General features: G+C 45.8%; 95 protein-coding genes and 1 pseudogene (2 of these 96 cut by a window edge). 70 read left to right on the top strand and 26 right to left on the bottom strand.

Annotation, left to right across the window (positions count from 1 at the left end):
- Positions 1-17: the 5' end (the start) of a polysaccharide pyruvyl transferase family protein gene (locus NST40_RS01330; RefSeq protein ID WP_342410340.1), read on the bottom strand. The gene continues 1111 nt to the left of window position 1, outside the view; the window shows 17 of its 1128 coding nt (coding positions 1-17); the start codon lies at positions 15-17; its stop codon lies off the left edge, out of view.
- Positions 14-1072, bottom strand: coding sequence for a glycosyltransferase family A protein (locus NST40_RS01335; RefSeq protein ID WP_076220588.1), 1059 nt, complete (start codon positions 1070-1072; stop codon positions 14-16). Before NST40_RS01335 ends, NST40_RS01330 begins: the two co-directional genes overlap by 4 nt.
- 220 nt (positions 1073-1292) lie before the next feature.
- Here NST40_RS01335 and NST40_RS01340 point away from each other — a divergent pair, with 220 nt between their 5' ends.
- From NST40_RS01340 to NST40_RS01355, 4 genes are all read left to right on the top strand, one after another.
- The gene (locus NST40_RS01340; protein ID WP_076275926.1) at positions 1293-2519 is read left to right on the top strand and encodes a Zn-dependent hydrolase; all 1227 of its coding nucleotides are present in this window, start codon (positions 1293-1295) and stop codon (positions 2517-2519) included.
- A gap of 281 nt (positions 2520-2800) precedes the next feature.
- Complete coding sequence (ald, locus tag NST40_RS01345) at positions 2801-3934, top strand: alanine dehydrogenase (RefSeq protein WP_076275927.1); 1134 nt, start codon at positions 2801-2803, stop codon at positions 3932-3934.
- A 486-nt stretch (positions 3935-4420) separates the two neighbouring features.
- On the top strand, positions 4421-5683 hold the full coding sequence (locus tag NST40_RS01350; RefSeq protein ID WP_076275928.1) for a helix-turn-helix domain-containing protein: 1263 nt from the start codon (positions 4421-4423) through the stop codon (positions 5681-5683).
- A 75-nt stretch (positions 5684-5758) separates the two neighbouring features.
- The gene (locus NST40_RS01355; RefSeq protein WP_076186204.1) at positions 5759-6487 is read left to right on the top strand and encodes a protein-glutamine gamma-glutamyltransferase; all 729 of its coding nucleotides are present in this window, start codon (positions 5759-5761) and stop codon (positions 6485-6487) included.
- Between the two features lie 156 nt (positions 6488-6643).
- On the opposite strand, the gene hflX is transcribed toward NST40_RS01355, so the two are convergent.
- On the bottom strand, positions 6644-7909 hold the full coding sequence (hflX, locus tag NST40_RS01360; RefSeq protein WP_076220524.1) for a GTPase HflX: 1266 nt from the start codon (positions 7907-7909) through the stop codon (positions 6644-6646).
- A gap of 527 nt (positions 7910-8436) precedes the next feature.
- Here hflX and NST40_RS01365 point away from each other — a divergent pair.
- Positions 8437-9237, top strand: coding sequence for a hypothetical protein (locus NST40_RS01365; RefSeq protein WP_076275929.1), 801 nt, complete (start codon positions 8437-8439; stop codon positions 9235-9237).
- Positions 9238-9287: 50 nt separating this feature from the next.
- On the opposite strand, the gene NST40_RS01370 is transcribed toward NST40_RS01365, so the two are convergent.
- Positions 9288-12308, bottom strand: coding sequence for a DEAD/DEAH box helicase (locus tag NST40_RS01370; protein ID WP_342410341.1), 3021 nt, complete (start codon positions 12306-12308; stop codon positions 9288-9290).
- A complete protein-coding gene (locus tag NST40_RS01375) occupies positions 12305-13951 on the bottom strand; it encodes an SWIM zinc finger family protein (RefSeq protein ID WP_342410343.1) in 1647 nt (548 codons plus the stop codon). The genes NST40_RS01370 and NST40_RS01375 overlap by 4 nt, the downstream gene beginning before the upstream one ends.
- Positions 13952-14360: 409 nt before the next feature.
- On the opposite strand from NST40_RS01375, the gene NST40_RS01380 reads away from it, so the two are divergent.
- The 4 genes from NST40_RS01380 (at position 14361) to clpB (ending at position 19646) form a co-directional block, all read left to right on the top strand.
- Positions 14361-14834: an Hsp20/alpha crystallin family protein gene (locus NST40_RS01380; RefSeq protein WP_076186194.1), complete on the top strand. Its 474-nt coding sequence runs from the start codon at positions 14361-14363 to the stop codon at positions 14832-14834.
- A gap of 175 nt (positions 14835-15009) precedes the next feature.
- A complete protein-coding gene (locus NST40_RS01385) occupies positions 15010-16008 on the top strand; it encodes a DnaJ C-terminal domain-containing protein (RefSeq protein ID WP_342410344.1) in 999 nt (332 codons plus the stop codon).
- A 220-nt stretch (positions 16009-16228) separates the two neighbouring features.
- Positions 16229-16468: a hypothetical protein gene (locus tag NST40_RS01390; protein ID WP_342410345.1), complete on the top strand. Its 240-nt coding sequence runs from the start codon at positions 16229-16231 to the stop codon at positions 16466-16468.
- A 523-nt stretch (positions 16469-16991) separates the two neighbouring features.
- Positions 16992-19646, top strand: coding sequence for an ATP-dependent chaperone ClpB (clpB, locus tag NST40_RS01395; RefSeq protein ID WP_342410346.1), 2655 nt, complete (start codon positions 16992-16994; stop codon positions 19644-19646).
- A gap of 57 nt (positions 19647-19703) precedes the next feature.
- On the opposite strand, the gene NST40_RS01400 is transcribed toward clpB, so the two are convergent.
- The gene (locus NST40_RS01400) at positions 19704-21281 is read right to left on the bottom strand and encodes a glycosyltransferase (RefSeq protein WP_076219021.1); all 1578 of its coding nucleotides are present in this window, start codon (positions 21279-21281) and stop codon (positions 19704-19706) included.
- A 435-nt stretch (positions 21282-21716) separates the two neighbouring features.
- Between NST40_RS01400 and NST40_RS01405 the strand changes: the two are divergent.
- From NST40_RS01405 to NST40_RS01435, 7 genes and pseudogenes are all read left to right on the top strand, one after another.
- Positions 21717-21830, top strand: a pseudogene (locus tag NST40_RS01405) (peptidylprolyl isomerase); the annotation flags it as partial.
- A gap of 82 nt (positions 21831-21912) precedes the next feature.
- A complete protein-coding gene (locus NST40_RS01410) occupies positions 21913-23529 on the top strand; it encodes an ABC transporter substrate-binding protein (RefSeq protein ID WP_076275935.1) in 1617 nt (538 codons plus the stop codon).
- A 69-nt stretch (positions 23530-23598) separates the two neighbouring features.
- Positions 23599-24549 (top strand): ABC transporter permease, encoded by a 951-nt coding sequence (locus NST40_RS01415; RefSeq protein ID WP_076275936.1) that lies wholly within the window; start codon positions 23599-23601, stop codon positions 24547-24549.
- Positions 24550-24553: 4 nt separating this feature from the next.
- Positions 24554-25399 (top strand): ABC transporter permease, encoded by an 846-nt coding sequence (locus NST40_RS01420; protein WP_036687295.1) that lies wholly within the window; start codon positions 24554-24556, stop codon positions 25397-25399.
- 15 nt (positions 25400-25414) lie between these two features.
- Entirely contained in the window at positions 25415-26434 is a 1020-nt protein-coding gene (locus tag NST40_RS01425) for an ABC transporter ATP-binding protein (RefSeq protein ID WP_076127008.1), read from the top strand.
- Positions 26427-27344: an ATP-binding cassette domain-containing protein gene (locus tag NST40_RS01430; RefSeq protein ID WP_280753353.1), complete on the top strand. Its 918-nt coding sequence runs from the start codon at positions 26427-26429 to the stop codon at positions 27342-27344. Before NST40_RS01425 ends, NST40_RS01430 begins: the two co-directional genes overlap by 8 nt.
- 33 nt (positions 27345-27377) lie before the next feature.
- Positions 27378-27827, top strand: coding sequence for a hypothetical protein (locus NST40_RS01435; RefSeq protein ID WP_076192528.1), 450 nt, complete (start codon positions 27378-27380; stop codon positions 27825-27827).
- A 93-nt stretch (positions 27828-27920) separates the two neighbouring features.
- Here the strand turns inward: NST40_RS01435 and NST40_RS01440 are convergent, their stop codons facing one another.
- The 6 genes from NST40_RS01440 to NST40_RS01465 are packed head-to-tail and all read right to left on the bottom strand — an operon-like array spanning position 27921 to position 33118.
- Entirely contained in the window at positions 27921-28790 is an 870-nt protein-coding gene (locus NST40_RS01440) for a metallophosphoesterase (protein ID WP_076186180.1), read from the bottom strand.
- 51 nt (positions 28791-28841) lie between these two features.
- A complete protein-coding gene (locus tag NST40_RS01445) occupies positions 28842-29183 on the bottom strand; it encodes a multidrug efflux SMR transporter (RefSeq protein ID WP_248549163.1) in 342 nt (113 codons plus the stop codon).
- Positions 29180-29968, bottom strand: a complete 789-nt coding sequence (locus NST40_RS01450; RefSeq protein WP_076219018.1) for an HAD family hydrolase — start codon at positions 29966-29968, stop codon at positions 29180-29182. The genes NST40_RS01445 and NST40_RS01450 overlap by 4 nt, the downstream gene beginning before the upstream one ends.
- Before the next feature lie 15 nt (positions 29969-29983).
- Positions 29984-31330 carry an ABC transporter substrate-binding protein gene (locus tag NST40_RS01455; protein WP_081398219.1) on the bottom strand — a complete coding sequence of 449 codons (1347 nt, stop codon included), beginning with the start codon at positions 31328-31330 and terminating at the stop codon, positions 29984-29986.
- Between the two features lie 35 nt (positions 31331-31365).
- Positions 31366-32211: a carbohydrate ABC transporter permease gene (locus NST40_RS01460; RefSeq protein WP_076219016.1), complete on the bottom strand. Its 846-nt coding sequence runs from the start codon at positions 32209-32211 to the stop codon at positions 31366-31368.
- 25 nt (positions 32212-32236) lie between these two features.
- Positions 32237-33118, bottom strand: coding sequence for a sugar ABC transporter permease (locus tag NST40_RS01465; protein WP_076127023.1), 882 nt, complete (start codon positions 33116-33118; stop codon positions 32237-32239).
- Between the two features lie 219 nt (positions 33119-33337).
- On the opposite strand from NST40_RS01465, the gene NST40_RS01470 reads away from it, so the two are divergent.
- The 3 genes from NST40_RS01470 to NST40_RS01480 all read left to right on the top strand — a co-directional run bounded on the left by NST40_RS01470 (position 33338) and on the right by NST40_RS01480 (position 36447).
- Positions 33338-33895: a transcriptional regulator gene (locus NST40_RS01470; RefSeq protein WP_076101159.1), complete on the top strand. Its 558-nt coding sequence runs from the start codon at positions 33338-33340 to the stop codon at positions 33893-33895.
- Positions 33896-34105: 210 nt separating this feature from the next.
- Entirely contained in the window at positions 34106-35290 is a 1185-nt protein-coding gene (locus NST40_RS01475; protein ID WP_081387385.1) for a polysaccharide deacetylase family protein, read from the top strand.
- 140 nt (positions 35291-35430) lie between these two features.
- Entirely contained in the window at positions 35431-36447 is a 1017-nt protein-coding gene (locus tag NST40_RS01480; protein WP_036687315.1) for an AI-2E family transporter, read from the top strand.
- Between the two features lie 107 nt (positions 36448-36554).
- Here NST40_RS01480 and NST40_RS01485 read toward each other — a convergent pair whose 3' ends face one another.
- Positions 36555-36941: a hypothetical protein gene (locus tag NST40_RS01485; protein WP_038568262.1), complete on the bottom strand. Its 387-nt coding sequence runs from the start codon at positions 36939-36941 to the stop codon at positions 36555-36557.
- Between the two features lie 256 nt (positions 36942-37197).
- Here NST40_RS01485 and NST40_RS01490 point away from each other — a divergent pair, with 256 nt between their 5' ends.
- From NST40_RS01490 to NST40_RS01530, 9 genes are all read left to right on the top strand, one after another.
- Positions 37198-43077, top strand: coding sequence for an S-layer homology domain-containing protein (locus NST40_RS01490; RefSeq protein WP_342410347.1), 5880 nt, complete (start codon positions 37198-37200; stop codon positions 43075-43077).
- A 406-nt stretch (positions 43078-43483) separates the two neighbouring features.
- Positions 43484-45238 (top strand): adenylate/guanylate cyclase domain-containing protein, encoded by a 1755-nt coding sequence (locus NST40_RS01495; protein ID WP_256718934.1) that lies wholly within the window; start codon positions 43484-43486, stop codon positions 45236-45238.
- The gene (locus NST40_RS01500) at positions 45235-46980 is read left to right on the top strand and encodes a FecR domain-containing protein (RefSeq protein ID WP_081387387.1); all 1746 of its coding nucleotides are present in this window, start codon (positions 45235-45237) and stop codon (positions 46978-46980) included. The genes NST40_RS01495 and NST40_RS01500 overlap by 4 nt, the downstream gene beginning before the upstream one ends.
- 35 nt (positions 46981-47015) lie before the next feature.
- Positions 47016-48485 (top strand): stalk domain-containing protein, encoded by a 1470-nt coding sequence (locus NST40_RS01505; RefSeq protein WP_341000936.1) that lies wholly within the window; start codon positions 47016-47018, stop codon positions 48483-48485.
- A gap of 245 nt (positions 48486-48730) precedes the next feature.
- A complete protein-coding gene (locus NST40_RS01510; RefSeq protein ID WP_076220058.1) occupies positions 48731-49270 on the top strand; it encodes a MarR family transcriptional regulator in 540 nt (179 codons plus the stop codon).
- 27 nt (positions 49271-49297) lie between these two features.
- The gene (locus NST40_RS01515) at positions 49298-50752 is read left to right on the top strand and encodes an aryl-sulfate sulfotransferase (protein ID WP_342410348.1); all 1455 of its coding nucleotides are present in this window, start codon (positions 49298-49300) and stop codon (positions 50750-50752) included.
- 22 nt (positions 50753-50774) lie between these two features.
- On the top strand, positions 50775-51815 hold the full coding sequence (locus tag NST40_RS01520) for an ABC transporter substrate-binding protein (protein ID WP_076127032.1): 1041 nt from the start codon (positions 50775-50777) through the stop codon (positions 51813-51815).
- A gap of 11 nt (positions 51816-51826) precedes the next feature.
- Positions 51827-52603, top strand: a complete 777-nt coding sequence (locus tag NST40_RS01525; RefSeq protein ID WP_076220059.1) for an ABC transporter ATP-binding protein — start codon at positions 51827-51829, stop codon at positions 52601-52603.
- Positions 52604-52618: 15 nt separating this feature from the next.
- Positions 52619-53398, top strand: a complete 780-nt coding sequence (locus NST40_RS01530; protein WP_342410349.1) for an ABC transporter permease — start codon at positions 52619-52621, stop codon at positions 53396-53398.
- 45 nt (positions 53399-53443) lie between these two features.
- Here the strand turns inward: NST40_RS01530 and NST40_RS01535 are convergent, their stop codons facing one another.
- Positions 53444-54211, bottom strand: coding sequence for a hypothetical protein (locus NST40_RS01535; RefSeq protein WP_076304748.1), 768 nt, complete (start codon positions 54209-54211; stop codon positions 53444-53446).
- 279 nt (positions 54212-54490) lie between these two features.
- Here NST40_RS01535 and NST40_RS01540 point away from each other — a divergent pair, with 279 nt between their 5' ends.
- The 7 genes from NST40_RS01540 to NST40_RS01570 all read left to right on the top strand — a co-directional run bounded on the left by NST40_RS01540 (position 54491) and on the right by NST40_RS01570 (position 60050).
- Positions 54491-55603 (top strand): extracellular solute-binding protein, encoded by a 1113-nt coding sequence (locus NST40_RS01540; protein ID WP_342410350.1) that lies wholly within the window; start codon positions 54491-54493, stop codon positions 55601-55603.
- 84 nt (positions 55604-55687) lie between these two features.
- On the top strand, positions 55688-56608 hold the full coding sequence (locus NST40_RS01545) for an ABC transporter permease subunit (protein ID WP_342410351.1): 921 nt from the start codon (positions 55688-55690) through the stop codon (positions 56606-56608).
- Positions 56605-57408: an ABC transporter permease subunit gene (locus tag NST40_RS01550; protein WP_076186152.1), complete on the top strand. Its 804-nt coding sequence runs from the start codon at positions 56605-56607 to the stop codon at positions 57406-57408. The genes NST40_RS01545 and NST40_RS01550 overlap by 4 nt, the downstream gene beginning before the upstream one ends.
- Positions 57405-58448 carry an ABC transporter ATP-binding protein gene (locus NST40_RS01555; protein WP_076127045.1) on the top strand — a complete coding sequence of 348 codons (1044 nt, stop codon included), beginning with the start codon at positions 57405-57407 and terminating at the stop codon, positions 58446-58448. The genes NST40_RS01550 and NST40_RS01555 overlap by 4 nt, the downstream gene beginning before the upstream one ends.
- Positions 58449-58452: 4 nt before the next feature.
- On the top strand, positions 58453-59328 hold the full coding sequence (locus NST40_RS01560) for an alkaline phosphatase family protein (protein WP_342410352.1): 876 nt from the start codon (positions 58453-58455) through the stop codon (positions 59326-59328).
- Positions 59329-59385: 57 nt separating this feature from the next.
- Entirely contained in the window at positions 59386-59703 is a 318-nt protein-coding gene (locus NST40_RS01565; RefSeq protein ID WP_036687337.1) for a hypothetical protein, read from the top strand.
- Positions 59704-59813: 110 nt separating this feature from the next.
- Positions 59814-60050, top strand: a complete 237-nt coding sequence (locus tag NST40_RS01570) for a hypothetical protein (protein WP_076219710.1) — start codon at positions 59814-59816, stop codon at positions 60048-60050.
- A 104-nt stretch (positions 60051-60154) separates the two neighbouring features.
- Here the strand turns inward: NST40_RS01570 and NST40_RS01575 are convergent, their stop codons facing one another.
- The 3 genes from NST40_RS01575 to NST40_RS01585 are packed head-to-tail and all read right to left on the bottom strand — an operon-like array spanning position 60155 to position 63514.
- Positions 60155-61234: a mannose-1-phosphate guanylyltransferase gene (locus tag NST40_RS01575; RefSeq protein ID WP_076127047.1), complete on the bottom strand. Its 1080-nt coding sequence runs from the start codon at positions 61232-61234 to the stop codon at positions 60155-60157.
- Positions 61227-62333, bottom strand: coding sequence for a glycosyltransferase (locus tag NST40_RS01580; protein WP_076219709.1), 1107 nt, complete (start codon positions 62331-62333; stop codon positions 61227-61229). Before NST40_RS01580 ends, NST40_RS01575 begins: the two co-directional genes overlap by 8 nt.
- Complete coding sequence (locus NST40_RS01585) at positions 62333-63514, bottom strand: glycosyltransferase family 4 protein (RefSeq protein WP_076275948.1); 1182 nt, start codon at positions 63512-63514, stop codon at positions 62333-62335. The genes NST40_RS01580 and NST40_RS01585 overlap by 1 nt, the downstream gene beginning before the upstream one ends.
- Before the next feature lie 216 nt (positions 63515-63730).
- Between NST40_RS01585 and NST40_RS01590 the strand changes: the two genes are divergently transcribed.
- The 3 genes from NST40_RS01590 (at position 63731) to NST40_RS01600 (ending at position 65609) form a co-directional block, all read left to right on the top strand.
- The gene (locus NST40_RS01590; RefSeq protein WP_076127054.1) at positions 63731-64027 is read left to right on the top strand and encodes a helix-turn-helix transcriptional regulator; all 297 of its coding nucleotides are present in this window, start codon (positions 63731-63733) and stop codon (positions 64025-64027) included.
- Positions 63990-64937, top strand: coding sequence for a DUF1861 family protein (locus NST40_RS01595; protein WP_139330081.1), 948 nt, complete (start codon positions 63990-63992; stop codon positions 64935-64937). Before NST40_RS01590 ends, NST40_RS01595 begins: the two co-directional genes overlap by 38 nt.
- An 87-nt stretch (positions 64938-65024) precedes the next feature.
- Positions 65025-65609, top strand: a complete 585-nt coding sequence (locus NST40_RS01600; RefSeq protein WP_076101172.1) for a 50S ribosomal protein L25 — start codon at positions 65025-65027, stop codon at positions 65607-65609.
- Between the two features lie 64 nt (positions 65610-65673).
- Here the strand turns inward: NST40_RS01600 and NST40_RS01605 are convergent, their stop codons facing one another.
- Positions 65674-67971, bottom strand: a complete 2298-nt coding sequence (locus tag NST40_RS01605) for a UvrD-helicase domain-containing protein (protein ID WP_342410353.1) — start codon at positions 67969-67971, stop codon at positions 65674-65676.
- Positions 67972-68824: 853 nt separating this feature from the next.
- On the opposite strand from NST40_RS01605, the gene NST40_RS01610 reads away from it, so the two are divergent.
- The 3 genes from NST40_RS01610 to NST40_RS01620 all read left to right on the top strand — a co-directional run bounded on the left by NST40_RS01610 (position 68825) and on the right by NST40_RS01620 (position 71393).
- Positions 68825-69043, top strand: a complete 219-nt coding sequence (locus NST40_RS01610) for a hypothetical protein (RefSeq protein WP_341000953.1) — start codon at positions 68825-68827, stop codon at positions 69041-69043.
- Between the two features lie 131 nt (positions 69044-69174).
- Complete coding sequence (locus tag NST40_RS01615; RefSeq protein WP_076220739.1) at positions 69175-70011, top strand: DUF6492 family protein; 837 nt, start codon at positions 69175-69177, stop codon at positions 70009-70011.
- A gap of 2 nt (positions 70012-70013) precedes the next feature.
- Positions 70014-71393: a sugar phosphate nucleotidyltransferase gene (locus tag NST40_RS01620; RefSeq protein WP_076275952.1), complete on the top strand. Its 1380-nt coding sequence runs from the start codon at positions 70014-70016 to the stop codon at positions 71391-71393.
- Between the two features lie 492 nt (positions 71394-71885).
- Here the strand turns inward: NST40_RS01620 and NST40_RS01625 are convergent, their stop codons facing one another.
- Positions 71886-72758 carry a Cof-type HAD-IIB family hydrolase gene (locus NST40_RS01625; protein WP_341000956.1) on the bottom strand — a complete coding sequence of 291 codons (873 nt, stop codon included), beginning with the start codon at positions 72756-72758 and terminating at the stop codon, positions 71886-71888.
- A 305-nt stretch (positions 72759-73063) separates the two neighbouring features.
- Between NST40_RS01625 and NST40_RS01630 the strand changes: the two genes are divergently transcribed.
- Positions 73064-74305: a DUF445 domain-containing protein gene (locus tag NST40_RS01630; RefSeq protein WP_342410355.1), complete on the top strand. Its 1242-nt coding sequence runs from the start codon at positions 73064-73066 to the stop codon at positions 74303-74305.
- Positions 74306-74744: 439 nt separating this feature from the next.
- Here the strand turns inward: NST40_RS01630 and NST40_RS01635 are convergent, their stop codons facing one another.
- Positions 74745-75884 (bottom strand): glycosyltransferase family 4 protein, encoded by a 1140-nt coding sequence (locus tag NST40_RS01635; RefSeq protein WP_076275954.1) that lies wholly within the window; start codon positions 75882-75884, stop codon positions 74745-74747.
- 181 nt (positions 75885-76065) lie between these two features.
- Between NST40_RS01635 and NST40_RS01640 the strand changes: the two genes are divergently transcribed.
- Positions 76066-76842, top strand: a complete 777-nt coding sequence (locus NST40_RS01640; RefSeq protein ID WP_232061115.1) for a YheC/YheD family protein — start codon at positions 76066-76068, stop codon at positions 76840-76842.
- Here the strand turns inward: NST40_RS01640 and NST40_RS01645 are convergent.
- Positions 76835-77650 carry a hypothetical protein gene (locus NST40_RS01645; protein ID WP_076275955.1) on the bottom strand — a complete coding sequence of 272 codons (816 nt, stop codon included), beginning with the start codon at positions 77648-77650 and terminating at the stop codon, positions 76835-76837. The genes NST40_RS01640 and NST40_RS01645 overlap by 8 nt on opposite strands.
- Before the next feature lie 280 nt (positions 77651-77930).
- Here NST40_RS01645 and NST40_RS01650 point away from each other — a divergent pair, with 280 nt between their 5' ends.
- The 5 genes from NST40_RS01650 (at position 77931) to yfcE (ending at position 85527) form a co-directional block, all read left to right on the top strand.
- Complete coding sequence (locus tag NST40_RS01650; RefSeq protein ID WP_076275956.1) at positions 77931-80435, top strand: PAS domain-containing hybrid sensor histidine kinase/response regulator; 2505 nt, start codon at positions 77931-77933, stop codon at positions 80433-80435.
- Entirely contained in the window at positions 80432-81055 is a 624-nt protein-coding gene (locus NST40_RS01655) for a C39 family peptidase (RefSeq protein ID WP_076275957.1), read from the top strand. The genes NST40_RS01650 and NST40_RS01655 overlap by 4 nt, the downstream gene beginning before the upstream one ends.
- 107 nt (positions 81056-81162) lie before the next feature.
- A complete protein-coding gene (gene pulA, locus NST40_RS01660) occupies positions 81163-83118 on the top strand; it encodes a type I pullulanase (RefSeq protein WP_076275958.1) in 1956 nt (651 codons plus the stop codon).
- A gap of 250 nt (positions 83119-83368) precedes the next feature.
- Positions 83369-84853, top strand: a complete 1485-nt coding sequence (locus tag NST40_RS01665; protein ID WP_076275959.1) for a glutamate synthase subunit beta — start codon at positions 83369-83371, stop codon at positions 84851-84853.
- Between the two features lie 125 nt (positions 84854-84978).
- A complete protein-coding gene (gene yfcE, locus NST40_RS01670) occupies positions 84979-85527 on the top strand; it encodes a phosphodiesterase (protein ID WP_340398162.1) in 549 nt (182 codons plus the stop codon).
- A gap of 13 nt (positions 85528-85540) precedes the next feature.
- Here the strand turns inward: yfcE and NST40_RS01675 are convergent, their stop codons facing one another.
- Positions 85541-85840: a hypothetical protein gene (locus NST40_RS01675; protein WP_342410356.1), complete on the bottom strand. Its 300-nt coding sequence runs from the start codon at positions 85838-85840 to the stop codon at positions 85541-85543.
- 300 nt (positions 85841-86140) lie between these two features.
- On the opposite strand from NST40_RS01675, the gene NST40_RS01680 reads away from it, so the two are divergent.
- From NST40_RS01680 to NST40_RS01775, 20 genes are all read left to right on the top strand, one after another.
- Positions 86141-87169 (top strand): agmatine deiminase family protein, encoded by a 1029-nt coding sequence (locus NST40_RS01680; RefSeq protein ID WP_341000962.1) that lies wholly within the window; start codon positions 86141-86143, stop codon positions 87167-87169.
- Positions 87170-87224: 55 nt separating this feature from the next.
- Positions 87225-88100: an N-carbamoylputrescine amidase gene (gene aguB, locus NST40_RS01685; protein WP_076107380.1), complete on the top strand. Its 876-nt coding sequence runs from the start codon at positions 87225-87227 to the stop codon at positions 88098-88100.
- 227 nt (positions 88101-88327) lie between these two features.
- Positions 88328-89143 (top strand): transporter substrate-binding domain-containing protein, encoded by an 816-nt coding sequence (locus tag NST40_RS01690; protein ID WP_076275962.1) that lies wholly within the window; start codon positions 88328-88330, stop codon positions 89141-89143.
- A 93-nt stretch (positions 89144-89236) separates the two neighbouring features.
- On the top strand, positions 89237-89887 hold the full coding sequence (locus NST40_RS01695; RefSeq protein ID WP_076124698.1) for an amino acid ABC transporter permease: 651 nt from the start codon (positions 89237-89239) through the stop codon (positions 89885-89887).
- Positions 89888-89897: 10 nt separating this feature from the next.
- Positions 89898-90620, top strand: coding sequence for an amino acid ABC transporter ATP-binding protein (locus NST40_RS01700; protein WP_076276053.1), 723 nt, complete (start codon positions 89898-89900; stop codon positions 90618-90620).
- A 156-nt stretch (positions 90621-90776) separates the two neighbouring features.
- Positions 90777-91223 (top strand): tellurite resistance TerB family protein, encoded by a 447-nt coding sequence (locus NST40_RS01705; RefSeq protein WP_076185595.1) that lies wholly within the window; start codon positions 90777-90779, stop codon positions 91221-91223.
- 123 nt (positions 91224-91346) lie between these two features.
- Positions 91347-91943: a TerD family protein gene (locus NST40_RS01710; protein ID WP_076134802.1), complete on the top strand. Its 597-nt coding sequence runs from the start codon at positions 91347-91349 to the stop codon at positions 91941-91943.
- Positions 91944-91972: 29 nt separating this feature from the next.
- Positions 91973-92548, top strand: coding sequence for a TerD family protein (locus NST40_RS01715; RefSeq protein WP_076134803.1), 576 nt, complete (start codon positions 91973-91975; stop codon positions 92546-92548).
- A 57-nt stretch (positions 92549-92605) separates the two neighbouring features.
- Positions 92606-93187, top strand: coding sequence for a TerD family protein (locus tag NST40_RS01720; RefSeq protein WP_076275963.1), 582 nt, complete (start codon positions 92606-92608; stop codon positions 93185-93187).
- Between the two features lie 133 nt (positions 93188-93320).
- Positions 93321-94601 (top strand): TerD family protein, encoded by a 1281-nt coding sequence (locus tag NST40_RS01725; RefSeq protein ID WP_342410357.1) that lies wholly within the window; start codon positions 93321-93323, stop codon positions 94599-94601.
- 27 nt (positions 94602-94628) lie between these two features.
- Positions 94629-95369, top strand: coding sequence for a TerC family protein (locus tag NST40_RS01730; RefSeq protein ID WP_036687425.1), 741 nt, complete (start codon positions 94629-94631; stop codon positions 95367-95369).
- Positions 95370-95594: 225 nt separating this feature from the next.
- On the top strand, positions 95595-96803 hold the full coding sequence (locus NST40_RS01735; protein ID WP_232061116.1) for an HpcH/HpaI aldolase/citrate lyase family protein: 1209 nt from the start codon (positions 95595-95597) through the stop codon (positions 96801-96803).
- Between the two features lie 76 nt (positions 96804-96879).
- Positions 96880-98190, top strand: coding sequence for a phosphoribosyltransferase family protein (locus NST40_RS01740; RefSeq protein ID WP_076219211.1), 1311 nt, complete (start codon positions 96880-96882; stop codon positions 98188-98190).
- Positions 98171-99322 (top strand): cysteine protease StiP family protein, encoded by a 1152-nt coding sequence (locus NST40_RS01745; RefSeq protein WP_076302299.1) that lies wholly within the window; start codon positions 98171-98173, stop codon positions 99320-99322. The genes NST40_RS01740 and NST40_RS01745 overlap by 20 nt, the downstream gene beginning before the upstream one ends.
- Positions 99319-100152: an HAD family hydrolase gene (locus NST40_RS01750; RefSeq protein WP_036687429.1), complete on the top strand. Its 834-nt coding sequence runs from the start codon at positions 99319-99321 to the stop codon at positions 100150-100152. The genes NST40_RS01745 and NST40_RS01750 overlap by 4 nt, the downstream gene beginning before the upstream one ends.
- Complete coding sequence (locus tag NST40_RS01755) at positions 100149-101204, top strand: ATP-grasp domain-containing protein (protein WP_076185601.1); 1056 nt, start codon at positions 100149-100151, stop codon at positions 101202-101204. Before NST40_RS01750 ends, NST40_RS01755 begins: the two co-directional genes overlap by 4 nt.
- Before the next feature lie 34 nt (positions 101205-101238).
- Positions 101239-101946, top strand: a complete 708-nt coding sequence (locus NST40_RS01760; protein ID WP_076219210.1) for a hypothetical protein — start codon at positions 101239-101241, stop codon at positions 101944-101946.
- An 11-nt stretch (positions 101947-101957) separates the two neighbouring features.
- Positions 101958-103058 carry a toxic anion resistance protein gene (locus NST40_RS01765; RefSeq protein WP_036687432.1) on the top strand — a complete coding sequence of 367 codons (1101 nt, stop codon included), beginning with the start codon at positions 101958-101960 and terminating at the stop codon, positions 103056-103058.
- Positions 103059-103518: 460 nt separating this feature from the next.
- On the top strand, positions 103519-104307 hold the full coding sequence (locus NST40_RS01770; protein WP_076124688.1) for a formate/nitrite transporter family protein: 789 nt from the start codon (positions 103519-103521) through the stop codon (positions 104305-104307).
- A gap of 192 nt (positions 104308-104499) precedes the next feature.
- Positions 104500-106116, top strand: coding sequence for an ATP-binding protein (locus NST40_RS01775; protein WP_342410359.1), 1617 nt, complete (start codon positions 104500-104502; stop codon positions 106114-106116).
- 93 nt (positions 106117-106209) lie between these two features.
- On the opposite strand, the gene NST40_RS01780 is transcribed toward NST40_RS01775, so the two are convergent.
- On the bottom strand, positions 106210-108492 hold the full coding sequence (locus tag NST40_RS01780; protein ID WP_342410360.1) for a TPM domain-containing protein: 2283 nt from the start codon (positions 108490-108492) through the stop codon (positions 106210-106212).
- Between the two features lie 175 nt (positions 108493-108667).
- Positions 108668-108811: a hypothetical protein gene (locus NST40_RS01785; RefSeq protein ID WP_167348483.1), complete on the bottom strand. Its 144-nt coding sequence runs from the start codon at positions 108809-108811 to the stop codon at positions 108668-108670.
- A gap of 305 nt (positions 108812-109116) precedes the next feature.
- Here NST40_RS01785 and NST40_RS01790 point away from each other — a divergent pair, with 305 nt between their 5' ends.
- Positions 109117-112239 carry an EAL domain-containing protein gene (locus tag NST40_RS01790; RefSeq protein ID WP_342410361.1) on the top strand — a complete coding sequence of 1041 codons (3123 nt, stop codon included), beginning with the start codon at positions 109117-109119 and terminating at the stop codon, positions 112237-112239.
- A gap of 118 nt (positions 112240-112357) precedes the next feature.
- On the opposite strand, the gene NST40_RS01795 is transcribed toward NST40_RS01790, so the two are convergent.
- Entirely contained in the window at positions 112358-113452 is a 1095-nt protein-coding gene (locus tag NST40_RS01795) for a GGDEF domain-containing protein (protein ID WP_076124680.1), read from the bottom strand.
- 234 nt (positions 113453-113686) lie between these two features.
- On the opposite strand from NST40_RS01795, the gene NST40_RS01800 reads away from it, so the two are divergent.
- Positions 113687-115201, top strand: coding sequence for a methyl-accepting chemotaxis protein (locus NST40_RS01800; protein WP_342410362.1), 1515 nt, complete (start codon positions 113687-113689; stop codon positions 115199-115201).
- Between the two features lie 75 nt (positions 115202-115276).
- Here NST40_RS01800 and NST40_RS01805 read toward each other — a convergent pair whose 3' ends face one another.
- Positions 115277-115343: the 3' end of a nucleotidyltransferase family protein gene (locus NST40_RS01805; RefSeq protein ID WP_342410363.1), read on the bottom strand. 506 nt of this gene lie beyond the right edge of the window; 67 of the gene's 573 nt are visible here — the last part of the coding sequence; the start codon falls outside the window, past its right edge; it ends in the stop codon at positions 115277-115279.

Below are 115343 nucleotides of genomic sequence, written 5' to 3' on the forward strand. Positions count from 1 at the left end.
ATCAGCATCTTTTTCATATTCTAGATTCCTTTCGGGTTCCGTTCCCTTTAAGTAGGTTTCGCTTGAACCTGGATAAGCCTCTCTCCACAGAGATGAATCTGTGATATAGAAGCGGGGAGATTAAAAATGTTCTGATATAAAGGGTTAATCTGCGATTATCTCCTCTATAACGTCTTATGAGTTCATCCATTTCTTGATTGAGCTTGGGATAGGTATGGTTGATGTCACGAAGTAATTCCTGAATACTTACCCCTTCCGTACCATTTAGACAGGTTTTGAGGTTGAAAAAGTAGTTCTCGATCAGCTCCCGGTTCATTAACAAAGGTGAGATCGTATCTAGTTCAGCAAAGGGATAGGTTTTGAAATATTCATCCACCCTTTTGAAAGCATCCACTACATCGAATTTATTCACGTTATAGCTGTTGGAGATGGAGGAGTTTCTCTGTAAATAAAATGATAGTATATCCGGGATTGAGATGACTCTAGCCGCTCTGGACAAGGCTTTGTAGATGAACTCTTGATCCTCTCCATTCACACAGCGTTCTGTATAACCTAACCCGTGGAGAAGTAAGAATTCTCGCTTATAAGCGATACTCCCTGTCCATATTCGCAAGCTTTTGTTCACGAAAATCCGCGCCAGTGCTTCGCTTCCCGTCACGTCGCTGAAATCAGAGGTACAGCTTAATAGAGTTTCTCTGCCTTCTGAGACATGATTATAACCCCAGCAAATAATCTCGGGTTGTTCATCTTGAGTATAAGAATGAAGGGTTGAGACCAAGTCTGCGGAGACATAATCATCTCCATCGACAAAAAGAACATAATTACCTGTGGCTTCAGCTAATCCCCTATTTCTAGCCGCGCTTACTCCATGATTCTCCGTTCGAATGACTTTACAGAAAAGGGCGGGATTACGCGAAAGAATCTTTTCTATAACGTTGTAAGTGTTATCCGTAGAACCATCATCTACGATGATGACTTCGAAATGCGGATCGCTTTGGTCAAGCAGTGAATTAAACATAGGGGTTATATACTGCTCTATATTGTATACCGGGATCACAAGGCTTAGATTCATGGGCTCGCTCCTTTCCTGTGGAAAACTGGATGATAAGCTATCTTAAGCTTACCCCTCGTATGAAAAGATTGTATATACTACTTTAGTTTACTTATTGCTGGCTCTACTCGTTGTAGCATCATGTGAATAATAGTTATTACAATATGTAAAATGAAAATATTATGGTTTGGTTTAACATAGATAGAAAGCCAATAAAATGCTCGAAGCGGAGGGATCTGGGATGCAGCTGCAAAAAATATTCGTGAACGGTGAGAGACTGAAGAATACAATCGAGGCATTTGCCGATCATGGGCGTACAGATAAAAATGGCGTGACCCGATTATCGCTGACGGAAGAGGATCTTAAAGTTCGGGATTATTTTCGTGCCTGTTGTGAAGAGCTCGGAATGTCTGTGAAGATGGATGATATGGGGACGATGTATGCCACACTGGCAGGCGAAACTTCCGGGCCTCCGATTGTGATTGGCTCGCATATGGATACTGTGAAAAAAGGGGGCAGATTCGATGGCGTCCTAGGGGTTATCGCGGGTCTAGAGGTGGTGCGGACGCTTGTAGATTACGGGATTAAGCCGAAGTTTCCGGTGACGATTATGAATTTTACGAATGAAGAGGGGGCGCGTTTTGAGCCATCGATGATGGCCTCTGGTGTGCTGTCCGGAAAGTTTGATAAAAGTGTTATGTTGAACAAAAAAGATCCGGCAGGCATCACCTTTGGTGAAGCGCTGGAGAAGAGTGGATATAAGGGAGAAATGAGCAATCGTATCACCGAAGCCACCGCTTATTTGGAGCTTCATATCGAGCAAGGGCCTGTTCTTGAAAAAGAGGAGCTGACGATTGGGCTGGTTGACTGTGTAGTTGGTATGGCCTGTTACGAGATTGAGGTGACGGGAGAATCCGATCATGCGGGCACAACCCCTATGGCGATGCGCAAAGATGCTTTGTTTGCTGCCACAGATCTGATTATTGAGCTGCGGAGCAAGCTGGGGGCGCTCGATTCCGAGCTTGTGTATACCATGGGCAGAATGAATGTGCTTCCTAATATCCATACCGTCATTCCCAATAAAGTGATTTTCACCATTGAAGCCAGACATAAAGAGATGGAGATTGTGCGTGAAGTGGAAGCCATTATCAACGGTTTGCCAGAGCAACTGCTGGATTGTGAAGTAAGCAAGACTAAGCTTTGGGGCCGAGATACGGTGTGGTTTGATCAGAATGTGTGTGGTTTGGTGGAGCAAGCGGCTCAAACCTTGGGTTATTCCAGTCGAAAGATCGCAAGTGGTGCAGGGCATGACGCACAATTCGTAGCCAGCTTTCTGCCATCCGCAATGGTGTTCGTGCCTAGCGTGAAGGGTAAAAGCCATTGTGAAGAGGAACTAACCTCTTATGAAGACTGCGAAAAAGGGGTAAATGTAGTGTTAGAAACAGTGATGTTGTTATTATCAAGATAGGTAATGTCACTTAATGTAACATCATGCGATAAGGTAGTCGCTTTAATTTCATACAAAATCGTCAAAAAGGCACTCTATAGGGTGTCTTTTTTTATGAGATAATAAAGATGGTTGTGTTGAGTACCAAAATGGTTAAAGGTTAATGGGCAGTTAAGTCTGATCCTTTGTGTAAAAACACAATCATGGTAGATAATATTTTAATTTTTTAACAAAATGGGAATGCTAATCATATGTTATCATTCTTTACATAAGGGATCTACATTAGATGGGAGAGATGAATGATGATTATCGGAGTACCTAAAGAAATTAAAAACAATGAAAATCGTGTTGCCATAACCCCTGCGGGTGTAGTTAGTTTAATTACTGAAGGTCATCAAGTGCTCGTAGAAGCTGGAGCCGGTGTGGGCAGCGGATTTCCTAACGAAGAGTATGTCTCTGCCGGAGCACAATTGATTGAGGATGCAGCAAAGGTCTGGAGCTCTGCTGAAATGGTGATGAAGGTAAAAGAACCATTAGCAACTGAGTACCCCTATTTCCGTCCAGGCCTTATTCTATTTACGTATCTTCATCTTGCTCCAGAGCCTGCTTTGGCTGCTGCGCTAAAAGACAAAGGCGTCTTTGCGATCGGATATGAGACGGTTGTTCATGGACGCACCTTGCCGCTGTTAACACCGATGAGCGAAGTAGCTGGCCGGATGTCCGTCCAATTGGGCGCGCAGTTCCTGCAAAAGAACTACGGCGGACAAGGTATTCTTCTTTCCGGAGTTCCTGGCGTTAGCCGAGGTAAAGTGAGTATCATTGGCGGCGGTGTAGTAGGTACTAATGCAGCTAAGATGGCTATTGGTTTAGGCGCAGATGTTACGATAGTTGACCTCAGTGCGGAGAGACTACGTCAATTAGATGATATTTTTGGAGCACAGATCAATACGTTGATCTCTAACCCTTATAATATTGCCAGAGCAGTGGCTGAAGCGGATCTGCTGGTAGGTGCCGTGTTAATTCCGGGTGCTAAAGCACCGAAGCTGGTTACAGAAGAAATGGTCAAGACCATGAAGCCGGGATCAGTGATCGTTGACGTGGCCATTGACCAAGGTGGTATTGTAGAAACCATCGACAGAGTGACGACACATGATAATCCCGTGTTTGTGAAACACGGCGTGCTGCATTATTCCGTGGCTAATATGCCAGGCGCTGTTCCTAAGACCTCAACTATTGCCTTAACAAATGTTACAGTTCCATATGCCCTGCAAATTGCCAATAAAGGTGTGATCAAGGCGATTCAGGATAATGACGGCCTAAGAAGCGGCGTGAATGTAGCCAATGGCAGAATCACCTGCCAAGCTGTTGCCGAAGCGTCGGGTGAGACACCTTATACGGTTGAGCAAGCCATGGAGCAGACATTCACATTGATCTAAAATAGACACGTTCCATAATGGAATGAGCCAAACAGCAAGCTCTCTGCGGGGAGCTTGCTGTTTGGCGTTTCTTGCGGTGGAGACCGGGTGGAAGTTGGTCAGTACGGCGTTAAAGTAAATAGATTGCGTTTCAGTGTAATTAGATACAGTAGTTGTTTGCTCGTACGGTGCTATGGTGGATAGATTAAGTAGTGAAGTTGGATGGATCGGGTGAAAGCTTTGATGGAGATTTCCGGGGGTTATTCCCTAAAAACCACTTATAACATTTGGTAAACACCAACAACTATTAAACCTTCCCAAATACCCCGACAAAACTCCCCACACCCCCCACCAATCATCCCCGTCCCAAACACCTTCCTCAACAAGCCGATCTCGCCCCTCACCTACACCAGCTATTTATCTTATAGTCAGCTAGGGGGATGCATACTATAATGAAATCACTCTAGAGTACAGGATTTGGTTATTCTTCAGGTGGGAGTGAAGCTAGTGACAGATAAGGATCCATTATTTGATCGTTTCTTCGACAGTATGGAATCATTGGCGGATACGATAAGTGAATCGCTACAGTCTCAAGTTACCATCGAGGACAGCAATCATCATGTGATTGGCTACAGCTCGCATGAATTTGAGAGTGACTCCGCGCGGATTTCAACGATTATCGGGAAGCGTGTACCTAACGCTGTGATTATTGGCTTGCGCAAAAAAGGGATTATGCAGCAGCTGGAGAGCGCGGCACATCCCATTCGAATTCCTGCAGTGCTGGAGGTGGGACTTGGTCCCCGGCTGGCCATTTGTATTAAACATCAAAAGGAAATTCTCGGGTACATATGGGTAGTAGATACAGGCAACCTGGTAGAAGGGCATGCCGAAAATATCGTTGAGAAGGCGGCAGGTATCGTAGGCCGTTATTTACTTAAGCAGCGAGGCTGGAAAACGAAGCAGGACAAAACGCATGAGGACTTTTTCTGGAAGCTGATTACCTCCCACTACGACAACGAAGCAAATATTAAAAAGGATGCGGAATTTTGGTCCATTCTTTTGCCGGAAAAATATTATATTAGCGTGTTTGAAAGTGACAAGGTAATCGATGATCATTTAATACTCCGGTTTCGGCAGGTTATGGCATCTTATTCCGGTCTGCAATTACTATTTCTGACGGCTGAGCATAATCGGCTGATTATTTTGTTTTCCTTCAGCTTTGTGATCGAAGGGGCGGGTGGATTATCTTCATTCCTGCATAAAACAATGGAGGATATGTATAAGAGTGAAGGCTGCACACTGGCTGCTGGCTGTAGTCTCGATTACACTGAATATATGTCCGCGGCTATTGCCTATTGGGAAGCGGTATCCATTGTGGAGATCAAAAAGCTGCTGCCTTTTCATGGGCGGGAGCTGCTATTGTACGAGGAGATTGGATTTTGGGCTTATATACCGGCTATTATGGAGCAAAAGCGCAGTCGAATTCGTAAAAGCCCGTTGCTATATCCGCTAAAAGAACATGATCGCGAGCATAAAAGTGATTTTCTCAAAACGATCGCTGTCTATTTATCATTAAGCGGCAATTTAAAGGAATCCGCGGCTTTTTTACATATACACACTAATACATTGCTTTATAGATTAAACCGAATTGCAGAGATTACGGGCAAAAGCTTGAAGGATACGGGTTATCGCACTTCTATTTTCCTGGATATTTTGACGGAAGAGACACGGCAGCTTAACCAGTGGTTCGTGGATGCCAGGGAATCATGAGAATTAAGCACCAACCCGGTGACGAACACGTACAATAACCTATATTTAGAACCTATAACATTGGAGGGACTAAGCATGGTGAAGGAAGTTCGTTCACCCGATGCCCTTGACTTTGAGCGCAAAATGAGAGAAAGCATCGTGGAATCGGCTGAAGCTTTAAATGAAAGTGGAGTGGATTTTGCAACATTTGATGATTCCCGCTGCAATCCGCAGTTTTGGACACGTACAGAGATTGGTGGGCTTCAGCTGAACGCTGGCGTGGAACCCACAGTGGGGATTAAAGATATTTTTCGGAATGGTCATTTATATGCCTTTGAATGCGCGACAGCCATGGTCATTGTTATGTATCGGGCGACGATTGAAGCTATAGGTGAAGAAGCGTTTAATAAGTATTTCAAGGACTTGTTCTTATGGGACTGGAATTATGACGAGAATTTACGCTTAATCACGAACTACAACAAGGAACTAACGCAGCGGGGAGACGTTGTATATTTCAAGAATCCCGATCATGCTCCGAGCAAGCCAGAATGGCAGGGCGAGAATGCAATTAAACTCGAAAATGATCTGTTCTACGGCCATGGCATAGGGATTACTACTGGAGAGATTATCATAGACTCTCTGAATCAGGAAAGAGTATATGGGAGTGATATCTCGGCCTATTTAACGGATGAATCGGTGCATCCAGACTTTAATTACTTACAGCGGTTATCTGCAGGAACGGTTTTACCGGCAGCCAACAATAGAAGCTTCCGATACACTGTATGTTCAAGAATAGGGTCTAGAAACTATATTTATAAGATCTAGCGTCTGCCTATTTTATACTTACTGAGCAATGCAAAGAGAGGGCTCTTTTGTATTGTTCATTTTTTTATTCACAAAAGAAAGGGATAGAGCTTCAGATAACTCTGAAAACTCTATCCCTCTTTTTTAATTAAGGATTACCACGTCGTTCCTAATTTGTTATAGCTCAATAAAATCGTTGCGGAATTTCTCAAAATCAGATTTTCTGCATTCCAGCTCAAGGCGTGTGCCTGTTTCTTCATAGCTAGTAGATTGAACATGGGCGTGTTCATTGAAATAAGAGACTACATTACCCCGATCAAATGGAACCAGAATCTCACACTGGACATAGTCCGTAAAAACATGGCTGCGGATCAGAGCGGTAAGTTCAGCCATTCCACTATTTTGCTTGGCGGAAAGGTAGACATTGTCACCTTCAATTTGCGGGTAAGGCAAATCAGTCAGATCAGCTTTATTATAGGCATAGATCGTTGGAAGCTGGTCAGCGCCGAGTGCTTTGAGCGTCTCATCTGTAACCGCCATATGCTGTTGATGCTGCGGATCGGAAATATCGACTACATGAATCAATAAGTCCGCTTCGGTAACCTCTTCAAGAGTGGAGCGGAACGCTTTGACCAGATGATGGGGAAGCTGGCTGACGAATCCGACAGTATCTGTTAATAAAAAGGTTTTGTGATCAGGCAGCTCAATGCTGCGAACCGATGTCTCTAGTGTAGCGAACAGCATATCCTTGGCGAATACTTGTTTATGGGAACCCGGATGGTAAGTCTCTACCATGACATTCATTAAGCTGGATTTTCCGGTGTTCGTATAGCCTACCAGGCAGACGACGGGAACTTCATTTTTATGCCGTTGTTTCCGCTGGATTTGGCGTCTTGCTACTTGTTGTTGCAGTTCAACCTGTAAAGCAGTAATCCGCTCTTCAATTCTTCTGCGGTCCAGCTCTAGCTTGGTTTCACCAGCACCTCTGTTTTTAAGTCCAGCTCCGCCACCTTGTCTGCCCAGCGACTCACGAAGACCTGTGAGGCGCGGCAGCATATATTGCAGCTTGGCTACTTCAACTTGCAGCTGGGCTTCCTTGGTCTTCGCTCTTTCCGCAAAAATATTCAAGATCAGAATGGTCCGATCAATGACCTGACGATCCAGTGCGGACTCCAAATTGCGGATCTGTGAAGGTGACAGTTCGTCGTTAAAAATAACAATAGGAGCATCGTGTGCCTCTAAAAGTGCCGATAATTCCTCGATTTTACCTGTCCCGATATAATGGGAGGGGTTAATTCGACTTGCCTTTTGACTAAGCTCTCCTACGACTTCAAGGTCACAGGCAACTGCCAGATTGCTCAGCTCTTCCATCGAATAGGCAAAATTCGTTTCGTTCTGAAGCTGGACACCGACTATAATTGCTTTTTCTCGTATTTGTTCCATATATTTATTCATCCTCCAATAGTAAATAATAAACGCAAAAAAACACAGGCAATCTGCCTGTGCTTACGGTTCGTTAGAGGACGTCAGAGTTAGGGCCTTCCATAGGTAGAATGAATTAAACAACAGTCCAGTCGCAGGGAAGAGTCACTTTGATCCCTTGCGAGCAGCAGTTGGCTAATCGGCTTCTATGGATGTTCAATTCTTAAAGGAATGGAGGTGAAGAGAATCCTCCCTACACGCTGTTGTTAAATTATCGGGTTACCTTTAAAAATGGGTAGACCAATCCTGAGTCCTCTGCACATGGGCAGAGCTTTAGCGCTATTCAATTAGCCGCGCAAAGTTCTAACTCGGATAAAGTCTATCACACGTAACCCTCCGTTCATAAAAAGTTAAGTCGAGTTTACCACATTCGTTATTTAGTGGCAAATCTCTATTTATGCTCTGGAACATCTCTTGTATTTTAATTACACCCAATAATTCTAAACAATGTTTACATATCATATATGAATTGATATATAGGAGGTGTGATGACATTGCCTGTTCTGTCCACAAACACCATTATTAATTTACCAGTCGACGGTACTCGGCCAATAGATCAAGTAGTGATCAAAGTTGTCAACAATGGATCGGCTGGCGCGTTTTGTTATATTACGGGCTTATCCAATAGTGTCAGTCCCCAGGCCATTTTTGTTGAAGAGTTATTTGAGCTGCAATATCAGGAGACCTTAAGCAAGACCTATGTCATGGTAGAGGATTTATTCCAATTTAATTTTGTATATTCGCAGGAGCAGATGAAGATTCAGGTTTTCCTTGTTGATGTGGACGGTGTATGGACGGCCGTTGATCTTGAAGTGTTTCAAGTGAGCCGAATAACCTCGGAAATACGTGATAACGTGACCGTTACATCGACTGACTTCGCAGCGATCAGCTTTATGAGACGTCCTGGCTTTGCTATTCCACAAGGTCTTGCGGCTGAGATTCGACCGGCAGCTTTAGATGTTATGTCCAAAAGACCTGTGCGATATATGGTCGTTGCAGGCGGGACCCTTGATGGGGCCTTCGAGAATTATCCTACACCGACTACAAATATTCCTGTCACGGACACGGCGCTGCTAGTGAACTATACCTGCACTACGGTCACGGGTGGAAAAGTTATTATGCAAGGTACAGGATCAGGGATTTCTGGGGCGTATGCGAATCTGGCGGTCAATTTACTTAATGAGCGACTCTCATACGAGTTCCATGATGAACCTGTCACATTGGTGGTAAACTCCCTCTCGGGCGGGGACGATCTCGCAGTTACCTTTAAAATGTCCGAGCAATGGTAATTATTCTTGTGAAAAAGGAACATTCGCATTTACGCGAATGTTCCTTTTTGCTAGTCATTTAAGTCACGACGCAAGGTGAAGAGATCTTTCAGAGCCTCTGTGGACAGCTCGGTAATCCAGCCTTCCGAGCTGGAGATCACATTATCGCTGAGCTGCTGTTTGTTCTCCAGCATCTCATCAATCCGTTCTTCGAGTGTGCCCAGGGCGATGAATTTATGCACCTGCACATCACGAGTCTGGCCCATGCGGTAAGCGCGGTCAGTTGCTTGATTCTCCACCGCTGGATTCCACCAGCGGTCGAAGTGGAATACGTGATTGGCTGCAGTTAAGTTCAGGCCAACTCCCCCAGCCTTGAGTGAAAGGATGAATACATTCGGCTGATCAGACGGCGATGTGTCTGGGCGTGTAGACCCATCTTCCGCCGAAGGGGCTGGTGTCTGAAACCGCTCGATCATGCGGTCGCGCGCCTGTTTGGAGGTACTTCCGTTCAAATAAAGGACGGGTTCGCCCAGCTCCTGCTGGAGAACAGCCTGAAGCATTTTTCCCATACCCACATATTGAGTAAAAATCAGGCAGCGCTCGTCTTCCGCGCGCAGCTCCTTAACCATGTCCAGCAGTCTTTCCAGTTTGGAGGAACGGTTAATAAGAAAGCTGGTATCCAGTTTATTGTCCGTATCAAGCTCAGGGATAGCTTCTTTTGTCACAAGCATCGGGTGATCGCATAGCTGCTTAAGCCCGGTCAGAGCCCCGAGAATTGCCCCTTTGCGCTCAATGCCTTCCAGCTTCTTCATCCGTTCCAACAGTCCGTTTACGGTTTGATCGTAAAGCGCCGCTTGTTCGGCTGTCAGATGAACATAGGTTTTCATTTCATTTTTATCAGGTAGATCGAGCTGTATATTAGGGTCTTTTTTCTTGCGGCGCAGCATGAATGGTTTTACTAGATTTTGTAGGTCCGCTGTACGTTTCGCGTCGCGTTCCTTTTCAATAGCATTCGTGAATCGGTCATTAAAAGACTTGGCGCTGCCCAGATAACCTGGGGTTATAAAATCATAAATGGACCACAGCTCGGATAATCTGTTCTCTATCGGCGTCCCTGTTAAGGCGACCCGGTGTAGAGCTGGAAAACTACGTACAGCTGCGGATTGTTTGGTTTGGGCATTTTTGATATTTTGAGCTTCATCCAGGCAGATCGTCGCCCAAGTGAATTCCTTTAGCAGCTCTTGGTCAAGCGCAGCAGTCGCATAAGAGGTCAGTACCACATCGGCTTGCGAAGCTGCGCCATAGAAGAATCCTGCGTCCAGACGGCGGCTTCCGTAATGAAGCATAACATTCAACGAAGGCGCGAAGCGTTCCAGCTCTTTCTGCCAATTGCCTAACACGGAGGTCGGGCAGATGATCAATGAAGGCCAGCCTGGTGGGTCGGTCTGCCGCCGGGCTGAGCTTGCATCCGTGTTTTCTTGGATGTCTAGCAGATAGGCGATGAGCTGTACTGTTTTGCCTAGTCCCATATCATCGGCTAGACAGGCCCCCAGCCCAAAGCGGCGCAGAAAGGTCAGCCAGGCGAATCCTTCATGCTGATAGGTGCGCAGCTCCGCTTTAAGGCCTGCGGGTACGGGCGGCTTAGGCCATTCTGAGCGCTGGCCCAGCTGACCGATAAGGCTGATCAAATGCTCGTTCAGCTCTACCTCCAGACGCAGACGCGCGGCATCCTCTTGCAGCTGCTCTTCCGTAGCATCAGCGTCTGCCTCTTCACCAGCTCCTAGCAAGTGGAGCTGAAGCACGTCTTGGAAGGACAAGCCTTGCGACTTGTCCATTCCCGCCATGGCTCTTTGGATTTGCGCCAGCAGAGCCGGATCGAGTGAGACCCATTTGCCCTTGAAGCGGACGAGCCGTTCCCCTCTTGCGACCAGCTCGGCAAATTCGGCTTCAGTGAGATCCGCATCGCCGATGGAGATTCGCCAATCGAAATCGATGATCGAATCGAGACCAAACAGCGACTCGCCACCGCTGCGTTTGTCTTCGCCGGAGCTGATCTTTGCGCGCAGGCGCGGCTTTTTCCGGCTGGCGGCTTCCCACCACGCCGGCAGCAGCACTTGCCAGCCTGCTTCCAGCAGCCGCTGGCTCTCGGCCGTCAAGAACCGCCAGGCGATGGCATCGCTCAGCGGTTCGGCCAGCACATCGCCGCCCGCCGCGAAGCGCTCGGGCGGCAGACTGCCGCGGAGGCGCTCCAGCCATCCCGCGGCCCGTTCATGCACGTGAGCCGACCACGCGGTCGGCCACAAGCCGTACGGCTCGCCGTTATCGGCGAGCCTGATGGGAACAAGCGCGGATTCATCGCGCTTGTCCTGAAGGATCAGCTGCAGCCGCCAATAGGATTCATCCTCATCGGGCTCCAGCAGCTGTAGAGCGGGCCGGAAAGGCGCGGAGTCCGCCTTCCAGCCAATGGCGATAAGCCACGCGGCGGTATCCATGCCCGCTGCAAGTGCTCCGCTTCTATCGAAGAGAAGCGGGAATTCGCTGCGGAGGTCGCTGGCCTCGGCCTCCGTGCTGTAATAGCGCTGCGATACGGCGGCAGAGAACGCCGCACGTAATCCACGGCTAAATTCGCTGCCGCCATTTAGCGCCTCAAGGGCTCCCTTAGCAGTGTCACTGTCCACTGCCACCTGCGCAAGAGCCCCCTCGTCCCAAGTCCATTGCAGCCTCCCGGCGCGGTAGGCGGAGATGTCGGGAATATACTGTTTGTGCTCCAGACATATAGCCAGAAGTGGCGCCAGTTCTGTGAGGTGGGCGGCATCGCCCTCCCAGCTCCATTCGATATGCGCCAAAAGCTTCTGCTCGGCAAAGAAGGGGATGACCTGCTCAGCAGGAAGAATCACTAGCTCCACGCCTTCGCCAGCGGGCTGCACGGTTAACTCCGTACCATAAAAAGACGCCTCATGCCAGGCGAAAAGCCGCTGCTTAAGCTGCAAGCCCGGCACGAGATCTTCGCGCTCATTCATTCCAAATATTAAAGCATCGCCATACTGGCTTAATGCAAGCCGGATGGTTAGCGTGCGTAAATGCATGTTCATGGTATTAGCTTTCCTTTCCGAAGCTCCTCTTGCAGCGCACGGAGCCTGCTATGCCTAATGGCGAAGGCAGTGAGGAACTCTTCCCAGCGTTCTTCTTGTTTCAGCTTTTTATACAGCTTGGATAATCGTTTCAACAATTTCACAGCCGCTTTGTAGCTATGTCTGTTCTTATCCAGCACGAATCTTTCGGCGGCCTGATGGTAAAAGGGCAGCAGAACCTCAGGTGCATTCTTTTCCACCGGTTGGAGGTCTTTGACACGAAATTCGGAGGGCTGTTTACCGATGGACAGCTGATAATCCATCCAGGTCTGCCATTTCTCATAGGTGATTAGCTTCTCTTCATAGACTTCGCCAGAGATAGGTAACATGGTGGCTAGTGTGTCCCACATTTGCAGCTCAGCTTCAGGCAGGTGGCGAACAGCTTCTTCCCAACTGGTTGAATAGCTATTGAGATTATAGAGTCTGCTGCTCAGCAGTGGACCGATCTGAACAAGCCAACCCACCAACCGGGACCAATCCCCTGCATCCAGCAGCGGAGAGGTGAAGCTCATGAGCTCATCGGGATGGAGACCCGGGCGTTCGGCAGCCTTATTCAGTAAGTCCCAAGCTTTCTGGTCATCCATCAGATAGTAATACATGCGGCTCTGAGCTAACAGCCACGCATGTTGTGACAGGGAAGCGCCTAATTCACCTTCTGCTTGCTGCAGCTGTTCGATTTCATTCAGGTAAAGCTTAGTTCCACCTGTATTCGGATAAATCCAATTTCTCCACAGCAGATCATAGCTAAGAGAAAAAGAGGGTTGATCCCGTGAGCGATCCCGTGACTCCGTCAACATCTCGCGCCGCAGATAAGATAGAGTATCGATGACGTATGGCCATAGATCCTGCTCTTGCTCGGGGGACAGCGGAAGTGTCTTTTTTAAAAGACCTGTGATTACTTCCTGTAGCTCTGAGACTGCTACCTGTGTGTAATAACCAAGAGAAGGGGCGTAAGCGGCCTGACCGACGGATTGCGTGGAAGGCTTAGCGAGCTTTTCCAACAGATAAAGATGAGCATGCAGAGTGAACAGCTTCTCCGTTTCCGGAAGCATCTTTGGTTTGAATTTATTAATTGCAGACAAGGCCCGACTCACATATTCAGGATTTCGGGTGGTATGGGCTAGAGGGGAGACACAGAATTCAAAATACTCCCGCCACTCCGTTATTTTCCCGCTAGCGATGTGGTTAGCCATCTCTTTCATTTGCTGCTGACGAGTTGCATCGGCTCCAATAGAAGTACTTGTTGCTGTACTTGATATTTTGGGCAAAAAGGAAGCAGCTTTAGCGTTAGCCAAAACCTGTACAGATCTATTTTGTTGTTCGGCATAATTCAACAGCACGGCAGCCATATGCTTGCAATGACCTGATACTGGACAATTACAATGACAATTGGTGAAGCCGTCGAGATCAATGGTGACGCGGTAATCCTCTCTACCTTCAACTAGAGCGTTAATCTTACGAGGCTCCGTCATGGTAAACGGCTGCACTCGATTTTGTTTATAATATTGGAACCCCCGCTTGAGGGTAAGATCATCGAAATAATAGGCGACATTTTGGATGAGCTTACTCCACTGCGTATCATCCATAGGATAGGTTGGTTGCATACAATTGGTCTCCTGTAACGAAAATGGTCTTTAGTTGTCTTTCATTATATCACTTCTGCTGGCTTCATCTTTAAATCGTTAAATTTTGATAGATCGTAAGAAAACTCTGTGTAAAAGCTGGCGTGAAGATGATTAGAAGCTAATGGCTTGTATTGAACGGAAGGTCTGAACATATAATAATCGTACTGCAAGTTGGATCATGATTAAATAGGTGTCATTTACGAAAGATCAAACAAAGGTCAAAATTGGTCAAATAAATAAAAAGAACTAATTTCGTTGTGGAAAATCAGCTAATTCGCCTGAATTTGAGCGATAATCGGCTTAAATCGGTTTTGTTATTCCTCGGGTAGGGGACTATAATAAGGTCATAGGTCAAATAAAGTCAAAGTCAATGAGAGGAGAATGGATAATGTTTGATATGGTTCCTTTTGGTAAACGTAGAGATGATGCTTTTGGTGTGCTGGCTAAGTCCTTGAATGATGTTTTTAATGATGATTTTTTTGCACCGATTAAGAGCTCCACGATGTCCTTCAGAACAGATATTCGTGAGAGTGAGCAGGCTTACCTGATTGAAGCTGAACTTCCTGGTTTGAAAAAAGAAGAAATCGACATTGATTATGCCAGTCCTTATTTGACGATTAAAGCGGTACGTAAGGAAGAAAATGCCGAGGAGAACAAGGAACATCAGATTGTACGCAGAGAACGCCGATATGGTGAATATGTGCGCAGATTCTATGTTCAAGATATTGCCGAGGAAGAAATTCGCGCGTCTTTGAAAGATGGAGTGCTGAAGCTGGAAGTTCCCAAACGGCAAAAAATGCAAGGTAAACGCATCGAGATTCAAGACGGAGATTCTAATTCTACGGGTTCGCAGTCTGAATAAGCATAAATTAAGCGGAATGAACTTCCGCTCAGTCTTTTAGAGATGGCAGCGGGCTTTTAATATAGTGTTATGAATAGAAGGCGCATTGTAGTGGAGGATTCCGGCTATGGTGCGTCTTTTCTCGGAGTGCAATGGTGGTCAATATGAGAATAGGGATGGAAAGGAGGAAGCGCGAGTGGCTAGTAAAAGCTATTATGATGCTTTGGGTGTGAGCAAAAAAGCTACTAAACAGGAAATTAAAAAGGCTTATCAGAAGCTTGCCAAGAAGTGGCATCCCGATGTTAACAAAGCCCCTGAGGCAGAGGCGAAATTCAAAGAAGCAGCTGAAGCCTATGAAGTGCTTGGTAATGAGGATAAACGGAAACTCTATGATGAAGAGCTGCTTTATGGAGCTCAACGTGGCAGAGCTAGTGGAGGGGCGGCGAGTGGAGCCTCCTCTTGGGATTCAAACTTTGGTGGAAGTGGAAGCTGGAAAGGTGGAACTTATTCAACAGGAGGTTCTGGTATTTCGGAGGAAGATTTATTCGGGATGTTTTTTGGGAATCGGGGCTCGGCGGATCGGGCTGGCTTTGATTTTTTCTCGGGAAGTGGAACGGGGCGTGCGAATAGCAATCCGTGGGGAGAGGCCCGCAGTACCATGCAGGCGCAGCTGGATATTACCTTGGAGCAGGCTTATAAAGGCGCCACTGTAAGAGTACAGGTCAGTGACAAAACGGTGGATGTGAACATTCCGCCTAGATCCTATGAGGGTACAATTATTAAAATCGCGGGAAACACTCCGGGTGGCGACGTGTTGCTGGCACTTCATATTCTTCCTCATGATATTTATGAGATTCGCGATGGCGACTTATATGGCATGGTTGAAATCGCTCCTTGGCAAGCGGTATTGGGTGGAGAAGTAAAGGTTCCATTACCGGGGGGCGGCGCCGTGAAATTGAAGATTCCAGCAGGAATTCAGAGCGGCAAAACGCTACGTATCCCCGGCAAGGGCTTAAAACGTGAGAATGGTGCGAATGGCGATATTTTATTTGGAATTGAGATTGTTATCCCTGAACCTATCAGCGAAGCGGAGAAAAATCTCTACCGAAAGCTGGCAGACTCCAGCCCTTTCGAAGCCAGAGCTAAACGTCAAAGCACTGGCACCCAGCGGCAGAAGGCGAAAGTGGGTAATTAATAGATAGGTAGAAGAGGTAGAGGTGAGGTAATTACACTCGTTTGTGATCAACTCTGGTTGGTGAATAAGGTGATTTGAATGCTAATTGCAGAACAGTAACTTATTTAGCCACTAACTATAAATGAACGTTTCGCTCAAACGGTGAAAGTCGGCACTATGGTGGGAAAAAAGTGCCAAAAGTGCTTTCGAAAGTGCCTTCGAAAGTGCCAAACTGGGATCGATGGTCGAAAAGAAAGGCAAAAATGCCTTAGAAAGCGCTGAATTAAGCTCGATGGTCGAAAAGAAAGGCAAAAATGCCTTCGAAAGTGCCGAATTAGGCTCGATGTGCGAAAAAAGAAGCAAAAATGCCTTAGAAAGTACTGGCGAGGGCTCATTGGTCGAAAAGAGAGGCAAAAGTGCCTTAGAAAGTGCCGAATTGGGCTCGTTGTTCGAAAAGAACGGTAAAAATCCCGCAGAATGAGTGCAAACCAACTAGTTACTCGAAAAGAACGGGATAAATCCCGTAGAATGAGTGCAAACCAACTAGTTACTCGAAAAGAACGGTAAAAATCCCGTAGAATGAGCGCAAACCAGCCAGTTACTCGAAATAAGCGGGATAAATCCCGTAGAATGAGCGCAAACCAGCTAGTTACTCGAAAAGAGCGGCAAAAATCCCGTAGAATGAGCGCAAACCAGTTAGTTACTCGAAAAGAACGGTAAAAATCCCGTAGAATGAGTGCAAACCAACTAGTTACTCGAAAAGAACGGTAAAAATCCCGCAGAATGAGCGCAAACCAACTAGTTACTCGAAAAGAACGGTAAAAATCCCGCAGAATGAGCGCAAACCAACTAGTTACTCGAAAAGAACAGTATAAATCCCGCAGAATGAGTGCAAACCAGCCAGTTACTCGAAATAAGCGGGATAAATCCCACTAAATTAACCTATCCCCGGCCCAAAAGGCCGATTTAATATAATCACTCCTAAATAGAAAGGTGAGAGAGCTATGGATTTCAATAAATTAACTCAAAAGCTGCAGGAAGCAGTAGCTGCGGCGCAGTCGCTGGCATCAGACAGCGGTCATCAGGAGATCGATAATCTCCATCTGTTAAAAGCGTTGCTTCAGCAGCAAGAAGGATTGCTGCCAAGATTGCTGCAAAAGATGAATATCCCTGTGGCTGAGCTGATGCGCAGCACAGATGAACTACTTCAACGCAAGCCGAGCATCAGCGGGTCAGGAGCAAGCACGGTACGGCGTTACGCCTCGCAATCGCTGATTCATCTGCTGGAGCAGGCGGAGAAGGAAGCGGCGAAGATGCAGGATGAGTTTGTTTCTGTGGAGCATGCGGTGCTGGCCATGGTGTCGGATTCGAGCGGGGAGAATCGTGAGCTAAGGGATCTTTTTGTCCGCCGTGGGCTGACCCGTGAGAAGCTGATGTCGGTGCTTGCTGAGATTCGTGGACATCAGCGGGTAACCAGCCGGGAGCCAGAAGCTACTTATGAGGTGCTGGAGAAATACGGCCGTGATCTTGTAGCAGAGGTTCGCGCGGGCAAGATTGATCCAGTCATTGGTCGTGATGGCGAGATCCGCCGGGTAATCCGGATTTTGTCCCGTAAAACGAAAAATAACCCTGTGCTGATCGGTGAACCAGGTGTAGGGAAAACAGCCATTGTGGAAGGCTTAGCCCACCGGATCGTGCGCAAAGACGTACCAGAGGGGCTGAAGGATAAGACGATTTTTTCACTGGATATGAGTTCACTTGTGGCAGGCGCGAAGTTCCGTGGTGAATTCGAAGAACGCCTGCAGGCGGTATTGAGGGAGGTTCGCGAAAGTAACGGCCGCATTATTCTTTTTATTGATGAGCTGCATACGATTGTGGGAGCAGGTAAAACCGAAGGCTCGATGGATGCGGGCAATATGCTGAAGCCGATGTTGGCCCGGGGTGAGCTGCACTGTATTGGTGCCACAACGCTCGATGAATATCGCAAATATATAGAGAAGGACCCTGCGCTGGAGCGCCGTTTCCAACAGGTGCTCGTGAGCGAACCCGATGTAGAGGATACGATCTCCATTTTGCGTGGTCTGAAGGAGCGGTTTGAAGTTCACCACGGGGTCAAAATCCATGACAGCGCACTGGTAGCCGCAGGGGTATTGTCCAATCGTTATATTACGGATCGATTTTTACCGGATAAGGCGATTGACCTAGTGGACGAGGCTTGCGCCATGATCCGCACAGAGATAGACTCCATGCCGGGTGAGATGGATGAAGTGACCCGCCGCCTGATGCAGATGGAGATTGAAGAAGCAGCGCTTAAAAAAGAAACCGATGACGCCAGCAAACGCCGTCTCGAAATATTACAGCGCGAGCTCGCTGACCTGAAGGAGAAGCAGCTAGGAATGACGGCGCGCTGGGAGAAAGAGAAGTCGGCCATCCAAGGGATTCGCGACCTCAAAAAACGGCTGGAGCAAGCACGTAAGGATCTGGTTGATGCACAGGAGGAATATGATCTTAATAAGTCAGCCGAACTGAGCTACGGCATTATTCCTGATCTGGAGCGTCAGCTGAAAACAGCGGAAGAAGCGGCACAGCAGGATCAGGATACAAGATTGCTACGTGAGGCTGTTACTGAAGAGGAAATTGCAGATATTGTCTCCCGCTGGACCGGCGTTCCGGTTAGCCGACTGGTAGAAGGCGAGCGGGATAAGCTCCTGCGTCTGGAGGATACGCTGCATGAACGGGTAGTGGGTCAAGACGAAGCTGTCAGCTTGGTGGCCGATGCAGTGCTTCGGGCAAGAGCGGGAATCAAAGATCCGAATCGCCCGATTGGCTCATTCCTGTTCCTTGGCCCGACGGGTGTAGGGAAGACTGAGCTGGCTAAGTCGCTTGCGGTATCTCTTTTTGACCGCGAAGATGGCATGATCCGTATAGATATGTCGGAGTATATGGAAAAGCATAGTGTCTCCCGCCTAGTCGGTGCACCTCCAGGATATGTTGGATATGAGGAAGGCGGGCAGCTCACGGAAGCTGTGCGGCGTCAGCCTTATACTGTAGTGCTGCTCGATGAAGTGGAGAAGGCGCATCCCGATGTGTTTAACATTCTGTTGCAGCTGCTTGATGATGGACGGCTGACTGATTCACAGGGCCGAATGGTTGACTTCAAGAATACAATCATCATTATGACTTCCAATATCGGTTCACCTCATCTGATTCAAGGCACCGATGAAAAAGGTCAGCTCACGGAAGCTGCAAAGGATAGAGTGATGAAGGAACTGAGTGGTCATTTCCGTCCAGAGTTCCTGAACCGGGTGGATGACATTGTAATGTTCAAGCCGCTGACACTGGGTGAGATCGAGAAAATTGTGGACAAACTGGTGGATGGATTGCGTCTACGTCTGGCAGAACGGGAGATCGGGCTGGCATTAACTGAATCGGCGGTGCGTTTTATCGCTAAGGAAGGTTTTGATCCTGTGTATGGGGCAAGACCGTTGAAAAGATTTATCCAGCGCAGCTTGGAGACACGTGTGGCGCGTGCGATTATTGCTGGTGAAGCCGCAGAGGGATCAGTTATTCAGGTGGATGAATCCGGCAACGAGCTGACAGTAACCATTCTGAAGCCAGAAGTCGATGGACCAGAGAGTTCTGAATTGAGTTCTGAATAAAAAAAGGGCGTTCACAAAACCCTAATGGTTTTGTGAACGCCCTTTTTATTGTAAGCCTCATTCCACCCAAGGGATTAGATGAGGCTGTTCATCCAAGATGGACATGTACTGCTCTTTCCAGCCGTATTTGCCGTCGGGGTCGAGGAGCATATAACGCAGATATTTTTCCAGCCGGAACTCGGCTTTGGACCAACCGAGATGCTTGAGCCGCAGATTGCTTAGCTGATGAGACAGCTCGAAAATATTTTCCGGGAACCGCCCACAGTGCTGTGGGGATTCATTCCATACATAGTTGAAGTCTTCTTTATAGCGAAGCAAAAAAGGGCGGTAGTTCAGATGAGAGCGCCAGTAGGTATCCTCCCTGTAATGGTTCGCGTTCCATAAATCGTAAAGGCGGAAGCAGAACAGATCGACCCCATCTGCATACAGCAAGGAATCTATATTTTCTGCAAAGCTGGCTTCAAAGATCTCATCCGCGTCCAGACTCAGAATCCACTCGGGATTTGTCTTTAGGACTTCCTCCCACTGCTGTTTTCGCAGCTCAATTTCATTGCTGAACTTGGATTCGGTATTATGCACGAGACGAACGGGAATGCCTTCAAGTGCTTCCAGACAGACAGCTGCTGTATTGTCGGTGCTGCCGTCATCAATAATGACAGCCTCATCGATATATTTGCGGTGTTCCTCCAGAACCTGTCGCAGGAAGCGCCCGCTTTCATTTTTTACAACCATGGTAAGGGTTAGCTTGGGACGCTTTTTGGTTATAGGAGCAGCTGCAGCCTCATTGGAATTTTCCTCGATGGGTGTGGGTGCCGATTCAGCTTTTACCCCTGTTGTTTCTCTGATGAAATCTTCAACTTTGTTCAAATCACTATCTCTGTACAAATGAAGGGCAGGATAATGGGTGTCAACAAATAGCGGAATGCCAAGGGCCGCGGCACGAATGCAGAAATGGCGATCCTCGCCCCAGTATGATATGTTCCGGATCTGATTGTAGCTCACCCCGGCTTTTATCGCATGCTGGCTAATCAATGTACAAGCGCCGAGACCCCCCACTTCATAGATTCCAGGATTGCGGAGTTTGGTTATGAATTCATGAAATCTGCGGTTGATCTCCTCGGGTTGCAGTTTTTCGCCGGGAAGTATCTCCCACTGATTATATTCGTCATGCATCCAGACCTGCGGCTGAAACATGGTATCTGGCTGCCACTGTGTCCAAAATACCTCTGAAATAATATCTTTGTTCGTCCCTATTAGATGTCTTAGCGTATCGGGGTGGAGGATGAGGTCTGAGTCGATCAGAAACAGGTAGTCGTAGTTCAGGGTTTGCGCTCGGTTAATCATGAGGTTTTTGAAGTTGGCGACTTTCCAGACTAAATCAGAATTCCAATAGTGAGTCGTATCATTGCGAATGTACGCATCGTTAAAGCCGGAGCTTTGAATAAAAATATGCTCGCCCTTGCTTTTAAATTCCTGGAGCAGCCGGCTGGATTCCTCATCATCATTGTCATCAATCAGATGGAAATCCAGTTCGATTTGCTCGATATTCAAGCGCAGCAGGGAATTCAGAAATTCCCGTAATACATTGGGCTTTTGATGGATCGGGCTGCCGATTAATACGCGTGTCTTATTCATTGCGGCCTCCTTGGGGGACTCTCCCTTTCTTCCGAGAGGTATAGGTATGTTCTCAATATATTTACAGTGAGAGAGTAATAATCCTTATTTCGCAAAGTTCTTATAGTAAATTAGAAATGAGAGTTGGATAAATTGAACTTTTTAGATATATTAATTTTGATGAATCTGCTGTACAATTACCGGATAATTAGATAAGAATGCAGCCAGATGAGCACAGGAATGAGACTATGGATAAATCACCACTAAAAGTTCAGTAGTTAATCAATCTGTTACTGGCCATGAATCCTCGTGCGGATGTGTTCTGGGATGATGGAAAGGGTGAATACCGACCTCTGCTGAATGAGGATGCTGAGGAAATTGATTGCACCGGAAGAGACAGCGAAGACTGAAGCTCATATTGGTGGCTGAACAGAGTTTGATTATTGCGACCCTTGGCATACTGTATTCGGAAGAGTCATTTCAGGTATGGACCCTGTGGATACTTTAAGGCGTGGGGATGTCATGAAAAAGGTTGAAACTATCAGTTCCCTCAATATTACATTAATGTGAAATGCTATCCATTGTAATTCCTAGTATCCCGATATACAATATAAAAACAAACAAAGACAATATAGACACGGGGGAGAAACTTATGCGTAGAGGATTATCTGGAGTTATTACTTTGGTTTTGTTAACATTTTTGATTAGCGCGTGCTCCGGGGGAAATAACGCCGCTTCGACAAATACAAATCAGACGCCTACGGCTACTGAAGGATCGACAGCAAGCACTGAACCAAAAGATGGCGGCAACTTAATTATTGGGGTCGCTGCAGATCCTGTCATTCTAAATCCGAACTATGCAGGTGATCGTGTCAGTCTGACGATTGACCAAGCGCTCTACGCGCCATTGTTCCAAGTGAATAACGGAGAGAAGACCTTCTACTTGGCAGACAGCCTGACACTTTCCGAAGATAACCTGACTTATACATTGAAACTGAAAAGTGGACTAACTTGGCATGACGGAGAAAAGCTTACAGCTGACGATGTCGTGTTCACGATTGATAGCATCCTCGATGAGAAGCAAAACAGCATGCTGAGAGCGAACTTATTCATCGGTGATAAACCCGTTAAGGCAGTTAAGGTGGATGATCTGACTGTAGAGTTCAAGCTTCCGCAGGTCAGCCCAGCTTTTGAAGCTACACTAGTGCAAGTATTTCCGATTCCAAAGCATATTTTTGAGAATGAGACGGATCTAGAGAAAAGCACCAAGAATGCTGCTCCGGTTGGATCTGGCCCATTTAAATTTAAAGAATACAAAGCAGGCGAATATGTTACACTCGAGAGATTTGACAACTACTTTGGCGGCAAACCACATCTTGATTCTATAACGTACCGGATTGCTAAAGATACGAATGCTGCGAATCTCGCACTTCAGAATGGTGAGATCAACATTAAGTATCTAGATCCACAGGATGTTGGAACGATTGAGGCTTCGAACAATTTCGAAATCCTGCCTTATAGTGAAGGCCGATTGTCCTACCTGTTGTTCAATGCAAACAGTGATAGAGGTGCTCTTGCTAAAAAAGAAGTTCGTCAAGCCTTGTCTTTAGCCCTAAATCGTGATGAAATCATTCAGGCTGCTTATACTTCTAACGAGTATGCAGACCCGGCGAAGTCCTTTTTGACTCCGGATGCATTGTTCTATACTAATGACGTACCTTCTTTTGATAATGATGTAGAAAAAGCCAAAGAGCTTCTGCAATCGGCAGGGGCTAGCGATCTGAAATTGAGATTGATTGTATCGAGCGGTAATAAAGCTCAGGAAGCCATTTCACTATACGTGCAGCAAAAGCTAAAGGCCATTGGCGCTGAAGTTGAACTGCAAAATATGGATGCCTCGGCATATGGCCAGAAATTCAGTGATATGAATTCAACAGATTTTGAACTTGCGATTGCAGGTTATATTATGGGTTACGATCCTGATGCTTACAGAATTTTGTATACTTCTACTGCAGACTCTAACTACTCGCATTATAATAATGCTGAAGTCGATAAGTTGTTCAATGATGGTGCAGGAGAAGCAGATGTAACTAAACGTGGTGAGATCTATAAGAAGATCCAAGAGATCATTGCTGACGATGCACCGATTTATCCAATTGCTAATACTAAGACTATCGTAGCTGTCTCCAAGAACTACGGCGGTCTAGAAGAAGCAGTCTTGAAGCCTGTCGTTATTTTTGAAGATTTATCGAAAATCTACCTTAAATAAGAACGGGAAAAAATAAGCTGGTCAATCCAGCTTATTTTTTTACCGATATAGAACTGGGAGAATATACGTATGAGACAACTTATCGTCCGAAGATTACTGCAAACCCTGCCGATGCTGTTTTTTGTCTCGGTTGTGTGCTTTGCGATGATTAAGCTGGCTCCGGGGGATCCGGTACTATCCTTCGTTACGCCGAATATGCACGCGGATGATATTGAGCGCATCCGGCATAACCTTGGGCTGGATAAGCCAGCCTACATTCAATATTTTATATGGATCAAAGAAGTACTGCAGGGCAATTTCGGTTATTCCCTTGTGAATCATCAGCCTGTATTGGAGCAAATTCTAGAACGTTTACCTGCAACAGCAGGTTTGATGGGCAGTGCAATCGGCTTAGCCGTTCTGTTGGCGATCCCGATGGGTCTGCTTGCTGGAGCTAACCGGAACCGCTGGGTGGATAAACTAATTAATTTTTTATCCTATATAGGAATTTCAGTGCCTTTATTTTGGCTGGCCATCTTACTTATGTACTTATTCGCAATTAAGCTGCACCTGCTGCCTATAATGGGGATGCGAACCATTGGTGTGGAATCAGCGGTTGATGTATTGAAGCATGGTATTTTGCCTTGCACTGTATTGGCGTTTGGATTTCTGGCCGGTTACGTACGATACATCCGCTCTAGTACGATTGGACAGCTAAAAGAAGAATATGTGCAGATTCAATATGCTTTTGGATCCAGCAAGACAACGATTCTGTTCCGTCACGTGCTTAAGCATGTACTGTTGCCAGTAATTACATTGCTCGGGATGTCGATGGGTGATCTGGTGGCGGGTGCAATTGTAACGGAGACGGTATTTTCATGGCCGGGTATTGGCTCTTTAGGGATGACTGCGGTTAAAGGGATGGATTATCCCGTAATTATGGGAATAACTTTGTTCTCTTCTTTAATGCTGATCATCGGCAATCTGGTCGCGGATATTCTATATAGCTTCGTGGACCCACGAATTAAATTAACGAGGTGACCTCATGAATCGCAGTAAATGGAAAAGTGTTGGAGATGAGCTATTTACGAATAAATTGGGTGTCGCAGCCCTCATTACTTTAATCGTCTTCACACTAGGCTCTATATTTGCTTTTTTATCCGGACATGATCCGAATGCAATGGATGTTTTGGCACGTTTGAAAGCACCCGGGGCGGATCATTGGTTTGGTACGGATGATTACGGCCGGGATTATTTTGCCCGAGCTTTGTATGGTGGCCGGGTATCTTTGCTAGTTGGTTTTGCTTCAATGATCATCGCCACGGGTATAGGTGTGACGGTGGGCGTAATCAGTGGATATTTTGGCGGATGGATTGATAATCTATTGATGCGGATGCTTGATGTAGTGATGTCCATTCCATCTTTCCTTGTGCTGCTGCTGCTCAGCGTATTTCTGAAGCCGAGTGTAGGAAACATCATTTTAATTATTGCTCTATTAATGTGGATGAACATTGCCCGTGTGATTCGTGCGGAGACGATGACGATTAAAGAACGGGAATATGTACTGTATGCAAAAGCTTCCGGCCAGAGCAACTTCGGAATTATTTGGCGTCATATTCTTCCGGGGCTAGTACCTGTTGTGATTGTAGGTGCGACGAATAATATCGCTTCCGCGATTATGATGGAGTCGTCCCTAAGCTTCCTTGGGTTCGGGGTACAACCTCCGAATGCCACTTGGGGCAGTATGCTTAACAATGCGCAGGGATATATCGCTCAGGCACCTTATTTGGCATTGTTCCCGGGGTTATTGATACTATTAACGGTTCTGAGCTTTAATGTTCTGGGCGATATTTTGCGGGTTGGCTTTGAACCGAAGCTGATCCGAAGATAGGAGTGTGAAGACATCATGACGGAACGGCTATTGTCTGTTGAGAATTTGAAGGTTTCCTTCCAAACTCGGGATGGAGAGAATCAGGCAGTTCGTGGCGTTAGCTTTCATATAGATGCTGGAGAAACGGTAGGGATTGTTGGTGAATCCGGAAGCGGGAAAAGTGTAACTGCGAAGGCGATTATGTCGTTGATTACACCTCCGGGTAAAATTATCGCTGGAAATATTAATTTTCGTGGTGACAATTTATCTAACCTTTCGGAAAAAGAGTGGAGAAAACTGCGCGGTAACCGCATAGCGATGGTGTTTCAGGACCCCATGACTTCTCTTAATCCTGTGAAAAAAATCGGCCAGCAGCTTACGGAGGTCATCCGGCGGCATCGCGGCTTAAATAAGGAAGCAGCGTTTAAAGAGGCAGCAAGTATCCTGCGGCAGGTGGGCATTAATAATCCTGAGCAGCGGCTGCAGCAGTATCCGCATGAATTCAGCGGCGGGATGCGGCAGCGGGTCATGATCGCTATGGCTCTTTCCTGCCAGCCAGAGCTATTGATTGCGGATGAGCCGACAACTGCGCTTGATGTAACAATACAGGCCCAAATTCTTGATCTTTTTAAAGAGCTAAAAAATAATACCAGTACAGCTATAGCGCTGATCACCCATGATTTGGGTGTGGTGGCTCAGGTATGTACACGGGTTATCGTAATGTATGGTGGACTAGTGATGGAGGAAGGTACGGTGGAGGATATTTTTTATCGCCCACAGCATCCTTACACGAAAGGTCTGCTTCGCTCCATTCCGAAACGTGACGGCAAATCGCGTGAACGTCTAATTCCAATCGAAGGCACACCTCCGGATTTGTTGAATCCTCCTTCTGGCTGTCCCTTTATGGAACGTTGCCCTAATGCTTTTGCCCGTTGCAGCGAACGTCCTCCGGTAATCGAATTATCGCCCGGTCACCGTTCGATGTGCTGGTTAGCAGATGGCGTGCAGGAGACTCCAGCCGTAGCTGGCGTTGAAGGGAGCGGTTCGGTTGAGTGACAATAAGATTCTAGTGGACGTAAATAATCTCAAAAAACATTTCTCCAAAGGCAAGGATATGTGGGGACGCGATACATCGGTGCTTAAGGCAGTAGATGGCGTAAGCTTTCAGATTCGTCAGGGAGAGACCTTTGGGCTGGTTGGAGAGTCGGGAAGCGGCAAGTCCACGGTTGGACGCTGCTTGCTGCGCTTATATGACTACACAGACGGTGAAGTGTCTTTTGACGGGCAGCCGCTGAGCAAGCTTGGAGAGAAGCAGCTAAAACCTTTTCGCAGACGCATTCAGTCGATCTTCCAAGATCCCTATTCATCACTTAATCCAAGCTTAAGTGTGCTTGATCTGATCAGTGAGCCGATGAAAATCCACGGTATCCACGAAGGTGAAGAACGCAAAGAAGCTGTTGCGGCATTGCTGGAAAAGGTAGGTTTAAAAAGAGAACATCTCTACCGCTTCCCGCATGAATTCAGCGGTGGCCAACGCCAGCGGATTTCGATTGCCAGAGCATTGTCCGTAAGACCTGAGTTTGTCGTGTGTGATGAACCGATCTCAGCGCTGGACGTGTCTGTCCAGGCTCAGGTAGTGAACATGCTGGAGGATTTGCAGTCCGAATTCGGCTTGACCTATCTCTTTGTCGCACATGATCTGTCGATGGTACGGCATATTTCTGACCGGATCGGCGTGATGTATGGCGGTCGTCTAGTGGAGGTAGCCGAAAGTGATGAGCTGTACGAGAATCCTATTCATCCTTATACAAAGGCGCTGCTGTCTTCCATCTTGGAGACGGATCCCCGGCGGGCCAATCAGAGAATTATTTTAGACGGATATTCGCAAGAGTATGGCAGAGCTGAGACTTCCACACTACAGGAAGTAAGTCCGGGCCATTATGTTGCTTATGATTTTACGGTATGATTAGACTCTATATATAGATTGGGAGGGATCAGAATGTCAGAGAACTTAAACCGGGTAAAGTTATCCCAGTGGGATGCGTTATTGGTGGAATCACTCCGCTCCTTGGGGTGGTCTGATGAGGATATTCTTCGTAAAGTGGCAGAGGGCGATTTGCCCGTTGACAAGAGCGAATACCAATTTGATTATAAGCAGCTGACTACGTTGCAGTCAGAGCAGCCGGAGTTGTTCGGGCAAGCGGTGAAGACAGGCTATCAGATTAAATACAACACGATTCGTGGGATTCGCAGCTGGATATGGGTAGCTCTGGGCAAAGAAGCGGCTCTGGAGCTTGAGGAAGGTAAGGAAGCCGCTGAGGTGGCTTTAACCTTGGCCGAGAAGGAACGTTTGGCTTCTGTGTTATCCTTCGGTTGGCAGATCGAGAGCGATACGAAGGCAGCGGTTGGAGATACAGCTGTCTACCGGATTGCACCGATTGGACGTTAAGCTGAATAGCTACAGTAAAAAACGATTGTTGCGGGGAAGGACTCCCTGTGCACAATCGTTTTTTTGTTATATTTCTCGCTTAAATGCTTATCTTTAATATACGCTTACCGCTGGGTAAAATACCTCATAGTGTGCAGCCTCAATCCAGCTTCCTGTCTTAAAATCTCTGCCCCGGACAAGCACTTTATCGCTATACACTTCTACATAGAAGCCTTGGCTGCCCTCTTTATGTTTATCTTCATTAGTCCAAAGATAGGCGACAGAAGCAGCATTAAACATCGTTGCGATCTCTCCATCGCCAGGGAACATAGTGTTGTCTACCTCCAGCTCCCAATGGGTATGTCCAGTGAATAACAAGGTCTGAGGGTATCTCGACAGGATTTCTTTTAATTCCTTATCTTGTGTGACACCATACCAATCTTGCGATTCCAGCGATCCGGCTACGGTGTCTTTAAGCGGTTGATGCAGGAAGAGAAAGATAGGCTGATCTGGTGAAGCTTGTTCTCCAAGCTTATGCTCCAGCCAATCAAGCTGTTCAGAAGAAAGATCACAGAATTTGGGCAATCCTTGTTCTGTCCCTAGCATAATAAAATGATAGCCATTGACCCAGTGATCATGATAGGGTCCGGACATTCCGGTCTGTGACGTATACATTCCTAAACGTGATTCCCAATTTCCGAGGCCCACATCATGATTGCCTAAGGTAAAGGTAATCCCGGGCAGTTCGGTTTTGTATTGTTTGAGGATACGAAGCATTTCTTCGTATTCAGCAGGGAAGCCGTGGTCTGTGACATCACCGATATGCATAATCCCGCTGCTGCCTTCCCCATGCGCTGCTATATCACGGAGAGCCAGCTCGAAGTTAAGATTGTACTCATGATTGCGGTCAGCAGTGACATGGGTATCCGTAATGATCTGAAAGGTGATAACTGGTTTATCTTCAGGTGATGTGTTCGTACTCATGTTTGGGCATCCTCCTTCATCTATGAACCTATCCAATACTGTTGCTGTTCGCTAATGCGTCTTGCCGCTAATATTCAGTCCTATGATCCCGACAATGATGACGGCTATCCAAAGTAGTGAGGATAGGGTTAGCTTTTCTTCAAAGAACAGGGTTCCTATGAAGGAAATCAGGATGATTCCCGCTCCTGACCATATCGCATAAGCTACGCCTACCTTAATAGAGGTGAGAGCATAATTCAGGGAGGTGAAGCTGGCTCCATAGAACAGGAACATAAGCACGGAAGGCCAGAGCTGGGTGAACCCTTGAGATATTTTCATTGAGAGGGTCCCTGAGAGTTCGAACACAATAGCCAGCGCCAGAAACATCCATGCCCATATTCCTTCTATTCTCACAGGGAAGTAACCTCAATTCTGAGCTCAGCATAAGATTGTACAATGAGATCTGCATCCGGGAGAATATGTGTTGAAGCACTAGTACCGTCGCTTTCTGCTAGGCCGATAGCTACCTGTACACCCGCTGCTTTAGCCATTCGCATATCCCCGTTAGTATCGCCGATAACCGCTGTGTACGCGGGTTCCACGGCTAACCTTTTGCAGGCAAGCTGCACCATGTCGGGGAAAGGTTTACCCTGATCCACAAGATCTGTTCCAATTACCTCGGAGAAATAATGCCGTATGCCCAGCCATTGGAGATGTTTGTCTGCGGCCTCTGTTTCATCTGCGGTCACCACGGCGAGAGGAATGCCTGCACTCACACACTCATCAAGAAAACGATGAAGTCCCGGAAGGGAGTGAACGGGGCGTTTCTCTTCTAACCTAACATCCGCTTCGAGACGGCATTGATGGACAAGCTCCATGGACTCCGCCCAAGATAAACCTTGCAGATAACCCTGCCATGACAGAATGGCATAAAGATCACTCATAGTCCCCATAGCCAGCGGTCCGTTGCGATCATAATCGGTAATGCTCCCCTGGGCATTGTGTACAGTTCCCATTAATGCAGGGAGCTGCTCTCCTGCAATCTGTAGTCCTTTTTCCTTCATATACTTCGTGAATCTCTCTAAAAAACATTCGCCCCAGCTGCCCCAGAGGGATACGAACTGGAGCAGCGTACCATCCTTATCGAATAGAATAGCTGCTACAGCATATCTGCCTTGTGGAGTGATGAGCTCAGACATGAAGTCCACCGCCCTTTATTTTAATTTATCAAGCGCTGCTTGTGCCGTTTCTTGTGCTTCCTTAAGTGCTTGTGCTGCTGGGATATTCTCAATCTGCAGCTTATCTGCGGCGATTGTCAACGCATCGTTAATTTTGCCGCCAGTTGGGTCTTGGAAAGGTGCAGAACCATGAGAAGCTTGCATCAATGGAACCTTAATCTGTGGATTGCTTTCGCTGAATGACACAAACGCCGGGTCTTGCAATGCGGATTGGCGCACCGAAATATATCCCGTATTAATGGACCAGGACGCAGTATTCTCAGCATTCGTGAAGTAGGTTAGCCATTTCATAGCTGCTTCCTTTTCACTGTCGCTGGCTTTGGATAGAATGCCGGCCATAAGGGCTTGGGCTACGGGTTTGCCCTCACCGATCCCTGCCCAGCCTGGCTGCTCCATAGCCGAAACAATGCTGAAGTCCAAGTCGCCCTGATCGCCGCTGGAGCCGGTGTAGCCTGCGGCTTGACCCTTCATTACATCGTCAATCGTCTTGTACCAATACTCCCAGCCTTGACCGCCGGAATGAATCCGCATGATCTTATCCTCGTGAATCCACTTGCGGAACAAATCCCAGGTTTCAATCCACTCTTTAGAGTCAACCATAACTTGTTTTCCATCCTCACTAAGGATAGTGCCTCCTTTGCTGAGTACGGCATCAATCATGTTCCCTGAACCCCACATAGGCTCCCAACCATAAAGGGTGGTTTTACCGCCGTCCTTCACTGTCATTTTCGCAGCTGCGGCAGCCAGATCTTCCCAAGTCTTTAGTGTGCTCGCATCAATTCCATTCTTCTCAAAAACATCTTTGCGGTAGTACATGACCTGCGTTGTTCCATACATCGGCAGGAAGTATTGCTTACCATCAACCTGGCCCTGATTTAGAAAGGTTTGGACAAAATCCTCTTTATTAAAATCTGGCTGCAGTGCCATAAGCTCGTCTATCGGAGCGAAATATCCTTTACGGGCCCAATCTACATTGGAGGAGAGAGCAGCCGCAGGTACTTTTCCTGTAGCGATAGCTGCTTGCAGCTTCTGTTCGGTTTCCGTGTAGTCTGCCTGCGCGATACCTTTGACGATGACCTCTTGCTGAGAGGTATTAAATTTCTGAATCAGTGCCTCCATATTCTCACCAAGCTTGCCGCCGAGACCATACCAGAATTCAATTGTTACCGGTGCATTTTGTGTGGGCGCAGCCTCTGTGGAGGGGGAGGAAGAAGCTCCATTCGCCGCTGTAACATTGCCTGTATTCGCATTTCCTCCGCAAGCTGTTAACATTGTAAATCCGGCAACTAAAGACAGGGTGGACAGTCTCTTCAATACGTTCATCATCATTCTCCTCTTATTAAAATAGAATTGTTAGCTTATCCTTTGCTGGAACCAGCGGTCATATTGACACTTTGCATGATCGTTTTCTGAGCTAGTAGAAATACTAGCAGCAACGGGGTGATGGTGAATGCGCTAGCGGCCATGATCAGCGGCCATTTTAATCCGTAAGCACCTCCTTGAGTAAAGAAACTACGCAGACCCGCCGAGACTAGCTGTAGATTAGGATCTTTGGTGATGAGCATCGGCCAGAAATAGTTATTGTACTGATCAATGAAGGTGATCAGGGCTAGCACAGCAAAGGAAGAACGTGTAATGGGGACAAGAATGGTCCACAGAATCCGCATATGTGAGGAACCGTCCACTTCTCCAGCCTCCACCAGCTCATGGGGAACCTGAAGGAAGGCCTGGCGAATTAGAAAGATGGAGAAGACACTTACACAGTTGGATAGAATTAATCCGGCATATGAATCCAGTAGATGGAGCTGGGACAATACCAAATATCCGGGAAGATAAACTGCGGTGGCTGGAACCATATAGCCGAAAAGAATAACGCCTGAGAACAGCCCTCTGAAGCGGAATTTCATATGCGTAAGCGCATAGGCCATCATCCCGGAATTTATGACCTGCAGAATAACAATCGACACAGCGACAAATATGCTATTGCCCATATATCTGAAGAAAGGGGCTTCGTGCCAGGCGGCTGAAAAATTACTCCACAGCGCATCCTTAGGCCAGATTGTGGGCGGAGACTGCCAGATTTCATCATTGGTTTTTAAGGCGCTGGTGACCATCCAATAGAAGGGGAAGGCCATGATCAGTGCAATAGCTGTAAAAAATAGATGGCGGGTCAGCTTGCCCACGCGTACGATCGTTGCATTCATCAGTCGTTCTCCTTTACAGCAGTTGTTATTGATAATGGGTTGTCCGTTTACTAACCTCTAGCGAGACTACGGATAGCAGCATACATATAAATACCAGAACCATTGCGACACTAGAGGCTTCTCCAATCTGAAAGGCTTCAAAGGCAGACTGATAATACATGTAGAGCAAGGTACGTGTTGATCCTGAGGGTCCACCTTGTGTAAGTACGTTAATCTGGTCGTAAGCCTGTAACGCCCCGATGATCTGTACGATGAACAGAAACAGTGTCGTTGGCGAGATTAGCGGTAAAGTAATACGGCTGAATTTTTGAACAGCATTTGCTCCATCCAGTTGAGCTGCTTCCAGCAGATCCGTAGGGACATTGCGTAGTGCCACCAAGTAAAAAATCATCGCCCAGCCTACCGATTTCCATATTGTCACGAGCAGAACGCCAAGCAGCGCCCATTTAGGGTCTTGAAGCCAACCGATTTTTTCTAGACCTAAGAGGTCAAGTACAGTATTGGCAAGGCCGATTTCGGGTTCATAGATCCAGGACCAGACAATGGATACAGCCACGGTCGGCGTGACCCAAGGGGAGAACAGCAATACCTGATAGAGGGTGGACCCTTTCAGCTTCCCGTTCATCAGGAGTGCTAGTCCAAGTCCGATCAGAATAACGGGCAGCACACTTCCGGCACAGAATAACAGAGTCACTCTAAGTGCTTTATAGAAGGCAGGATTGCTGAACAGATCCAGATAGTTGGTTAGTCCGACAAAGGTTTTCTCAGGGCTCATGAAGTCCCATTCGGTAAAGCTGAGATAAAATACATAAAGTAATGGCGCTAGCCAAAATACAACGAATGGAATCATTGCCGGCAAGGTGAAGAGCACCGGTTTCAACTCCCCTATAAATCTCGAACGTTTCATTATTCTGTCGATACCCCATTCCATCTTCTGTTTTTTGCGGTATAATTCTGAGGAAAGCTCTTCCGTTCAAAAAAAATTGTACACTCATCGGGCGGCTGCGTGGTCAAGTGGACGTAAAGATCGATGCGAGATTATGTAAAAAATTAAGAGATTAGCGCAGGTAGTTGCTATTTTGTGTAAAATAGAAGGGTAGATTCTAAGTGGAATGAAGGTGCAGCTATGAAACAGGTAGCCTTTGGTGAAGAGAATAAAGACTTATCTCCACGCGAGCAGCTGCTGCGTCCGATGATCGATGCGATTGCTCAGACGATGGACCTATATGGTGCGAATTATTCATTCGGGCAGCTGTATGGAATTATGTTCTTTGAAGACCGTCCGATGACGCTTGAAGAGATGAAGAATGTGATGAATATGAGCAAGAGTAATATGAGCTATGGAGTCCGTTCTTTGATGGCCTCCAAGATGGTCACTAAGCTGGAGGAGAAGCGGGACCGAAAGGATCTGTATGCAGTGGAAACAGATTTCTTTCAGACCTTTAAGAACTTTTTTGGGATGAAGCTACAGCGGGAGATTGATGTCATGAAGCACGCTTTAGACGTTGTCATTCCTGAGCTGGAGGGATTGGTTCAAGCCGTGGATACGTCTGAGGAGGAGCGGCAATTCTGCCTGAAGGATCTGGAGAAGCTGGAGCATGCCGTTCAATATTATCATTGGCTGCAGCAGTTCGTGGACGAGCTTGGGGAAGAGAATTACTTCGCAGATAAGAGAAGGTCCTAGACCGTCTACAATCACATATAGATGTACATAATTGTATATAGATCTCCATTTTTGCGGGGTGTTCCTTAAGCCGGTTCAGGCTTGAGGTTCGCCCTCTTTTTTATGATAAAGAAACAAAAATAAGAAGAAAATGTAACCAATAGCAGGTGGAACTTCCATAAAATATATAGTTACATAGGGACAAGAAATGTTGTTAAGGAGATTCTGAGATTGAAAACAAAAAAATATATGCTGCTTGTTGTCATAGTTCTACTGCTGAGCCTTGCTGCTATTTTGAATACACAACGTGAACCTTCAACAATTATTATTAACGTAAATGGTCAAATGATAAAGACGATAGCTGCCAACCCAGCCTCGCCTGATGATCTTATGATCCCGAAGGCGGTAGCTGAACAGGCACTAAATACACAAATCGGCTGGCAGAAATCCGGACCTCTTCCAAAAGGTATTTACTACAGAGATCAGGTGGCTGTGCTGATGTATCATCATCTTTCTGAGAAGCCCATGCCACAGTTTCCTTGGGTGTTATCGGTTGATCGGTTTGATGATCAAATGAATCTGCTGAAGCAGGAAGGTTTTCATGTGATCAACATGGCGGAATACCGTGAATTTATGCTGAATAACGGCGCAGTTCCGGACAATGCAGTGCTGCTGACCTTTGATGATGGATATGAGAGTTTCTATAAATTGGCGTTCCCCGTTTTGCAAAAATACGGATATACAGCCGTTAATTTTGTTATCGTATCTACAATAGATCACCCAGATCCGAATAGCGTACCGAAGCTCACTTGGGAGCAAATGCGGGAAATGAAGCATGCTGGGATGGGATTTTATAGTCATACCTATGATTTGCACCATTATGGGGTTGTCGATGCCGAGGGCGGGCAGCGGCCAGCTGCAAGTGCCTTGTTATATGTTGATGATGAGAACAGGAATGAGATGAATGTCGAATACTACAGCAGAGTTACACGTGATCTGGCTAAGGCGGAGCAAAGGCTGAAGGAAGAATTGGGCAATACGGATTCGGCGATAGCTTTTCCTTATGGGTCCTACAATGACAGATTGCTGGCTGTTTGTGATTCGCTGGGGATTTCGCTGACCTTCAAAATTGAGGATGGGATTAACACCAGAGCGGATCGGAATGCCGCACGAATTAACGGGGGAAGTGAGACACTTACCGCTGCGTTGACGCTTGATCAGATGAAGCATATCGATTTGCCTATGGAATTGACCTTGAACAACCAAAAGGTGAATATGGTAAGGAATTCTCCTGAAATGAGGAAGGGAACCTTGATGGTTCCATTTCATCAATTATGCAAAGATCTGCATATAGATATGAAATATGATCCGAAACGCCGAATCGTTGAATTGATTCATATGGATGCAGGAGCATGAAAAGTGTCACTTTTATAGATGATGAGATTACAAAAAGTGAGTAAATTCGTCATTTTAGGCGAATCACTAGTTGCTATAAGTGAATTCCTTACTGTAGACTATAAACAGAGTACTAATTGGTAAGCGAATGGAGAGAACTGATGGAATTGTTTAAGCGTTATTACGCAAATTTAACGGTCCGGCGTTTTTTGATTTTAGGATTGGTTGCTCTACTGCTATTCAGTATTAGAGATATGCTTAATTTGGTACTGTTGACGTTTTTGATTGCGTATGTAATGAATAGCTTTCAAGTGCTGCTAACGAAGCGCATTAACAAATATGTAGCAGTTAACAGCAAAGTGATTATTGTTATTCTATACCTTGCCTTAATCGCTGTAATTGTCATAACCCTCGTTAATTATCTGCCTAAGGTTTTCATACAGATTAAACAGTTAACGAATTTTTTGACCAATTTGACCCCTGAGAACATCCCGCAGAATGATATAGTGCAGTATATATTCGCCCAGCTTAAGGATTTGAACTATCAGTCGTACATGAAAGACGGTATTGAATATGTCTTGAAAATAAGCAATTGGGGCACCAGCTTTGTTTTATCAACTATTTTGAGCTTTGTATTTATACTTGAGAAGAACAGGATCGTTAGTTTCACTTCCCGCCTTAAAGAGAGCAAAATCTCTTGGTTCTATGTAGAGCTTGAGTATTTTGGCAGAAAATTTATCTCCTCTTTCGGAAAAGTGATCGAAGCACAAATTCTGATCGCGTTGTTTAATACATGCTTTACGGTGATCGGGCTCTGGATTTTAGGTTTTCCTTACCTTTTCGCATTATCCATTATGATCTTCTTGCTTAGTTTAATTCCGGTTGTAGGTTTTGTTATCTCGCTAATCCCACTTTGTATTATTGGTTACAATATTGGTGGCCTAGTCATGACTATCTATGTACTGGCAATGATTGCCGTGCTTCATTTTGTAGAAGGCTACTTCCTAAATCCTAAACTGATGTCATCCAAAATGAATTTGCCTATGTTCTATACGTTTATCGTGTTGTTATTCTCTGAGCATTATCTCGGGGTTTGGGGTCTGATTCTGGGGATTCCGATCTTTGTATTCTTCCTTGATATTCTGGAGATTAACAGAGAGAACAAGATAGGGACTTAGGGATTCTGTTATAAAATAAGTATTAAATATACAAAACCCGGCTAAATGGAAGATCCATTTAGCCGGGTTTTTTTTGTGTATGTTACAGCGTCGCTGTATGTATTCCCTTAACCGAAGGAAGTATGGACACTATCTGAAACGATGTCCCTCAGCTCCGCTTTATATGCCGCATACTGCTCGGTTGTTATGCTTCCAGCGGCTAACCGTGAATCCAATTGATCCGTTAGCTGGGCAACCTGTAGATCGATTACAGCTTCAATATCTTGGCCTTGTTCTGATGCAATATCTTGAAGTGACTTACCGTCATATATGGCCTCGTATAGATCCTCGTCCGTTGGCTGGTTAAGTACCTCCAATAATTCGTCTTGATCCGCGACCTCTGCCGTGGACCATTTTACAGGCGAACTTGCATTAGCGGTAAGACTAGTCCAAGCATTTCCGAAAGACATCACTACAACTACCGTTCCGACTATGATCACTCTTTTTATATCCATTAGAGTCCTCTTTTCTTGTTCTGCAATAACTTATCTTGCTTAAGCATCCGTCTAAAGTATCGTTTAAAATGGGTTCTAACTAGTTATATTGTAACCCGCGAAGCTGAACTGAAGCTTAAGCAATATTAAAAATAACCTAAAGATTTAACACGGCTATGATATAGCGATAATACACCGCAGGTATACTTTCCAGATGAGATTCATTGCATATTTATGCATTGAATCACAATCAAACAAATGGGGAGTGTTCGGAGTTTTGAGAATAACAGCAAAAGCTAAACGTTTATTTTCCAGCATAATTGCCAGCAGTTTGATGTTGGGAATCATGGCTCCAGCAGGATATGCCGAAGAGCAGCAGCTGGAGACGGAGCAGACATCTTCCGAATTAGAGGCGCATTTTGATGAACAGGTTGAGCTCGACACGCTTTTAAGTCAACCGACTGTAATGGCAGAGGTGTACGCGGTACCTAATAATCCAGGAGCGCTACTGATTACAGAGGTTGTTCCGGATACTAAAAATGTAAAAGGGACAGATGGAACCTCTGTAGATGGTTACGAGTTTGTTGAGGTCTACAATAATACGGACAAGCCGGTTAATTTTAAGGATTATTATTTCTTTTATAATGACAAAGATTCATGGGCACCTAATGGTGATGCTGTAATACCGGCGCATGGAAATATTGTTTTCTGGATTATGAACGGCAATAATCTGAATGTTCCTACGGAGGATTTCATCAAAAACTTTAATCCTTCTGCAGCTTTGCAGGAAGGAGTGAATCTGTTCCGGATCAACGGTGGCGGGGGGATGGCTAACACTTCTGCGCGTAATTTACAAATTAAAAGCAAAGCAGGAGATACGCTAATTGTTTCTGCTTCCTATGGAAAAGAACAGGTGAAGGAGAATAACGGGATCTTCTATCAATACTTGCAAGCAGATAGCTCCGTTATGAACCTCATGGTGAATTCGGGAACGGTTGTGGCTACGCCTGGAACCGTAGAGGCAGAACAAGTGCCTGAGCTAGTTCCTGGGAACAAGCAGCCAGTGATTAAACATATTGCACAGAGTAGTGTCGATCCAGCCGATCTCCCTATCAGTGCGAAGATTACTAATCTGGAAAGCGGGGCAGATGGATCACTACCTGTAGTGAAGCTACAGTATGGCTCTCCTTCTCAGGCGAAAGATACGGTAATCACCATGACCTCAAAAGGTGGGGATGAATATGCGGCAATGATTCCTGCAGCTGCGCTGGAAGAGCCGGAGCTGCATTACAGCATCCGCGTTAATAATGTGACAGAGAGTTATTCTGTTCATGTGAACCTGCCGGCGTTTGATTCGAATAATGTGCCGCCGTTGTTAATCACAGAGCTGCTGCCGAATTCGACGAATGTAAAAGGAACGAGCAGCGACGCTTTTGAATTCATTGAGATCTATAACAATACTGATGCACCTGTTAATTTCAAGGACTACAAGGTCTATTATCGTTATCCTGATAAAGGTAACGCTTCCGATGTGAAGTGGCCTTCGACGCCAGAGAACTTTCTGATTCCTGCACAGCAGTCCGTGGTGTTCTGGGTTATTAATAGTGCCAATAGTACTTACACTGCTAATGATTTCAATACAGAATTCAACACAAACTTAATTGAAGGCACCAATCTCTTTTTGATCAAAAGCGATGGTATGGCGAACTCTGGCCGCCGGGCAGTCGTAATCAAAAGTAACACGGAAAAAGAAATTTCCTCCGCGTATTATGATGCTGACCTCACCTACGATGGTGGAGCTAAAGGTGATGACACCAAAGAGAATAAAGCCCTTCTATATAAGTATCCTGTGAATGGGCTGAGCAAAATGCTCAAGATCAGTACGGGGTCAGCCGTTCCGTCACCAGGCCAGACGGATGTAACACAACTTCCAAGCACACCGATCCATGTGGAGCCGGATACAGAGAAACCAACAGTAGAAGATCTGACGGGCGTAACGGAGATTGATCAGTCGCTGGGTCTCGATTTGAAGGCTTTTGCTGATGACAATAAAGCTGTTACTTCTGTGGAAGTTAGAGTGTCTTCGGACAAGCAGCCGGAGGCTGTTAGCCACAATCTATCCCAAGACTTCAACGACAGCTTGTATCACTTCAAATTGACCTCTGCGGATTTGATTGGCAGAAATGAAATCCAGTATTACTTTGTTGTTTCTGATGGAACGAATGAAACACAATCTCCAGTAATGAAAGTAAAAGTTACAGGAGGACAGGATCAATCACCCCTTCGTTTGAATGTGAAGGAAGGGCAGTTGATCAATGGCTCCGTGACCGTAAAGGGAACCTCTGCCACCGCTAAGGCTGATGTCTTAGGCTTGAGCATTGACAGTAAGTTACTGGGCAATAACGAGACATATAATGCACTGGAGAATGATGCCTACTTTGTATTTGAAGCTAAAAATGTGGACTATTATTTTAAAAATGCGATCACGATGGGACCGGAAGAACTAGGAGATGCCAGTATTCTGTATACCTTTATGGACCCGATTACTACGTATACTACATTGACTTTTCCTATTTCTTCTGCCGCTTTAAAAAAGGGTACGGATAATGTGATTTACATTCGGGCGGGCTCTAAATCATCTCCATTTGATCCTCGTCCTGAGGAGAATAAGGATGATTTTGAAGTGAAAAATGTTCGTCTCCTGCTGGCAGATGGTACCGAAATTTGGGACCCGGCTTATGCAGAACGTGATAAGGAAATCAAGATGGGGGACAGCGCAGGTAAGCATGAATCCCTCGGCTTCCAGTTTGATCTAAAAGCGGATTTGTTCCGTTCAAAGGCGTACAACTGGAATACTAAGGAAGCAACTGACGGAGAACATAAAGTAACGCTTACCGAAGGTGTAACGAAAGTATCATCAAACGTAATTGTCGACAACACGCCACCATCCATCAAAGCATCCATAGAAGAAGGACAAACTTACCGTGGCAATTTTGAAATTGCTGCTGAAGTTAAGGATACTTATGCGGGTGTAGATAAGGTCAGCGTGAAGCTGGATGGTAATGTTATTGAACTGCCCTATGCTACTTCATCCGGGAAGTTATCGGCTGGGGAGCATACGCTTTCTATCACAGCCTTAGATAGGATTGGCAATCAGGCAGAAAAGGTCATTACATTCCATGTACCGAATGAGAATCCATTTGCGCCACTGCTTATTTCTCCTACAAACTGGGAGACCGCTGTAGGTACTAATCCGACTTTAAAGGTTAAGGTTGAAGATCCTAATCAGGATAAGATAAACGTTACCTTCTTTAGAGGATTTAAGTACGATGCTAACCATCCGGAGCAAGGCTTTGCTGGGTTTATAAATGCATCCGATACAGAGCCGCCGAAACAATCCGTACCTGCGGGCGAACAAGCGCTTAGCAGTGATGACTACAGTAAAATAAGTGCGGTGGACGGACAATATTTAATTAATGATGCTGTCAATCAATTCCCTTATCAGCGTTATGAAATTAAGCTGGATGAGTCGGTTAAGGCGTCAGATCGTGTAGATATTGAATGGAAAGGGAATTCGTTGCCGGGACGTAAAGTAAGTCTCTACGCATGGAGTCCAACTCAACAAAAATGGGTACAGCTGGATCATTTAATCGCTGGAACAGAGGATTTTGAGCTGAAATCCACGGTTACAGCTGGAGAATATGCTAATGGAAATAGCATTGCAGTAATGGTTCAGGACGAAATTGCTTCGGTGGCTAAGACAGCACCAACAGTAACACAAGATACGTATGACTTTTCTTTTGTATGGATGTCTGATACACAATATTATTCACAGAGCTACCCTTACATTTACCGTAAAAATGTAGAATGGATAGCTGACAACAAAGAGAGCTTGAACCTGAAGTATGTTATTCATACAGGAGATATCGTGGATAAATCCTATCAGGAGTATGAGTGGAAGGAAGCTGACCGGGACATGAAGGTTCTGGAGGAAGCTAACATTCCTTATGGTGTTCTTGCGGGTAATCATGACGTAGGCCATCAAACCGGGGATTACACGAAATTCTGGGAGTATTTTGGAGAGTGGAGATTCAAGAATATGCCGACCTTCGGTGGCTCTTATGACAACAACAGGGGCCATTACGATTTAGTGTCTGCGAACGGAAATGATTTTGTTATTGTATACATGGGCTGGGGATTGGCTGAGGAAGAAATCGAATGGATGAATGAGATCGTTGCCCGTTATCCAGAGCGTAAAGCGATTCTTTGTCTCCATGAATACTTGCTGGTTTCTAATAACCGTGCGCCTATTGCAGATAAGATTTTTGAGATGGTTGTGAAACCTAACAAAAACGTAATCGCAGCACTGTCCGGCCATTATCATGATGCTGAGCTTAAGGTAGACGAGCTGGATGATAACGGTGACGGTATTCCAGACCGCAGTGTCTATCAAATGCTGGCAGATTATCAAGGCGCTGAAGAAGGGGGTCTCGGCTATATCCGTCTGCTTCAGTTCGATGTGGCTAATAACAAACTTCGCGTGAAGACTTATTCGCCTTATTTGGATGATTATAACTACTATGATGAAGACGAATATCCAGGCAAAGATGAGTTCGTTCTGGATCTGGATTTACAGCCTGTGACTAAACGTGTGGCTACCGACTATATCGGAGTCAAGGTTTACAGCGACCAGGAAATTGCGGCCAATCCACAAGTAGAGAGTGGCGCGGAGACTCAGGTCACTTGGCGTAAGCTGAATCCGGATAGCTACTACCAATGGTATACAAAGGTTGAGGATGATCACTCCGGTAGTGAGCTTTCAGATATCTGGGGCTTTTACACTGGAAAAGAGGATGTGATGCCGACACCAGAGGTGACACCAACACCAACACCGACACCAGAGGTATCGCCATCGCCAGAAGTGACGCCGACACCAGCACCAGAGGTGACAACGGCACCTCCGGTAGTTTTACCAGTGCCAACAGTGACTCCAACGCCTACAGCCACACCTGGAGCGGGAAAAGGAAACATTGAACTGGCATTAGGAAGTAATGGGACGTATACAGCTGATCCGTCAGCCTTGAAGAAACTGATAGAGGAAGCTGCTACAGGGGGAAGCCTAAAGATTAGCGCAGGCGGAGCAACCTCGGCTCAAGATCAGATTAGAATTGCTCTTGATGCAGCCGCTGTTCAACAGGCTGTCGATAAGAAGTTGAATTTGAATATTGTTTCATCTAACGTTACCTTGAGCGTACCAACAAGCTCCTTACCAGCTATTCCGGCAGGCAGTGATATGCTGCTACTAAGCATTGATACGAGTATGATATCTGTACAGGCCAATGACGCTGGAATGAGTCCATTCAGAGCTAACGTTACGCTGAACCTCAGTACATCTGCAGGAGGCAAAGAAACGGCTATCCACCAGCTTAAAGGTGCTGTTACGATTACCTTGACGCTGACTAAGGAACAGCTTGCTAAGCTTGATACAGATTTTGCGGGTGTCTATTATGTAAATGGCAGCACGTTGGAATATTTGGGTGGAGTGTTTAAGGATAATACTGTTACCTTCACAACAAATCACTTTTCCTCCTTTGCGGTACTGGAATACCATAAGCAATTTAGGGATACTGCTGGTCACTGGGCAGAGTCGTATATTTCCAAGCTGACGGCTAAGCATGTGATTAAAGGGATCGACGATACGCATTATGGACCACAGGCGAATGTAACCCGTGCAGATTTTGTTACACTGGCCGTTCGTTCTCTCGGATTGGATGAAGCAAATGGGGCTATCGTACAGAGTGCTTTTGCAGATGTATCTAAAGATGCTTATTATGCACAGTCGATAGACAAAGCTGTCCAGCTTGGATTGATCCAAGGCAGTGATGGCAAGTTCCGACCTAAAGATGCGATTACTCGTGAGGAGGCGGCAGTTGTCCTGCAGAAACTGATGCAGTATAAAGCAGGATTGCAAGCTTCCGTTGCTGCTGCTGCAAGCTTTAAGGATATGAATAGTGTATCTGAGTGGGCGAAGCAAGCGGTAATTGATTTGCAAGCAAAGGGAATCCTTGACGGCAAGGGCGACAATAACTTTGACCCTCGTGGCAAAGTGACCCGTGCTGAAATCGCAAAACTGTTATATGGAATAATCAAATTATAAGATAGGTTGGCAAAGGCAGGCAGAGGAGACTCTGGCCTGCTTTTTGTCTTTTTTGCGTGTAGTCTCCTTTTTCTTCTATGTAAAAAGGAAATTTCCACTATTCATATGATTTTTCATATATAATATTTTTGAATTAATTTTAAATTTTCAGAATCTTTCAAAATAAAAGTAAATTGCAAGGGAAGCTGGCATTGTCTCTTCTCTAGTACCGTTTTTGTTAGCAGTAATTCAGCTCTTTACGGCACTTCTTCCGCTTGGCGCAGGGCTTGGCATTCATTTATGGGTGCTTGTACTCCTCATCCTGTTATTCACCGACCCCTTCTTCTTTACGTATCAATATCCAACATACTGACCGCTGGTTTGGACTCATTCCATAATACATAGATTGGAGATACCGACTTTGAGAATGAAGTTAGCACATATCCTCCTTTTGCTTACTGCGGTTTTTGCGTTCCTTCTGTATCGGGGAAGCCTTGATTCCATCGATCAGCAGTTACAAGATCGTGTGATGCAGCACGAGAGAGATGTGGATACTACGATTGCTATCATCGGGATTGACGATCAGAGCTTGGAGGACTTCGGCAGCTGGCCATGGAGCAGAAATGTTCATGCCCAGCTCTTGGATACACTCTCCGAGGGCCATCCTGCAGTGATCGGCTTTGACCTCACATTCCCAGTGGGCTCGGAGGATCCGGAGGCAGATGCCGAATTCGCTGCGGCTGTCGCACGAGCGGGGAATGTAGTCCTGCCTGTATATGGCACGTTTGCCCCAAATACTGAGCAGGGGAAGATCGAAGCGTTGGAGTTATCCCAGCCGTTTGAGGCTTTAAGAGAGGCAGCGGCTGCGACCGCCCATATCAATACCATTACCGACATGGACCATGTGGTGCGTAAAGCTCTTTTTTCTTTTGACTATGAAGGTAAACCTATTAACAGCTTGTCATGGACACTCTATCAGAAATATCGAGAGGCGATGGGGGGGACTGCGGATCCGCAGAAGCTACCTTTAGATAAGTTTGGGCGCTTCTATATCCCCTATTCAGGCGGCAAGGGTGATTTTGAAGAGATTCCCTATTCGGAGGTGCTTAACGGGGAGGTTTCTCCATCCTATTTTGAGAATAGAATTGTGCTTATCGGGCCGTATGCTACAGGGTTTAAGGATGACTTTCTAACCCCGATCAGCGGTAAAAACACGTTATACGGCGTGGAAATACATGCGAATATTATTCAATCGCTGCTGGACAATAATTATAAACGCGTGCTGGATTGGAAGTGGAACGAAGTAGTTTTGTTACTAGCTGCACTCCTGGCATATCTACTATTCCGTAAAGTGAAGATGCTATATTCCTACGCTGTCATTGCGGTCATTATTGCACTCCTTATTTTTGCAGGTCGTTATTTCTATGATCAGGGAATGGTGATTTCACTAGGTTATGTGATTCCGTTTCTAATTATTAGCTGCATTGTCGTGATAGGGTTTCAATATTTAGAAGAACTGATGGAGAAACGTAGGGTTACGGATATCTTTGGCCGATATGTTGCCCCGCAAGTTGTGGATCAAATTCTTAAGAAGGGTCAAGAAGGATTGAAGCTGGGGGGGAGCCGCAGAGAGCTAACCTTGTTGTTCGTGGATATTCGCGGGTTTACTCCGTTGTCGGAGGCTGCTGAGCCTGAGGAGATTGTAGAGATTTTGAATGAGTATCTGGATCTCACCGCAGGTTGTATTTTTAAGTATGATGGCACATTGGACAAGTTTATCGGGGATGCCACGATGGCGATTTTTAATGCTCCATTGCTGCTGGAGGATCATCCGATGCAAGCGGTGAAGGCGGCGTGGGCGATGAAGGAAGGCTCGTCTGCAGTGGAACAAAAGCTGTTCGAGCGTTTTGGCTTAGTCGTGAAATTCGGCATTGGGGTGCACACTGGCCCAGCTGTATTCGGGAATATTGGCTCGAAGACACGGATGGATTATACAGCGATTGGAGACACCGTCAACACGGCGGCCCGTCTGGAAAGCAATGCGAAGCCTGGACAAATCCTCATTAGTGAAGCTACCTACGCTTTTGTAAAAGATAGAGTATCAGCTGTTTCATTAGGAGAGATCAAGGTAAAGGGCAAGGAGCAGGGAATCAGTGTCTATGAATTGGAGGGATTGAGATGAAGTCGTTAAAGCTTACACTGGCATTTGTTCTTTTGTTCAGTATTCTTTGGCCAGCGGTTGTCACAGAGGCGAAGGATAGCGTCAAAGTGGGGAAAATAACTGCGGTCTCAGGCAAGTCAGAGGTGAAGAAAAGCGGAGGAACCAAGAAATTTAATGCTTTCAAAGGGATGGCGATTACGCAAGGCGATACGATTATAACAGGCTCGGACGGACAAATCAGCCTCGACCTTGATGCCAACAAAGAAGTTACGATCGGAGCAAACACTACGCTTACCATCAGCCAACTAGTCGAAAGTGCCAAAGCGCTGGGCGGTAAGACAAGTCTGAAGCTTCAAAATGGGCAGGTCCTGATCAAGGTGAAAAAGAAGCTGGAGGGTGACTCCCGGTTTGAGATTGAGACCCCGACGGCTATTATGGGCGTTATGGGCACAGAGTTTTTTGTTAGCGTTAATAGCCAAGGCAATGTAGTCCTTAATGGTGGGGCAGGAATTAACGGCGATTATTTGGGAGTTCTGGAAGGAACAGTTCATGTAGTTTCGCCTGTAGATGCTACTCTTTCTCAATTAATAGGAGCCTCCCAACAGCTTATTATAGAGAATCAACAATGGATACAGGGGCACTTGTCCCTGAATGTATTGCCGCAATTTGCGTTAGAGCAGCATTTGGAATATCTGAACGAAGAAGGGAAATTAACCGAAGCAATAAAAGATCAGTTCGATCGACTATTTGAGCAAATAAAAGCTACTATGCCTGTCCACCCACCTATACCATCAATTCCACCTAAGATTAACTATGATCTATCTAGTCGGGCTCCCTTAGATATAACGAAACCAACACCACCGACGAGACCAACGCCGACACCGGAGCCGACGTCAACACCGAAACCGACGCCAACACCGGAACCAACAGCAACGCCAACACCGGAACCAACAGCAACGCCGACGCCGGAGCCGACAGCAACGCCGACACCGGAACCAACGGCAACACCGACGCCGGAACAGACGCCAACACCGGAGCCGACAGCAACGCCGACGCCCAATCCGCTTGACGCGCCTGAGCTGAACCAGCAGGAATTTAGAGAACATATCTATGACTATCTCGTCCGTAATAATGAGATTGCTTTGCCGTTTACGGCACCTTTAGCCTTTAATATCGCAGATGACTCTAATCCTAATGCTGCGAGGGATGGGGTGAGTGTTACTTTGAATCAGAGTGCGGACAAGCTCGATTTAGGAGAGGTATACATTCGAGAGAATGAGCTTATCATTCAACTGCGGGGATCACTTCCTTATAAGTCATTCGTTCAAATCAAGGTTAACGGTGGTTTGTTAAAGAATGCCCTTACCGGGGGGCAGGTACAGGAAGAGGATCAACAGATAGCAGACGGCGGGTTTTACTTTGAAGGAGAGATCACTCCGAGTTATTTTAATCATACGGGTCCTATAGGTGAAGATGAAGCACCGGAATTTATCATCCATTCGCTAGGTTATGATGTAGGGGAGATTAGATATCGTTATGAATATGATCTTGGAGATCCGTTACCGCTAGAAGATACGGATTATGTACTGGATCGGAATGATGAGAATACCTTTGTGCTTAAACTTACTCCAGAATTTTTGAATAGACTAACTCCCGAACCTTATAACGTTATCATTCCTCTGGTGAGGATTGAAGATACTGAAGACGGCCCTGTACAGGTAATAGTAGACACGCTTAAGATCAGCTTATCTTTGTTATTTTAAAGGCGCAATAACCTTCGGGAGGAGAAAATAACGTTATGAAAAAAGAACTCATCTCCATCGCTTGCGGAATTATGCTTATAAGCGCAGCCCTACCTAATATCGTAGCCGCAGAGGTATTGCAGCCTATAAGTGGTGACATTCAAGGGAGTATAGTCCAGAATGTTTCGTCTAATGTTGGACTCTCTCTTAAGCAACCGTTGGGAGTGGCAGCAGTGCCTGGCAGCAATGACCTCATTATTGTGCAGTCAGCAAGCGGCACAATTAGCAAGTGGAGTAACGGAACCCTACAGACGATAGCCGGAAAAGGTAATACTGGGTATAGTGATGGGCAGTCAGCAGAGGCTTTGTTTAATCATCCGACGTACACCGCCGCTGACAGTAAAGGTAATATCTATATCAGTGATACCGACAACCATGTGATCCGCAAAATAGAGGGAGGCACAGTCTACACCCTTGCAGGAACGGGAGTCGCCGGGTACAAGGATGGACAACCCAATGCGGCGCAGTTTAGCTCTCCGGGTGGCCTAGCCATAGACAGCAATAATAACTTATATGTAGCGGACACACTTAATCATGTGATTCGTAAAGTTACTCCAGAAGGGGTCGTTACTACATTTGCGGGTCAGCAGGGGAATGATGGTGCTTATCTGGATGGAGCGGTAGCTTCGGCAAAATTCAATGAGCCAGTGGGTCTTACGTTTGATGAGTCCGGTAATCTCTATGTAGCTGATAGCGGAAATCAGATGATCCGGTTGATTAAAGGCAGTAAGGTTGAGACCTTTGCAGGCAAATCAACCACAGTTGACCCTGTGACTGGCTATATGGCTGGAGGATTCCAGAATGGAGACCGACTGTCTGCTCTATTCAATCGTCCACGGGGACTGGCTTATGCTGATGGAGTACTGCTGATTGCTGATAGTCTGAATCATCGGGTTCGGGCTATTCAGAAGGACGGCAAGGTCATTACAGTCGCAGGACAAAGTACCGCGGGAGATCGGGTCGGAGCTTTGGACGATGTAATGTTTAATCAACCTTCCGGTATCGCTCTTGTGTCCGGGAAGCTGTATGTGACGGACACGTTAAATAACAAATTGAAGGTATTAGATCTCGATGTACAGGCCCTTAAGCCACTGCGTAGTGAAGCTGATCTGCTGGATGCCGTTCCGCTGCTGCCAGCAGGTAAAAACATGCAAGTATGGTTGGACGGAGTGCAAGTGAAATTAAATACCTCTAATCTGCCACTTCAGGAGTCGGGTAAAATATATTTACCAGTTAGAGCGTTATTTAGCTCATGGGGAGCGGACATTAGCTGGAACGCGGTCAACAAGGAAACCGTGATTAGCAAGGGGGATTGGACACTTTCCCTTAAGCCTGACGCAAGTCAGAAGGTACAGATCCTAAAAGGTACTTTATACGTGGCAGCCGATTATCTGCCGACCATTTCATCTTTTATGCAGGTATACGATGAGGACAGTCTCGCAATTGTGCTGGAAAGTGGTCTATAAGCTTCCGAGTTGGAGGACACCTTTGAAGGTGTTCTTTTTTTGAATATATAAAACACTTACTTGACAGGTAGGAATAAAGGGGTATATGATATCACCAATACTTAAACAGTAATTAAATGAACAGTGAAATAATTCAACTGAGCTGATTGGACCACCAAAGGCTCCCGTACTTTTCCCTTGTCAGGGGTAGGTGCTGGGAGTCTTTTTTTATGGGCTGATTGGGAGAAAGCAGAGGTAAGTAAGCCATGAACGAACAATATTGGAGACAGCTGGAGGAGACAGATTGGGCATTTCGCAAGGCGGTTCGCAGATTCGTGAAAGAGCGGGATAAGGTCGCCGTAGCAGGCATCTCCTTACCAGGCATGCTGATTCTGCACAAAATCATTCGCGATGGTGAACAAAGGCTAGGAGACTTAGCGGATGAACTAGACTTCACCTCAGGTGCGATTACCGCATTGAGCGATAAGCTTGAGGCGGGTGGATATACCGTGCGCAGACGTAAAGAAGGCGACCGTAGAACGGTAATGCTGGATATTACGGATAAAGGCCGCAAGCTGGCGGAGCAGAACAGCAACATCGGAGAACGATGTATTTCGCTTTTGTTTGAGGGGTTTACGGAGGAGGAATTGGCGCAGCAAAATGACTTTTATCAGCGGATCATTAGCAATTTGGAAGGATTCTCGGATATCCTGCTGAAGCTCGCCAAGGAGAATGCAGAGACCTCTCCAGCCCTTGAACAGAAGCCACGAACAACCACCAAAAAGAGTAATTATCTTAGCTACTAAAAAAATTGAACGTAGGAGAGATGAACGATGGGACATTCAACCATTTATCCAACTGGAGCAACCGTATATAACCCGAAGAAAGCCTGGAGTGGCTATACCGTATTTCAAGCTGGTGAAGAAGGTGTTGTACTGATTGATATGAACGGTAAAGAGGTGCATTTGTGGAAGGGGCTGCTTGGATTTCCGGCTAAAATCTTCCCGGGTGGTTATGTGCTGGGCAGCACAGGAAGAAGAGATCCTAAATTCGGAATACAGGATAATGTAGATCTGGTACAGGTGGACTGGGATGGGAACATCGTGTGGAAATATAACAGCTATGAACATATAGAAGATCCGGGTTATGAACCCCTCTGGTATGCCCGCCAGCATCATGACTATCAGCGCGAAGGCAATCCGGTCGGATATTTTGCACCGGGGCTTGAACCCAAGGTAGACAGTGGAAAAACGCTAATTCTTGCTCATAAAAACATCTACAATCCTCAAATCTCCGACAAACAATTGCTTGATGACACGATCCTTGAGGTGGACTGGGAGGGGAATATCGTCTGGGAGTGGGCTCCAAATGAACATTTTGATGAGCTAGGCTTTGATGAAGCGGCCAAAAATGTACTATTTCGTGATCCTAACTCACGCTCTTTCGGAAATCTAGGTGGTGGTGTTGGAGACTGGCTGCATATCAATTCGGCTTCTTATGTAGGACCCAATAAGTTTTACGATGCAGGGGATGAGCGTTTCCATCCGGATAACGTGATCTGGGATGCGCGTGAAGCAAATATTATTGCGATCACGGATAAGCGTACCGGAGCCATCGTTTGGAGAATCGGTCCGGATTACTCGCTGCCAGAAGTGAAGCATATCGACTGGATCATTGGCCAGCATCATGCGCACATCATTCCGAAAGGTTTGCCGGGAGAAGGCAACTTACTTGTATTCGATAACGGGGGCTGGGGCGGTTATGGTCTTCCAAATCCATCTTCTCCTTTTGGGCAAAAAAATGCACTCCGCGACCACTCGCGAATTCTGGAGATTAATCCCGTGACTTTTGAGATAGAGTGGCAATATACAGCGGCAGAAGCAGGTTTCTCTGTCCCAACCGATTCTTATAAATTCTACAGTCCATATATCAGCTCCGCTCAACGGCTTCCGAATGGCAACACCTTAATTACAGAAGGTTCTAACGGCAGACTCTTTGAAGTTACGCCAGAACATGAACTGGTATGGGAATATATTTCGCCATTTACGGACTCCAGAAATACCAATATGGTCTATCGTTCCTACCGTGTGCCTTATGCATGGGTACCACAGCTGGAAACGCCAGTTGAACAAGCGATTGAGCCAATAGACGTAACGCAGTTCAGAGTCCCGGGGTCTGCACCTAAAGGATCGGATTCTGTGGTAAGTGTGGCGACAACCCTGCCATTTGTTGAAGGAGCTGCTTGTGTAGCGACGACGGATGAAGGCAGCAGCCGCAAGGTAAATTAACAAATTTGAGGAGATGGGTCGGTTGAAAAAATCATGGATCAGCTCAAGCTTTCTGCTCTTATCTTTATCAGTGGTTATCCTTTTATCGGGCTGCAGCTCCAAGGGCGACGCGGCTGCCTCTAATGCCGCTAAAGAGGGAGCGGCGAATAGCAAAGCAGAGACATTAAAGATAAAAATTGCTGACATCAATACGAATCCCACTTTTCGGGTGGCACTAGATAAAGGCATCTTTGCCAAACACGGGATTGACGCTGAACTGGTCAACTTTGGTTCCCCTGCGGAAGGTGTAAATGCCCTTTTTATTAAACAGGTGGATGTGGCTTTCGGGGCAGACTTCCCCTTGCTGAACGCAGTGGCGAAGGGCGATTATGCTATTATCGCCTCGGCGGGATTAGCGACTGATGAAGCGTCCACTGAATGGAAATTGTTCGTACAGGATGATATTCAGAAGGCTGAAGATTTGAAAGGGAAAAAGCTGAGTTTCATACGCGGCACCTTCATTCCGTACCTTTGGGATGAATATTTGAAAGAGCATAATGCTGCTCTCGGTGATGTGGAGTTAATAGGACAGGGTGCCTTTGATGAAGCTTATATCGCTTTGAAGCAAGGTGCTGTGGATGGAGCATGGTTTTATGGTTCGGTTCTGAATGATAAGCTCTATGCACTTAAAGGTGTTCATGAACTGACGGATATGTCTAAAACCACGGTTCGATTGGGGATGGGGATTGTAACGGGAAATGATTTTGCGGCTAAGAATCCGCAAGGTATAGCGAATTTCCTAGCAGCGGTGGATGAAGCCGGAGCCTATGCTCAGGCTCACCCAGATGAGGTTGCTGATCTGATGTATAAGGAAGTGAAGCAGCCTAAGGAATCAACGATAAAAGATCTGCCGAATAATCCGTGGGCACTAGGATTTACTCAAGCAGCGTATGACAGTTTGACCAAGCAGAAGACATATATGGTCGACAACGGAATCATTGAGAAGGATTTCGATCTGGATAGTAAACTGAATCTCGAGCCGCTGGCGAAGGCATTGCCAGAAGAGGTTACGTACAAGAAATAGGGGGGTTCAGCATGTCATTACCTGCTAAGCAGCATACCATTCATATTGAGCAGCTCCGTAAAAGCTACAGCGAACCGACTGCTGGGGACGTTCACTACATTATAAAAGATGTAGATCTCGTAATTAAAGGTGGGCAATTCTTCGTTCTACTCGGGCCGAGTGGTTGCGGGAAATCAACACTGCTGAATATGATCGCCGGGTTTGTCTCCAAATCCGGTGGGCATCTACGGGTGGATAATGTAGAGGTGAATAAGCCTGGCAGAGATCGGGCGGTGGTGTTCCAGCAGGCGGATTCCTCCTTATTCCCTTGGTTAACCGTCCGTCAGAATGTGGAGTTCGGATTGCGGATGAAGAAAATCGCAAAGGCGGAACGGCACACAATATCGGATAGGTTCATCGGGCTTGTTGGGCTGAACGGGCATGAGGAGAAGTTCCCGAAGGAGCTGTCTGGGGGTATGAAGCAGCGTGTTCAGCTGGCTCGGGTGCTGGCGAATGATCCAGCGATTCTGCTGATGGATGAGCCATTTGGTGCGCTGGATGCGATGACGCGCCGAACGATGCAGAAGGAATTGGTCAACATTTGGCGCCAGACACATAAGACGGTGATTTTTGTAACTCATGATATTCAGGAGGCGTTATTGCTGGGGGAACGAATTGGCATTATGTCCGTAGGACCGTCTTCTAATATTACGGATATTTATGACAATACACTGCCGTATCCGCGGGACGTAACCTCACCGGAATTCTACTCGTTATACAATCAAATTCAAGGTCATTTCGAAGAATAGGATAGGGTGAGACAGATGAGAAAATGGGTGGAGAAGAAGTGGGTTTCCGTAACCCTTCTATGGATTACCACGTTCTGCGTCTGGCAGCTTGGAGCTGTAATCTATGGCCCCGATGTGATCCCCGGACCATGGAGTACACTTAAGGGCGGACGGGAGCTGCTGGAAGACGGAACCTTGCTGCAATATATCGGGATTAGCTTTTACCGGGTGCTCATTGGTTGGGTACTCGGCAGTTTACTGGCGATTCCCGTAGGGCTAATCATTGGGAAGGTGAACTTGATCCGTATTTTTGCGGAGCCTTTCCTGAACTTTATCCGTTTTATCCCGCCGATTGCATTTATTACATTGTTCCTAGTATGGTTTGGTATTGGGGAGCAGTCGAAGATTGCGTTAATTATGTACGCCACCTTTTTTATCGTGGTGCTGAATACTTTAACCGGTGTGATGTCCGTGGAAGAGGACAAAATCCGCTCAGCCCGCAGTATGGGCGCCAGTGAGTGGCAAATTCTGGTTCATGTGGTTGTTCCGGCGACGATCCCTTATATTTTTACGGGTATCCGGTTAGCGATGGGCACCTCATATATGGCGATTATCGGCGCGGAAATGATTGCTTCGAACGAAGGTGTAGGTTATCTGATCTGGAATTCCCGGTTGTTTTTCCGTACGGATTGGATCTTTGTCGGGTTGTTCTGCCTTGGCTTTATGGGCTTCTTTACGGATCGTCTTTTTGGCTGGTTCGGTAAGAAGGTGCTTTACAGATACGGTGTTGTCAGTGTGGCAGCGCGTAGACGGTAGTTATATTCATACATGTAAAACTGCCTGGAAATGTCGGGCAGTTTTTTACTTGGACTGAAGTTTATACGAATATTTTTTGTCATTGTAATTAAATTGGATGGAATCCAGTGATGAGGGATTAAGAGAATAATCATTTATTTTTTCTTTGTTGCCAGTCAGAAGATTATAAATATAAACTTCGTAACTATAGCTACCATCTGCATTTCCAGGAAGTATGGAAACCGATAGATAAAGTTTTTCTTTTTCATCAACTGCATAACTATAAAATTTACCTCCAGATGAATGGAATTGAGCAATTTCTTTATTAGATGTTGGATCGTCTACTTTCATCACCCAAGCTTGTTCTCGTATCGGCTGAGCTCCATCAGTGAAAATGGAAAAGGTATGATAGAGGATATAATCATCTAATCCAAAAACGCCGCTAACCACCAGAACAGCATCGCCATCATTTAAAGGTAACGTCAATAGCTTCTTGGACTTTTCTACAGCTAGTGTTTTTTCATTAGGAGAACTTAAATAGAAAGTGAATGGCTCTGTTGGAAAATAAAATGGATTTGCTTCTGTTCCAGGGGCAATGTTCATTTTTGGGGCTGGCAACCATACGATACCGGCAGAGGTATTGACAGCGTAGTTGTATTGTTCTGTATTCTGATCACGTAATGGGAGGGTGTAAAGATCACTGTTTATTTGAATGATTTTATTACTTGTATCTGGCGTGTTATTTTTAGGAGGAGTAGCTGCATTGTTGCAAGCTGAGATAAGCAAAGTACATAGAAATAAACCTGTTACCATCTGAATTTTTGTAAACGGCATTTTTCAAGCTCCTCTGAGGGTCATTTCTTATTATGAATAAATACTACTATACATCAGTAAAGTTCTATTTTAGTGTAATTAATGTAATTATTTTCATAAAAACATTTCTAAGGGAAACGGCGGTCATCTAAAAAAGACGACAGGTCGTTTCTTTTTATTTACAAATATTCCTATTCTCTTTAATGCCGCGAAAATAGTACACGCCTATACTGCAATTGGGTGCCTAACAGTTGGACATAAAGAAGCCCGCAAATAAGAAATAGGAGTGAAGGGGAAATCATGAAAAAAGGGATCAAAAATCAATTATCGATGGGTCTAATGTTATCCTTGCTCGTCCTGTTGCTTGCTGCTTGTGGAAATTCAGCCAAGGCTGAAGAAACAACGAATGGAAAGGCTGGCACCAAAGAATTAAGTCTGACTGAGATCGAGAGTAAAGCTAAAGAAGAGGGCAGTATCGTCAGTGTAGGAATGCCGGATTCCTGGGCGAACTGGAAAGATACATGGAGTGATATGAACAGTAAGTATGGTCTTACACATTCGGATACCGATATGTCGAGCGCGGAGGAAATTGCCAAGTTTGATGCGGAAAAAGATAAACCAACGGCCGATATCGGAGATGTGGGGATTGCGTTTGGCTCGGTTGCCGTGGATAAAGGGGTAACCCAGCCTTATAAAACATCCTACTGGGATGAAATCCCCGATTGGGCTAAGGATAAGGACGGGAATTGGATCGTCGGCTATCAAGGCACCATTTCTTTTCTGACTAACACTAAGCTCGTGGCGAATCCACCGAAGAGCTGGGAAGATCTGAAGAACGGTAACTACAAAATCATCGTTGGTGATGTAACCAAGGCTGCTCAAGCACAGATGGCTGTATTGGCCGCAGCGATGGCCTTTGGTGGCGACGAGTCGAACATTGAACCGGGGATTGCTTTTTTCGAGGATTTAGCAAAAAACGGACGTCTCTCCAATGCAGAAGCTTCCCTTGCCAACATCGAAAAAGGGGAAGTAGAAGTTACCCTGCTGTGGGATTTCAACGCTTTGAACTATAGAGATCAGATCAACAAAGATGGTTTCGCAGTAGCCATTCCCCAGGAAGGCAGTGTCGTGAGCGGGTATGCCACGATCATCAACAAATATGCGCCGCATCCTAACGCGGCGAAGCTTACACGTCAATACATCATTAGCGATGAAGGACAGATTAATCTTGCCAAAGGTTACGCTCGTCCGATCCGTGACAGTGTAACATTGCCGGATGATGTTGCAGCTAAGCTGTTGCCAAAAGAAGAATACGTCAACGCTAAGCCTGTTGGTGATTACAAGGTATGGGAAGAGACGGCAAAAATCATTCCTCAATTGTGGCAGGAACGTGTGCTTGTGCATTTGAACTAGTTCTCCCCAAAAAAGAAGCAGGGCGCCTTCGTCACGATGCCGTAAGGCGCCTTTGTTCTATTCCCGCGACAAGGAGCGAGTAAGATGAAACAAAGAAGCCGCGGTGTGATCCTGGCACTTATTCCATTTGCACTAATGGTGTTAGCCTTTCAACTGGTACCTATACTATCCATGCTGACGGGAAGCTTTCGCACAGCGGACGGAACGGGATTTACGTTAGGCAATTATCTGCATGCGTTGCAAAGTGCCTATTACATGCAGGCGATTAAGAACAGTCTGCTAATCTCCATAGCCTCAAGTCTGATAGGGATCATTGTCGGGCTTTTTTGTGCTTATTGCATTACCCGGTTTACCCCGAGAGTACGCGATAGACTTCTGATGCTGTCGAATATGACCTCTAACTTCGCAGGTGTTCCGCTGGCTTTTGCTTATATCATTTTGCTCGGAAATAATGGGGTGTTTACACTCTTATTTAAACAGTGGGGCTGGAGTGTTTTTGCCGATTTTGATCTATATAGCTGGTCAGGTCTAATACTGGTGTATGTATACTTTCAGGTTCCGTTAGCCTTACTGCTCTTGTACCCGTCCTTTTACGGAATTCGTGAGCAGTGGAGAGAGGCAGCTTCCTTACTGGGGGCTGGGCCTTGGCAGTTCTGGAAGACGATAGGCCTGCCTATTCTAACTCCGGCGATCTTCGGCACACTTGGAATTCTTTTTGCTAATGCAATGGGGGCTTATGCCACGGCTTACGCATTGGTTGGCGGAAATTACAATCTGTTGGCGGTACGTATCGGTTCACTTGTTGCCGGAGATGTGGTTACACAGCCACAAATGGGGAGTACGCTTGCTGTTCTGCTTGGTCTGACTACGATTTTGGCGGTTTATCTGAACCATTTAATGGTGCGGCGTGCGGAGAGGTTCGGAACGAAAGCACTCAGTAAACCGGATGTGAAAATCAAAGCTTCCCGGCGTTTATGGACAGCTCGTGAGGAGGCAGGGCAATGAATATACGTAAAGCAGGCTTTGCTCCACGCACCTTCATGCTGCTGCTCATGGTGTATTTGCTGCTTCCACTTTTGGCAACGGGCATTTATGCTTTTGCACAAGATTGGCAGAATACCTTGCTGCCCCGAGCTTGGACGCTGAATTGGTTTGGGGAAATGTTTGAGGATATTCGCTTTCTGGAGGCGCTTTGGACCTCGCTTTATTTATGCCTGATCAGCGTGGTGCTGAGTCTGGCCGTGATGCTGCCAGCTGTTTTTGTCATCACCCTCTATTTTCCGCGTTGGGAGAGCTTTATGAAAGGTATTGTTGTTTTGCCTTATGCGGTGCCTGGTGTTGTGGCTGCGGTAGGTCTTATTCGTACCTATTCCTCTGGTCCCTTTGATATCGCTGGAACAGCGTATTTATTAGTGGGGGCATATTTTGTGGTCATCCTTCCCTATATGTATCAGGGTATTCGCAATAGTCTGTTAACGGTTAATGCCGTTGAACTGCTGCATGCTGCGGAGCTGCTTGGTGCCCGCCGAAGAACGGCCTTCGTGAATGTGATTTTGCCTAATATATGGCCTGGGGTTATCGTCTCTACACTGTTATCATTTTCAGTTCTATTCGGCGAATTTGTCCTTACGAACATGTTAGTTGGCGGACATATTCAGACGATTCAGGTATATCTATATCAAAGGGTTGGTGAAAGTGGACATTTAGCCAGCGCGATTGCGATCTCTTATTTTCTGTTTATTCTAATTCTTTCGATGGTACTCATGAAGCTCGGTAAAAAGATGGGAGGGGGCGTTAAGGGATGAATGATTATCTAAAGCTGCAGGGTGTACGCAAAATGTTTGGGAATACCTGTGTGTTAGACAATGTTGATTTGGAGATCCGCGAAGGTGAACTTGTAACACTGCTAGGCCCCTCCGGTTGTGGAAAAAGCACATTGCTACGCTGCATAGCCGGTCTTTCAGAGCTGGATGGCGGCAGAATTCTTTTGGAAAATAAAGATCTGGGAAGTTTGCCGCCCCGTAAGCGCGAGGTAGGAATGGTGTTTCAGTCTTATGCCTTGTTCCCCAATCTGACGGTGAGCCAAAATATCGAGTATGGAATGAAAATGCGTGGATTATCGAAATCAGCCCGCCATCATCGCTGCGCGGAATTGCTGGCATTGGTCGATCTGGAGGATAAACGGGATGTATATCCGCAGTCCCTCTCCGGTGGACAGCAGCAGCGGGTAGCGCTGGCTCGTTCTCTAGCGGTGCAGCCCAAAGTATTGCTGCTGGATGAACCCTTAAGCGCACTAGATGCTAAGATACGCAAGAATTTACGTGCAGAAATTCGTGATATCCAAAAAAGGTTTAACATGACGACACTATTCGTGACACATGATCAGGAGGAAGCGCTGATTCTTTCTGACCGCATCTGTATTATGAACGGTGGCCGGATTGTGCAGGATGGCACACCTGAGGGGTTGTACTCCGCACCACGAACAGAGTTCGTTGCCCGGTTTATGGGCAGTTACAATGTATTGACCCGATCAGAAGTGATGACGTTGTTCCGGGGGATAGATAGCACGCAGGACCGCTTTGCTATTCGGCCTGAGGCGGTTACGCTGCTGCATGAGGGCGCGGGACTTCACGAGGTTGCTGCCGGAGTGCAACTGGTGGATGGCATCATTAAATCTGTCTCCGTGTTGGGCAATATTATTAGGTGTACGGTAGAGGTAGAAGACATTTGCTTAACGGTTGATCTTTTAAATGACGGACGCTGGCTGAGGCTGGTGGAAGGGGCTAACGTCACCTTGGCTCTGAACCCTTCTGAGCTGCTGCATCTGGAACGAGAGGGAGCGTAATAAGATGACTGAAATGAACAATAAACTTATTGTGGTAGTGTTGGACGGACTTAGATATGAGGCCGCACGTGAATATATGGGGTATATGGAGCATTTGGTGGAGCAGGGGAAAATATCATGTCACCGAGTGAAGTCGGAATTGCCTAGTCTGTCACGCCCGCTTTATGAAGTACTCTTGACGGGGACACCTGTGACCAAAAATGGAATTACGGCTAACCATATTGTGAGACCAAGCCATGAAGAGAGCGTATTCCATCTGGCAGTGGCCGCTAATTTGCGCACAGCTGCTGTCGCCTATCATTGGGTCAGTGAACTTTATAATTCGGCCCCTTTTGATCCGCTGGCTGATCGCCATCAGCACAATGTGATGAAGCCCATTCAGCATGGCAGCTTTTATTTCGAGGATCACTATCCCGACAGTCATGTGTTTGCCGACGCGGTGTATTTACGGAGTGCCTATGATCCGCATTTCCTATACATTCACTCCATGAATATAGATGACGCCGGGCATCGTTATGGCGGCGAGAGTAAAGAATATGAGCTTTCAGTGCGTAATGCCGACGGTCTGCTGGCCACTGTTTTGCCTATTTGGATGGAACAGGGCTATAAGATTATGATTACGGCAGATCACGGAATGAGCGCAAATGGGTACCACGGCGGGATAACCCCTTCCGAGCGAAATGTGCCATTATATACGTTTGGGGTAGATGTATTATCTTCAGAAAAAGAGGAAGAAATGCTGCCACAGCTGCGAATGGCTCCTTTAATGTGCCACTGTTTGGGGCTGGCCCCTTCGGCAGCAATGAGTAAGGAGGGCTTGCCTCCACTTGTGCAGAAGCAATCTCATGACAAAGTGGAAGAACCTTTGCCGTTGGTATGAAATAAAATAATTAGCACGAGAAAAATCATATATTTTACCCAATTAGGAGGTTGTCTATTGAGCGCTTCTAAAGCTATGAAATGGATTACGGGTTCCTGCGAAATTATTTTGGCAATTCCAATTCTGGGTGCTGCTATTGTTATTGGCACGGGGTATTCCGTTCTGGGATTGATGTTTATTCTACATGTGATTACATTGATTTTATCTTCAAGAGACCGTGAGTCTATCTACGGTTCAGTGCTAGGAATTATAACTTCTTTATTGGCATGGATTCCTTTTGTGGGCTGGTTCTTGCACTTAATTACTGGGATTCTGTTGATGGTGAGTGGAGGACAGAAGTCCCGTTATCCGTCGAACCATATCTATCCACAATGATGTAAAATGACTTCAATACAGCCCAATTCGGACGTTTGTCCGGTTGGGCTGTATTCATGTTATAATGAGGGCACATTTTAGCAGTAAGCACAGAGAGGAGGCGCATCCATATGGAAATAACCGCACAAGAAGTAGCAGAATGGATGGTGAAGGAGATTCGTTTTACGGGTACCTTGCATCAGACGGCGGCGATTGAATATGTGAAAGAGAATTTTGGAGAAGAATTTGTATTTGTGAATGAGAACGGCAATGCCTCACTCTCCAAAGAAGTGAAGAAAGCTTTCCGGAAACTCCATGGCGGGAGAATTGCTTGGGATCGAGACGGGTTCTTGTGGGCTTGGACCTAGGTTTCGCGCTTAAAAAAAATTTATAAACTGTTCAACTTATATAATGAGATGAAAAACGGACCATGCATGTACTGCAATGGCCCGTCTTTTTGCATTCCTTTTTGTTAGATATATTCTGTCATTCCCTGTTCCTTTAGAAGCTCCACGATATCTTTGACTGACTGCGCTTTGTCCTTGGGACAGATTAATAGTGCATCCCCAGTATCCGCAATGATGAACCCGTCTACACCAATGGTCGTGATCAGTCTGCCATTTCCATAGATGATTGAATTATGGGTATCTATCCCCACATGATTTGCTTTTATAATGTTGCCTGCATCATCCGGAGGGAAGATTGAACCCAGTGCATCCCAGCTGCCAATATCATTCCAGCCAAACTGCCCGGAAAGCACGACAACTTCATCAGAGCGTTCTAAAATGCCGTAATCAATTGAAATATTCTGAAGCGTTGGATAGATGGCGTTAATAACTTCCTCTTCCTGATCTGTACCCAAATAATCACTGATGGGCAGCATGGTTTTGTAGAGTCGAGGTAGATAACGTTTGAAATTATCAATAATGACAGAGGTCTGCCAAATAAAAATCCCACTATTCCATAGATAATTACCGGATGCCAGATAACTCTGTGCATTCTGAAAGTTTGGTTTCTCTACAAATTCATCTACATCATATACAGCCACTGGGCTTGTCGCAATCGGCGTCTTATCAAAGGCAATATAGCCGTAGCCAGTAGATGGGAAAGTAGGCTTGATTCCGATGGTTACTATTTTGTCTGACTCCATGGCAACAGTACAGGCTTCGTCTAGTGTAAGACGGAATTGTTCCTCATCCGTTATATAGTGATCGGAAGGCAGGACGACCATTAAGGAATTGCCATGAGATTTCTCTATAGATAATGCTGCAAAAAGAATGCTAGCGGCTGTATTTCGCGCCACAGGTTCAATTAGAATATTAGCTTTGAGAACGCTGCTGTGCATAATACTCTCCAACAATACTGCTTGGGTACGATTAGTAACGATAACTGTATTCTCCTGAGGAATAATCCCTTTGAAGCGTTCAATCGTATCGTTTAGCATAATGTCGTTGCCACTAATATTCAGCAGCTGCTTTGGGATTTCTTGTCTGGACAGGGGCCAAAACCGTGTTCCGCCCCCGCCGGCTAGGATCGTAGCATATTTATTCATGATGCATCACCAACCGGGCAATTGTGAAGGATATAATGCTCTCCGAGCCTTGGTTCAGGTTGAGCCCCGCGGCATGGATGCCGTCATAACAAGCACCAGTCTGCGGATCGATCAGAGGGATTCCCAAGGAATTATGCCCTAGATACCAGTTGTAGCATAATTCTGCTTGCGTAAGATAGGCGGGGTCCTCAAGAACAACAGCTGCTTCCCGGCAGGCCAGCAGCATCTCGCAGGCTTCAATGGGCTGTTCATCATAGGGTGCAGCCAGCCCATCACGCAGCAGCCAGCCATGGCTGCCGATCGGTTTATAGTAACCTTTGCTGGAGAAGGTGGTGGAAGCTAGGAAATCCAGGCTTTCCTTGGCGGTCTCCCGCAGGTCTTTATTCCCGGAGATCAGGAAGGCCCGAAGCAGAGCCCAGGGCAGCATGGAATTGCCATAAGTGATGCTGTCCTCGAACCAATTCCAGCCGTGCCCCTTATAGCGGGTATATTGATTATGCAGCCGAACCGCAATATTTTCGATCAGACTCTCAATGGTTGCCCTTGGAAGAAAGGCGGCTTCTTCGGTCGTGTTTTCAGTATGCGGGTATGGAAAAGCATAACCTAATGAGCCCGGTGCTTCGGTAAGATAACTTAGGCCGATGATGGCATAGGCTCCGGCCCGAGGTGAGCCCAAGGCTTCCAGATGCGGCAGTGCCTGATTGATCAAATACCGGCAGGTATTCATCAGGTTATCGGGCAGGGAAGCAGCATGCGACAGGGCGAACCCGAGTGCCCACAAGGTACGTCCCTGACAATCTTCAGAACCTTTATCCTCTATAAAGGAGCGGTTATAATCCATGAAATTGCGAAAATTGCCGTCCGCTGTCTGGGAATGATAGATAAAAGAGATATACGTATGAATGAGATCGAGTGCCACGGCATCCCGGGAATTCTCGTACATTAAGACCGCAGCAATCAGAGCGCGGGCGTTATCATCGGTAGTGTAGCCCTTGGAACGGTCCGGAACCCCAAACTTGGTATGCTGAAAGATTCCTGTATCGTCCGTGATTCTGCGGAGATAGCCTGGTTTAGCCTGTACTGTGGTGGAGGTTTCCATTAAATCACGCTCCGATCAGCTGACGCCGAGCTCTGGATATGGCTGTGGAACAAGGCGGCATAGATTTTGGCGATTTCGTTCCAGCGCATAGTGAGCCCGAGCTTCAACGTACGGTCTTCCATCGTTTGCACCAGGGCGGGGCTATTCAGCAAGCGCAAAATGCAGGCTTCCAAGGAAGCAGAATCATGAAAATCAGCCAGTAGACCGCGGCCTTCTGCCAACATTTCCTGGGCGTAGCGGTAAGGGGTCGACACGATGACCCGGCCATAACCGACTCCGTAGGCCAGGGTGCCGCTGACGGCCTGATCCTTACCCAGATAAGGAGTCACATAGATATCTGACATGACCAAGGACTCTATTACTTCTTCTTGGGTCAGCAACTTATCGACGAATTGGACATTGTCCTGCAGGTCAAACATTTCTACGAGGTCCGTCAGTTTCTGGCGGTAAACTTCGCCGGATTCCAGCTTGACGACCGGATGGGTCTTGCCCCAGACAATGTAAAGTGCTTCGGGATGTCGCTTGACCACGCCGCGCATAGCTTCGATGCTGTATTCAATCCCTTTGCCGGGACTGAGGAAGCCGAAGGTGGAGAGGATTTTGCGGTCTGGATAACCGTATTGTGCTTTGAGGCTGGAGCGTGAAGCTGTGCTCACTTGAGGGACACCGTGATGGATGAATGTAATTTTGGAAACTGGGATCTCATAAATAGTAGATAAATCAGTAAGGGTTGATTCCGCCATCGTCACGACCTGCACGCTACGCTCGGCCAGACATCGGATGATCTGATGCTGCTTAGGGGAGGGCTTGGTCAACACTGTGTGAAAAACAACAACATACGGAATGTTCAAACGTTCGACAAAGGGCAGCAGGTATTCACCGCTTTCTCCGCCGTAGATGCCAAATTCATGTTGGATGACCAACAAATCGGTATCAGAATTGTTGAGGAAATCGGCCGTATCTATATAATCTGCGTAATTATGCTGGTCGATCTGCCGTATTACCTGCTGATCGTAAGCGTAGGTTTCATTGTTGTTTATGGCAATAATCCGGGGCGGGTTGAAGCCGGGAAGGTGGATAAGTTCATCTAGCAGATCCTGTGTGAACGTGGCGATACCGCACTCTCGCGGCAGACTGGTTCCCAGGAACACGATGTTGTGATTACGGACTGTATTTTTCATTCAAAGAGCCTCCCTAATGGTCTTGCGATTGGTCTGGATACAAAAAAAGAAAATAAAGAAGACTTTATTTTCTGAATAGGGAAAGGTATTTGTTTTTTCTGAAATTAGAAATGTTGCAAATTATTTCCTAATCCCACTGTAACATGACCATTTAATCTTGTCAATTTAATTGACTCCTTGGGTGAGTGCGGATATATTATTGGAGGAGGTGGATGAATGCCAGTCATACGCAGTAAACTGAGCGAGGTCATGCTGAGGCATGATCCGAAATTATCGATCCGTAAGCTTGCCAAAGAGATCAATTACCACTTTGATTCAGTACGCCGAATGTACAAGAATGAGATGGTGCAGTATCCAAGGGATCTGCTGCTAAAATTATGTGTATACTTTAATGTCCAGCCCGGCGAGCTGATCGCCATGGATGCGGAAGACAACGATTGGGTAATCGATCGTTCAAATGATTATGAGGAGGACGATGATGACAAGGAACCCGGCACGGACAGCCACCTGTAAGCAGCTTCTGGACACATATCATGCCGGACGCGGTACAACCATAGTAAATAAACTGACGTTCACCGGTGTCGGGCACCGGGATGTCTATAATATAACCGCCCCGTTTATGTATAACGGGGAGGAAGTACTAATGGGAAGAGTTGAGGAACGGGACAGTGAGTTCTCTCAAGTCTTCTTTTTTACATGCCATGATGGAGTCTGGAGGCCTCGTGCGCATACGCATACGTACAATTTACAGGACCCGTGCTGGACCCGGATCAGGGGGGAACTTATTGTGGGCGGGGTGGAAGTGATTACGGCAGCGGATGATCCGCACCGGATTACCTCCTGGGTGACCCAATTCTACCGGGGGTATCACATCGATTCTTTAACCCACTTTTCTTCAGGTCCCGGCACGATGAAGGATATCCGGCTTATCGAGCTTGATAATGGCAGTGTAGGCGTATTTACCCGGCCACAGGGCGAACGGGGTGGGCGAGGACAGATTGGGTTCACAGTGATTCCTTCGCTGGACGAACTGAATGAGCAGACCTTTATTGATGCCGAGGTGCTTCAGGATCAATTCGTGCCCGAAGAGTGGGGGGGAGCCAATGAAGCTCATCTGCTGCGGGGTGGAATGGTGGGCGTATTGGGCCACATTGCTTGCTTCGATAGCGCCGGAAACAAACACTATTATGCCATGGCTTTTTCGCTGAATCCTGAGACTTATAAAGCAACTCCGGTCAAAATAATTGCAGTCCGCAGTGATTTTCCGGCGGGCCCGGGCAAGCGCAAGGAACTGGAGGATGTCATCTTTAGCGGTGGCTTGAAACGTCTTGGAGGAGGCCGGGCGGTATTATCTGTAGGGGTGAGTGATGCTGAAGCATATGAGATTGAGATCGCGGACCCTTTTGACGAATACGAATCCTAGCATTCTTCCAGTTGGTTTGACTAGATTATATGGTCATGTTACACTTAGTGTGACAAGAATTTATGGTCAAAGAGAGCGGGAAACCCAATGAATAAGTTTATTCAATTCAACACACGTAAGACTGACACCAAGTCCAACATCAATCAGGCGCGTAAGCAAGGACGTATTCCGGCTGTATTATATGGTATTGGTAAAGAGACTCTGACGTTGGAAGTGAATGAAAAAGAACTTCTGGACATTCTCAAAAAGAATCCGCGCGCAATTCTGCAAGGTAAGGTATCGGAAGAGCTAGAGGTTCCGGTCGTGGTTCAGAACATTCAGAAGGATACCCTGTCCGGCAAAATTCTGCATATTGATTTCCAACATGTAAATATGAAAAAGAGCATGGACAGCAAGGTGACTATTCATTTTGCAGGTGAAGCCGTAGGGATTAAAGCAGGCGGTACGCTTCAGGTTGAAATTTATGAAGTGGAAGTTCGCTGTATGCCTGAAGATCTGCCTACCTCCATGGAAGTCGATATCAGCGGACTGGATATTGGCGACCAGTTGCTAGTCTCTGATCTGATCTTCAAGGACGGTATTGAAGTGTTGACCGAACCGTCAACCGTAATGATCCAGATCAAGACCGTGCATGAAGAAGAGGAAGAAGAAGCAGTAGTAACTCCAGCTTAAACCTATATTTTTATAAAAAAGGCAAGTTTCCAGGGAAGAGGAAACTTGCTTTTTTTGCGTTGAATCATACAGGAACTTCTCGTTGGTCCTTTGCCATAGGGGAACTACATAACGGGCAGGGCTTTGAGGTTAAATGATCCTCAGCTCCGCCCGCTTTCATGCGTGTCCAGCCAGGACAGGTACTGCTGGTACAATTCCATACCGGAACGACATGGGTTCTTGTCGCAGTTGTCCGGCTGGTAGGTAAGGATCTTGTTGTCACTGTTCTGCTCACCGTAGTCGTTGCTGTGGAAGAAACGGCAGAGCGGAAGGCTGATAACATGAAGCGGGAGACCTCTGCTTTTTTGCCTCGATGCCTCGCAGGTGAACTGATAAATAGCTCTTCCCGGGCTCTAGTAACAGCTACGTAAGCTAGTCTTCGCTCCTCTTCCAGGGCAGCCAAGCTTGAACTCCCACTATTTGCAGCGGCCAGCTTGCGGTCCTTGAGCCGGTCGCCCTCCAGGGCGGAGCTATGCGGGAGAATTCCTTCAGAGGCTCCAATCAAAAAGACCACAGGAAACTCTAATCCTTTGGATTTGTGAATGGTCATAAGCGCGATCCGATTCCCTTGTTCTTTGGTGCTTGGCTGACGATTATGTTCATTACGTTCCGTAACATTATCTATGAAATCCAGAAAGGCAGGAATACTATCAAATCGCTCTGCAGACGATTCTAGTTCATCTAGCATTTCTTTTAACGTTTCGCGATGCAAGGTTGCTTGATGCCGCTCATTCGCTTCGATGAAATAATCATAGAATTGCGTGCGGACCTGGCGGATCGCTTGGACTGGGGTTAACTCGCGCATATTGCGAATTAGATCCAGCCGCTCTCTAAGCTTAGTGCCCTTGAAATCCTCCATGCCGGGCATGGACAACAGATGGATTAGTGGGCCTTGCTTTGGTTGTCTGGCTTCCATCTGCCGGATGTGATTCATACCTTTTTCACGGTTCATATAAAGAGTAGGCAGGATGTTCTCCATAGCCGCAAAATTCCGCCGATTCACGGAGAGACGCATATGATCCACGACCGGGGAAATTAGCCAGTGTTCGTACAGTAATTGCCCTTCTCCATAATCAATATAGGGAATATCGCGTAAAAGAAGTAATTCCAGAACGGCCCGGTTGCTGCTGGACGCTCTATATAACATGGCGAAGTCGCTATATTCTCTTTTGCCGCTCGAAACCTCGTTTAAAATATGCTCAACCATCTGCTCGGCTTCCTCGTCTGCTGTCTGGGGACGCATATACCGGGGCTGACTCCCGCTGCCTTTGGCAGCTTGCAGGGTTTTGGAACGCCGGCGCGTATTGTGCCGGATAATACCGTTGCCGAGTCCGACTATAGCTGGACCAGAACGGTAATTAATATCAAGTGTAATAACCCTTGCTCCCGGGTACAGCTTCTCGAATTCCAGAATGAATTCACTGCGTGCCCCGTTGAAGGAATAAATCGTCTGGTCATCGTCGCCAACGACCATCAGATTATGCTGCGGGTGAGCAATCATTTTGACTAACTCGTACTGCAGGGCATTGGTATCCTGAAACTCATCCACCATCACGTATAGATATCTCATCTGCAATTCCTGTAAAAGCGTAGGACGCTCCTTCAGCATCCGATAGGCGATTAAGAGGACATCGTCGAAGTCGATTTTAAAATTGTCTAGTTTCCATTGTTCGTAGATTTCCAGAATGGATTTCATTTCTTTTTCAGCGGTGGTTCCTTCAGGCAAGCCTTCTGCGGTACCCATGTTCATCTTGCAGGAAGAGAGCAGGGAGAGTAGCGTTTCCGGTGGATAGGCATCTTTAGGTAGCCCTAGCTCACGCATGATTTGTTTCAACAGGATGTGCTGGCGCCGCGTCTCACTGAAAATCTCTTGCTGCAATCCTTGTCTGCGCAAGAAAAATAAGAAAAAGGAATGAAACGTGCGGGCCTGCAGCCGCGCGACGTCCGCTGGGCCTACTCCTGGTAATAGGGCGATCCGTTCGCGCATTTCCGCCGCAGCTTTACTCGAAAAAGTCAGCAATAGCAGCTGACTTGGCGAGACACCGCGCACGGACAACAAATAACCGGTTCGGCAGATCAGAACCGAGGTTTTGCCGGAGCCTGCGCCGGCCAGTGTTAGAAGCGGCCCTTTATGATGCCGTACCGCAGAAATCTGCGGACGGTTGAGCAGGATGCCGCCTTCTTCCAGCCTGCGAAAATAAGCGGAGTCCTCATCCTCCCGCTTCACCAGTTCTTGGCTTGTCTGCGCTGAGGCAACAGCCGCTTGCGGGATCCGCTCACCAGTAGCTCCCAGCGGGATATTATGAAATAAAAGCTTATTCAATAGATTCACCTTCATTATTTCTGTATAGAGTGGTCTCAACAAATCTAGTTCTATGATGTTTGAGTTCATCTTAAAATGTGCCGAAAATTTAGCCAATCTACAATATACCATCCCAGGCTTTTTACTGCACAGGAAAAGTGTTGGATATTGAGCCAGTAAAAATCTGGGGATTGGTGTGGGAGTGGGACACAACGGTGGTATAAATCCCGCAGATTGGGTGGAAAGTGGCTGCGTGGGCGGAATGTACGGTATAAATCCCGCAGATTGGGTGGAATGTGACTGAGTGGGCGGAATGTGAGGCATAAATCCCGTAGATTAGCTGGAATGTGGCTACGTGGACGGAATGTACGGTATAAATCCCGCAGATTAGCTGGAATGTGACTGGGTGGACGGAATGTACGGTATAAATCCCGTAGATTAGCTGGAATGTGGCTGCGTGGACGGAATGTACGGTATAAATCCCGCAGATTAGTTGGAATGTGACTGGGTGGACGGAATGTACGGTATAAATCCCGTAGATTAGCTGGAATGTGGCTGCGTGGACGGAATGTACGGTATAAATCCCGCAGATTAGCTGGAATGTGACTGGGTGGACGGAATGTACGGTATAAATCCCGTAGATTAGCTGGAATGTGGCTACGTGGACGGAATGTACGGTATAAATCCCGTAGATTGGATGGAAAGTGGCTGCGTGGGCGGAATGTACGGTATAAATCCCGTAGATTGGATGGAAAGTGACTACGTGGGCGGAATGTACGGTATAAATCCCGTAGATTAGCTGGAATGTGGCTGCGTGGGTGGAATGTACGGTATAAATCCCGTAGATTAACTGGAATATGACTGGGTGGGCGGAATGAGAGGCAAAAATGCCCTAAATAAGGGCGAATCCGCCTCCGTAAGCGAAAAGAGAGGCATTTATGCCCTAGAAAGAAGCAGAAGAGGAGCTGGGACGTGGAAGAGAGGCAAAAATGCCCTAGACGAGGGCCAATCCACCTCCATAAGCGAAAAAATGGGCATATTTGCCCCAGTAAAGGGCGCCGGGTGCAGGTCTATTTCTATTTTTATAATATAAAAATTTCTGCCCGCGCATCGCAGGCTTGTCCAGCGCACATTTGCCACTCTCCTGAACAATTCTGTGATGCCCATTCCCTTTTCCTATCATGCTCATATCCTAAAGCAAAAACATGATATGGAGATGACCCTATGCCCTCGCCCAGTAAGGCCCGCATCAGACATGCCGTTACTATAGATGTACTGATTCCCGCGATTGAAAAAGATTTACAGACCCTTCCCCATGTGATTGACGCTGTTAGAAAGCAGGTTAAGCATCCCATCGGCCGGATATTAATTGTTGCTCCCAAAAAGAAACGGATGATTGAGTTCTGCCGCACAAAAGGCTGTACCTTTATTGACGAGAATACGGTGCTGCCGATTACGAAAAAAGACATTCATTACCGCTCACGCACCTGGGAACGTTCCGGCTGGCTATTCCAACAGCTGCTGAAGCTGAATGGCGACAAGCTCTGCACAGCGGATTATTTTTTGGTCATTGATGCCGATACCGTTCTGATCACCCCCCACCATTTTCGGGCGAATGGCAAGACACTCTTTTACAGCCGGAACTGGAGCCAACCACAGTATTTTGTAACCTATAGGAAACTCATGGGCCGCAAGGTGACCGCAAAATCATCATTTGTGACCCATTATATGCTGTTTGAACGCAGTCAATTGGCTCAAATGAAAAGAGAGATAGAAGCAAAACACCAAATGCCCTGGTATCGAGCTATTTTACACAGTATGAACCGCTCCAAGCAATTTGCCTTTTCCGAATTCGAAACCTATGCCAATTACCTGTATTCGAAGAATCGCGAGGGAATGAAGATTCAAAAAGCGCGTAATAAAGGTCTCCATATGAATGCAGGACAGCTATCCAAGCAGAAAGTGAATCAGCTGGCTGAGAAGTATAGATCATTGTCTTTTCATAAACGAAAGGGGTATGTGAGAACACCGGGGGCTAAATCCAGGGCAGGGGGGCGATAGGGTTGCAGATCGTACTCCTTTCAGGGGGATCGGGGAAGCGGTTGTGGCCGCTATCAAATGAGATCAGGTCAAAAGCTTTTTTAAGGCTGCTTCCAACAGAAGCTGGCGGTATGGAGTCGATGATCGAGCGGGTATGCAGAGGGCTGGAAGAGGTAGATTTGTTGGATTCAAGCTGCATAGTGACTCATCGCAGTCAGGTGGAGATTACTCGCAAATCCGTTGGTGCTCAAGTCCCTTTATTAGCGGAGCCGCAGAAACGGGGGACTTTTACTGCAGTAGCTCTGGCGGCAAGTTATCTGCATTCTGTGAAGGGTATGGACTCAAAAGAGATCGTAGTGGTCATTCCGGTGGATTCGTATGTGGAGACTTCTTTTTTTAAACAGCTTCATCAATTTCCAAGTGTGCTTGCCGAATCACAAGCGGACATTGCTTTGATTGGTGTTTTACCTGAATTTCCTTCTACACAGTTCGGTTATATTCTGCCGGGTGAAGGGTCTGGGGTAGGGGGGACGTCTTTTTTAAATGTTAAGCAGTTTGCGGAGAAACCGAACGAATCGACAGCCGCCGAGTTCATTTCTCAGGGAGGACTGTGGAATTGCGGCGTGTTTTCCTGCTCATTAGGGTACTTGCTCTCAAGTATGGTCGAACGGGATCTTCCAGTAGATTACATGGAGTTTATGGAGCATTATGATCAATTGCCAGAACGAAGCTTTGACTATGAGGTGCTAGAACACACGCGGCGAGCGGTTGTCATCCCCTATATTGGGGTGTGGGCGGATATCGGCAGCTGGGATGCACTTGTTCCCCATTTGCAAGGAAGAGTAATTGGCAGTGGGAGTATTTCTGAGGATTCAAAAGGTACCCATTTGATCAACGAACTCTCTTGTCCTGTGCATATCATCGGCGCTCCTGGTTTAATCGTGGCGTCGGGTCCAGATGGCATTTTGGTTGCTGGGATAGAGCAGGCAAAACGAATTAAGCAGAAGCTGGAGGGCCATGCGGCGAAGCCGATGATTGAAGAAAAACGCTGGGGCACCTCACGCATTTTGGACTTCTCTCGTACGGCGGCAGGTATTGAGGTTACGACCTCTAAAATAACCATTTTGGCAGGCGAGCACACCAGCTACCATTTTCATCGGCATACTAAAGAAGTTTGGTCTTTTCTTTCTGGAAATGGAGAATACCGGATGAATGGCCATCTTCATGCGGTTGCCGCCGGGGACACGGTCACGATTCCTGCTGGTACGAAGCATGGGCTGCGGGCCATTACAGCGCTCGAATTGATTATCATTGAACTGTTGGAATTTCCTGAAATTGATGACTACGTACGAGTGTCTGCCGAATGGGAGGGGGAGGGAAGCTTCCTTGATGATTTGGGATGAATGGAAAGGTAGTTCGCTTTAACCCGGAGGCAGTTGTAGACATGGGGAGATTGACCGGCTGAAGTGAAATAGATGTATTCAGTGCAACTATTTCGTGGAGTAGCGAATCCCTTGCGATTTAGATGTAGTTTGTACAGTTAAAAATCGCGAATTTTTGCGTTTTGAATAGATTTGCTGAATATAAGTGTACAGAGTGCAATTAAATCCGAATTAGCGCCTAAAAGAGGGCATTTAACTGTACGAAGTACAACTAATTCTTGAGAGGGACGGGGGATGCAATAGGCAAGCCACAGTAAGCTACAGGAAAGCGATAAGTAAGCAATAGGTAAGCCACAGTAAGCTATAGGCAAGCCACAGTAAGCTATAGGCACGCCATAACCTAAACCTAAAGTGTAAATGAGAGACCCCTACCTAGCAAAAATAAACCCACAAATAGCACCGTGAGCAGAACGCCCACGGTGCTATTTGTGCATTCACTGCTTTATGCAGAAATTATTCTTTAGAATTTCTTTTCAAAAGATGCTCAATTCCTGCCGCGACTCCGTCTTTCTCATTACTGGTGGTGATGAATTCCGCCATTTCCTTAAGAATTGGCGCTGCGTTAGCCATAGCAATCCGGTAGCCGGCCTTCTCGAACATCGGCTGATCGTTATAACTGTCGCCCATGACAGCTACATCCGCTAGCGGGATACCATAATGGTCAGCAAGCATGGTTACACCGGAGCCTTTGTTGGCCTCCTCATGGTTAATCTCGATATTATTTACATGGGAGGCGGTAATAATTAAGCCCGGAATAGCTGCGAAGCGGGTGGAAGCTTCCTTGAGCAGCTCTCGGTTTAGAGAAAAAGCCAATGTTTTATAAATAACATTTTCCTCCTTGCTCCACACCTCTTCCATACTCTCCACATAGGTAACTGCTGCTTGTTGAAACTGTTGATCGATCATTGCTTTCAGCAGCCAGCTGACTTCTTCAGGAACTTCTTCATCGCTTAGTGCAGATAATTTCTCTAACCGTACACGTTTGTTCAGCTCTACATAAACGTTATCCTCAGTGTATACCTCGTAATACAAGTCCGGAATTTCGTTCATCCAGCGTAGAGCGGGAATGATGTCTGCTTTATTCAGCGGCGTGCTTGCCGCGAGGGTGCGATCAGATAATGTGACGACTGCGCCATTTAGACTGACTACAGGACATTCCAGATCCGCTAGCCGAAGCTGACGTTCTGCATCCATAAAAGAGCGGCCTGTGGCAATGATAACAATGTGACCTAGTTTCTGAGCTTTTATAATAGCTTCGCGGTTTTTTGGACTGATGTTTCCTTCTTCGTTCAGTAATGTTCCATCCATATCTAAAGCAATCAGCATATTGTATGAGCTCCTTTTCCAGGTAAAGTGGTACTTTTTAAGGGGTATTGAAACGTTACTTGTATCTTATCATTAATATTCTGAAAACCAAAAACCATTTTCATGCAACTGTACAATAATGAACGTCCAACAAGAGATAAGAGGTTTTTACAGTATATTTTTAGATAATAGTTCAGTCGTGGTACAATAGTTATCAAACTAACCGACTAGCCGAATCTATCGTCAGCTTATGTTCGTGGAACGTGACCGACGGTATTTTTCCTGTGTAAGGACATCGGCAGCTGCTTATGTAAAGGGGACTATTTATGAGATCCAAAAACTTAGCCACCATGTCACTCGCCTTTATGGCATGTGGGTTTCTGATTACACTGTTTCTACCTGAAAACCTAGCCGTGATTCTACTGAGAGGTGGTTTCGAAGCCGGTTTGGTAGGGGGGATTGCCGACTGGTTCGCGGTAACGGCGCTGTTCCGCCATCCGATGGGGCTACGTATTCCACACACCTCACTACTGCTCAAGAATCGCGATAAGATCATCCAATCACTAATCACCGCGATGGAGACTGAGCTTCTTAACAAGGAAAGCATTGAGAACAAGCTGCGTAAGTTTGGCTTTATATCAATGGGCTCCAAGCTACTGACAAAGTTCTTTAGTAAAAAGAAGGCAAGAGTACAAATATTGGAGCAGCTTGGCGAATTCGTGTCTCGTCTTCCGGTAGAGAAGGCAGTACCGTTTCTGCAAAAGGCAGCCTCCGAATATGTTCGTGAAGCTGAGCTTGGCGTTGCGGCTGATAAAATAGTTACTAAGTTAATGAATGACGGTAAAGATGTAGCTGCTCTAGACTATGCGCTGGAAGGGGTGTCTACTTGGAGCGGACGTCCTGAAACGAAGGCTATGCTGGGCAAGATTGCCAGCGAGAAATTAGCTGAAGTGAAGCTTGGCGGACTTAAAGGTATGGCTTTTCAGGCTTTTGTCGGGTTTATGGATGCAGATATGCTTGGTGAAATGCTGCAAGGTATGTTGCAGTCCGGTATCCGCGATTTTCGGGAAGAGGATAGCCCATACCGTGAAGAGATTATCCGCGAGATTCGAGTGGCCCTGTTCCAGATTGTTAATGACGAGGCTAGACTGGCTTCATTAAAAGAATGGGCACTGAATGAGCTTGAAGGCGAAGCAGCAACCGAATTCCTGCATGCGCAATTGGAGAACATTCGCAGCAAAGCAGTTTCCCTGTTGGAGGAAGATCGGGCGGCTGGCGGACGCAAGCTGTTCACGTTATATACCCTGCTTGTACGTCGTATTGGCAAGGAACAAGAATGGATCAGCAGCTGGGAAGAGCGGATTCGCGCTTCGCTAATTGCCTTTGTAGAGGCTAACCACTACAGAATAGGTCTTTTGGTAAAAGAGAATCTGGACAGCATGGATGACGCTAGTCTAGTGAATATGCTGGAAGATAAAGTGGGTAAAGATCTGCAATGGATTCGTGTGAACGGAGCTTTATGCGGGTTTGTCGTAGGGCTTGTGCTTACAGTTATTCAATTGATTTGAATGAAACTTACCTATTTATTGTAAAATCCGGAAAAAAAGCAGAGCAGCGATTCTCCCGTGAGGGAGGATCGCTGCTTTTTGTTGTTGCTCATGGCCTGTCTGCATCGTGGAGTAATAATCCTCCTCTGAGGCTTATGGACCGATATGACGTTATTTGTTAGTTCTTGGCTCTTGGAACATGTTTGCGGACTCCACTGGCGTTATTCCTATGGATGACGTTCATATGGGACATTTTTCATGCCAATAGGGGTTATAGGGTCCTTAGCATTGCAAATGAGGGATAAAGCTGCGTTTGGGGTCAGCTGTGTCCGATAGCTACCTTGTATGCGCATATGTTACCTAATTCATTCGGAGATTGGTGTTTAGCTCAAGCAAGCTCCAAAAAGAAAGGGAGCCAGCAGCCAGTTGATGGCTTAGGAGGCCCCTACTTTGGGTGAGTCTACAATTGCATTCCATCTGCAAGAGTTCTGTACCCTTGCTGTGGTGTTGCAGAAGCTTGATACAGCTGTTCTAAATGGTTTGCGGTTCGCTGCCAATTGAAGGCTTCAAGCGCATCTGCTCTCCCTTGTGATCCGATGGTAACTGCCAATTGTGGATGGCGGGCTATCCGCAGCAAATGCCGGGCAAAGGGTAAAGCCTCGCGATATCGTTCTACCAGATAACCGTTATGGCCAGAGGCGACAATCTCTCGGATGCCCCCATTATTAGAAGCGATAACAGGTAGACCGGAGGCCATAGCTTCTACATTAACAAGGCCGAAGGATTCATGATTCTGGGAAGGGCATACAAAGCAGTCTGCCGCCTGATAAAGGGTGTGTATATTCTCATGAGCCACATTTCCTAGAAAAGTAACAGACACTCTCAGCCGCCGTGCAAGGAGCTTCAACTGCCGTATGTACGACGGTTTGCCTTTGCCGGCGATGACCAGATGAGCGGGGAGGTGTTTGTTTAAATGCGACATAGCACGTATTAATATAGGCACCCCTTTGCGGGGTATAACCCGACCCACGAACAAAACTGTGAAGGTCTGCGGGAGTTTGTAGAAACTACGAAGCTGTTGTTTTTCAGATATCTGCACAGGGGTAAACCGGTCAAGATCAGCTCCCAATAAGACAATATGAATCCCTGTGGTCAGTTGCGGGAAGCGGCGATCCAATCTTCGCTGTAAGGAATGGCTGTTGGCAATGATCAGATCTGCTTTTGCTAAGGCATTTGCCACTTTATCTGTACCCGGTGTGAAGGTAAGCGAGTGCAGGAACAGAAATACCGGGATATGAGGAAGCTGCTTCTTTACAGCAGACATAAGATGGGGGCGATTATCAACCTGAATGATGTCAAAGGATTCTTTCTGAATGTATTCTAATACCGAAGTAAGATAATGGGCTGGGGTGCTTGCAGGCAATCGGATAATTCTGACCTGCTCCAATATAATGGCAGCAGGTAGTCCAGGTACCTTCCGACTAACAATGGTTACCTTATGTCTCTCCGCCAGTCTTCTGGCAATGGCCCAAATGCAGATTTCTACAGAACCGTCTCCCGGAACTGGGAACTGCTCCGGTGCAATGATACAAATATGCATGGTTCACGCCTCCTTTTATCCGCTAATGGATATCCTCTTCCACCATATGCAACACAGTAAACAGTAGATACATCCGAAAGCGGAGAGGGCGTTTCACTCATGCCATTTGTACAGTTGCAGCATAAAATACTAAGGCTTACTAAGGCCGTGATTATTTTTTGAGGGACAGGGGAGAGGACAGTTGGGAAAGAAGTTAAAGTCTGCATTGACCAGCAAATGGATTAAAACCAAGGTGCTCATGCGAAGCGCTGAAATTTCACCGTTGATTCCCGAAACGATAAAATTCAGTAAAGTCAATCTGAAAGCTATGCTGCTGAAATATGGAATGGTTTATGTTAAACCGGAATACGGTACCTACGGCAATGGTGTGATGAAGGTTGAGCAGAGTAGAGAGGCTCATGGAACAGAATATAAGTACCAAAGTGGAACAAGACTCAAAACCTTTAGAACCTTCGACGCCTTCCATTTATCTTTAAAGAAAGCGACGCGTGGACGTAGTTACCTGATCCAGAGAGGAATAGTTTTGCTAAAGCACGGGAAACACCGCTTTGATATCCGTGTGATGGTCCAGCTCAGCCCGCAGGGCAAATGGGAAACTACCGGTCTGATCGGTCGGGTAGCTGAGAAAGGTAAGATTGTTACCAACTATCATAGCGGCGGCAAACTAACTGCTATGGAAAAGCTGCTGTCTCCTTATCTGAACGAAGCTCAGCAAGCGCAAATGCTTAAGATCCTGAGAAAGCTAGGAGAAGATACCGGACGTTTCTACCATAAGAAATATCCTGGGTTTAGACAGATTGGTGTCGATGTAGGATTGGATAGATCCATGACGCCTTGGATTATTGAAGTGAATACTAGTCCGGACCCGTATATTTTTAAACATCTTTCTGATAAAAGCATGTACCGCAAAGTAATGGCTTACCGCAGAGCGAATGAGAAGAAAAAGTCCGTTAAATGATCTGTTTCCTCGTATTTGCAATGACAGCAGAAATCTTTTGTTCTAATTCTATGATTTTTTGCTTGTGTGTTGCGATTTGGCGGTAACCGGAGACGAGTGAGGACAGAGACTGAGTGGTTAATGTAAGGTTTTGCTTGCGAATCGCTGCTTTGAAGTCACTCCAATCTGCGGAAATCCGTTTATTCAATGAGGTGACTACGCTTTTGTTTGATTTAATTGAGACCTGTGGACTATCAATGCCAGACAAGGTATTGCGGGCATAGGTTATCTTTCGGGTACGTGTCTGTTTCGCTGCATTCAACTGATTCTGTCTGTCGCTAATTTCTTTGCGTGCCAACTGAACCAGGATCTTCATAGCATCACCTTGGGCTTGTAATACGGTATTCAAAGTCTTGTTTTTAAGACCCTTGGCGATCTTGATACGCTTATTAAGCGCATTGTACTGGTCGAATAAGGGCTGATAGTGCTGTTTGCAGCTCTTAACGGTAGCCTCCAGTTGAGCTACGGTTTCTAAATCAATCTCTTTAATTTGCTTACGTACTGCAATCAGTGTTTGCTCATTATTATAGTGAAGGGTTCGGATCTGCTCCTCACGATTATTGTATTGCATCTTTAAAGTAGATAAATCATTGTACAGATTAGTCATCTTTATCCTTGTAGGACCGTCGGCAGTCGCAGCTGTTAGATCAAAAGCCGCTTGAATAGAGGGTGTTAATTCAGTCGTTGCTGCAGCAAAAGCTTCCGTTGATGTGCTTAACGATAGCAGGATCACCAGTAGTAGTAAGGGGAATGACTTTAGTGCGTTCATTAATTCGCTCCTCCTTTTGTCCGTATCCCTGAAGACAACAAAAAAGCACCCGTAGCAAAGGCAAAAGCCTTTATTACGGGTGCTTCCATCGTAATAGGTCACGAACGATATATTTATTCTTAAATATAAGTTGTTTATTTGCTTGCGTCAATAATTTAAATTTAAATATTTCCAATTTAAAATAATGCGCTAGACATTTCTTTCCCCAGTTCTCTTATCGTATACTGACATAAGAAGGTATGAGAGCTTTAGCACTAGCAACAAAGGAGGTCTGGCTTAAATGGGCAGCTCGGTAGAATTTAACGCAATTCTGGATCATGCATTTATGAGGTCTCCAGAAGGAATGGCCGTACTGTTTTCGAATAACGGCGATTTCAACTGGATAAAAGTCAATCCGGCTTTTTGCAATCTACTTGGCTTTACGGAGGCCGAGTTTCTTGCCGGGGCTCTTTTTACAGAATCGGAAAATAGAGAGGCACATTCAAAAGAGCTCTCCTATAGATTAGTAATGGACGAGCTTCAGAAATCGCCAGCGGGCAGCTGGAAGAAGGAACATTGTTTTTTAAACAAAGAAGGTCAACCCGTTTGCCTGTCTCTCATGTTCTCTGGATTAGGAGCAGAAGAAGGACAAGCCCCTTCGTATATTATAGTATACGCCGAGGATATTACGGAACTAAAGATCGCAGCTCAGGAAACGGTGGATCATCGGGATCAGCAGCAGCAAATGGAAGAACAAATTCGCCAAAGTGAACGCAATTATAGATTGATGTCTGAGAATTCGCTGGATTTAATCTCGCGTCATGCGGTCAAAGACAGTGTTTTCTTATATTGTTCTTCGGCTAGCCGTACCCTGCTTGGTTATGAACCTGAAGAGATGGTTGGGACAAGCGCCTATAATTATCTTCACCCCGATGATCTAGTTATGATGCAAGGTTTAATGGAGCAGAGCCGCAGCTCTGGCGTTATTCCGGCTGTAGCTTACCGCTACCGCCATAAGAATGGCACCTATGTCTGGTTCGAGTCGAGCAGTCGTTATACCTATGATGATGAGGGAAATGTCATGGAGATTATAGCGATTGGGCGGGAAATTACGGAGCGCAAGCAGTTCGAGTTCAAGCTTAAGGAGAGCGAGCAACGGTATAAATCATTGTTTGAATACAATCCATCTGCTGTGTACTCTATGAATTTGCATGGAGACTATTTGACTGCCAATGCGAATTTGGAGAAGTTGACCGGGTATTCGCTGGAGGAACTGATCGGAATGTACTTTGGCCCCATTGTGCATGAGAAGGACATAGAGAAGACGTTGTATCATTTTAACTTAGCCGCCCAGGGTTATCCTCAAAGCTATGATCTAACACTTATTCATAAAGACGGACACTTTGTAGAAATTAATACTACCAATATTCCGATCATTGTAGATGACCAAGTAGTGGGTGTGTATGGGATTTCCCGTGATATTACAGAGCGCATCCGTTATACAGAACAAATTGAGAAGCTTAGCAATGAGTATACCCTTATTTTAAATGCGGTTTCAGAAGGCATCTTTGGACTCGATATGGAGGAGAAGGTGACGTTCATTAACCCTGCAGGTTTGCAAATGCTGGACTATGAACATGATGAAATTATGGGCCATCCTTATTTGGATCATATTCAGCAAATAGCGCTTGATGGGAGCCATTATCGGCCGCAGGAATCTCCACTGATGAAGGCTATTAAGTCAGGTGTATCTTATCAGAGTAAAGATGCGGTCTTGTGGCGTAAGGACGGTTCTAGCTTTCTTGCGGAGTACCAGGTAACCCCTCTATTTGATAAAGGGGAGCCGAAGGGTGTTGTTGTAGTGTTCCGGGACATCACGGATGAGAAGGAAATCATTCGGGCGAAGGAATCCGCAGAAAAAGCAGACCAGGCTAAGTCTGAGTTCTTAGCTATTATGAGCCATGAAATCCGTACGCCGATGAACGGAATTGTAGGGATGACGGATCTCCTGGCGGAGACGGAGCTTGATGAAGAACAGCTTGGATATACTGACATTATTAAGGAGAGCAGCAGCTCGCTCCTATCTATTTTGAATGAAATACTGGATTACAGCAAAATTGAAGCCGGAAAAATGATGATTGTAAATGAGCCCGTGCAGCTTCAAGCCGTATTGGACAGCGTAATCGATCTATTTACAGCTAAGGCTTTGGAGAAAAATATTCAGTTATCATGCAGCATGGCACCTGGAGTCCCGCCACTGATTATGGGCGATGCCGGGCGGTTGCGTCAGATATTGGTCAATCTGGTCAGCAATGCAATCAAGTTTACAGATCGGGGCAGTATCAGTATTTACGTAGAGCAGAAGCTGTCCGCAGATCAAAAGAAATTAACTTTGAAATTTAATGTTAGGGATACGGGGATTGGCATTCCTCTAGAGAAGCAGCATCGGCTGTTTCAGTCCTTTTATCAGCTGCATTCCTCGTTTAATCGCAAATATGGCGGGACCGGATTGGGGCTGGCGATTTGTAAAAAGCTCGTTGAGCTGATGGGCGGAGCTATCGCAGTAGAGAGCAGTGAAGGAGAGGGCTCTAATTTCTATTTCACGCTGCAGATTAATCCTGATAGTAGTAAATCTGAGATAAATGTGGAAGATACAGTGCAGATAGAAGAACGGGAGACAACAATGGAAGGGGCAGCAGCTGCAGAAGGAGAATTGGATGCCGGTGCAAATGTAATTCTACTTCCGGAGGCAACTCCACATTGTGCTCCTAAGTCTAGCCCTTTAAGAGGGGATCTATCCGAATGAAGCATGGACAGCCTCGGATTAGCAAGAAACTGCCTGCGGAGCCATATACACAGTGGGAGGTTGGGGTCGAATCCCCGTCCTCTGCATGTGGCCCAGCTACGATGGCAGCGTTAGCGGAGTATTGGAACACCCATTTAGGAGCGGACTTTATTCGGGGCAAAGGTCATTTTCCTTCCAAAGCCGCTCATATTAATTACATATACAGCCATCACGGTGGAAGACCTTGGGGGATGAGTGTGCGCCGTTTTACCAAAGGACTGAAGAACTATATCCATTCAGTGACTTTACCTAAGGATCAGCAAAAGTTACATATTACTACGTTTAATGATTTTGAAGTATATAAAACAGAAATTGATGCCGGCCGGCCTGTGGCTGTTAAATTTGATAAGTGGTTTCGTCTGCGGTGGAGAGGTGAGTTTACTTACGATTACCATTGGGTACTAGGTATAGGATATGAGGGATTTGAGGACGGAGAGCGTGCTACCCTGATTGTCCACGATAATGGTGTGCGGTACAAGGACGGTAGAGTCACTCTAGGAAAAGAACGGCGTATTCCGTATTTTGCGAATAAAGACATTATTACGATGGTCGGGCTAGATATTGCAGATGCATCGAGGTAGAGGGATTGTCCTGACAAAATAGCTTGAAAAATTTGAGTCCAAACGTTTGCACTACTTAGACGATCATACTATAATCCAGTTAATAACTGGAAAAGGGGATAGGTGCTTTGTCCGTACAAAGGGAAATGAAGGAACCCATTTATTATGGGGATCCTGCGGCTACTAGAGGGATTTCCGTGTTTGCTCAGGAGTTTGATCAGTTATTCAGCTATGATGGGGACGATCTTGGCCTAACGTACTCACCGGGGAGTTCAGCTTTTTGTTTATGGGCGCCCACCGCTCAAGAAGCGGAGCTGGTACTCTATAATTCATGGCAGGGAGCAGCAGAGTGTAAGTATTCTATGATCCGTGATGTCCGGGGAACGTGGAGAATTACAGTTGACGGTGATTTAGATGGCAAGTTCTATACCTACCGAGTACGTCTTGGAGAACAGTGGAATGAGGCGGTTGATCCTTATGCACGTGCTGTAGGAGTGAACGGTGATAGGGGAGCTATTTTAGATTTACGCAAAACAGATCCGGAACGGTGGACGGAAGATAAGCCACCCTTGGATGATCCTGTGGATGCCATCATTTATGAGCTTCATTTGCGAGACTTATCCATTCATCCAGCAAGCGGTATGACCCATAAAGGACAATATCTTGCTTTGGCGGAAGAAGGAACCCGCGGACCGGAGGGTATTCTCACTGGACTCGATCATATCGCGAACCTCGGTGTAACCCATGTGCAGCTATTGCCTGTCTATGATTATTCTACAGAGAGTGTAGATGAGACGAGGCTGGATGAACCGCATTATAACTGGGGTTATGATCCGAAGAATTATAATGTGCCAGAAGGCTCCTATGCTACAGATCCATATGTGCCTGGACTGCGTATCCGGGAACTAAAAACAATGATTCAAGCACTTCATGATCGCGGTCTCCGCGTCATTATGGATGTGGTTTACAACCATGTGTACGATGGCTATCGCGTGAATTTCACCAAGCTGGTTCCCGGCTATTATTTGCGTTACAAGCAAGACGGAAGCCTGTCGGATGGCTCTGGCTGCGGGAATGACGTGGCTTCAGAACGCTTGATGATGTCCAGCTTCATCGTGGAATCCGTAGTTTATTGGGCCAAAGAATACCATATCGATGGTTTTCGTTTTGACCTGATGGGCTTGATTGACCTCAACACGATGGATGAAATCCGGCGTCGTCTGGATGGGATTGACCCGTCCATCATGACGATTGGTGAAGGTTGGATGATGGGGACAGAGTTGCCGATGGAGCGGCTCGCTCATCAGAAGAATGCTGCACTTCTGCCGGGAATCGGACATTTTAATGATGATTTCCGGGATGCCATTAAAGGGAATATTTTTCTGCATGATCAACCGGGCTTCATCAGCGGAATGATGGGACTGGAGCTTGCGATAAAGGCAGGGGTCGCGGGAGGCATTGCTTATGCCCCAGGCATTGGGCAATTTGCCGTGGAGCCTCAGCAAACCGTCAATTATGTGGAATGTCATGATAATCATACGTTATGGGATAAAATATTACTGTCCACACAAGGGCAGACGGACAAACAGCGCCAATCTATGCATAGGTTAGCTTCTGCGATAGTGTTCATGAGTCAGGGAATCCCCTTTGTCCATGCGGGTCAGGAATTTATGCGCACGAAAAACGGGGTAGAGAACAGCTATAAATCCTCGGTGAAGATCAACCAATTGGATTGGGAACTGTGCGCTGCTCATCAAGATGATGTGGTTTATCTGAAGCAGCTAATTGCCTTGCGTAAAGCACATCCGGCTTTCCGTATGCGAACGGCAGATGACATTCGGAATCATCTAGTATTTGAAAAAGCACCGGTAAGTTCGGTAGCGTATACATTGCGTGGCCATGCTGGAGGCGATGCGGCGAAGCATATCTATGTGCTTTTTAATGCTAATGTAGAACAGACGGCTTTGGTTCTGCCACAGCTTGGTGCATGGAAAACAGTTTTTGGAGCCGATCTTGCGCAGAATCTGACGGGTAATAAGCTAACTGTAAGCGGGATTGGAATGGTAGTACTGACGGTGAACTAGATGTTTTTTTACAGAGAATTCTTTAAAAGCATGCAGAGTATTGTGCTCAATGAGTACAGTACTCCGCGTGCTTTTTTGTGTGGAACTTTCTTTTGAATGGATGCTCTTATTTTACATAAAAAGGTGACATTACTCATTTTCGTTAAAGATCTAGGGTGCTAATATTAAGGCATTTACTTTGGCGCTTTAGAGTGGCATAACAGCAGAAAGTGACAGAGAGTACTTTTCTTTGGTAGAGAGGATGAAAGAGATGGGGAAAGCAACCGGATTTTTAGAGTTTGAACGACAGACACCCTCCGAGTGTGAGGCATTGGAGCGAATTAAGAATTGGAATGAATTCTCGATACCTATGGATGAAGAAAAGCTGCGCGAGCAAGGGGCGCGTTGTATGGATTGCGGTACGCCATTTTGTCATGTAGGACGCCTGTTGTCTGGTATGGCTTCCGGCTGCCCTTTGCACAACTTGATTCCTGAATGGAACGATATGGTCTATCGTGGAAATTGGGAGATAGCGCTGAAACGTCTGCATAAGACTAACAACTTTCCTGAATTTACAGGCCGTGTCTGTCCCGCTCCTTGCGAAGGCTCTTGTACGGTAGGGATGAATGGCAAACCTGTCACCATTAAATCTATTGAGAAGTCGATTGTAGATAGAGGTTTTGCAGAAGGCTGGATTGTGCCTGAGCCGCCGCTTCATCGCACGGGTAAAAAGGTAGCTGTAGTGGGTTCAGGTCCGGCGGGGCTTGCCTGTGCGGCACAGCTTAATAAGGCAGGACATACGGTGACTGTGTATGAACGGGCGGACCGGATTGGCGGTCTGCTTACCTATGGTATTCCCAACATGAAGCTGGATAAAAAGACTGTACAGCGCCGGGTGGATCTGCTTGCAGCTGAGGGCATTACCTTCGTAACTCGAACAGAGATCGGCCGAGATCTCCCGGCATCACAGCTCAAGGCAGAGCATGACGCTGTAGTACTGTGTGGTGGATCTACACAGGCACGTGATCTGCCGATAGAAGGACGCGATTTGCGTGGGATTCATCAAGCTATGGAGTTTTTAACGCTGAATACAAAGAGCCTACTGGATTCAGGGCTTGCCGATGGGGAATTTTTATCAGCAGCAGGTAAGGATGTAGTTGTAATCGGCGGTGGGGATACTGGAACAGACTGTGTAGCCACTTCGATCCGTCACGGCTGCCGCAGTGTGACTCAGCTTGAGATTATGCCACAGGCGCCGCTGACACGTCAGTCTAACAATCCTTGGCCGGAATGGCCAAAGGTGCTTAAAGTGGACTATGGTCAGCAGGAGGCCGCTTCACTGTATCAAGAAGATCCGCGCCGTTATCTGGTTTCGACGAAACGGTTTGTCGGCGATGAGGGTGGGCAAGTGCAGGAGCTGCGTACAGTGCGCATTGAATGGACTCATAATGAACAGGGACGAAGGGTACCGGTCGAAGTGCCGGGCAGTGAGGAGACCCTGCAAGCGCAGCTGGTATTACTGGCTTTGGGATTCACAGGACCCGAAGAAACTATACTGGGCGAGCTTGGGGTGGAACGCGATGAGCGGGGGAACGCCAAAGCAGAGTTCGGAGCACAAGTAACCAATGTAGAAGGTGTGTTCACAGCAGGCGATATGCGGCGCGGGCAAAGCCTTGTAGTCTGGGCTATTGACGAAGGGCGTCAGACTGCGCGCGAAGTAGACCGCTTTTTGATGGGATCCTCGAATTTACCGTGAGTGTTAAGATATAGCAAACAGGGCGTTCCTTTGGGAACGTCCGCTTTGCGTTGTGGTATGTTCAAGGTTAAGATTATTGTCTAAGCGCATATTTAATTAAGTTAAGTTGAAAAGGAGAATACATGATGAAGTTAATGTTTATTTCCGACATTCACGGATCTTTATTTTGGCTGGAACGGGCTTTGGAAAAGGTGGAAGAAGAGCAGCCGGACAGTCTTATTATTCTAGGAGACTTTTTATATCATGGTCCAAGAAATCCGCTGCCGAAGGACTATAACCCACAAGAGGTTGCTAATAAGCTTAATGCATATAACAAAAACAAGCCGATAACCGCAGTACGTGGAAACTGTGACGCCGAGGTAGACCAAATGCTGCTGGAATTCCCGATGATGGGCGATTATGTTATGCTTTTGCACGAAGGCAGACGGATTTACGCTACACATGGTCATGGCTTTAGCATTGAGCATTTGCCGGCGCTTTCCGAGAAGGATATTTTTATTCAGGGACATACCCATATACCAGTTGCCGATGTAAAAGAGGGAGTGTATGTGCTGAATCCCGGCTCCATATCGCTGCCTAAAGAGAATAATCCGAATTCCTATGCTATTCTAGAGGGCGGGGAATTTATCGTTAAGGATTTTGAAGGCAATGTGGTAAAAAAGATTACCGTATAGTGAGAGATATCGTTTAAAGGAACTCCTGAAGATTGAGAGATTGAATAAGGGAGACAACGCCGAAAGACAACATTACCAATCCGGACAGTTTGTTGAACATGAGCTGTTTCGAACGTCCTGACATTATGTTGTTTCTGAACAAAGCGGTGCTCCCTGTCAAACCCATCCACCATAATGCGGAACCCAGAAAGACGCCGCTAACTAGAAACGGCATATTGGAGCTGCTATGAGACAGAAGGACGCCAGATGCCGAACTGGTCATGCGGCCGTTGCTTTTCAGTAATTCCAAGATTTGAAGATCGATGTCATCCATTGCAACTCACTCCTTTAAGCTAATTATATAAAATCCATTAGAAATGAAAATGGAATCACTATAATAAGTAAAATTATTAAATGATATCCTGATTTATATTAAAATAATTTAATTTAGCTTCGTTGTAACGGATGAAAACTTAAATTTTTTAACTGTAAAATGGGGGCTGCGAACAAAAAAATTCCTTCCAACATTATTAATGTCCCAGGGAATTGAGCACTAGAACATATTATTGTATGATGAGGAAGGAGTTTTAAGGGTAGGACTGGCTCCAAATATATTAGTAAAGGTAGTTAACACATGAATCCTAAAGATTTGAACTATACAATGCCACCGGAATGGGGCAAGCATGAACGTACTTTTATCTCCTGGCCGGTGCAGGAATCTATGTGTTTCCCGGATAACCACGAGTCAGTGTGCCAAGGTTATGCTGACATTATCACAGCCATCGCCGAGTTTGAACCAATCACGGTCATTGTGAACCCGGAGGATGTGGAGCGGGTAGAGCATTTGGTCGGCGGACCGAATGTAACGCTGCTGCCTATTGCGCATAGCGATGCTTGGCTGCGTGATAACGGACCTACCTTTATTGTTAATAAAGAAGGACAAATGGCAGGTGTGAACTGGAAGTTTAATGCTTGGGGCGGTAAATATTCACCTTGGGATCTGGATGACGAAGTGGCTCCGCAGATTCTGGAGCATGCGCAGATCACCCGTTTTGATGCACCGCTTGTGATGGAGGGTGGCTCGATTCATACGGATGGAGAAGGCACTTTGCTTACTACAGAAGAGTGTCTGCTTAACCTAAACCGCAACCCGGAGCTGAAGCGCGAAGAGATCGAAGAGTACGTGCGGAACTATACAGGTACAGAAGCTATTATCTGGCTGAGACGTGGCCTTAGTGGCGATGAAACCGATGGTCATGTCGATAATATTGCTTGTTTTGCTGCACCAGGCAAAGTTATTATCCAGGTCTGTGAGGACCCGCAGGATGAGAACTATGAGATTACGCAAGAGAATCTGCGTATTCTGGAGAACGCTACAGATGCCAAAGGGCGTAAGCTGGAGATTATCAAGATTCAGCAGCCACCACGGGTCGATTATGACGGCAGTCGTCTGACGCTCAGTTATTTGAACTTTTATTTCGTGAACGGCGGAATTATATTGCCTGTGTTTGGCGGCACCGCGACAGAAACGGATACACTTGCTGAGAAAGTGCTGGCTGGTTTGTTCCCGGATCGCAAGATTCGTACAGTTAACGGAATGGCCGTTATCACCGAAGGCGGGAATGTACACTGCACTACGCAGCAAATGCCTGCACAGCAATAATTTGAAGGAAAACTAAACGTCCAAAGGGACATTTATATACAAGGAGGACAGATACTTGAGAAATGTAAAAGTAGCTGCGACACAAATGAGTTGTTCCAGCAATATTGAGGAGAATATCAGCAAAGCCGAGACATTGGTCAGAGAAGCGGCAGCACAGGGTGCGCAAATTATTTTGCTGCAGGAGCTGTTTGAGACTCCGTATTTCTGTCAAAAAGAGAAAGCTGATTATTACGCATACGCAACAGAGCTTGAGCATAACAAGGCGATTAATCATTTCAAAGCAGTAGCCAAGGAGCTGCAAGTGGTACTGCCGATTAGTTTTTATGAGAAAAAGAATTACGCGCGTTACAACTCACTTGCTGTAATTGATGCTGATGGAACGGTGCTGGGCAAATACCGCAAGAGTCATATTCCAGATGGCCCAGGTTATGAAGAGAAGTTCTACTTTAATCCGGGAGATACTGGCTTTAAGGTATGGAACACTCGTTATGCCAAGATTGGTGTAGGCATCTGCTGGGATCAATGGTATCCAGAAGCGGCTAGAGTAATGAGCCTGATGGGAGCAGAAATTCTGTTCTATCCAACGGCTATTGGGTCTGAACCGCAGGATGGATCGATCGATTCCAAGGATCATTGGCAGACCTGTATGCTTGGACATGCGGCTGCGAATCTTATTCCAGTCGTGGCTTCCAACCGTATTGGTGAGGAAATTGATGAGGATTCGAGCATTAATTTCTACGGCTCATCGTTCATTGCAGGTCCTCAGGGCAATAAAATCGTTGAGGCTGGACGTGATGAGCAAACCGTGCTGGTAAGCGAATTCGATCTGGATGCTTTGGAAGTTGGCCGGATCGAGTGGGGAATCTTCCGTGACCGCCGGCCGGATCTGTATAAATTGATCGGTTCTTATGATGGAGATATCACACTTTAATAGGTTTAAAGTTAAATATGCTAAAGGCATTGCTAGAGAGAATACAATCTCTGGCAGTGCCTTTTTGTGTTTGATGAATTTTTTTGAGAGTGATGTACGCATAAAACGTATAAAATAATAATATTGTGTTATAAAACCTTACATAATTTAGAAAAGTTAATTGTCATGAATCCTTTAATCTGTTAAAATCTCTTTAAGTTATTTTCGAAAATAGGGGGAATGGGGATATGAAAATAAAAAGTCGTGTTTTAATGTCAGTTTTTATATCATTTGTGGTGGTTGCATTGGTAGGTTGTGGAGCAAATAACAGTAAAGCTGGTAACGAATCCTCAGCGGAGAAAATTAAGTTTGCCAGTGATGCCAGCTACGCTCCTATGGAGTATATGGACACGGATAAAATCAAAGGATTCGACATCGATTTCATTAAGGCAGTTATGGAAGAAGCGGGAATAGACTATGACGTAACGAACACAGGCTGGGAAACGATGCTGCAAAGTGTGAAGCAGGGAACGGAGTATCAAGCAGGGCTATCTTCAGTATCGATTACGGATGAACGTAAAGAAACCTATGACTATTCCATCCCTTATTTCGAATCTACCAATATGATTATGGTTAAAGAAGGCAGCGACATCAAAAACGCACTTGATCTTAAAGATAAAGTAGTTGCAATACAAGGGGCCACAACTGCAGATGACCTGATGAGCGGAATAATGGGTGTCGACAACCCTAACTTGAAACGTTTTGACAGCAATGCGGTGGCATTGATGGAACTGAATGGCGGCGGAGCCGATGCGGTTGTAGCGGATATTGCCATTGTACGTGAGTACATGAAAAACAATCCTAAGCAGAAGCTGGTGGGGATTGTAGACACAGAGAACTTCGGAGCGGAATATTACGGCATTCTTTACCCTAAGGGCAGTGAGTTAAAAGCGAAACTGGATCCGGCTATTAAGAAGGTATTGGAAAACGGAAAGTACGCGGAAATCTACAAAACTTGGTTCGGCGAAGAACCTAACCTGGATAGCTTATTGAACGCAAAATAAGGAAAAAACCTAATAAGCATGCGTAATGATAGCTATTGCGCATGCTTATTTTTTTAAAGAGAGATGACATAAAGAAGAGAAGGGGAGAGTCCTATGGATTTTAGAATGGACATTATTATTCATTATTTGCCCGTCCTTTTAAAAGGGACACTGCTGACTATCGGTATTTCTGTAGTTTCTATTTTATTTGGCTCTATTTTGGGACTGGGGATCGGATTTGGCAAAATGGCCCCAAAATGGTATTTGCGCTGGCCTTTTCATTCATATATCAATTTTTTTCGAGGAACACCATTGTATGTGCAGATTCTGATTGTTCACTTTGGAGTGATTCCCCCGCTTTACGGCAAAACCAATGCTCTAATTACTGCGTTTGTTGCTCTGTCGCTTAATTCGGCTGCTTATTCGGCTGAGATTTTTCGGGCAGGCATTCAGTCGGTTGATCGTGGGCAACGGGAAGCGGCTATTTCACTGGGGATGACTAGTCGGCAAGCGATGAGATTTATTATTTTACCGCAAGCGATCAAACGGATGGTTCCGGCTTTTGGTAACGAGTTTATTGTGCTTGTGAAAGACTCCTCTCTTCTGGCTTTGGTGGCTGCACCGGAAATAATGTATTGGACCAACACGATGAAAGGGCAATATTTGCGGATATGGGAGCCTTATTTGACAGCGGCACTTATTTATTTCATTCTTACCTATTCTCTTAGCAAGCTGCTGAATTACGTTGAACGGAGGCTGAAATAGGATGGAGCCTATGATTTCAGTACGGAACTTACATAAATCATTTGGAACAAATACGGTGCTGGCCGACATAAGTATCGATATTTTCAGTCAGGAGGTAGTGGTGGTTATTGGGCCGTCCGGATCGGGTAAATCCACCTTTTTGCGTTGCCTTAATTTACTGGAGCAGCCGCAGGGGGGCGAGATTGTAATTGAAGGCACTTCTTTGATGGCGGCGAGTACGAAGATTAACGATATCCGTACAGAGCTTGGGATGGTGTTTCAGCAGTTTAATCTATTTCCTCATATGAAGGTTATAGAAAACATTATGCTGGCGCCGGTTCAGGTGCGTAAATGGTCTCCGGATAAAGCGCGGCAAAAAGCGCTTGAGCTGCTGCAAAAAGTAGGTCTAAGTGAAAAAGCAGAGATGTATCCAGCCTCATTGTCTGGGGGGCAGGCTCAGCGGGTAGCGATTGCAAGGGCGCTGGCTATGGAGCCCCAAATTATGCTCTTTGACGAACCAACCTCAGCGCTTGACCCGGAGATGGTGGGGGAAGTGCTGGCGGTGATGAAGGAACTGGCCCGTGAGGGGATGACGATGGTCGTGGTGACACATGAAATGGGCTTTGCGCGTGAGGTGGGGGATCGGGTGCTGTTCATGGAACAAGGTGAGATTGTGGAAGAAGGAAGTCCGGAGCAGCTGTTCGGAAATCCTAAGCAAGAACGGACACGATCCTTTCTATCAAAGGTGCTGTAATTTAGTGGAAAGTAGAATCTTGTTATTTTATCAGGTATATTAGAAGAGTAACGGTTAATTCAGGGATTTATATGCAAAATCTGTCGGAACGTGGAGAGGAGGCTCTGGGGATATCTTTTGTTATCATAATCTTGCAGTGATAGAGGGAGAAATACGATGAGCACATTTAAAAACTGGTTAAACACAACCAAAAACGGACTAACAGATCAAGTGAAAAAATTCAAAAATAAAGACTTCATGAACGCGATAGTTGCAGGCTGCGCTTTGGTTGCTGCGGCTGACGGTAAAATAGAAGATGCAGAGAAGAATAAAATGGTCGGCTATATAAATCTAAGTAATGAATTGAAGGTATTTGACATGAGAGATGTCATTGCTCAATTCAACCATTATGTTAGTAACTTCGAGTTCTCTCCGGAAATAGGGAAACAAGAGGCTTTGAAAGCGATCGCTAAGTTTAGCGGCAAACCAGAAGCGGGCCGTCTGATCGTGGGCGTATGCTCGGCAATTGGATCAGCTGATGGTGATTTTGATGATTATGAAAAAGCAGTTGTGCGGAATATTTGTGGTGTCTTAGGATTAAACCCTAGCGAATTCAGTTTATAAATTAGGTGAAGTCATAGATGAAAGTTCGTTGAAACGTAATTTATTCTTTATCGTATCACTGATATAACACCTAAAAGCTAGACTAACAGATAATAGTTTTATCGGAAACGGAGGTACGTTGATTTGGCTGGAATTAATCTGGTAAAAGGTCAAAAGATTGATCTGACTAAAGGTAATGCGGGCTTGTCCAATGTAATAGTTGGCTTAGGCTGGGATCCGGTAGAGGCTAAAAAGGGATTTTTCGGTGTCAAAAAGCAGGCTAACATTGATTGTGATGCTTCAGCTTTGCTGCTGAATGAGGATGGCAAGCTAACTAAGAAGGGTAACCTGATCTGCTTCCACAACAAGCAAAGTCCTTGCAACTCGGTCATTCATTCCGGAGATAATCTGACGGGTGAAGGCGACGGAGATGACGAGCAAATCATGGTTAATTTGAAAGCTATTCCTGCCGATGTTCATAAGGTTCTGGTTGTCGTTAACATTTACGATGCGGTGAATCGCAAACAGGATTTTGGAATGATCAAATCAGCGTATATTCGGGTAATAAATGCTGCCGGGAATAGTGAGTTGATTAAATTCAACTTGTCAGACAACTACACAGGTTTTACGGCACTTATTTGTGGAGAGCTTTACCGCCAAGGTGGAGAATGGAAGTTCGCTGCAATTGGTGAAGGCAGCCACGCCGCTCATATCAATCAACTTGCAGAACGCTACGTATAATCCAAATATAAGAAAAGAGGTATGTAATCATGGCAATTAATTTATCCAAAGGTCAAAAGATCGATTTAACAAAAGGCAACCCAGGTCTATCCAAAATCACTGTAGGTCTTGGCTGGGACACTAATAAATACGACGGCGGAAAAGATTTCGATTTGGACGTATCCGTCTTTTTGACCAATGCTAGTGGTAAAGTTGATAAAGAAACCAACTTCATTTTCTTCAATAACAAGCAAAATGAGAATGCTTCTGTTGTTCATACCGGAGATAACCGTACAGGTGAAGGCGATGGTGATGATGAGCAGGTTCAAGTGGATCTTCAGAACATCCCTGCTGATGTGGACAAAGTAGCTTTTACTATCACAATTTATGATGCTGAAGCAAGAAGCCAAAACTTTGGACAAGTCTCCCGTTCCTACGTACGTATCGTAAACGATCTGAACAATGAAGAATTGATTCGTTTCGACCTCGGTGAGGATTTCTCTATTGAAACTGGTGTTGTTGTAGGCGAATTGTATCGTAACGGTGCAGAATGGAAGTTCAATGCTATCGGCAGTGGCTACAAAGACGGCTTGAGCGGTTTGACTCGCGACTACGGCCTGCAATAAATTTCGTTCTGCATGCTAAAGTTGAATTGAATTCATAAATGAAAGAAGGTTTTGTCAGTGACGATCAGTCTCTCTAAAGGGCAACGGATTGATCTTACCAAGACTAATCCGGGTTTGACGAAGGTAGTGGTAGGATTGGGCTGGGATACTAATAAGTATAGCGGCGGCCAAGATTTTGACCTTGATGCTTCAGCCTTTCTACTGCATGAAGATGGCAAGGCCAAGGGCTCTGATGATTTTGTATTCTACAATAATCCATCGGGTGGAAATGGCTCCCTGACTCATACAGGTGATAACCGTACGGGTGAGGGTGATGGAGATGACGAGCAGATTGTTGTTGATTTCAGCAAAATCCCTGCTCATATTCAGCGCATCGGAATAACGGTAACGATCTATGATTATGAAACTCGGGCACAAAACTTTGGACAGGTTTCCAATGCTTTTGTACGTGTAGTAGATGCTTCTAATGATCGTGAAGTGCTTCGCTTCGATTTAGGTGAAGACTTTTCAACTGAAACAGCTGTTGTATTCTGTGAGTTCTACCGCAATGGTGCGGATTGGAAGTTCCAGGCGATTGGAAGTGGCTTTGCCGGCGGTCTAAGCGCTTTATGCAGAAACTATGGACTGGACGCGCAATAACATCCAAGTGGGCGGGGTCATTACCGATCCTGCCCTTTTTATAAATATTTAGAGCAGTACAGACTCCACTTTGTGGGGTTCTTTTTTACAAAATTATTAGTTGGTTTACTCCATTTATAAAGGTGGCGTAAGAATGAGTGTTAACGTAGTCAAAGGGCAAAAAGCTGATCTGACCAAAGGCAATGCTGGACTTCATTCTATAATCGTAGAGATCGGCTGGAATGCTCCGGCTGCTCTGGAGATTGATAGCTCTGCTTTCCTGCTTGGATCAGAGGGTAAAGTAAGTAAAGACGAGGATTTAATATTTTATAATAATCCAGCCACATCGTATATTAGGTATAAGGATGTGCCAGGATTCAATGACCGCAAGCAATTCGAAGTTCAATTGGATAAGATTCCTTCCGATGTGATGAAGATTGCCTTTACGCTTACCATTTATGATGGGGAGAAAAGGGGTCAAAGTTTTGGGCAAGTTAGTCAGGCCTATTTTCGGATTCTCAATCAAGTGACAGGTGCGGAACTGCTCCGATGTGATCTCGAGAATCTTTTCTCCGTGGAAACGGCCATTGTGGTAGGGGAATTATATAGATATAACAGTGAATGGAAGTTCAGTGCCATTGCAGCGGGGTTTGCCGGAGGTTTGAAAGAGATATGCAGTAACTTCGGTATTGAAGCGAATGAGGAGCCTGCTCCTGCTGCTCCACAGCCGGAGGTTAAGCCGCAGATTCCACCACAAATCTTCGCAACGCCGCCTGCGCAGCCAGTGAAACGTGAAGAAAGCTCTCCACCCACACCTCCGCCTTCGCCAATGAATCTCAACTTGAAGAAAATCGAGCTGAAGAAAAAAGGCGATTCCATTAATTTAAAAAAATCAGCCAGTGGTGATCTAGGGGAAGTGTTGATTAATCTCAACTGGAACCAGAAACAGGGCGGACTCTTTAGTCGTAAAAATGGCGTAGATCTAGATCTTGCTTGTCTGTATGAACTGAAGAATGGCAGTAAAGGAGTGGTACAAGCGTTGGGCAATGCCTTTGGCTCATTGAATCAACCTCCTTATGTCATGCTTGATGGGGATGATCGGACAGGCTCCGTAACTACTGGTGAGAATTTGCGTATAAATGGTATCAAAATTTCCGAGATTGAACGCATTCTAGTGTTTTCCTTTATTTATAAAGGGGTAACCAACTGGTCGGAGGCCGATGGGGTTGTCACCATCAAACAAGGCGGAGGACCTGATATCATTGTAAATTTGGACGAGCATAACAACCGAAAAGGGATGTGTGCCATTGCGTTATTCCGGAATGTAAGCAATGAAACATTTAGTGTTGAACGGCTGGTGCAATATTACAGTGGTCATCGTGAGATGGATGAAGCCTATGGCTGGGGGCTGCGCTGGGTTGCGGGCAGCAAATAATCGATTTTACCGGAGGCGCAAAGTGTAATGGATTGGTTCGCAGATTTTTTTAGAAATATTAGTGAGAATTACGGGCATTTTTTCTCATGGAGTGATGTAGTAGGTACACTCTCTGATCCTGTGAGCTGGGGGATTATCGGGAGCTTAATTCTACTAGAAGGTTTGCTCTCTGCAGATAATGCGCTTGTGCTTGCCGTTATGGTTAAGCATCTACCTAAGGAGCAGCAGAAAAAGGCGCTTTTCTACGGTATCTTAGGGGCTTATTTGTTCAGATTCCTGGCCATTGGACTAGGGACATTTCTTATTAAGTTTACTTTGGTTAAGGTTCTTGGTGCACTGTATCTCTTTTATATCGCATATAAAGGTTTATTTAAAGGTAGTGGCGAAGAGCATACGGAGAATAAAGGCACTTCTTTTTGGAAGACGGTTCTCCTTGTTGAATTAATGGATATTGCTTTCAGTATTGACAGTGTTATTGCAGCATTTGGACTTAGCGATCAGGTTTGGGTTCTCTTTATGGGTGGTATCTTAGGGGTTCTGATGATGCGCGGAGTGGCGCAGGTATTCTTGAAGCTTATTGATAAATTCCCTGAATTGGAACAGGCAGCGTTCCTGCTTATCGCCATTATTGCGGGTAAGATGCTAGCGGGTGCTTTTGGTTTTGAATTGCCGCATGTCGTATTCTTTACAATCCTTATAGCGGTATTCGTGGGTACGATCCTCTATAGTGCTAGACGTAAGAAAAAAGATGCCCATAAAAGTGCATGATTAAAAAAGTAATTGCACCATAGAGAAGTCGGAGCCGATCATGCAAGAATAGAAACGCCTGCTTCTTTCAGGTAATCGTATATGTTATAGCGTAGGCCTTCACTTATATTTGAGAGAGCCAAGATGCCATCCCCAAGGGAGAGTATTGCCGGTTCTGACACTCTCTATGAGGAGAGGTCTACGCTTGTTTTGCTTGGCTTCGCAAAACTATAAGGGGGAACCGATTTGAGATACTTCGATTACCTGACGAAAGAACAAGAAATCTCTTTGTTTTACACTCCGCCTATCTCATTTGATCATACCACGAACAAGGAACTGTTAGCCTACGCTGTCGGCGCTGCCCTCTATATGCCGGCTACCCGTGCAAGTGTTGCAGAAGACATCATTAAGCTCAAGAATGCAGGTCTAGTGACGGTTATTATAGATCTGGAGGACGCAATCGGAGATGACCAGGTTGACAATGCAGAGGAATCTATTATCCAGCATCTTATTTACCTAGCTGCTTACGCAGAAAATGAGCTGGATTCATCGAACAGCCTCCCGCTTCTTTTTATACGAGTACGTAACCCGGACCAACTCCGGCAAATGATTTTCCGCTTGGGATCCTTGGTAACGATGTTAACAGGGTTTGTATTTCCTAAGTTCTCTGTGGACAATGGAATTCAATATTTTGAAACGTTAGCTGAGTACAACAATACGCGTGGTTATAATGATCCTGTGCTTTACGGGATGCCAATCTTGGAAACTGCACCTATTATTTATCGGGAAAGTCGAGTGGACAGTCTGCTATCTATCCGTGATTTACTCCGTAATTACCGTGAGCTTGTCCTAAACGTCAGAATTGGGGCAACGGATTTCTCCAGCCTGTTCGGACTGCGTCGCAGTCCTGATGTTAGTATTTATGATCTTACTCCTATCCGTGACTGTATCTCGGACATTATCAATGTGTTTGGGCGGGTTGAAGAGGGATATGTGATCTCAGGACCTGTCTGGGAGTATTTTGCGAATAAAGGTCATCGAGTTCTCCGGCCGCAGCTGCGGCAGACGCCATTTGAGGATACTTACGGCAAAAACGGCCGTGATATGCGGAATAGCTATATCTCGAGCAGTGTGGACGGGCTAATTCGTGAGGTTATTTTGGATAAAGAGAATGGAATTGTGGGTAAGACGATTATCCATCCTTCTCATCTCAGACCTGTTCAGGCGATGTATACAGTGATGCATGAGGAATACGTCGACGCTTTAAGCATTGTAGAAAGTAATGATGGCAGTCTGGGCGTGTTTAAGAGTCAATATTTTAATAAAATGAACGAAATTAAGCCCCATCTGAATTGGGCAAGACGAATTTTACTACGATCTCAAATATACGGGGTGTTACATGAACAACAGCATTTTGTCGGATTATTACCCGAAAACGAATTTACGCACGTATAACATAGTCGAGAACCTGCAAGTGAATGTAACCGAAACCTTTAACCCCTTTCATATGCCTCTGGATTCTTTATTTTCTATGGCGGCGCGAATTAATAAAAAACGAACTTTTCTGTTTGTCAGTAAGGTGCTTGGCAAGCATATCCCCGTCGATCCGTATACTTCACTTCTAAGCGGAGCAGCGTTGGCGCTGCTGTTATATCAGGAGATGAACGGCGATTCCGTGGATAGTGATCGTATGACAAAGTTATTGGATATGGCGGTTCATGGGCTGATTCATCCTGAATTTGCTAAGGAAGCCTATCAACATTTACTAGCGGCCCGGCTGGTTTTGCCCAAGCCTGTGGTTTTTATTGGATTCGCAGAAACGGCAACTGCACTGGGTCACAGTGTGTACAACATCTTTGCTGAGCAGGCATCCTATATTCATACTACGCGTGAGCATATTCCTGATTTGGAGTCTGTTGTAAGTTTTGTAGAAGAGCATTCCCATGCAGTTGATCATCTATGTTATGCCTTGGATACCGAACTCTTATCTGGGACAGAGCCCATTATATTGGTAGATGACGAGATTACGACCGGGAAAACCGCGATCAATACGATTCGAGATATTCAGTCAAAATTCCCGCGGGAGGAATATGTGGTAGTCTCTCTTCTGGATTGGAGAAGCGGCAGCAATCTTCAACACTATAGTGAGCTTGAGCAGGAGCTGGGGATTCGCATTAAGTCGTTATGTCTGCTGCAAGGGAATATTGAAGTGATAGGTTCACCGGTGTTTAATAAGGATACTGAGCAGCTGGATAGAGAGGCCATTTTTGAGTGTGAGGTTGTAACTACTTATGCTCAAGATGGAATGGAACGACTGGAGGTATCCTCTATCGATTCCTATGGTGAGATCAACACAGCGCCATATATGAAATATAGTGGACGGTTCGGAATGGAGTCACAGGATAATCTGGAGCTTGATCAGGGTGTGAAACGAATAGCTGAGCAGCTGCGGCAATTGCGTAGAGGACCGAAAGCCTTGGTAATGGGTGTAGGAGAATTTATGTATCTTCCGATGAGAGTGGCGGCGGAAATGGGGGAAGGGATTGCTTACCAGTCTTCCACTAGAAGTCCAATCCACCCTGAGCGTCGGCCGGATTATGGGGTACATAGTGCTGCTGCGTATCCTTCAGCTGGTGACCCGGAAATCACAAACTTTATTTATAATATAGCTCCTGGTCAATACGATGATATATTTGTGCTGATTGAGCGTGATGTACCGCATGAGCGTATGAAACCTATGCTTGATATACTGAAGAAACTGGCCCGCCATAAAGTGCATCTTATTGTACTGACCTCGGAAAGAAGAAGTGGAGGCCCTACCTATGAAGGGAACAGTAACTGAAGAAATTCTAAACAGAAGTATAGCCGAACCGGTTCCGCTAGGCAGCTATTCTCCGTCAGATGTTATATTTTTGCTTAAGGATCTGAGCGATGTTTCACTGGAGCGGGCGACTGACGAAAGAGAGGCCGCCATTCAATCAGGCGTACACTACTCTGAGATGCTGCCCGTGGAATATCAGCCTACTGAGCAGTATATTGAGTTATTTCACGAGACGCTGGAGCAATCTGCGGAGAAGGTCGCTCTAGCAGTAGCGGTAGTCTCTGAGATGATTGTCGCTCAAAGGGGACTTGATACGGTGTTAGTCTCTTTGGCAAGAGCGGGAACACCAATTGGTGTACTGATTAAGCGTTATATCCAAGAGCGATATGGTGCTGATCTGCCGCATTATAGTATCTCTATCATTCGGGGCAAGGGGATTGATGAGAACGCAATCCTCTATATTCTGCAAAAGCATGGGCTTGACGCTGATTTGCAGTTTGTCGACGGATGGACGGGGAAAGGGGCTATTCGCCAGGTATTGATTGAGGCGTGCAACAGCCTATATGAGAAATATGGCATTCGGCTAAATGATGACCTGGCCGTATTGGCTGATCCCGGGAACTGTTCAGGCACGTTCGGGACTAGAGAGGATTATCTTATTCCTAGTGCATGCCTCAATTCTACGGTGTCAGGATTGATGAGCCGGACAGTGCTGCGCGATGATTTAATCGGTCCGGAAGAATTCCATGGGGCTAAATTCTACAAGGAATGGCTCGATACGGATGTATCTAATGTATTCATTGCGGCGATCTGCCCGTATTTCTCCTCCGTTGCGGAAGAAGCGCAAGCGATTGCTGAACAGATGCAGCAATCCCCGCCAGAAATTACATGGCAGGGCCTGCGTGATATTCAGAGTATTCAAGAAGTGTTCGGCATAGATAACATCAATTTGGTCAAGCCCGGAGTCGGAGAAACTACCCGAGTGCTGCTGCGCAGAGTACCGTGGAAGATTCTTGTCGATACTATGGATAATCCAAATCTTCGTCATATTATTCTCTTAGCAGAGGATAGAGGGGTTCCAGTAGAGGTATTCCCTGGACTCACCTACTCCTGTTGCGGGATTATTAAGCCGCTGAGAGGTGAGACGGAATGATCTATGCCAGTGATTTGGACCGAACGTTAATCTATTCCCTAAATGCAATCGGCGTCCCGGAGAATACTCCGGGCCTGGTTCCTGCGGAGGTTGTGGATGGCAAGACGGTTTCATACATTTCCCAAAAAGCATTAGCTGATCTGATGGAGCTTACTTCCCGTATTATCTTTATGCCCGTTACAACACGTACCATAGCGCAGTATAAGCGTATTAATCTGTTTCAAGACACGATTATTCCAGACTACGCGATTACTAGTAATGGCGGGAATATTCTGATTGGTGGCGAAGTAGATAAGAGCTGGAGAGCTTCGGTGGGCAGGCTTGTTCAAAACGAATCGGCTGCAGCAGAAGAAGTTAGAATGCACGTTAGGTCTGTAGTGCACGAGGAATGGATCATTAGTGAGCGGTATTGTGATGATTTATTTTATACTTTTGTAGTAGTGCGTGATTTATTACCTATGGATGAGATCACGAATCTGGCAGAGCGATTATACGATTTGGGCTGGCGGGTATCCTTACAAGGACGCAAGCTATATGTCGTTCCTGCCGCTGTGAATAAAAGTGATGCGATTGTTCATGTGCGCCGGACGGTTCGTTCAGAACCGATGGTAGCATCGGGAGATTCCTTGTTGGATAAGAGTTTACTAGAAAGTGCGGACTATGCGATTGCTCCTTGTCATGGAGAAATATTTGCAGAGCAGCAGAGTGGTCTTGTAAAATCAAGGTATCCCTTTACGAAGCAAGCGGGTGTTTTTGCTGGTGATGAAATTCTACAGTATGTAAACATGATCTATAATAACTTAACCGTATTGGGAGTTGGGCCACTATGAAAAAGGTAAACATTTATTTCAATCGCTGGTTTTCCGTCGCTTACCATTATATGAATCTCATTCGCAATAATGAGGATGGCGTTCCTGTACAAATCTTCGCCACGCATCCTGATATTCACCATATGTCCCTTCAAGGTGCTGATGTTGCTGGGACTGAACCAGCACTGACTGGAATAGAATATGTTCAATTCTGCGTGGATTTCTGTCGCCGCAATGAGATCGATATCTTCATTCCACGGTTACATATGCTGGATATAGCTTTGCATGCTGCTATGTTTGATGCGATTGGCACCAAGGTTCTAGTCTGTAGAGATTTGGACTTATTGGAGACCATCATGGATAAGGGGAAGTTCTACGAAAGTGTTAAGGAAACAGGGATTATGACAATTCCTGATTATCATGTGGTGAGTACAGCAGAGCAGTTCAAAGAGGCTTATCATGATCTTGTAGCCAAAGGACACCACGTATGCTTTAAACCCACGGAGACAGAGGGAGGCCTTGGCTTCCGTATCATTGATAACACACGTAGTCCTTTACAGGAGCTGTTTGGTCATGTAACTCCGCTGATATCCTTCGATGAGGCCTATCGTATTCTGGGAAGTGAACCTACATTCCCTGAACTTATGGTGATGGAATTGCTGGAAGGTTATGAATACAGTATAGATTGCTTGTCAGATGAGAATGGCAGGCTGTTAGCGGCTGTACCCCGTCGTAAAGCTGGCGGTCGTCTGCGGCTGATGGAGCATATTCCGGAGCTGGAGGAGATCGCTTCCCGGGTAGCAGAGGTATATAAAATACCTTTCAATTTCAATATTCAAATGAAGTATAGTGGTGGAATTCCTAAACTGCTGGAGATTAACCCCCGGATGTCTGGAGGTCTTCATATTTCTTGTCTGTCTGGAATTAACTTTCCATACCTGGCTGTCAAAAGTGCACTCGGCGGAGAGGTCCAGCCTGCGGAGTTCGGCGATAATGTGCTTGCCAGCCATGTAGAGCAGCCGCTAATTATGAAAATAAACGGCGAATCCGTAATTCCGGATCCCGTGAATTGAGCGTTCGCAATCTCGCTCACAAGAGGTGAGAAAAATTAAATTTAAATCGAAAGTATTGCTGTATGCCGGTATTGGCTATGTTGTCGCTGTATTAACGAGTTCTTTTTTGCCTGAGTTACTCTCCTTGCTGTTGCCTGTAGCGGGTGCAGCGGTAGGGGTTCTTGCAACGAGAAGTCCAAGAACCAACCTTCCGGCTGAGGTGCTGCCAGCAGGTCCAGAGACGGTGCCTGTTGCTCCAGCTCCCTCTGCAAATGCTCCGCAATTACCTAGTGCGGCAAATAATGCTGCACCAGGTAATCCGGGCAATAGTGGTAGAACTGAGGCCGAACCAACGAAGATTGGACCGGAATTTGCTCCAGTAGTTGAGTACCTTAGCATTCTGGAAGATATGATTATCTCCGAGGGGCAGAAGGATACACTGGACAATGAAATTGTCGAGAAATCACTGGCGCTTTTTGCGAGACTTCAACGTGTAATTCCGCTGCTGCAGGAGCTCAATAATGGCGATATTAATCATACGGTCCGCAGATTGATTCTGAAGGATTTGAATGGTGTGATTAACCCATTTTTGCGCCTAAGTGGTGAAGCAAAGACGAAGAATCGGAGAACGCTGCTGAACGGTCTAAGAGATGTTGATTCCAAAATATCGGATATTGCTTCGACGATCGAACATAAAGACCTGATGGAACTTCAGACGAAGGCGGAACTGATTCATCAGCGGTATAGCAGTTCCGAATTATAGGAGGGAAACCCATGTCCACGCAGTTGATCCAATTAAAAAAAGAAGATGAACAAAAGGTAGTCGAAGAAGCCGCACAATTGATCGAGAAGGTATCCCAGACAGATACAGTCACGTTGGATTCTTTAATGGATGATATCGGGAAGCTTGGGGTGAAGACGCAGGAAAAAGCAGGCCAAACGCTCAAGCTGCTGGATCGTCCGGTAAATGACCTGATGTCCGGTAAGCGTGTTGAAGTGCCTAACATGATTATGAAGCTGCGGAATGAGTGTGAAAATCTGCAACAGAGTAAGAATGTTAGCTTTTTCGGCAAAATGCTGCGGAAGAGTCCGATGAAGAACTATGTGTACAAATATCAGTCTGTCCGCACAAATATTGATGCGATTGTTACTGGTCTACGCGACGGCAGAGATACCCTCGAAGAGAGTATTGTAAATATGCGCCAGCTGAAACGTACCTCTATGGAGGAGATCTATAACCTTCAAACCAAAATTGCCTTCGGCAATAAGCTAAAAGAGCTGTTCGAGGTGGAGATTGCGAAGCCTGAGAATGAGTTCCGTAAAGCTTATCTGGAGCGTGGTCTGCGTAAAGTGATGGTTCGTATTCAGTCCATGACAGAGATGATTCTGCTTTACAATCAAGCGATTGCTGCTACAGATATCATCAATGACAATAATGATAAACTGATCGATTCCGTAAATAATGCGATTGATAAAACTTCTAATCTGATTACAGTGTCGGCAATGATTGCGATGTCGCTGGCCGATCAGGAGAATGTTATCAACGCTGTAGAAGCAACAAATAAGACGATTGAAGATCAGTTTAAAGAAAATGCACGCTTGCTGCGTACGACTACAGAAAAAACGACCGAGCTTCTATCCAAACCTTCCATGTCTATGGAAGCCGTGAATCAAGCGATCGGCGATCTGCTTAGCGCATTGGATACTTCGGAACAGTCAAACCGTCGTATTATCGAAAGCTGCCAGGATTATACATCCAAAATGACGACGATCAATACCCAACTGGGCAATCGTCTAGGACTCAATGAAGCGGACAAGCCTGAGGCGCTGAAACAAGGTGAAGCAGAGAGCCAACTGAGCAGCTTCTTGAACTAATTATTTTTAAAAAAGTCCGTAAAAATATAGCAGAGCAGTGAGCCTTCATTTCTGGGGGTTCGCTGCTCTGCTTTTTTTGGATATGAAGTAGCTTGCTTCAACTACTGCATAGGCGTAAACGTGATCTAATCAAATGAAGTTTGCTGTAGCCAAACATAAAGCCCTATCCACATACATAAGTTGTCACAAGACTACATGTGGAGGAAGTGGGGATAGGCTATGGTTTTAGGCTGTTTGATACTCGTGCTTATCATCGTCGCCAGCAGTGAAAAAGCAGAAGCCATTGCTAAAATGAATGAAGAAAATTAGCAAGAGGTAGCTTCGCTTCCCCGTAAGTATTCAGGGATTTTTTGCCGCGAGTTGGTTCAAGTAATTTCCAGCGGGTTATTGGGTATAATAACGCAAGGCTGTCGATTAGCCCATAATCAGCTGGAAATACCAAAATCCCTAAGGAGGTCACATGGAGAACGAGGCACTGCTTCAGGTTGAACAATTAGCACTTAAGAAACAGAAGATATTCCGGCAAAGCGTAATGCGCTATATTGCCAGAGCCATGCTGGCCAGTATGTTTATCGGATTCGGTGTAATTGTAGCATTTAAGACAGGCAACTATTTCTTTATGGAGCAATCCCCCTTTGCATATCCAATGGCTGCGATTACTTTCGGAGCGGCTATTATTCTAATTTCTTTTGGTGGTGGGGATTTATTCACCGGAGATACTTTTTATTACACATACACGGCACTAAGACGGAAAATGAAATGGTCTGAGGTTGTCCGCATGTGGATCATGAGTTATATCGGTAATATTCTTGGGGCTGCCGTTTTTGCCTTGCTGATTTTTTTGACAGGACTGTTCTATAGCTCAGATGTAAACGGTTTTTTGCTATATGTAGTGGAGCATAAGATGGAAGCCCCGGCAGGTCAGCTTTTCTTTCGGGCTATTCTTTGTAACTGGCTCGTTTGTATGGCTTTTTTTATACCGATGAATATGAAAGGCGATGGGGCCAAAATGTTCGCCATGGTCTTATTCGTATTCTGTTTTTTCATCTCCGGCTATGAACATAGTATTGCCAATATGTGTACCTTTGCGATTGCGCTAGTACTTGATCATCCCGGAACGGTATCGTGGTATGGCGTGGTGCATAACCTTGTCCCCGTTACGATCGGCAATTTAATTGGCGGTGGCGTACTGATGGGGGTAATGTATTATTATGTGAATAAACCTTTTTTGGATGATACTAAGCATTAACTGAAAAATAGAAAATAATAATTCTCCAAAACTTCGCTCTTGTATAGGGGTGGAGTTTTTTTGTGCAGAAAGTTATTTTTTAACATTGGGATTATTTGATTTTTAAGGATTGAAAAGGATTAGAGGGAGAGAGGTAGAATACATAATTATGCAATGCAAAATTGAAGATTCATACAGAATGGGGTAAGGGCTTTGGATGAGACAACAGGGATACTGACGGATGAGACCATTATTAAGGCTTCCAATCAGCATTGTATTGACCAGGGAATTGATCCTGAGCAACCGCCTGTCTTTGCAAAGGGATATTCTACTGATGAATTGGGGGCACAGCTTAGCGCATATAGTGAAGTGATTGAGGTTATCGAATTTTTTGTCAAAAAATTTCTTTCCTCAGTCAAAGGGAACCCGATCCTAGTTACGATTTCGGATGATGCAGGTTATCTATTGGCGTTCCAAGGAGATGCGACGATTATTGATCTCGTAGGACAGGTAGGCATCAAAGAAGGCGTGCAGATGAACAAAGAGGTGGGTACCAATTCAATCGCTTTAGCCCTTGAATATCAGAGGCCATTCCAGCTGACAGGACGAGACCATTTCCATCATATTTTGCATCATTTAGTATGCTGTACGGCTCCATTTTATAAAGAAAATGGGCAAGAGATTTTAGGTACAATTTCATTTATGGCAGATATAGATGTAGCCCATCCCCATCTGCTGCCTCTGCTCTGTACGATGGCTGACTCGATTGAACGTGAGATTTTGTTGCGGAGAGGGAATTCTCAGCTGCAATTATTAAATCGGATTTTGCTAGAGACCAATTACTTAGGGGTAATCATAACAGATCAATTCGGAACAGTCGTGAATATAAATGAGAACGGTTTAGCTATGCTTCATTTGGGTGGTGAGCATCAAAACTCTGTGGTTGGAACTAGTGTCTTTGAAATTAGGAATGTGGGCGCATACTTTCAACATGTCATCATACATCATGTCGCATGTGCCGGGTTAGAAGTGATTCAGGAGAAAAACGGGTTGTTCGAGCATTATATGTTAGATGTACTACCCGTTTACGATGCGAATGGTTACTTAGCGCGTGTGATTGGAAGTTTGCGCAACATCACGGAGATGAAAAGAACAGAAGAAGTGCTGCGCAATACAGAAAAGCTAGTGGTCGCAGGACAACTGGCTATGAGCATTGCACATGAGATCCGCAATCCCCTGACTACGGTGAAAGGGATGCTTCAACTGGCTAATAAAGATTCACGACTGCTGCATTATGATCTCATTATGTCTGAAGTGGAAAGAATGAATCTTATTGTGAGCGAGTTTCTTATTCTGGGTAAACCGCAGGCTGCGCATTATATGACTGAACAATGTAGCACGATCCTGCTGGAAGTATTGAATATCTTCGCGATTCAGGTGGAAATGAATAATATAGTGTTAAATACAAAGATCCATTATGATGCTGAGATCGAATGTGACCGCAATCAGATTAAGCAGATTTTCCTCAATATCCTAAGAAATTCAATGGAAGCTTTGCCTTTTGGCGGGAGCATTACAGTGACTCTTGATGTGAAGGATGAATTTCAGGTGATTACCTTCACCGATAATGGAGAGGGGATGAATAAGGAAGTTCTGGATAAATTAGGAGAGCCTTTTCACACGACCAGAGGCGATGGGAATGGACTTGGCTTCATGATTGTCAAAAAAATCGTGACTGCCCACAGAGGATATGTGGCAATAGCTAGTGAAGAGGGAGTGGGCACGGCCGTTACAATTTATCTTCCAATGGCACATTCATACCACAAATGAAACAGCAATAATAATTCATAATTAAAAAGACTCTTCCGCCTATATAAGCGAAAGAGTCTTTTTGTAAATCCATTTGCATCTAATGGTGAGGAATTACCACTTAGAGCCACCCGATGAATTTCCACCGGATTTGCCGCCGCCACCGCCCCAAGAAGAGCCGCCGGAGGATTTGCCGCCACTGCCGCCACCACCCCAGGAAGAGCCGCCGGAGGAACGTCCCCCACCGAATCCGCCTGAAGAAGGAGGACCGGAGGACATCCGTTTACGGGCTTGCGCACGCCGCTGTTGCTCTCTCATCATGGCTAGCTGGGCAAGCCGTTCTTCCTCTTCTTTTTGGCGAACGATTCGGTTCGCTTCATTCACAAAGGAAGTGATCTGAGCGTCATAAGCGCGGCCAATCGATTCCAGTTCCTCCAGGTTGTAAGGCCGGGATGACAACCGTTGCTCCAACTGGCTATATTCCGGCAGTAAGGATAACTCAAAGCGGATTCTGGAAGATAAGCCTCTGCTGTGCAGCATTCGCTGGGTCGTCTCTACCCGACTTTGTCCTTCGGAGAAGAGACGTTGTACTTTATCCAGTCTTTCATTTAATGCATTTAGACTTTCAGAGACGCCGTCATATTGCCGGCCAGCTTCATCCTGCAAGGACAGCAAGCGCTCCAGCGCATCGTGGGCCTTGTCATATTCGCCCCGTTCATCACTGGTCCAGTTCTCAATTTGCGCCACTTCACCTGCGCCTTCCCGAAGACGTGTGCTCCACTCCGTCAGAATGTTCTCTACGCTAACTATATGCTGTTCTTCGAAATGTACACGTGCTTCTGTAAATCGGGCCTGCAGCTCGTCTCGCCGCTGCTTCAAATGGCTCCATGTGGTGCGGAATGTTTCTAGATCTCTGCGGTTATTCTGCCGCAGCAGTGCTTGCTGCTCTGTCATAGCAACAGCTTCATCCAGAAGCAGATCTAGACTGGCGCCGATTCTGCGCACCTCATCCATATCTCCTATACGCAGCGGTGCTTCAAGAGTCAACGATTCTACGCGGGCCTGCTCCAGGTGGTCATATGGCTTAACCTTCATATTGTGCAGTGAATTCTGTTCAATGATCCCGGTGATTTTGGCACGTGCCGCAGCTAATACCGTAGGAAATTTGTTTAGCTTATCATCATAGAGATCAACATCCTTCAGATCCTGTTCGATTTTTTCCTGACGTTCCTGTGCATCCTCGGTAACCTCTTGTGCAGCAATGGGATCAAAAAGCTCCAATTGGTCTGCCTTAGCAGTTTCCTCCGCAAGCTCCTTAAGTTCCTCTACAATTTCTTGAAGCTCATATCCGGTTTCTTTAACTGCACCTTGCAGCTGTTCTTCAAGCTCTGGCGTATCCTCTTTCAGCTCTGTAATACGCTGTTTGACATTGCGGTCAGCTTCGCTAATGACAGCAATGTGTTTCTCTTCCTCTTCAAGCGCTGTGCGGAAGGCAGCTTCGGTCTGCTGCAATTGTTTCACGGCTGTCTTGAGGGCAGCCAAACGATAAAATGCTGGCTGAACGCCTTGACCTTCGCTTTGTAGTGCGGAGATTTCAACGAGCTTGGCGGACAGCCGCTTGGAAATACCTTCGACTAGCTCTCCCGTCTTCCCTTGAACGATCCCTTGAAAAGGGTTTAGCGATTCCAGTGCCCGATTTGCCTGGACCATTAAATTAGATAACTGTTTCTGTTGCTCGCTAAGCTGCTTGCGTCGACGCAGACCTGTAACCATTACAAAGAGTAGAAGGAGGATTAGAAGGGCTCCGATAAGAATCGCTGCAATCATAAACATGGAGCTGCTGGAGCGGTTTACATCATTCCCGACCCCGGCTGCGCTCCCGCTTCCTGCGGTTCCTCCAGTATTGCCGGCACGATCTCCGATGGAATGGATGGCATTAATCAAAGCCTTTGTCCCGCCAGCGAAGTCCCCTTTTTGGGCATAAGGAATGAAATAGGTGTCGAGCAGTTTTTGGATGGCTGAACTTCCCGAGGACCCTCCCTGATTCTTAGACCAAGTATTTAACGAGCTTTGAAAGCCTGGATTTAAGAAATTTAGCTCAATGGACTGGTCACCAGCGGAGATCAGCAGTAGAAGATCCCGCGTGGACAGTTTCCACGAGTCGTAAACCTTGTCTGCATACTTATCAGCTGGAGTACCGTCTGTGGAATCTACAGTGAGTACATGGATGGTCATGAGTTCTCCAGTGGCGGTAGCAGAAATAGACGCGGCTTCTGCGGAACTGAACATTTCAGCGTTATCGGTAACAAATCCCTGCTGTGCAGGAATTCCAGCGGCGTATGCACCAGGTACCCATAACAGGCTGAGCATTAAGAATAAAGCTATATACTTTTTCAAGCTGACACGCTCCGATCTGAAGGACTTTTTATTCAATGTATTATGCTGATAATTATACTATATCATTAACCATCAGGTGACCTGGAGATACTCCAATTATTATATAGTTATGTCTGCATACCAACAAAAAAAGCCATGCCCCTAAATAAGGGAACATGGCGTATAATCGGAAGCATTATCTTGTCGGCAGACAGAGAATGTATTGCAATCTGGATTTAATTTCTTTTTGCCATTTCAAATCTCCAACTTTAACGGCAAGATTGAGCAGATCCAGATAATCGTCAACCTGTAATGTTGTTCGGGTAGAGGTAACGTTCATGGGTGATCAGTCTCCTTTTAACTTAAATATAGTAAATTGAAATTATTAACGCTTATAATAATGATAATCATTATCATCGTTTGTCGTTATTGCTATTATCCACATTTTCTATGTAAAAAGCAATATAAAAATCAAGACTTCGTAACTTTTATCATTTACAAATAAAAGAGTCCATCGAAAGATGGGGATTTGCGTATAATGTGTGGTTTTAGGAAAGAATTAGCAGGAATCTTACCATATTTTGTCGAATACTTTTTAGAATAATGCTTTAAATTCTAAATTTTAGCAAAAAGGGGAATTGGGCAATGAAGCGGTGCACAATGTTGCTTCTGATTATTTTTCTGCTTTTGCTCGTACCTCCTACAGCCGCTCACGCCGAAAGAGAGGATATAAGGTACCAAGTAGAACTGGAATATCCACCTTATAAATATGTAGAAAACGGGTATTTGACCGGGTTTGATATTAATTTGAGCACGATGATTTTTGAGAAGCAGGATTACCTTATTCACTACAGTACTGGGCAATGGGATGAAGTTTACAGTCGGCTGATTCAAGGAGATATTGAGATAGCAGGTCTTATGGCAATTACGGAGTCGCGTAACCAAGAGGTGTTATTTTCAGATCCAGTTATTAAGAATTATATTTCCATCTATGCAAGGCGAGAGCTTGAGGATGAGATCGATTTAAAGACGTTGGGAAGTTATAAGATTGGGTTAGGGAATGGACAGTATTCTGCAACCGTGCTGAACAGCAAGGTGGGGATTACAAATTACATAGAATATGCAACGACTCCTGAAGCTTTGAAGGCTTTAGAAAAGGGGGAAATCGACCTTCTATTTGAGAATCAGGAAGTGATTGATTATCTGATTGCAGAGCAGAAATTGAAGGGGAGTATTATCAAAAAAATGAGCAATCTCTACCCTAGGGATGTCGCTTTTGCAATAAGTAAATCCTCTCCGGAGCTAGTGACTTATGTTAACGAGAGATTGGATCGCCTGCATCGTTCAGGTGCTTTTGAAGAGCTGTATCAGCACTATTTCTTCGTTCATTCGGATTATTATAAAGTTATGATGCGCAATAGATTTATTGTGGGAGCCATTATTCTGCTCGGCCTTCTGATCATTAGTGCGGTTTTGCTAAAAATGTATATTAATCACTTACGGCGGGCGGTTTATTCGGAACAGCAATTTTTTGAGGATGTAATAGAGCATAGCGGTATGGTGGTTTGGGCTGTGCAGGCGGATAAAAAGGTAGTTCGGTTTAACAATTACGCTGAGCGAATGACGGGCCTATGCGAGAATGAAGTAGTGGGCAAAAACATTGAGGATATAGAGGGGCTGACAGGCAGTACGGCGGCTATTCGGAATCTGCTGGAAAGGGCCGTACAGCTTGACTATGTTGATAATATCGAGCATAAACTTCCGGACAATTCGCCAGCAGCGCGGTATTTTTCATTTCGGACCACCTTGTTGAAAGGATTGGATAAGCAGGCAGCTGATATTTTTGTGCTTGTAGGAGTGGATATCGATGAGCGCAAACAAAATGAGCTAAGGCTTCAGCAAAGTTATGAGGAACTGGAAGCTACTTACGAAGAGCTGTCAGCGACAGAGGTCGAGCTACAGGAGCAATTTGCTAAGCTGCAAGTAGGTGAACGACGGTTCAGTCTCGCGACAGAGGGTTCTGGTGCATACATGTGGGAGCTTGATTGGGAGACAGGACTGTATAATCTATCGGATCGCTGGTACAAGCTCATGGGCTATACGGAGGATGAAATCAATTCTTTCGAAAATGGGGTGCTTAGTATTATTCATCCCGATGACCAGCCATCATCCCAAAAGGCAAGACATGATCATCTGGCAGGTTTAACACCTATCTACGAGACGGAATACCGCATGCGGACCAAAGATAATCAGTTCGTCTGGTTTGAGATAAGTGGTAAAGCTATCGTTGATCCAAAGAATGAAGTTGTGTTATTTATCGGTTCGCTGATTGATATTAGTAAGCGGAAGCAGGTAGAGCTAAAGCTGAGCAACAGTTATCAGGAGCTTGAGGCAACCTATGAACAGCTTACAGCCACACAGCAGGAGCTTGTAGAGCAATACGATATGCTGGTGGAGAATCAAAAACACATGCATCGTCTAGCTTATGTGGATGAGCTTAGTAATCTACCCAACCGTGTATGTCTACTGGAATCTATGGAGAAATATCTGCAATGTTCAGGTGGCAAGGCGGCGCTGTTGTTCGTAGATACCGATAATTTTAAATACATCAATGATACCTTAGGGCATAAATCCGGTGATGTTCTTATTCAGAAGGCTAGCAAAAGGCTGCAGTCGGTGGTGCGGGAAGGAGATATGCTCTCTCGGCTCGGCGGGGATGAATTCGTGATTTTTATTAAGGATATAGAAAACCACGAGGATGTGTTAGACCTGGCGGAGCGGATCATGAGAGCGTTCAGGCAGTCCTTTTTAATCGGAGAGAGTTATTTGTACGTTTCCGTAAGCATCGGAATTTCCTTTTATCCGGAAGATGGGGAGACCACCGAGCAAATCTTAAAAAATGCGGATGTCGCTATGTACCGGGCAAAAGAGGATGGTAAGGGGACTTATGTGGTATATGACAAATCTATGCATACTGCGTTTAATGAACGGATGAATATAGAGAAACATTTGCGCAGTGCCATGAATAATAATGAGTTTGAGTTATATTATCAACCGCAGGTGGATATCCAGTCTGGATTAATCTCTGGTTTTGAGGCTTTAATTCGCTGGAATAGTCCAACGCTGGGCTTTGTATCTCCACTTTCCTTTATCAAAATCGCCGAGGATTCCAGGCTGATTATTTATATTGGAGAATGGGTGCTTAGGGAATCGTGCATCTTTATGAAGGGCATTCAAGATCGTATGGGCATTCCTTACAAGATATCAGTTAACATTTCCATTATTCAACTATTGCAGGATGATTTCGTCGAGATGGTGCAGGAAAGTCTGGCTGAAAGTGGGCTAAAGCCTAGTTGTCTTGAACTGGAAATCACCGAGTCTATTTTTATGGAATCGTTTGAGAGTATCGTGAATAAGCTTCAATTCCTCAAATCCCAAGGCATTCGTATTGCGCTGGATGATTTCGGAACGGGATACTCATCTCTTAGTTATTTGCAGCAATTGCCGATTTCTACGCTTAAAATGGATAAAACCTTTATCGATTCGCTTTCGGAAAAAGCTTACAGCCAGTCTTTTGTGCAGACCATTATACAGCTGGGCCACAATATGGGGCTGGAGGTCGTTGCGGAGGGAGTGGAAGAGATCAGCCAGCTGGATTTCCTCAGAAAATCGGGCTGCGATAAGGTACAGGGATATCTGGTTAGCAGACCTGTTCCGAAGCAGGAAGTGGTGGAGCTTTTGGAACCGCAGAAGCGTTACGGAATATAGCAGTGGATACACAGCCCTCATCTCAAGGTGGGGGTTTTTGGTATGAAATGCTTCTGAAATTAAGGCTTTGCAAAAAAAACAAGCTCCGACAGATAAACAGTGTCTGTGGAGCTTGTCACTAGCTGATGACAATTTTGTTCTTCCCGGTGTTTTTAGCTTCGTAAAGTGCATCATCAGCCTGCTGAAAAGTAGAATTTTTGGAGTCTGCACCTGTGTAATCATGCATCCCGATACTGACGGTTATGCTTTTCCCTTCCATTTCGGCAAAAGGGGTATCGGCGACTTTGGCTAGAATCTGTTGCATGATTTCATAGGATTGCTCAAAGGTTTTGGTTGTCAGAATGACAATGAATTCCTCGCCCCCGTACCGCGCGGCGAAATCATCAGGACCGATATACTCGAGCAGGATCGCTGCGACTTTTTGTAATACGATATCTCCAACGGAGTGTCCATAGCAATCATTTACTTTTTTGAAATTATCGATATCCATAACGGCAAGCTGCATGGAGAATGGATTACTCTGCTGATGCTCGATTAGCCAACCCAAATATTCGTGAAAAGTCTTGTGATTATACAGATCAGTCAGGGGATCTATCTTAGATAGACGATCCATGATTATATTCTGAATGCGTAATTCCTGTTCTGACTTGACGGAGTTCTGCAGGGATTGCATCAAATCACGTCCACGAACGATTACTGCAAAACCTGCCAAAGCAGTGCCTGCAAAAATAAGAGCGATAATGATTGTTTGGGTGATCGGGAAGTACTCGTGAATGGATGTCTTGGTGAATAAAATGATCGTGTACAGTAGAGAAATAGCAGAAGTGGCTATCATATAACTGCTCTTCAGATAGATCATCGAGACTAGTAGCGGGAACAGCATAATTAATGATTTAACATGCAACTCATCGCTGAGATTGACGATAATCAAAACCGCAAATAGATGGCTTGCAACCGTAATGGCGAGTTGGGCCCACAGAGGCCTCCATCTATAGATTACTTCTAGAATAATGATCAAACTCACTATGATGGAATCAGAAATCAACGAGTGCTCAATATAATCGTTCCTGGTTGGGGTTTCCGGACGCTGGCTCCATAAGGATAGAGAAACAATGAACTGAATACTTAAATACACAATCAGGATGATCCAGAATGAATTGAGAAGCACACGATTCCAATAGGTCTGACGAGGAGTTTGAGGTGTGGCGCGCATAATGTGATCCTCTTTTCCAGTGGCAATATGCTTATATATTCGACAATAAGCTCAGGTTTCCTCTTGATGGCTTTCTTGGAAGCGGGAGATCAACAAGCATCTTTATAAGGGGAGATTGCCTGGCCCGGGGAATGATTGATCGAAAAGGAATACTATAGAAAGTATTTCCTTTAATTAACTCTGCTGATATAATGTTAGAATACATAACATCAATCGAGTGGAGTGGAAGTAAAGATGCAGATCCGTCGAAACCAGATTTTCGTAGTCGTCCTGTTGCTTCTTGTCAGTGTGTACAGCTTATTGATTGATATGCTCTGGATGCATAAGCTGGTGATTATTCTGCTTATGGGTTCTCTAGGATGGTTCTCGCTGAATACATCCCGCTACGGTTATCGCAAAGAAACGCTGCTGAAGGATTCACAGAACAAAGTGGAGCTTCTTGGCAATGAGATTGTAGTTACCTCGGATCGGCTGCATGGTGCGCTTGAAGAAATCAGCCGCCATACAGAGCAGCTGCAGCAGACGACAGATTATTCACACGCGTATGAAACGGATTTAAGGATTCGCAGCAACGAAGCTAAAGCCAATATTGAAGGGGCTTATCAGACGATGGGCGGTGTAGCCTCAGTTACAGCACATATCGAAGAATTGACGGAAAAACTAGGCTCGAATATGCAATATGCTCGGCAAGGAATGACAGCAATGGTAGATTCCCTGAGCATTGCAGATGTGGTGATGAAGGATCTGCAAACACAGAGTGGGGACATGTTAGCTAAGTTTACTACCCTGAGTAATCATATTGCGATGGTAGAGGAGATCAATACATTGATTAACTCCATTGTGAATGAGACCTCGTTGCTCGCGCTGAATGCTTCTATTGAAGCGGCCCGGGCCGGTGAACAGGGCCGCGGATTTGCAGTAGTGGCCAGCCGGATTCGGCAGCTGGCTGATCAAAGCAAGAGCTCGGTAGACCGCTCCTCAGGCATCTTGCTAGACATTAATAATGGAGTACAGCAGGTGCTGGAATCCGTTACGAAAGAGCAAGTCTCAGTGGAGCGTGGGGTGAACGAGGTCGGCACGGTTAAGCTTCGACTCGATGATATCGCGTCGAGAGTAGATGAAGTAGGCAGCGCCGTGACGGAAACAATCGATGCTGCCGCGAAGCAGGGCAAGCTGATTGTAGAAGTGACAACGGAGCTGAGCGGTGCGGTGGCTATCGTGAATGAGACGATTGCCAATGTAGACCTTACGCTGGAGCAGGTGACACGGCAGCGGGATCAAATTGGGCAGCTGAACGAAGTCAGCGCCAATCTGTTAGCGGAGTCGCAATCCTTGCAGCAATCGGTTACTAGCATTGCGGGCAGAGCGGAAATTGAGATGAGCCAATATGCAGCCCGACTTCAGGAAATGCAGAGTCTCTTGGAGACGATTTCCGCCAAGGAAGAACTTTACGCTCCAGATACTGAAGTTCATCAAGGTGTTTTGAAAGCTTACATTAAGAAAATTCCAGATGTACAAGCCATTTGGTCCAATCGGACGGATGGAACCTTTATCTACTCCGAGCCAGCGGCTGGCCTGTTGAATGCTAAGCGGCGTGATTGGTGGAATGGGGCCATGAATGAGGGTGAATATGTCTCTAAACCTTATGTATCCGCGATTACGAAACGTTCTTGTATTACATTATCTAGAGCAATCCGGAATCGTCAGGGAGATGTAGTAGGCGTGGTTGGTATTGATTTAGCGGTGTAATAAAACAACAGCAGCAAGCCCTTCTGTAGCAGAGGCTTGCTGTCTTTTTTATTCCGATGCTAACACAACTTAGCTTTAGGTAGCGCTGACCTGCAATTGCTTCCACGTTGCCTGCCAGTTTTTTTGTGCCATTCGTTTTTCA

The sequence above is a fragment of the Paenibacillus sp. FSL R10-2778 genome, assembly GCF_038593035.1.
Taxonomy (GTDB): domain Bacteria; phylum Bacillota; class Bacilli; order Paenibacillales; family Paenibacillaceae; genus Paenibacillus_AQ; species Paenibacillus_AQ odorifer.

Coding starts and splice junctions, on each gene's coding strand:
- NST40_RS01655 (WP_076275957.1), top strand. CDS start 80,432: ATGAAGCATGGACAGCCTCGGATTAGCAAGAAACTGCCTGCGGAGCCA.
- NST40_RS01615 (WP_076220739.1), top strand. CDS start 69,175: ATGCCCTCGCCCAGTAAGGCCCGCATCAGACATGCCGTTACTATAGAT.
- NST40_RS01770 (WP_076124688.1), top strand. CDS start 103,519: ATGGAGAACGAGGCACTGCTTCAGGTTGAACAATTAGCACTTAAGAAA.
- NST40_RS01340 (WP_076275926.1), top strand. CDS start 1,293: ATGCAGCTGCAAAAAATATTCGTGAACGGTGAGAGACTGAAGAATACA.
- NST40_RS01550 (WP_076186152.1), top strand. CDS start 56,605: ATGAATATACGTAAAGCAGGCTTTGCTCCACGCACCTTCATGCTGCTG.
- NST40_RS01800 (WP_342410362.1), top strand. CDS start 113,687: ATGCAGATCCGTCGAAACCAGATTTTCGTAGTCGTCCTGTTGCTTCTT.
- NST40_RS01665 (WP_076275959.1), top strand. CDS start 83,369: ATGGGGAAAGCAACCGGATTTTTAGAGTTTGAACGACAGACACCCTCC.
- NST40_RS01375 (WP_342410343.1), bottom strand. CDS start 13,951: ATGCAACCAACCTATCCTATGGATGATACGCAGTGGAGTAAGCTCATC.
- NST40_RS01335 (WP_076220588.1), bottom strand. CDS start 1,072: ATGAATCTAAGCCTTGTGATCCCGGTATACAATATAGAGCAGTATATA.
- NST40_RS01730 (WP_036687425.1), top strand. CDS start 94,629: ATGGATTGGTTCGCAGATTTTTTTAGAAATATTAGTGAGAATTACGGG.
- NST40_RS01625 (WP_341000956.1), bottom strand. CDS start 72,758: ATGCTGATTGCTTTAGATATGGATGGAACATTACTGAACGAAGAAGGA.
- NST40_RS01750 (WP_036687429.1), top strand. CDS start 99,319: ATGATCTATGCCAGTGATTTGGACCGAACGTTAATCTATTCCCTAAAT.
- NST40_RS01595 (WP_139330081.1), top strand. CDS start 63,990: ATGATGACAAGGAACCCGGCACGGACAGCCACCTGTAAGCAGCTTCTG.
- NST40_RS01415 (WP_076275936.1), top strand. CDS start 23,599: ATGAGACAACTTATCGTCCGAAGATTACTGCAAACCCTGCCGATGCTG.
- NST40_RS01575 (WP_076127047.1), bottom strand. CDS start 61,234: ATGAATAAATATGCTACGATCCTAGCCGGCGGGGGCGGAACACGGTTT.
- NST40_RS01510 (WP_076220058.1), top strand. CDS start 48,731: ATGAACGAACAATATTGGAGACAGCTGGAGGAGACAGATTGGGCATTT.
- NST40_RS01690 (WP_076275962.1), top strand. CDS start 88,328: ATGAAAATAAAAAGTCGTGTTTTAATGTCAGTTTTTATATCATTTGTG.
- NST40_RS01725 (WP_342410357.1), top strand. CDS start 93,321: ATGAGTGTTAACGTAGTCAAAGGGCAAAAAGCTGATCTGACCAAAGGC.
- NST40_RS01755 (WP_076185601.1), top strand. CDS start 100,149: ATGAAAAAGGTAAACATTTATTTCAATCGCTGGTTTTCCGTCGCTTAC.
- NST40_RS01765 (WP_036687432.1), top strand. CDS start 101,958: ATGTCCACGCAGTTGATCCAATTAAAAAAAGAAGATGAACAAAAGGTA.
- NST40_RS01455 (WP_081398219.1), bottom strand. CDS start 31,330: ATGAACGTATTGAAGAGACTGTCCACCCTGTCTTTAGTTGCCGGATTT.
- NST40_RS01505 (WP_341000936.1), top strand. CDS start 47,016: ATGAAAAAAGAACTCATCTCCATCGCTTGCGGAATTATGCTTATAAGC.
- NST40_RS01790 (WP_342410361.1), top strand. CDS start 109,117: ATGAAGCGGTGCACAATGTTGCTTCTGATTATTTTTCTGCTTTTGCTC.
- NST40_RS01480 (WP_036687315.1), top strand. CDS start 35,431: ATGGAATTGTTTAAGCGTTATTACGCAAATTTAACGGTCCGGCGTTTT.
- NST40_RS01380 (WP_076186194.1), top strand. CDS start 14,361: ATGTTTGATATGGTTCCTTTTGGTAAACGTAGAGATGATGCTTTTGGT.
- NST40_RS01525 (WP_076220059.1), top strand. CDS start 51,827: ATGTCATTACCTGCTAAGCAGCATACCATTCATATTGAGCAGCTCCGT.
- NST40_RS01530 (WP_342410349.1), top strand. CDS start 52,619: ATGAGAAAATGGGTGGAGAAGAAGTGGGTTTCCGTAACCCTTCTATGG.
- NST40_RS01675 (WP_342410356.1), bottom strand. CDS start 85,840: ATGGATGACATCGATCTTCAAATCTTGGAATTACTGAAAAGCAACGGC.
- NST40_RS01535 (WP_076304748.1), bottom strand. CDS start 54,211: ATGCCGTTTACAAAAATTCAGATGGTAACAGGTTTATTTCTATGTACT.
- NST40_RS01545 (WP_342410351.1), top strand. CDS start 55,688: ATGAAACAAAGAAGCCGCGGTGTGATCCTGGCACTTATTCCATTTGCA.
- NST40_RS01585 (WP_076275948.1), bottom strand. CDS start 63,514: ATGAAAAATACAGTCCGTAATCACAACATCGTGTTCCTGGGAACCAGT.
- NST40_RS01365 (WP_076275929.1), top strand. CDS start 8,437: ATGACATTGCCTGTTCTGTCCACAAACACCATTATTAATTTACCAGTC.
- NST40_RS01635 (WP_076275954.1), bottom strand. CDS start 75,884: ATGCATATTTGTATCATTGCACCGGAGCAGTTCCCAGTTCCGGGAGAC.
- NST40_RS01440 (WP_076186180.1), bottom strand. CDS start 28,790: ATGAGTACGAACACATCACCTGAAGATAAACCAGTTATCACCTTTCAG.
- NST40_RS01420 (WP_036687295.1), top strand. CDS start 24,554: ATGAATCGCAGTAAATGGAAAAGTGTTGGAGATGAGCTATTTACGAAT.
- NST40_RS01450 (WP_076219018.1), bottom strand. CDS start 29,968: ATGTCTGAGCTCATCACTCCACAAGGCAGATATGCTGTAGCAGCTATT.
- NST40_RS01590 (WP_076127054.1), top strand. CDS start 63,731: ATGCCAGTCATACGCAGTAAACTGAGCGAGGTCATGCTGAGGCATGAT.
- NST40_RS01370 (WP_342410341.1), bottom strand. CDS start 12,308: ATGAACATGCATTTACGCACGCTAACCATCCGGCTTGCATTAAGCCAG.
- NST40_RS01715 (WP_076134803.1), top strand. CDS start 91,973: ATGGCAATTAATTTATCCAAAGGTCAAAAGATCGATTTAACAAAAGGC.
- NST40_RS01560 (WP_342410352.1), top strand. CDS start 58,453: ATGACTGAAATGAACAATAAACTTATTGTGGTAGTGTTGGACGGACTT.
- NST40_RS01705 (WP_076185595.1), top strand. CDS start 90,777: ATGAGCACATTTAAAAACTGGTTAAACACAACCAAAAACGGACTAACA.
- NST40_RS01650 (WP_076275956.1), top strand. CDS start 77,931: ATGGGCAGCTCGGTAGAATTTAACGCAATTCTGGATCATGCATTTATG.
- NST40_RS01465 (WP_076127023.1), bottom strand. CDS start 33,118: ATGAAACGTTCGAGATTTATAGGGGAGTTGAAACCGGTGCTCTTCACC.
- NST40_RS01470 (WP_076101159.1), top strand. CDS start 33,338: ATGAAACAGGTAGCCTTTGGTGAAGAGAATAAAGACTTATCTCCACGC.
- NST40_RS01630 (WP_342410355.1), top strand. CDS start 73,064: ATGAGATCCAAAAACTTAGCCACCATGTCACTCGCCTTTATGGCATGT.
- NST40_RS01555 (WP_076127045.1), top strand. CDS start 57,405: ATGAATGATTATCTAAAGCTGCAGGGTGTACGCAAAATGTTTGGGAAT.
- NST40_RS01695 (WP_076124698.1), top strand. CDS start 89,237: ATGGATTTTAGAATGGACATTATTATTCATTATTTGCCCGTCCTTTTA.
- yfcE (WP_340398162.1), top strand. CDS start 84,979: ATGAAGTTAATGTTTATTTCCGACATTCACGGATCTTTATTTTGGCTG.
- ald (WP_076275927.1), top strand. CDS start 2,801: ATGATTATCGGAGTACCTAAAGAAATTAAAAACAATGAAAATCGTGTT.
- NST40_RS01570 (WP_076219710.1), top strand. CDS start 59,814: ATGGAAATAACCGCACAAGAAGTAGCAGAATGGATGGTGAAGGAGATT.
- NST40_RS01680 (WP_341000962.1), top strand. CDS start 86,141: ATGAATCCTAAAGATTTGAACTATACAATGCCACCGGAATGGGGCAAG.
- NST40_RS01435 (WP_076192528.1), top strand. CDS start 27,378: ATGTCAGAGAACTTAAACCGGGTAAAGTTATCCCAGTGGGATGCGTTA.
- NST40_RS01700 (WP_076276053.1), top strand. CDS start 89,898: ATGATTTCAGTACGGAACTTACATAAATCATTTGGAACAAATACGGTG.
- NST40_RS01425 (WP_076127008.1), top strand. CDS start 25,415: ATGACGGAACGGCTATTGTCTGTTGAGAATTTGAAGGTTTCCTTCCAA.
- NST40_RS01600 (WP_076101172.1), top strand. CDS start 65,025: ATGAATAAGTTTATTCAATTCAACACACGTAAGACTGACACCAAGTCC.
- NST40_RS01485 (WP_038568262.1), bottom strand. CDS start 36,941: ATGGATATAAAAAGAGTGATCATAGTCGGAACGGTAGTTGTAGTGATG.
- NST40_RS01410 (WP_076275935.1), top strand. CDS start 21,913: ATGCGTAGAGGATTATCTGGAGTTATTACTTTGGTTTTGTTAACATTT.
- NST40_RS01515 (WP_342410348.1), top strand. CDS start 49,298: ATGGGACATTCAACCATTTATCCAACTGGAGCAACCGTATATAACCCG.
- NST40_RS01460 (WP_076219016.1), bottom strand. CDS start 32,211: ATGAATGCAACGATCGTACGCGTGGGCAAGCTGACCCGCCATCTATTT.
- NST40_RS01540 (WP_342410350.1), top strand. CDS start 54,491: ATGAAAAAAGGGATCAAAAATCAATTATCGATGGGTCTAATGTTATCC.
- NST40_RS01390 (WP_342410345.1), top strand. CDS start 16,229: ATGGTCGAAAAGAAAGGCAAAAATGCCTTAGAAAGCGCTGAATTAAGC.
- NST40_RS01610 (WP_341000953.1), top strand. CDS start 68,825: ATGAGAGGCAAAAATGCCCTAAATAAGGGCGAATCCGCCTCCGTAAGC.
- NST40_RS01645 (WP_076275955.1), bottom strand. CDS start 77,650: ATGAACGCACTAAAGTCATTCCCCTTACTACTACTGGTGATCCTGCTA.
- NST40_RS01355 (WP_076186204.1), top strand. CDS start 5,759: ATGGTGAAGGAAGTTCGTTCACCCGATGCCCTTGACTTTGAGCGCAAA.
- hflX (WP_076220524.1), bottom strand. CDS start 7,909: ATGGAACAAATACGAGAAAAAGCAATTATAGTCGGTGTCCAGCTTCAG.
- NST40_RS01795 (WP_076124680.1), bottom strand. CDS start 113,452: ATGCGCGCCACACCTCAAACTCCTCGTCAGACCTATTGGAATCGTGTG.
- NST40_RS01580 (WP_076219709.1), bottom strand. CDS start 62,333: ATGGAAACCTCCACCACAGTACAGGCTAAACCAGGCTATCTCCGCAGA.
- NST40_RS01745 (WP_076302299.1), top strand. CDS start 98,171: ATGAAGGGAACAGTAACTGAAGAAATTCTAAACAGAAGTATAGCCGAA.
- clpB (WP_342410346.1), top strand. CDS start 16,992: ATGGATTTCAATAAATTAACTCAAAAGCTGCAGGAAGCAGTAGCTGCG.
- NST40_RS01785 (WP_167348483.1), bottom strand. CDS start 108,811: ATGAACGTTACCTCTACCCGAACAACATTACAGGTTGACGATTATCTG.
- NST40_RS01400 (WP_076219021.1), bottom strand. CDS start 21,281: ATGAATAAGACACGCGTATTAATCGGCAGCCCGATCCATCAAAAGCCC.
- NST40_RS01500 (WP_081387387.1), top strand. CDS start 45,235: ATGAAGTCGTTAAAGCTTACACTGGCATTTGTTCTTTTGTTCAGTATT.
- NST40_RS01495 (WP_256718934.1), top strand. CDS start 43,484: ATGAAGTTAGCACATATCCTCCTTTTGCTTACTGCGGTTTTTGCGTTC.
- NST40_RS01740 (WP_076219211.1), top strand. CDS start 96,880: ATGGCGGCGCGAATTAATAAAAAACGAACTTTTCTGTTTGTCAGTAAG.